We start from the raw sequence: 115343 nt of genomic DNA, 5'->3' as shown, positions 1-115343 counted from the left end.
GGGCATCCCCGCCTTCTTCACCCCCGCCGGGGTCGGCACCCAGGTCGCCGACGGCGGACTGCCCTGGCGCTACGGCCCCGACGGCTCGGTCGCCGTGCCGTCGCCCGCGAAGGAGACGCGGGTCTTCGACGGCCAGGAGCACGTCATGGAGCACGGCATCCGCACCGACTTCGCGCTGGTCCGCGCCTGGAAGGGCGACCGGCACGGCAACCTCGTCTTCCGCCGCTCGGCACGCAACTTCAACCCCCTCGCCGCGATGGCGGGACGCGTCACCGTCGCCGAGGTCGAGGAGCTGGTCGAGCCGGGCGAGCTGGACCCGGACGCCGTGCACGTGCCGGGCGTCTACGTCCAGCGGGTCGTGGAGCTGACCCCGGAACAGGCCGCCGACAAGGGCATCGAACGGCGCACGATTTCCGCATCTTCGACACGAGGGACCGTACGTTCATGAGCTGGACCCGCACGGACATGGCCGCCCGCGCCGCCGCCGAACTGACCGACGGCAGTTACGTCAACCTGGGCATCGGCCTGCCGACCCTCGTCCCCAACTACCTCCCCGACGGCATCGACGTCGTCCTGCACTCCGAGAACGGCCTCCTCGGCGTCGGCCCGTACCCGACGGAGTCCGAGGTGGACCCGGACCTGATCAACGCGGGCAAGGAGACCGTCACCGTCCTCCCCGGCTCGTCCTTCTTCGACTCCGCCCTCTCCTTCGGGATGATCCGGGGCGGCCACATCGACACCGCGATCCTCGGGGCCATGCAGGTCTCGGCCCGCGGCGACCTCGCCAACTGGTCCATCCCCGGCAAGATGATCAAGGGCATGGGCGGTGCCATGGACCTCGTGCACGGCGCCCGCCGGGTCATCGTGCTCACCGACCACACCGCCAAGGACGGCACCCCGAAGATCGTGGGGGAGTGCACCCTGCCGCTCACCGGCAAGGCCTGCGTGCACCGCATCATCACCGACCTCGGCGTCCTGGACGTCACTGACGCCGGACTCGTGCTGGTCGAGACCGCGCCGGGCGTCAGCGCCGAAGAACTGATCGCGAAGACGGGCGCACCCGTCGCCCTCGGGGAGGTGGTGGGGCGATGACCGCGCTCCGTGACGTGTACGTGGTGGACGCCGTCCGCACCCCGGTCGGCAAGTACGGCGGCGCCCTCAGCGGCGTGCGGCCCGACGACCTCGCCGCGACCGTACTGCGCGAACTGCTCTCCCGCACCCCGGACTTGGACCCGGCCCGGATCGACGACGTGTTCTTCGGCAACGCCAACGGCGCGGGCGAGGAGAACCGGGACGTCGCCCGCATGGCCGTCCTGCTCGCCGGACTCCCGGTGAGCGTGCCGGGTGTCACCGTCAACCGGCTCTGCGGCTCCGGCATGGAGGCCGTCATCCAGGCGGCCCGCGCCGTCGCCGTCGGGGACGCCTCCGTCACGGTCGCGGGCGGCGTGGAGTCCATGAGCCGCGCGCCCTGGGTGCTGCCCAAGCCGGAGCGGGCCTTCCCCGCCGGGCACCAGCAGATGTACTCCACCACCCTCGGCTGGCGGATGACCAACCCGCGCATGCCCGAGGAGTGGACGGTCGCGCTGGGGGAGGGGGCGGAGCTGGTCGCGGAGCGCTACTCCGTGACGCGCGAGGCCCAGGACGCCTTCGCACTGACGAGCCATCAGAAAGCTGCTGCTGCTTGGGCGGAGGGCCTGCACGACGGCGAGATCGTCCCCGTCGCAGGCGTCGACCTCGCCCGCGACGAATGCATCCGCGAGTCCTCGACCATCGAGGCCCTCGCCAAGCTGAAACCCGTCTTCCGCAAGGACGGCACCGTCACCGCCGGGAACTCCTCCCCGCTCAACGACGGCGCGGCCGCCCTGCTCCTCGTGGACGAGGACGGCCTGCGCGCCACCGGCCGCGAACCCCTCGCCCGCATCAGCGCCAGTGCCGTCACCGGCATCGAGCCGCAGTTCTTCGGCGCGGGCCCCGTCGAAGCGGTCCACCGCGCCCTGAAGAAGGCCGGGCGCGGCCTCGGCGACCTCGACGTGGTCGAGCTCAACGAGGCCTTCGCCGCCCAGGCCCTCGCCTGCCTCTCCCAGTGGCCCGGACTCGACCCCGCCGTCGTCAACCCGCGCGGCGGCGCCCTCGCCGTCGGCCACCCCCTCGGCGCGTCCGGCGCCCGCATCACCGGGGCCGTCGCCCACCAGCTCGCCGCAGCCGGTTCCGGCACCGGGATCGCCACCCTGTGCATCGGCGTCGGGCAGGGCCTCGCACTCGTCCTCGAAAGGTGAACACCCCTTGAGCTCCGCCGAACTGACGCAGGATCACATCAGCGCCGAAATAGCCGAGCGGCACCAGGCCGTGGCCAAGGCGGTCGCGGCGGGCGCCCCCGCCCCGCACCACCCGCCGCGCGACTTCACCCCGTACCGCAGCAGCGTCCTGCGCCACCCGCAGCAGCCGCTGATCGCCGTGGGCGACGACCCGGAGGCCGCCGAACTCCACGGCCCCGTCTTCGGCGTCACCGACGTCACGGACCTCGACGCCGACCTCACCCGCCAGCACGCCGGGGAGCCGCTCGGCGAGCGCATCACCGTCACCGGACGCGTCCTGGACCGTCACGGCCGCCCCGTACGCGGCCAGCTCGTCGAGCTCTGGCAGGCCAACGCCTCCGGGCGCTACGCCCACCAGCGCGACCAGCACCCCGCCCCGCTCGACCCCAACTTCACCGGTGTGGGGCGGTGCCTGACGGATGATCAGGGTTTGTACTCCTTCACGACCGTCAAGCCGGGTGCGTACCCCTGGCGCAACCACCTGGGCGCCTGGCGGCCCGCGCACCTCCACTTCTCCCTCTTCGGGACCGCCTTCACCCAGCGCCTGGTCACCCAGATGTACTTCCCCGGCGACCCGCTCTTCCCGTACGACCCGATCCTCCAGTCGGTCACCGACCAGGCCGCCCGCGAACGCCTCGTCGCCGCGTACGACCACTCCCTCTCGCGCCCCGAATGGTCGCTCGGCTACCGCTGGGACATCGTCCTGGACGGCCCCGCCGCCACGCTGCCCGACCCCGAGGAGAACCACTGATGCCCGCCGTCCTCCCGCCGACCCCCTCCCAGACGGTCGGCCCCTTCTACGGCTACGCGCTGCCCTTCGCCGGCGGCGGCGACATCGCCCCGGCGGGCCACCCGGACACGGTCACCGTGCACGGCCACGTCACGGACGGGAACGGCGACCCGATCCCCGACGCGGTGATCGAGACCTGGCAGGCCGCGCCCGACGGGTCCCTCGCCGGCCGGCCCGGATCGCTCCGCCGCGACCCGGTGACCGGCGGCTTCCTGGGCCGCAACGGGGTCGACTTCACCGGCTTCGGCCGGGTCGCCACCGACGCGGACGGCCACTGGGCGGTGCGCACGCTGACGCCGCCGGACTCCGTCCCGTACCTCGCGGTGTGCGTGTTCGCGCGCGGGCTCATGCACCACCTCGCCACGCGGGCGTACTTCACGGACGACATCACGGCGGGTCCGCTCGCCGACCTGCCCGCCGCCCGGCGCGCCACGCTGCTCGCGGTGGCCGAGTCGGACGGGCTGCGCCGGTTCGACATCCGGGTGCAGGGGGAGCGGGAGACGGTGTTCCTTGACTTCCGGTGACGCCTTTGGCTCCGCGACTTCCGGTGACGCCTTTGGCTCTGCCTCGGGATGTGGCCCTGTTGATACGGGGCTCTTCTCGCCCGGTACGGTCGGCAGCGCGGCCGAGGCCGCAACCGGCGACCGGGCCTTCCTCCAGGCCCTCCTCGATGCCGAGGCCGCGCTGACCCGGGCCCAGGCCCGGCTCGGGGCGGCCCCCGCCGGTGCCGCGGTCTCGGTGACGGCGGCGGCCGACGCGGACCGGTACGACGTGCGCGACCTGGCGCTGCGGGCGCGGGCGGGCGGCAACCCGGTCATCCCGCTGGTCGCCGACCTCACCGCGCAGGTGGCCCAACGGGACGCTGCCGACGCCGAGTTCGTGCACAGGGGAGCGACCAGTCAGGACATCCTCGACACCGCCCTGATGCTGGTCGCGGCACGCACGCTGGAACATGTCCTGTCCGACCTGGAGGCCGCGGCGGCCTCGCTCGGCGGCCTCGCCGCGCAACACCGTGCGACACCCATGGCGGGCCGCACCCTCACCCAGCACGCCGTGCCGACCACCTTCGGCCTCAAGGCCGCCGGGTGGCGGTCGCTGGTCCTGGACGCGCACGACCGGCTGACCGTGGTACGCGAGGGCCTTCCGGCCCAACTGGGCGGTGCGGCGGGCACGTTGGCGGCCTTCGCGGAGTACGGTGCGGAGCCGCTCGGCCTGGTGTCGGCATACGCGGCCGAACTCGGCCTGGCCGTACCGGACCTGCCCTGGCACACGCTCCGGACCCCGGTCGCGGACCTGGCGGGCGCACTGGCCTTCACGGCGGGCGCGCTCGGCAAGATCGCCGCCGATGTGCTGGTCCTCTCCCGGACGGAGATCGGCGAACTCGCGGAGGGCGCCGGGGGCGGCTCGTCCGCGATGCCGCACAAGAGCAACCCGGTGCGAGCCACGCTCATCGCCGCCACCGCCCGCCAAGTCCCCGCGCTGGCCGGTGTGTTGTACGGCTCCCTCACCGCCGAGGACGAGCGTCCCGCAGGCGCCTGGCACGCGGAGTGGCTGCCGCTGCGCGACGCGCTGCGCCTCACGGGCGGAGCGGCGCGGGACGCGGCGGCGCTCGCGGAGGGGCTGACCGTCCACACCGGGCGCATGCGGGCCCATCTCGACCGTACGAACGGACTGATCGTCTCGGAACGCCTGAGCGCGGTGCTCACACCACTGCTGGGCCGCGCGCAGGCCAAGCACGTCCTGACCCGGGCCGCCCGGCACGCCACCGAGCACGGCACGACCCTGGCGGAGGCACTCGCGTCCCGGCCCGAGGTCGCCGCGGCGGTGGCGGGAGCCGAGCCGCACCCGGGGGGCGCCCTGCACGGGGCCGCCACCGAGCCGGACGTGAACCGTTCCACCACCCCCGAGGCCGACGCGCAGGGTGCCGCGCTCGCCCGTCTGCGTGACCTCACCGACCCCACCCGCTACCTGGGCGCCGCCCCCGAACTCGTCGACCGGGCGCTCGCCCGGCAGCCCCTTGTCCGTCACCCCCGCACCCCCCTCCAGGACCCCCGATGACTCATCCCCTCCTCCACCACCGCGTCGACGGCCCCGCCGACGCCCCGCCGCTCCTCCTCGGGCCCTCCCTCGGCACCTCGCTGAGCGTCTGGGAGGGTCAAGTGCCCGCCCTCGCACGCGAGTTCCGTGTGGTCCGGTGGGACCTTCCCGGGCACGGCGGCTCCGACGCGCAGCTCCTCGGGGCCGGGGCGAGTGTCGCCGACCTCGGACGGCTCGTGCTCGGGCTCGCCGACGCGCTCGGCATCGACCGGTTCGCGTACGCCGGGGTCTCGCTCGGCGGTGCGGTCGGCTCGTGGCTCGCCGTGCACCACCCCGAGCGGGTCGAGCGGCTCGCCCTCGTCTGCACGGCGGCCCGGTTCGGGACGGCCGAGGCATGGCAGCAGCGGGCGGCGCTGGTGCGCCGCGAGGGCATGGAACCGCTGGTGGCGACCGCGCCCGCACGCTGGTTCACCCCCGGGTTCGCGGGAGCGGCCGCCGCGGAACTCGCCGAGGCCCAGCGCACCGTCGACCCGGCCGCGTACGCCGCCTGCTGCGACGCGCTCGCCGCCTTCGACCTGCGCGACGACCTCGGCAAGATCACCGCTCCGACCCTGGTGATCGCCGGTCGCGCCGACACCGCGACCCCGCCCGCCGACGCCCGCCTGCTCGCCGACACGATCCCCGACGCGGGCCTCGTCGAACTCCCGCACGCCGCACACCTGGCGGGCGTGGAGCGCCCGGACGCCGTACTCGCCGCTCTCCAGGGGCACTTGACGGAGTCCGCCTGCACGGGGACCGGCACGGTCGGTGGTTGCGTGCAGGGCGACGGCTCCGCCGTACGCCATGAGCCCGACGTCCGGGTGTCCGGCCGGAGCGGCGGCCCTGGCGTGGGCGGTCCCTCCGGCGCACCCCCCGGGGCTGCCCCCTGTGACGACCCCGCCGCGCGCCGCGCGCGTGACGTCCGGGCGACCGGTACGGTCGGCGGCCCCGGCGAGGACGGCCCGTCCGGCGCACTCCCCGGGGCCGCCCCCCACGGCGACCGTACCGCGCGCCGGGCCCACGCCGACGGCACGGCCGTCCGACGGGCCGTCCTCGGGGACGCCCACGTGGACCGGGCCGTCGCCCGCACCAGCCCCCTCACCGCCCGCTTCCAGGACTTCATCACCCGGTACGCCTGGGGCGAGATCTGGACCGGCGACACCCTCGACCGGCGCACCCGCAGCTGCATCACCCTCACCGCCCTCGTCGCGGGCGGCCACCACGACGAACTGGCCCTGCACGTACGGGCCGCCGTGCGCAACGGACTCAGCCACGACGAGATCGGCGAGGTCCTCCTCCAGTCCGCCGTCTACTGCGGCGTACCCGCCGCCAACTCCGCCTTCGGCATCGCCCAGCGCGTACTGGACGAAGAAGCCACCGCAGAAGCAATCAGTGAAACGGACAACTGACCCCATGCACACCACAGTCGGCATCATCGGCGGCGGCCCGGCCGGACTCCTCCTCGCACGCCTCCTGCACAACGCCGGAATCGACAGCGTCGTCCTGGAGAGCCGCGACCGCGCCTACGTCGAGCAGCGCCAGCGCGCCGGAATCCTCGAACAGGGCACGATCGACATCCTCCGCGCCGCCGGAGCCGGGACCCGCATGGACGCGGAGGGCATGCCGCACGACGGCATCGAGCTGCGCTTCGACGGCCGCGCCCACCGCCTCGACTTCCCCGCCCTCACCGGCGGCCGCAGCGTCATGGTGTACGCCCAGACGGAGGTGGTGAAGGATCTGATAGGCCTTCAACTGGCCGACGGCGGACCATTGTTGTTCGAGGCCGAGGTCACGGACGTCGAAGGGGCGGACAGTGCGCGGCCCCTCGTCCGCTACCGCCACGACGGCGAGGACAAGACGCTCAGCTGCGACTACGTCGTCGGCTGCGACGGCTTCCACGGTGTCGCCCGCAACGCCGTCCCCGAGTCCGTCCGCACCACGTACGAGCGGACCTACCCCTACTCCTGGCTCGGCATCCTCGCCGACGCCCGCCCCGTCTACGACGAACTGATCTACGCCCACCACGAGCGCGGCTTCGCCCTCGCCAGCATGCGCTCGCCCACGGTGAGCCGCCTCTACCTCCAGGTGCCCAACGGCACCGACCCCGCCGACTGGTCCGACGAACAGATCTGGGACGAACTCGACGCCCGCTTCGCCACCGACGCCGACCCGGGCTGGAAGCTGGAACGCGGGCCGATCACCGCCAAGTCCGTGCTCCCGATGCGCAGTCACGTCACCGAGCCGATGCGGTACGGAAGGGTCCTCCTCGCCGGCGACGCCGCCCACATCGTCCCGCCGACCGGCGCCAAGGGCCTCAACCTGGCCGCCGCCGACGTGGTCCGCCTCGCCGAGGCGTTCACCCGGCTGCACACCACGGGCGAGACGGACCTCCTGGACGCCTACTCGGACGCCGCGCTGCGCCGGGTCTGGCGCGCCGAGCACTTCTCGTACTTCATGACCACGACGCTCCACGCGGAGCCCGAGCAGTCCGCGTTCCAGACCCGGCTGCAGATCTCCCAGCTCGACCGCATCGCCTCCTCGCGGCACGCTGCGGCCGAACTCGCCGAGAACTATGCGGGGTTGCCCTTCACGGGCTGAGCGAGGGGAGGAGCGGGCGGGGCGGTGCGCCCCCGCCCGCCGAGCCGTGCCGCCACCGGCACCAGCGCGATCGCCACCGCACCCAGCAGCCCCGCCAGCGCGAACGACGTGAAGCCCCAGCTCTGGTTGCCGCTGGAGGCAAGCGCCCCGCCCAGCCACGGGCCGAACACCGCTCCCGTACGGCCGACCCCGGTCACCCAGCCGAGCCCGGCGGCCCGCTCGCTGTCCCGGTAGAGGGAGTTGCTCGCCGCGTAGACCATCACCTGCGCGCTGAACAGCCACACGCCGGTGACGGCCACGACGACGTATGTCCAGCCCAGCGGCAGATGCGCCTTCAGCAGCAGCGCCCCGACCGCCGTCAGCACGAACCAGATCGCGGAGACCCGCACGGCCCCGAACCGGTCAGCGGTGCGGCCCGCGATCAGCATGCCGACGATGCCGCCCGCGTTGATGACCATGAGGAAGCTGACCGACGACGTCAGGCCGTATCCCGAGGCCCGCATCATCTGCGGCAGCCACGTCGAGACCCCGTACACGAGCAGCAGCCCGCAGAACGAGGCCAGCCACAGCAGCGGCGTCGCCCACCGCGACTCCGGCCGGAACAGCGCCAGTACGGCGTCCCAGCGCCCCCGTGCCCCGGCCGCCGGAGCCGCCACCGCCGTCGGCCGCACCAGCCCGTACCTGTCGGCGACCGCATCTGCCCGCGCCCGGTCGCCGCGCGCGAGCAGCACCCCGGGCGACTCCGGCATCAGCCTCAGCAGCAGCGGTACGGCGATCAGGGCGGGCAGCACGCCCGCCCAGAACACCCAGCGCCAGCCCGCCGCCGGAGCCAGCGTCAGCCCCAGCCCCGTCGCGACCATGCCGCCCGCGTGGTACGAGGTCATCAGGAGCCCGGTGGTCAGCGCGACCCGGCGCGGCGGGGCGAACTCCATCACCATCGCCAGGCACAGCGGCATCAGTCCGCCGAGCCCGAGCCCGGCGACGAACCGGCCCGCCCCGAAGAGCGCGGGCGTCCCGGCGAGCGCGCACAGCGCCGACCCCAGCGAGAACAACAGCACGCTGCCCGCCAGCATCGGGCGGCGGCCCAGCCAGTCGGTGAGGTTCCCGGCGGTGAGCGCGCCGATGAGCATGCCGAAGGTGGTCCAGCTGCCGATGGTGCCCGCACTGGAGGTGGTCAGGCCGAGGCCGGGGTCGTCGAGCATGTGCGGCATGACGGCGCCGTAGATGTTCACGTCCATGCCGTCGAAGAACACGGCCAGCCAGCACAGGGCGAGCACCGGCAGCACGGAACGGAACGTGTGGGGGCGGCCCGGGGGAGCGGAGGCGGTCATCCAAGTCCCTTGCGGTGTGGGGGAGTTGAGGCGGCGACCGTATTGCGTCGTTCGTCCAGTGAACTTAGCTTCGCCGACAGAGTGGCAAGAGTGTCCGTCCGGGGCGGGTGCATGTCAATGAAAAGCGGACCACCATGATCAGGGAGTTCGCGACCGGCGCGCGCGGCATCAAGACCGTCGGTGCCACCGACCGGCGCCACCAGTGCTGGCTGTGGAACTCCGCTGCGTTACTCACAACAGCGTGAAGCGCAGGAAGCATGCCATCGGCGTCGTCGACGCGTACTGCCCGAGCAGGGCGGTCCCGATGATCGGCGTGAGCGATCCGCCCAGCACGATGGCGAGTTGACAGCCGAGCGGGGCCCCGGTGTACCGCACGGCGCTCGGGAACAGGTCCGCGAAGGGCGGGCCGGGGGTCAGGGCAGGGAGGCCCGGGTGTTCATGACGATCCGCTGGGGGCGCGAAGGTTACGTACCCCGAAGACCCACCGGCCCAGCCCCGCCAGGGCCCCTCAGCCCACCAGCCTCAGCCCCGCCTCCGCCCTGCCCACCCACACCGTCTGACCCCACCCCACCTCCACCGCGTCGCCCTCCATCCCGTCCCCGAACGCCACCATCCGGTCCGACTCCACCGTCACCCGCAGCCGTTCGGCCCCCGCCAGCACCCCCTCCACCCGCGAGGTCCCCGTCGTCGGCGACGGCCACGCCTCCCGGACGAACCACGCCAGGCCGGCGTCCCGGGGGCCCGGCAGGCGCAGTGCCGAGCCCCGCTCCAGCCAGAGCGAGCGCAGCCAGCCCGTGGCCCCGGTGCCCGTCCCGATCAGCACGCCGGAGGAGGCCTGGGCCTCGTCCCCGGGGGCGTCGCCGAGGCCGATCCGGTAGCGCGCCGTCTGGTGTCCCGCCGGGCCGAGGAAGATCTCGTTGAGCGCCACCAGCCGCTGGGTGTCGTCCGCCACCGCCTCCACCATCGTCAGCAGCTCGGCCGCCCCGTCGCCCGCCGCCGACCGCATCACCTTCCCCGCGTCCGCCGCCCGGTGCCGCACCAGTACCCCCGGATTGCGGCCCGGGTCCGTGTCGACGCCCACCACCGGCTGCCCCTGAAGGTACTTGGCCGTGTTCGCCACCAGACCGTCCTGCCCGACGACCACCACGACGTCCTCCGGACCGAACAGGAAGCGGTCCAGGTCCGCCCGCTCCACCCGGGCCTGCCGCCACTGCAACGGCACGGCCCCCGCCACCTCCGCCAGCGCCCGCCGGGCCCGCAGATGCCGTTCCTCCACCTCGCGCACGCTCCGCCCCCGCGCGCGCAGGTAGAACTCGGCCTGGCCGCGCGTGCCGTGCCGGGCGAGCAACTCCTCGTACTCACTGGTGCGATGGACCAGCACGGCACGCGGTGCGAGGCTCACGACCGGCCGCCCCCGCTGCCGCCGTTTGCCAGCTTCGCCAGCATCCCCGTCAGCACGTCCGGCGACACCGTCAGGTTCTCGATGCGCGGCACGTTCTCCGCCAGCAGCGTCGTCGCCAGCGCGTGCAAGGTCGCCGGATCGACCTCCCCGTGCACCCGCAACCACGCCGCCTGCGCCTCGGCCCGCGCCTCACCGACCGCACGCGCCGCCTCCGCCTCCGCGCGGGCGAGCCGCACCTTCCGGGCGGCCTCCGACTCGGCCTTCACCCCGTCGGCCGCCGCCAGCTCCTCCGCCTCACGGCGGGCGTTGGTGCCGCGCTGGTCGACCAACTGCTCCTCGCGGCGGGCCAGTTCGATGCGGCTGGCGAGCTCGTTCTCCGCGATGGCCCGCTCCCGTTCCACCGCGACCGCCCGGCGCTGGTACGTCGCCCGGTCGGCCTCCTGCTGGATCTGCTCCCGCGCCGGGGTGCGCAGCGCCCGCTCGACGTCCGCCTCGGGCCGGATCGCCACCACCCGCACCGCGACGACCTCGATCCCGGTGGCGGGCAGTCGGGGCTCGGCCTCCAGACCGGTCGCGATGCGTCCTCGTACCGCTGACACACCATCAACAAGCGCCTCCGACAAGGGGATACGTGCCAGCGTGTCGAGGGCGTGCTGCTGGGCGGTCTCTGTCAGCAGGGTCGCGATCTGCTCCAGCGGTGCGCCGCGCCAGGCCCCCGAGTCCGGGTCCACGGAGAAGTCGAGACGGGCGGCGGCCACCGCGGGGTCGCTGATCCGGTACGTGACCGTGGCCTGGAGGGTGACGTCCTGGAAGTCGGCCGTACGAGCGTGGAAGGCCATCGCCAACTCCCGGTCGCTGACCGGCACTTCGGAGAGCGCCGCGGTCAGTGACCGGAACCAGAAGCTGAGCCCCGGCCCGTCGTGGACCAGCTTGCCGCGCCGGTGGTGGCGGATGTGGGCGGTGGGCGCGGACCTCAGGTGGCGCCAGCCGAAGCGCCGGGTGATGTCGGCCATGAGTGGTCCCCCTCTTTCTCGTCTTCATGACGATAAGAGGGGGACTCGCTTCTCGTCAATACGACGAAAGGGGGTGTCGGCGGTCAGACGATGCCCTCCGCGATCTCCTCCCGCTCCCGCTTGGTCCCGTACGCCGCCTGTGACGGCACGCCGTACGTCCTGCGGGCCACGTACCACCACGCGGTCGCCAGGATCAGCACCACGGCCAGCGCGATCACCGCGTAGTTCATGGACTCCCAGTTCACCGGCGCCTTCTGCGGCAGCAGGAACAGCACCGTCACGATCGCCACCCACGACACGGCGATCCACCCGATCGGCTTGCTCCACCGCCCCAGGTGCCACGGCCCCTTCTGGAAGCGGTCGCCCGCCCGCAGCCGCAGGAAGATCGGAATGGCGTAGGCGGGCGTGATGCCGATGACATTGATCGCCGTCACCGCGCCGTACGCGGTCGCCGAGTACAGCGACGGCACCGCCAGCAGGCAGGCGACGCCCACCGAGAGCCACACCGCAGGAACCGGCGTCTGGGTGCGGCTGCTGACCCGCCGCCACAGCTTGGAGCCCGGCAGTGCGTTGTCCCGGCTGAACGCGAACACCATCCGGCTCGCCGCGGCGACCTCGGCGTTCCCGCAGAACAGTTGCGCCACGATCACCACGAGCAGCAGCGCCGTCGCCCCGCCCGAACCCAGCGCGTCCAGCAGGATCTGGGCCGGCGGCACCCCGGTCTCGCTGCCCACCGTGCCCGCGTAGTCCTGGATGGCGTACGTCAGCCCCGCCAGCAGGGCGAAGCCCGCCAGCCAGGACACCCAGATGGCCCGCACGATGCCCCGCGAGGCCGCCACCGACGCGTTGGAGGTCTCCTCCGAGAGGTGGGCGGAGGCGTCGTACCCGCAGAAGGTGTACTGCGCGAGCAGCAGCCCGATCGCCGCCACGTAGATGGGGCTGTCGATGCCGGTGTCGTTCACGAACTCGGTGAAGACGAACTTCGTCGACTGGTGGTGGTCAGGGACGATGGTCAGCGCGCCGACGATCACCGCCACACCCGCCAGGTGCCACCACACGCTGATCGAGTTCAGCACGCTGACCAGCCGTACGCCGAACAGGTTCAGCACCGCGTGCAGCAGCAGGATGCACATGAAGATGAGCATCGTGGAGCCCGGCGTCGGCTCGAACCCGAACCGCAGGTTGAGGAAGGCCCCGGTGAACAGCGCCGCGCCGTAGTCGATGCCCGCGATCGCGCCCAGCAGGCCCAGCAGGTTCAACCACCCTGTGTACCAGCCCCACTTGCGGCCGCCGAGGCGGTCCGCCATGTAGTAGAGCGCGCCCGACGTCGGGTACGCACTGGTCACCTCGGCCAGCGCCATGCCCACCGTCAGCACGAACAGCCCGACGCCGACCCAGCCCCACATCATCACGGCGGGGCCGCCGGTGCCCAGGCCGAAGCCGTACAGCGTCATGCAGCCGGACAGTACCGAGATGACCGAGAAGCTGATCGCGAAGTTGCCGAACCCGCCCATCCGGCGGGCCAGCACCGGCTGATAGCCCAGTTCGCGCAGCCGGGCCTCCTCGTCCTGCTGCGCGGGCGGCTGCGAGCGGGCGCCCTTCTTGAACGACGGCGCGGAGAGGGACATGAGTCTTCCTTCACTGGGGGGACGGATGGTGGTGCGTGTGCGGTTCTGCGGTGTGCGGTGTGCGTGGGCGGTTCTGTTACGAGAGGGACGGGCCGTCTCTTACGAGAGGGACGGGCCGGAGGCCTCCAGGGACCGCGAGCGGGCCCGGAGGTACAGCTCCTGCGCCGCCTGCGCGGTGTCGCCCTGGTCGTCGCGGATGCGGTACGTCCACGGCACGGGCACGTAGTACGGGTCCAGCGTCCGGAACACCCGGGCCGCCTCGGTGAACTGGTGCGCACCCCACAGGGCGTGCGCGAGATGGCTCAGGTCGAGCGGCGAGGAATCGGCGGGATCGGCGACGTCGAACCAGTCGTGCAGGGCCGCCCGCCCGTCGCGGATCGCGTCGTCCGTCACCCAGTGCAGGTCGAGCGCCCTGTCCTGGCCGCGCTCCCGCCGGTAGCGCTCCGCCCGCACATACAGCGGCAGCGTGTGCGCGGGCGAGCCCACCGGGGACGAAGCAGCGGCCCAGCGTGCGTAGTTGACGGCCTCAGGGAGCGCTCCGTGCGGACTGCGCGCGTACACGAACTGGAGCATCCGCTGATGGGCCTCCCGGTTGTCGGGGTCACGCTTGGCGACCTGCTCCAGCAGCGCCCACGGGCCGGGGAACAGCATCGGCCCCGGCGGCGGCAGCCGGTGCTCCGGCATCCGCTGGTCCCGGTCGAGCGGGGACAGGGCCAGCAGGCACACCCACGGCACCGGGTCGTCCGGCACCAGCTCGGCGTAGATCCGGCACGCCTCCCACGCCTCGTGCCACCACACGGTGGTCTGCGGATGGCCCTCCCGGTGCGCCCGGGTCGCCCGCTCCACCGCGACCCGGGCGTGCATCGCGGTCGCGACGGCACTGCGCGGCTCCTCGGCGCGCCAGGCGCGCACGGTGTCCGTACCGGCCGCGACGGCCGCCAGGACCTGGGTACGTCGGGTCCATGCCGACCAAGTGGACGTACCCGCAAGTAAGTTCCGCATCGCCAGCCATCTGCCTGCCCGTAACTCCTGGACGACAGAACGCAGTTCGGCGTCGTGGCCTGCGGGGTGGTACACCGGACGGAAGTCCTCGCTGGGCATCGTCGCTGGTCCTCTGGTGCGGTCGTCGGCCGGGATGGGTGCGGGGGTGACGGCTGCGCCTCACATGCGAACCATGCGCAACTGCCGTGTGCCGCCGTGTAGTTGACCATGGATCGGAATTCCGGTCCAGCGCATGGGGGCGGGAAGGGGGGATCGGGGAACGCTCGCATCCGTATGTGCTTGACGGGGGCCGTGCGCCTGGCGGAGGCTTTGGCCGGACTTCGGACGGTCGGCGGGGCGAAGGGGTGCGGGGATGGGCGGGGCAGTCGGCGGCGTGTCGCGGAGCGGGCCGGTGCTCGCCGTGGACCAGGGCACGTCCGCCACCAAGGCGCTGGTCGTCTGCCCCGAACGCGGCGTGATCGGCACCGGCCGGGCCCCCGTGCACCCCCGCCACCTGCCCGGCGGCCGGGTGGAGGTGTCCCCCGAGGAGCTGTACGCGTCGGTGGTCGCCGCCGGTCGCGAAGCCCTCGCCGCGGCGGGCGAACCGGTCGCCGCCGTCGGCCTCGCCAACCAGGGCGAGACCGTCCTGGCCTGGGACCCGGCCACCGGCGCGCCGCTCACCGAGGCGATCGTGTGGCAGGACCGCCGGGCTGCCGACCTCTGCGCGGAACTCGCCCCGCACGAGGAGAAGCTGCGACACCTCACCGGGCTGCCGCTGGACCCCTACTTCGCCGCGCCCAAGATGGCGTGGATACGCCGCCACCTCACCCGGGCGGGCACCGTCACCACCAGCGACGCCTGGCTCGTCCACCGGCTCACCGGCGCGTTCGTCACGGACGCGGCGACGGCGGGGCGCACCCAGCTCCTCGACCTGGACAGCGTCTCCTGGTCCGCCGTCGCACTCGACCTCTACGGCCTCGGCGAGGAGCCGCTGCCCGAGGTCGTCGCCTGCGACCGTCCCGTCGGCACGACCACGGCCTTCGGCGGTGAACTCCCGCTCACCGGACTCCTGGTGGACCAGCAGGCGGCGCTGCTCGCCCAGGGGGCGACGGTGCCGGGTGCCGCCAAGTGCACGTACGGAACAGGGGCGTTCCTGCTCGCCCGGGCGGGCCGCCGTCCCGTCCGACCCACCACCGGACTGGTGGGGTGTGTGGCCTGGCGGCTCGGGGACCGTACCGACTACTGCCTCGACGGCCAGGTCTACACGGCGGCCTCGGCGGTGCGGTGGCTCACCGACCTGGGCGTCATCGCGGGCGCCCACGACCTCGACCGGGTCGCCGCCCAGGTCCCCGACGCCGGGGGAGTCACCTTCGTACCGGCCCTCGCGGGGCTGGCCGCGCCGTGGTGGCGCAGTGAGGCGCGGGGGAGTCTGAGCGGCCTCGGGCTGGACACCACGGCGGGCCACCTGGTGCGGGCGCTGTGCGAGGGGCTGGCGGCGCAGGTCGCGGAGCTGGCGCAGGCGGTGGGGGCGGAACTGGGGGCGCCGCTGGCGGAGTTGAAGGTGGACGGGGGGCTCACGCGATCGGCGGTGCTGATGCAGGTGCAGGCGGACCTTCTCCAGGTGCCGGTGGTGGTGTCGGCGTCGCCGGACGCGACGGCGCTGGGGGTGGGGGCGGCGGCCCGGACGGGGCTGGGCTTCCCTCTGCCGGAGGCGCTCTTCCCTGCGGGGGAGCCCTCGGCAGTGTACGAGCCGGTGATGTCGCCCGGGGAGGCGGAGGATCGTCGAGCGGCGTTCCGCTCGGCCGTCTCCCACCCCACCCCGCCCCTTCCCTAAACCCTGCGGGTCGATGGGTGGCTGCTGTCCCTGATGGGGCTACGCCCCTCGCCCCCTGCACGGCTCCGCCGCGCGTCCTCAAACGCCGGACGGGCTGATATGCCGCCCGAAGGGCAGGCATTCAGGGGCGCGGGGAACTGCGCGACCAGCCACGACGCACCCGCACAGAACCGTGCAACAGCCCCGCAGGGTTACGGGAAGGGGCGGGTAGGGGAAATCCCGCCCCGGCACCGGGTGCCGCCCGACCGAGCCCCCGCGCAGCACTCCCCGCACCGGGTGCCGCCCCGACCGAGCCCCCGCGCAGCCCCCCCGCACCGGGTGCCCACCCACCACCCCGCACCCCAACCACCCCCCCAGAGGAGCACCCCCATGCCCACCCCACCCCCCTACGACCTCACCATCATCGGCGCCGGCCTCATCGGCACAGCCCTCGCCCGCCACCTCACCACCCACACCCCACCCGGCCGCCGCCCCCACGTGGCCCTCCTCGACGCCTCCGACGACATCGGCAACGGCACCTCCAAGGCCAACACCGCGATCCTCCACACCGGTTTCGACACCACCCCCGGCACCCTCGAATCCCGTCTCGTCCGCGACGGACACCGCCGCCTCCTCGCCCACGCGCAAGCCACCGGCATCCCCGTCGAACCCCTCGGCGCCCTCCTCGTCGCCTGGACCGAGGACCAGCTCGCCGCCCTCCCCGCCCTCGCCGAGAAGGCGGTCCGCAACGGCGTCCACGACACCCGCCCCCTCACCCCCGCCGAGCTGTACGCCCGAGAACCCCACCTCGGCCCCGGCGCCCTCGGCGCACTCCACGTACCCGGCGAGAGCATCATCTGCCCCTTCACCACCCCCCTCGCCTACGCCACCGAAGCCGTCCGCGCCGGAACCGACCTCCACCTCAACACCCGCGTCGAGCGCATCACCCCCACCTCCGACGGCCACGAACTCCACACCACCCGCGGCACCCTCCGCACCCACCGCCTCGTCAACGCCGCCGGACTCCACGCCGACACCATCGACCGCCTCCTCGGCATCGACGACTTCACCATCACCCCGCGCCGCGGCCAGCTCCTCGTGTTCGCCAAGGAGTCGAGAAAGCTGGTCAGGCACATCCTGCTGCCCGTCCCCACCGCCCTCGGCAAAGGCGTCCTCGTCACCCCCACCGTCTTCGGCAACGTCCTCCTCGGCCCCACCGCCGAAGACCTCACCGGACCCGACGCCAAGACCGCGCACCACACCACCCCCGAAGGCATCGCCCACCTCCTGGAACACGGCCGCCGCATCATGCCCGCCCTCCTCGACACGGACGTCATCACCTCGTACGCGGGCCTGCGCACCGCCACCGAACACGACGACTACCGCATCCGCGCCCACCCCGGCCTGCGTTACGTCACCGTCGGCGGCATCCGCTCGACCGGCCTCAGCGCCTCCCTGGGCATCGCCGCCCACGTCGCCGCCCTCCTCGCCGCCGACGGCTTCCCCCTCACCGCCGAACCCGGGCCGTCCGCACCGCCCCGCATGCCCAACCTCGGCGAAGCCTTCCCCCGCCCCCACCAGCGCCCCGAACTCATCGCCCGCGACCCCGCCTACGGCGACGTCGTCTGCCCCTGCGAGAACGTCACCCGGGGCGAGATCCGCGACGCCCTCACCTCCACCGTCCCCGCCCGCACCCCGGGCGGCCTCCGTCGCCGTACCCGCGTCGAAGCAGGCCACTGCCGCGGCGCACGCTGCGCGGACGCCGTCCGTGCCCTGTGCGCGGAAGTACTGGGCGCGGGGACCGCAGACGTATCGAACCGGCCGGAAACCGGCCCCGTCGGCCAGATCCATCCCGTATGACCGATTGAAGCGACATCTCTGGACTATTGTTCGACCGTCCGAAAAGAGCAGAGATCAGTGAGGCGTGTGATGACACAGCGAATCGACGACGGCCCGGTCACGCCTCGCGCAGGCTTCTTCCAGCGGCCGAACCTGGGGAAGGCGGTCCTGGTGATCGCCGCCTACCTGGTTTTCTACCTGCTCGTCGGCCAGGCCGTCGGCGCCCTCTTCGGCGACCGGATCAACAAGGACGACGTCCTGGCCACCGGCGCCAGTGTCTTCTTCGCCTTCATCCTCCCGATCGGCATCGGCGGACTGGCCCTCTTCGGCTTCACCGCCTCCGTCGGCTGGCTCCGTGAGGTCTTCGGCCGGCAGACGGTCGGGGGCAGGCCCTGGATGTGGATCGGCCCCGGGCTCGCGCTCACGGCCATCGTCGCCCACGCCGCCTCCACCGACTGGAAGAGCTGGCGCCCGGAGCAGATCGCCCTCATGGCCGTCTTCGGCCTCTGCGTGGGCTTCACCGAGGAACTCGCCACCCGAGGCCTGGCGGTGCGGATGCTGCGCGGTGCGGACCACTCCGAGCGGTTCGTGATGGTGGTGTCCTCGGTGCTGTTCTCGCTCATGCACGTGATCAACCTGCTGAGCGGGATGCAGGCGAGCACGGTGCTCGTCACGGTCGTCTACACCTTCGGCTTCGGCGTGTGCATGTACCTCACCATGCGCGTCACCGGCACGCTCTGGGCCGCGATCCTGCTGCACGCGCTCACCGACCCGACGACCGTCCTCGCCTCCGGCGGCGTCGACAAGTCCGTCACCCAGCACAGCGGCGGCTGGTCCCTGGTCACCGCGGCCGCCACCATCCTGATGGTCGTCTTCGCCGTCGTGGCCGTCTTCCTGGTCCGCGACGACCGCCGCACCACCGCGCAGATCTGAACGAGCGACCACGCGGACGTGCCCTGACGGGGATCGGCTGTCGTCCGGGCACGTCCCGACGAGGCTCCCGTCAGGGCGCCGGCCCCCGTCAGGGCACCAGCCCCCGTCAGGGCACCAGCCCCCGCACATCCTCCGCCGCGAACCGCACGAAGCCCTCCGGGTCCGGCTCGTCCGCCGTCGGCTGGAGCACCACCGTGTCCGCCCCGGCCTCTGCCAGCTCCCGCACCGCCTCGGCCACGGCCCCGGCGGCCCCGGCGACCCCCAGCACCGGCACGGACTCCCGGCCCTCCCCGGCCAGTTCGGCACGCAGCCGCTCGGCGGCGCCGGGGCCGGTCGCCGCCAGCAGGTAGACAACCACCTTGTGCGGGCCCTCAGCGGTTCGGCCCGCCGACTCCCGCCCCTCGTCGACCAGTCGACGCGCCCTGCGCACCCCCTCCGCCGTGAACGACGCGTCCAGGATCGTGCCGTCCGCCGCCTCGCCCGTCAGCCGCAGCGTGCGCGGCCCGACCCCGCCCGCGTACACCGGAGGAACCTCCAGCGGGGGCCAGTCCAGCGCCACGTCGTCCAGGTGTACGTACGTCCCGTCGACGGTGACCCGCTCCCCGCGCAGCAGCGCCCGCATCGCCGACAGGTACTCGCGCAGCAGCGTCAGCGGAGACGCCGGGCGCGCGCCGACCTGCCCCATCCAGTCCTGCACCCCGTGCCCCACCGAGAGGGACACCCGGCCCGGGAAGAGCCGCAGCAGGGTGGCCGCCTCCATCGAGGTCAGCGCCACATTCCGCAGCGGAACCGGCAACAGCCCGACCCCCACGTGCAGCCGCTCCGACCACGCGAGCGCGGCGGCGGCCGCCGCCACCCCGCTCTCCAGGAAGCAGTCTTCCCAGAGCCACAGCTCCTCCAGCCCCGCCGCGTCCGCCGCGCGCACCAGCGGACGCAGCCTCTCCGGGGCCAGCTGAGGACGGAACACCACGCCAAGAGTCGTCATGGTGTCCTTCGTACGCGCCGAACTCTCGCACTGGCAAGCCCCGTTGATCACCGGCAGCGCAGCTGATCCCCCGTCACCGGCGCTCCCTCGACCATGCTCCTGTCGTACGTCACCTCGGCCACCGCCTGCGCCACCCGCCCGACCCGCACCTGGAAGACGTGCCCGTTCCCCTCGACCGGCCGCAGTTGTGCGCCCGGCAGCGCCGCCGCCAGGGTCGAGGCGTACCGCTCCCAGTACGGGTCGTACGTGATCACGGTCGGCCCCTCGGCCCGTACCGCGGGCGGCTCCGCCTTCGTCACGTCGAAGCCGCTGCGCCGCAGGGCCTCCGCCACGTCCGGGTCGTCCACCCGGGCCGGTACCGTACCCGGCTCCATCTCCACCGGCACCGCCCGCAGGGTGAGCTCCTCGGCGACCGGCCGGTCCTCCCGCACGGCGGCGAACATCCGCTGCGCCCGCACCTCGTCCCACACCAGGGTCGAACCCCACTGCGGCACCCGGTGGTCGAAGGCCTTCATCGGCACCGTCGCGAACTCCAGCTGGTCGGCGCGCAGTTCGCGCAGCCCCCAGCCCAGCTTGAACAGCGTCGCCACACCGGTCCCGGCGTCCGTGCGCAGACGCGGGAGCAGCGCGGACGCGGTGTCGACCAGCTTCACCGGATCGCTCAGCGCGCCGGCGTCGGCGAGCCGCGTGAGCATCCCGAGCAGCAGCCGCTGCTGACGGCGCACCCGGCCGAGGTCGCCGGGCGGCGACACCTTGCGGGCCCGCGCGTACCGCAGCGCCTTCACGCCTGGGAGCACATGGGTGCCGGGGGACAGGCTCAGACCGGAATTGCGGTCCTCCAGCAGCTTGTCCGTGCAGACCTCCGCGCCGCCCAGCGCGTCGACCGCATCGGCGAACCGGGCGAAGTCCGTCTCCAGGTAGTGGTCGATCCGCAGCCCGGTGGCCTGCTCGACGGTGCGCACCGCGAGGTCGGGCCCGCCGTGCTTGTACGCGCCGTTGATCTTCCCCGCGTGCTGCGGATGGTCGTGCGGGGCGAACTGCACGTACGAGTCGCGGGGCAGCGAGACCACGCTCATCCGGCGGCCGTCGTCGGAGAGGTGCACCAGCATCATCACGTCGGTGCAGTTGCACTCCTGGCCGCCGACGTGGAGCTTGTTGATCTGCTGGCGGGTCATGCCCGCACGCCGGTCGATGCCGACGATCAGCAGGTTCGTGCCGGGCGCCGCGAGGGCGTCGGCGGAGAGCGTGGCGTCGTGCGTGAGCGCGAACGGGGCCGGGGCGTCGGCCGTCGCCGGGAACGGACCGGCCGCCAGCGAGGCCACCAGCAGCGCCGCGAGCGCGAGTCGGCGACGGCGGGAGTGGATGCGGCCGGAGAGGGGGCGACGCGGAAGCAAGAGGACCTCCAGGGAGCAAACCGACAGGCAGCGAATCGCCGGGAAGCGAGTCGAAGCGGTACGAGCAGAACCCCCAAAACGGGGCAAACCTGGCGTGAACGTCTCGCAGCCTAGCGCAGCACACCCCTAAATCGATGGCCGCCGTGCTGATCATCGGATTAATGTCCGCGTCATGCTTCCCGAGGTGAACACCGCAGAAGAGTGGGACGCCGTCGTCCCCGACGACGCGCGCGTACGCCCGGGCGCCCAGGACCTCTGCGCCCGCCTCGGCCTCGGCGGACTGCCGCTGGTCCGCTTCTCCGAGGGCTCGCAGCCCGTCTACGCCGTCGGCGACACCCATGTGCTCAAGCTGTTCCCCGGCGTCGACGCCTCGGACGCCGTCACCGAGAGCCGTGTCCTCGCCCACCTGCACGGCCGCCTCCCCGTCGCGACGCCGCAACTGCACTCCACCGGCGCGTACGAGAACGGCTGGCGCTACGTCCTGATGTCCCGCCTGCCCGGCGACGACCTGGCCAAGGCCTGGCCGTCGATCCCCGCCGACGCCCGGGGCGACCTCGTCGCCGAGGCGGCCGGGGCGCTGGCCGCCCTGCACGCCCTCGATCCGGGGCCCCTCGCCGCCACCCTCGGCCCCGTCGACTGGGGCGACTTCCTCGCCCGCCAGCGCGCGGGCGCGGTCGAGCGGCAGCGCAGCCGGGGGCTGGCCGAGGAGTGGGTCGAGGCGATCCCCGGCTTCCTCGACTCCGTCGACCTGCCCGCCGACCCGCCGCGCGTCCTGCTGCACACCGAGCCGATGCGCCAGCACTTCGTGGTCGACCCCACCACCTGGCGGCTCACCGGCCTCTTCGACTTCGAGCCCGCCCTGCTCGGCGACGCCGCGTACGACCTGGTCGGCGTCGGCCTCTTCCTGACCCGGGGCGAACCGGGCCTGATGGCCCGCTTCCAGAAGGAGTACGGCCGCACCTTCGACCCGCGCCACCTCCTCGCGTACACCCTGCTGCACGTCTACGCCAACCTGCCCCGGTACTTCCGCGAGCTGCCCGCGCCACCCGGGCCGACGTGGGACGCGGTCGCCGAGACCTGGTTCGGCACCGGCTGACACGCCCGGGGAAACGGTTCCTCTTGTTGACACCCCACCGGGGCGCGCCGCGTGCGCCGTCCCGGTGTTCGGCCTGCGTACGTCCGAAGCGATTCGAACGCCAACGCGCGCACCGGTGCGCGCCACCCCCGGCGCTCGCGGCGCGAACGGAGGCGTGCAACGGCGTGGGCCCGGGTGGGTAAGTGGCCGAACATTTCGAACATCGGGCAAGGAACAAGGCGGTATTCGGCCACTTGGCGGCCACCTGTGACCGTCTCGGTGCTATGCGGACCGTTTTCGTGCCGACCCCGGCATCCGCCCATCGGAATCCCGGATTCGGCACCCCGAAGACTCTCGATGGCAAGAGGTGTACACGTAAAGATCCGCCCCGATGGCCACGTGCGTCCCCTGGAGATCATCCACAGCGCGCGCCGGGCCGGGGATCCGGCGTACCGACAGCTCCGGACACACGGTGCTCAACCAGCGCCAGATCACGGGCAGTTGCATCGTTATTGACGATCGGACATGGGCATATAGGCCGCAGCACAGAACAGAACACCGCACTGCACGTTGAAACCTGGACTCCAGGGGGATTTCCCATGAACGTCGCTTCGGATCACCGGCTTGTTCAGCCACTGCCGCACGTGCCCTTCTACTGCCCGGTGACACCCGCGGCGCACCCGGCGGCAGGGGTGCTGAACGAGTTGACCGTCGACTGGATGTTCCGGCAGAACCTCGACACCGACGAGGACCAGCGGGCCCGGCTCGCCCGCTGCGACTTCGGCGGACTCACCGCTTTCACCATGCCCTACGGCAGGCTCGCCCCGCTCACCCTGATGGCCAAGTTCCACGCCGTCCTCTTCTCCCTCGACGACGGCGTCTGCGACGAGGCCCGGCCCACCGCGGGACAGCTCGCCAGGGAGGTCGGCCTCATCATGCGGGCGATCGAAGCCCCCGGCGAGCCGATCCCCGGCGAGTCTCGACACGCCGCGGTCCTGCGCGACCTGCGGATCGAGCTGGAGCGGTACGCCACCGCGCGGCAGATCCGCCGCTGGGTCGACGCCATGCGCGTCTACACCTCCGGCCTGGTCTGGGAGGCGGAGTGCCGCCGCAGCCCCGGCCAGCCCTCCGTGAACGACTACGTCACCCTGTGGATGCGTGCCATCGGCATGGCCCCCTCCACCGCGATGATGGAAATAGTCGCCGGCTACTCCGTCCCCGACGAGGACCTGGAGGACCCCCGGGTGCGGGCCCTCACCGAGATCACCTGGACCCTCGTCAGCTGGGACAACGACCTCTACTCCCGCAACAAGGAACTCCTGCGCGCCGACGACGACCTCAACCTGATCGACGTCCTGTGCCACGAACTCGACTGCGAACCGGCCGTCGCCCTCCAGTACGCCGTCGCCATGCGCGACCGCGTCATGGTGCTCTTCCTGCGCCTGCGCGAGCAGGTCCTGCGCGACGGCGGAGCCGAACTGCGGCGCTACGTCCACGACTTGGGCCAGTTCGTGCGCGGCCACCTCGACTGGGCGGCCCGCTGCCCGCGCTACCGGGTGGTTCCCCAGCAGGTGACCCCGCTCGCCAAACCGGTCGGCTGGTGGAAGCACCGTCCGGCCGACGACAGCACCGAGGCGCTGCCGCTGCCGACCATCTCCTGGTGGTGGGACCAGTGGGATCAGGTCGAGGAACACGTCGAGGCCGTCCGACACGCCGCCTGAGACGACGCGCGAACGGCCCCGACACGCCCGGCGCCGCCGGGCCCCGGTCCCGTCCGACCGCTGCTAGTAGCCCCGCCACCAGGTGACCAGCTTGCGCCAGGCCCGCACCGGAGCCGACCCCCGCCGCTGCGCCGGGATCGTCGCCGCGGGCGGCACGGCCTGGGGCGCCTGGGGCACCGGACCCGGCTGCTGCACCGTCTGCGGTGCGGCGGCCGCGGGGGTACCGTGCTGCGGCGACGCCACCTGCCAGTCGCGTGCGGGCGCGGGGCGCTGCGTCGGCGTGGTGGGCCCGGTGACCTCCTGCGGCGGCCGCGGCGCGAACGACACCGGCAGTTCGATCAAGTGACGGGTCATCAGCGATCCCCGCCAGCGCAAGTCGCTCTCCTCCACGGCGAGTTGAAGGTCCGGCAGGCGCATCAGCAGCGCGTCGACGCCGGTGTCGGCGATGGCGCGCCCGATGTCCTGCCCCGGGCACTCGTGCGGGCCGCCGCTGAAGGCCAGGTGGGCGCGGTTGCCCTGCATGGAGGCAGTCGGATCGGGGCGTACCACCGGGTCGACGTTGGCGGGCGCGATACCGATGATCAGGGCGTCGCCCGCCTTGATCTTCTGCCCGCCGAGCTCGGAGTCACCGGCCGCCCAGCGGCCCAGGATGCTGGTGAACGGCGGTTCGTCCCACAGCGTCTGCTCGACCGCCTCCGGCAGCGTCATGTGGCCGCCGCTGAGCTGGGCGCGGAAACGCGGGTCGGTGAGCATCATGCGCAGCACGTTGGCGATCAGGTTGGCCGTCGTCTCGTACGCGGCGATCAGCACGAGCCGCAGGTGCTGCGCGGTCTCGTCGTCGGTGAGCCCGGCCGGATGGTGCACCAGCCAGGACGCGAAGTCCTCCTCGGGCTCCGCCCGGCGCCGCGTCGCGAGGCGTTGCAGTGCCGCCATCACGTACTCGTTGCTGGCGATCGCGGTCTCGGTGCCCTTGATCATGTCGCGGGCGGCCTGCACCAGGCGCTCGTCGTACTCCTCGGGCATGCCGAGGATCTGGCACATCACCATCATCGGCAGGTGCTCGGCGAACTGGCTCACCAGATCGGCGTGCCCGTCCTGGCAGAAGTCGTTGACCAGCCGGTTACTGAACCGGTTGATGAAGCGGCGCACGCCCCGGTGGTCGATCCGGGCGATGGAGTCGGTGACCGCGCCGCGCTGGCGCTCGTGCTCGGCGCCGTCCATGAACACGCAGACGTCCTGGTACGCGAAGATCGGCGCGAGCGGGTTGTTCATCGTGACGGTGCCGTCCTGCAGCAGCCGCCAGCGGCGCGAGTCCCGGGAGTACAGCGAGGGGGTGCGCGTCATGTGCAGGTTCTCGCTGTGACCGAGCACCAGCCAGGCGGGCACGTCCCCGTTGAGGAGGATGGGGGCCACCGGACCGTGCTCGGCGCGCAGCTTCTCGTACAGACCCATCGGGTCCTTCTCGTGCGCCGGGCCGTACAGCCTGCGCAGCCCGCCGGGGCCGATCTCGCTGATCTCCGGTTCGGGCGTGCCGCCCAGGGCGTGCGCCGGGCACTCGGGCGGCGGCAGCGGGGACGGGTCGAAGGGGGAAGTCATCGCAACTCCTGGTGCAGATCGGGAAGTTCGAGGGCGCCGACGCGGTCAGGACCGCTGGAGGGCGAGCGCGTGCAGATAGTTCATGAGGGTCATCAGCACGTCGCGGCTGGACGCCCGCAGCCGGGCGTCGCAGTTGACCATCGGGACCTCGTCGGGCAGGTCCAGCGCGTGCCGCAGCGCCTCCATCGGGTGGCTCGGCGCGTCGGGGAAGGAGTTCACGGCGACCACGAACGGCACCCCGCGCTCCTCCAGGCGGCCGATCACGTCGAAGCTGACCTCCAGCCGCCGGGTGTCGACCAGGACGACCGCGCCGAGGGCGCCCTCGAACAGGCCGTTCCACAGGAACCAGAAGCGCTCCTGCCCGGGCGTGCCGAACAGGTACAGGATCAGCTGCTCGCTGATGCTGATCCGGCCGAAGTCCATGGCGACGGTCGTCGCCGTCTTGCCCTCGATCCGTGAGTTGTCGTCGACGCCGATGCTGGCCTGCGTCATCGTCTCCTCGGTGGTCAGCGGGCGGATCTCGCTGACCGCGCCGACCATCGTCGTCTTCCCGACGCCGAAACCGCCGACGATCACCACCTTCACCGCGGCGGTGGCAGTGCTGGGCAGTACGTCCTCGGTACGGGGGCCCGTGATGGTGTCAGAGCCGTTGAAGTCCATGCATCACCGCTTCGAGAAGGGACCGGTCGGGGAGTACGGCGCGCACGATCGGGGCGCGCGATTCGACCAGTTCGGTAGCGAGGAGGTCGGTCAGCAGCGAGGTGACCACGCTGAAGGGCAGGCGCAGGTACGCGGAGATCTCCGCCACCGACAGCGGCGCCCGGCACAGCCGCAGGATCGCGGCCTGCTCGGGCTGCACCGTGGGCGACGGGGTGGAACAGGCGACGACCATGGTGACCAGGTCGAGCGCGGCTCGCTCCCCGCCGTCCGGGCCGCCGGTGATGACGTACAGCCGCTCCGGGTCCCCCTTCGCCGACCCCGGTTCGGGGGCGGACGAAGGGGCGGGGGGCAGCTTCTCTCGGCGTTCGCGGCGGGGTGTTTTCATCCGTGGTGCCCGTCGTGCCGGGGCGGACTGGTCAGGTGGGCTCCGATCCGTACGACCAGGTCGCGCATCCGCGCGCCCACCAGACCCGCGTCCACCGTCTCGTCGGCGAGGACCGCGAGATAGGCTCCCGCGCCCGCCGCCATCAGGTAGAAGAAGCCGCCGTCGACCTCGATGACGACCATCCGCATCCGGCCGTCGCTGTCCGGGATCTCGGCGGCGACCGCGGCCGCCAGGCTCTGCAGACCCGCGCAGGCGGCGGCGAGGCGGTCGGCGACGTCCGGGTCGCCGCCGTGCCGGGCGATGCGCAGTCCGTCCGCGGAGAGCACCACGATCTGGTGGATCTGCGGTACGCCGGTGGCCAGGTCCTTCAGAATCCAGTCCAAGTTGGCCCGCTGCTGGATCACTTCAGATCTCCCTTGTCCCACGTGTTGTCGTGTGCGCCGTCGGCCTGTTGCGTGGGCGGGCCGTCCGCCTCGGCCGGCGGGTCCTGCGGCACTCCGTTGGCCGCCTTCGTGAATGCTTCGAGCCAGATGCCCGGCTCGGGTTCCTCCTTGGCCGGGACTCCGGCCGCCGCGGCTGCTTCGGCCGCGGCCTGGCGCTCCTGCGCCGGAAGGTTGTGGGAGCCGAGGGGCGCGCGGCCCCGGCTGCGGCGCTGCGGCAGCCCGTTCTCGGTCCATTCGGTGACCACGGGAACGTCGTCCTCCATGGCCGACATCGGTACCGGCCGAGGGGGTGCGACCGGCGCTGCGGGGGCGGGCGTCGGCGGCTTCGGCCGGGTGGCGGGACGGGGCTTGCGCTGGGGTGCGCGGGCCTCTTCAGGCGTCATGCCTTCGCTCTTGCCGCCGCGCGGCACCGCGGACGCGCCGATGCCGTGGGCGATGCCGGGGGCGGGACCGGTGGTGACGATCTCACGCGGAACGATCAGGACCGCCCGCACCCCGCCGTACGCGGACTGCCGCAGCGACACCTGGAGGTTGTACATCTGGGACAGCCGCCCGACCACGGCCATGCCGAGGCGGGGGGTGTCGCCGAGAGCGTTCAGGTCGATACCGGCCTGAGCCTGGGCGAGCATGTTCTCGGCCCGGCCGCGGGCCTCCTCGCTGAGACTGACGCCGCCGTCCTCGATCTCGATGGCGATGCCGGTCTGCACCTCGACCGCGGTGACGTGCACCCGGGTCTGCGGCGGCGAGTACCGGGTGGCGTTGTCCAGGAGCTCGGCGCAGGCGTGGATGAGCGGTTCGACGGCGGTGCCGATGATGGCGACCTTGGCGATCGAGTGCAGGTCGACGCGCCGGTACTCCAGGATGCGCGACATGGCGCCGCGCAGCACGCTGAACAGCGGTACGGGACGCGGCCACTGACGGGACGGGCGGGCGCCGCCGAGCACCGAGATGGAGTCGGCGAGGCGGCCGATCAGCGCGGTGCCGTGGTCGATGCGCAGCAGGTCGTCGAAGACCTCCGGGTTGCGCCCGTGGTCCTCCTCCATCTGCCGCAGTTCGCTCGCCTGCTGGTGGACGATCGCCTGCACACGGCGGGCGATGTTGACGAACGCGCGCTGCGCGGACTCTCGCCGGGCCTCTTCGAGGTCGATGATGTCGAGCACGGTGCGCAGCAACTCGCGCTGGGCGTACGGCAGATCGCGGTAGCGCTCGTCCGCGTCGACGACGTCCCGGATCACCTCGGCGGGCGACTCGCCCGAGCGCAGCCGCCGGATCGCGGCCGGCATGAGCTCCTTGGCCAGCCGTACCGTCTCGTCGTCGTGCTCGGCGAGCCGTCGCTCCAGCTGGGCGATGCGCGCCGCGTGGTCGGCCTGCGCGTGGCGCAACGCCCGTCCGCGCCGCACGATTTCACCCGTGAGGGCGGCGATCACCACCGTCGCCACGGCTCCGGCCCAGACGACGGGTATCCGGGCCGACTCGCCGACGAAGACCGCCGTACCCGCGGTGGCCGCGACGGTCAGGACGACGGCCAGGGCGATCGGCCGGACGAAGGGGGATTCCTGCTGTCGTGCCGCGTGCGCCTGATGTGTCGCCTGTCGTGCCTGATGTGCTGCCTGACGTGGGGGGGATTCAACCCGAACCATGGAGAGCCTCTGGCGGTGATTGGGGGACGTTTTCAAACAAGTGCGACCTAGGGGAACAAGTGGATGAATACACATCAACTCGGCTTGTTGCGCAGCGAGCTTAGCCCGCTCGCGTGAGGGCGTCGGCCGGTTGTGCCAAGCCCCTGCACCGATCGTCGTCCCAGGCATAGACTCACCGACTTTGTACGTTCGGCGCTCGGTTGTGTGCGGCGAGTCACCGGATGGAAGGAATATGCCGCAAGCGCAGGACGGTGACGGGTGGGGCTTGATAACGCGAAACGGCCCGCCCGCCCCAGGGGGCGAACGGGCCGTGCGGCGTGCGGCGGAGCGCTAGTCCCGCGTCACCATCGGCAGCAGAAGCGCCGCGGACCAGCTGAAGTTGGTGGAGTTCAGGGGTGCCCCGGTGGTCGGGTCGTAGTTCTCCATGATGGGCCCGTTGCCCTTCAATCCGCCCGCCTGTGCGAGGAGTTGCCCGGTCAACGCGTCCGCGTCCCGGTCGTACCCGTACTTCCGCAGGCCGCCCAGTGCGAAGTACGCCTGGTCCAGCCAGACCGGGCCGCGCCAGTACTTCGTCGGCTGGAAGTACGGCGAACTCTTCGCCACCGTCGGGAACGGCACCTTCGTCGCGAACTCCGCCGGGTCGTTCAGCTTCGCCCGCACCGCCTTCGCCTGCTCCTTGGACGCCGTGCCCGTCCACATCGGCACCGCGCCCTCGATGCCCCGCCCGCGCGCGGTCAGCAGCGTCGCGCCGCCCAGCGCCTTGTCGTGGAACCACCCCGTCGCCGGGTCGTACATCCGCTCCCGCACGGCGGCGTGCGTCGCCCGGGACTTCTTATCCCAGGCCCGCGCCTCGCCCGACTTCCCCAACTCCCGCGCGATCCGCGCCAGATACCCCTGGTCCGCGGCGAGATAGGCGTTCAGGTCCACCGACTCCTGGTTGACGGAGTAGCCGACCACCTTCCCGTCGGGACCCTTGTTCTCGACGACCGCCGAGCCGAGGGCGGCGTCGAAGCGCGGCGCGTTGTCCATGCCGCTCTCCCAGGCGGCCGCGACGAGCTGCTGCTCGGGCGAGTTGTTCGCCGCGTCGACCGTCGCCCCGTACTCGGCCAGACCGTTGCGGTCGTGGTCGCGGGTGCGGTACCACCAGTCCTGGTACGCCGTCAGCTTCGGGTACATCTCGCGCAGGAAGGACCGGTCGCCGGACTTCGCGTACACCTCCCACACCGACCACGCGGCCAGCGGCGGCTTGGAGTTGCGCTCGTTCCAGTTGCCGCCGTCGCGTGCCGGGTCGTTGTAGAAGACGCAGTCGGGGATCATGCCCGCGTCCTGCGGGCGCGTCGCACTGTCGGGACGTATCTGATGGTCGAACATCGACCGGATCTGGCTCTGCGCCAGCGACGGCTCGAACCGGGCCGTGCCCACCGCCTGCTTCCAGGTGTCCCACGACCACAGACCGCCGGTGAACCACTTGTACGAGATCGACGGCGTGATCCCGTCGTGCGCCAGCTTCCCGGCGGCCCCACGCCAGTTCGTCACCAGCGTTTCCAGCGCCTTCACCGCGACACGCCGGTCCTCCCTCGGCACGCCCCGCGTCACCGAGTCGACATAGCGACGCCACCGGGCGTCGGCGGAGGCGGCCGCCGCGTCCGGCCGGGCGAGCGCGGACCGTACCGCCGGAGCCTCACGGACCCGCTCGGCCTCGGTGAAGGTGTACGACTCGGTCCAGTCGAAGGAGTGACTGCGGCCGGGCCGCAGGGTGACGGGAGCAAGCGCCTCGGTGCGGTACGTGTCCCCGTCGACGGTGGTGCGCACCGGCTCCCGGTGGGTGATCTCGAAGCGCTCGGTGCCGTCGGTCAGGTAGTCCCACGTCTCGCGCACCTTGGCGAAGTCCACGCCGACGCCGCGCCCGGTCGCCCGCAGCTGCGGCGCGTCCTTCATCGGCGCGTCCTCGGGCCGCAGCAGCGAGCCCGTCCAGCCCGCGCCGAGCGTGCGCGTCTGCCGCCCGGTGTTGCGGACCTCGGCCCGCACCAGCGCGGTGCGCTGCGAGGAGAAGCGCAGCTCCAGCTCCAGGCGCAGGCCGCCCCCGAGGTCGTACGACTGGAGCAGCCGCCCCGGCTGCGAGGTGAAGCGCGGCGTGCCGCCGGCCGCGAGGTCCAGCTGCTTGCCGGACTCGGTGAGGTGCAGCCGGCTGAAGGCCTTGCTCAGCCACCAGGGGTACTCCTGCGCGATGTACAAGGGGCCGGTGAAGCCCCCGTAGGCGGCCGTGTCGCCGGTCTTGGGGAGGGCGTACGCGTGCCAGGCGCCCCGGTCGGCGAAGACGTTCACGGAGTTGTTGCGGCCGTCGGCCTCGTCGGGAAGGGCGGCGGCGGGGGAGCCCTGCCGGTCGAGGATGTCGCGGTAGTCGGCCGGTCTGGTGGTGTCGGCCGGTCCGGGCGGTGCCGAGGAGGCGGGGGCCGCGACGACTCCGGCGAGGAGCGTGCCGGAGACCAGGGCGACGGCGAGGGCGCGGGTGCGTGGGTTCATGGTCACCTTTCAGTGGGGGAGGTTCGGACGACGGCCGCGCCGAGGGACCCGAGCCGGATGCGGTCGTGCACCTGCTCACCGGAGAGCAGGTCGGTGCCGGGCAGTGCCGGGGTGTCGGCCTCCCGGTCGGTGTGGTTGAGGAGGAAGAGGTACGGGCCGCGCAGCACGGCCTCGACCCCCGCGGGCGGCGCGCCGCCGAGCACCGGCAGCACCTCCGCCTCGGTGAGCGCCCCGTCGAGCACGGGTCCCACGTCGGCGAGGTGGCAGCTCAGGTAGCGGGCACTGCCCCGGCCCCAGGCGTTCCGGGTGACGGCGGGCCGCCCGGCGAGCGTCCCGTCGGCGTACGACAGCAGCACCTCGGCGCCCTCGGCGACCAGCCACTCGCTCCACACGGTTGCCGACGCGGCCTCGCCGACCCGCACCGACTCCCCGTCCGGGATCGGCCAGAACTCGTCGACGACCACCCCGAGCACCTGCCGCAGCGGCCCCGGAGCGCCCCCGGTGTGCAGATGGTCGTGCTCGTCCACGACCCCGCTGAACGGCCCGCACACCAGATGCCCGCCCCGGTGCACGTACGCGGCGATCCGCCGGGCGTGCTCGGCCCGCAGCAGATACAGGTTCGGGGCCAGCACCAGCCGGTACGGGGCGAGATCCGCGTGCGGCGGTACGAAGTCCACGCTCACCCCGCGGGCGTGCAACGCCTCGTACCAGGGGCGCAGCAGCTCCCGCCAGCGCATCCGCTCCGAGGGGTGGTCGGTGCCCTCCAGCGCCCACCACGAGTTCCAGTCCAGGACGATCGCCGCCCGCGCGGTGATCCGGGCGCCCGCCACCTCGGCGAGCCGCCCCAGTTCCGCGCCGAAGCGCACCGTCTCCTGCCAGCCGCGCGAGGCGGTGCCCCGGTGCGGGAGGAGCGCGCTGTGGAACTTCTCCGCGCCCGCCCGCGACTGCCGCCACTGGAAGTACATGATCCCGTCCGCGCCCCTGGCCAGCGCCTGAAGGGACCAAAGGCGTTGCAGACCCGGGGGTTTGGGGACGTTGACGGGCCGCCAGCTCACCGCCGACGGGGCCTGTTCGAGCAGCAGCCAGGGCTTGCCGCCCTTGAGGGAGCGCATCAGGTCGTAGTTCAGGGCCGCCCCGACGTGCGAGGTGGGATCGGCCGGGTCGGGGTAGGCGTCGTCCGAGACGATCTCCTCGTGCTCGGCCCACTCCCAGTAGTCGAGGGCCCGGAACATCGACATGAAGTTGGTGGTGGCCGGGACGTCGGGGGAGTGCTCACGGAGGATCTCCCGCTCCGTGCGGTGCAGGCGCAGCAGCGCGTACGAGCAGAACCTGCGCCAGTCCAGCAGCTGGGTGGGGTTCACCGGCCCGGGGGCGGTGCGGGGCGGTTCGACGTGCGCGAAGGACGCGTAGTGCTGGGACCAGAAGGCCGTCCCCCAGGCGTGGTTGAGGGCCTCGATCGTGCTGTAGCGCTGTTCGAGCCAGTCGCGGAAGGCCCGCGCCGACGCGGGGCAGAAGCACTCGGTGACGTGGTCGCCGTACTCGTTGTGGATGTGCCACAGGGCGAGGGCGGGATGTTTCCCATACCGCTTGGCCAGCTTGCGGACCAGCTTGCCCGCGGCCTTGCGGTACGCGTCGGAGGACGGGCAGTAGTGCTGCCGCGAGCCGAATTCGAGGCGTACGCCGTCGGCGGTGACCGGCAGGATGTCGGCGTGCGCGCGCACCAGCCAGGCGGGCGGGGAGGCGGTGGCGGTCGCCAGGTCCACGGCGATCCCGTGCGCGGCGAACAGGTCCATCAGCCGGTCCAGCCAGCCGAACTCCCAGATGCCGTACAGGGGTTGGATCTTCGCCCAGGAGAAGACGCCGACCGTCACCATCGTGACGCCCGCCTCCTGCATCAGCTTGACGTCCTCGGCCCAGGTCTCCTCGGGCCACTGCTCGGGGTTGTAGTCGCCGCCGTACTGGATGCCGGTGGGGAAGAGCTGGCTCACTGCTTCACCGCCCCGCCCAGCAGGCCGGAGACGAACTGCCGCTGGAAGCACAGGAAGAGCAGCATCAGGGGCAGCGTCGCGAGCAGCGAGCCGAGCATCAGCCCGGAATGGTCGACGCGGGAGAGTCCGGTCAGGGTGTTGAGCGCCACGGGCACGGTGTAGGTGTCCTCCGAGTTCAGCATGAGCAGCGGCCAGATGAAGCTGTTCCACGCACTCATGAAGGTGAAGATGACCAGGGCCCCCAACTGCGGTCGCACACACGGCAGTACGACCGTGTAGAAGGTGCGCAGCTCGCTGGAGCCGTCGATCCGCGCCGACTCCAGGAGCTCGTCGGGGAAGTCCAGGAAGCCTTGCCGCATCAGCAGAATTCCGAAGGAACTCGCGAGGAACGGCAGGATCACCGCCTGGTACGAATTCACCCAGCCCAGGCTCGCCATCATCTGGAACAGCGGCACCAGCAGCACCTGGAAGGGGATCATCATCGTCGCCAGGATCACCCCCAGCAGCAGCCCGCGCCCCCGGAACCGGAACTTCGCCAGCCCGTACCCGCACATCGCCGAGATCAGCGCGCTCAGCGCGGTGTGCACCAGGGCGATGCCGATGCTGTTGAGCATGACCCGGCTGAACCCGATGGTCTCCTCCAACCGGGCCAGATTGTCGAGGAGTTGACCGCCGGGCAGGAACGGGGGAGGGGAGCGGAAGAGGTCCCGGGTGGAATGCGTGGACGCGATCGCCATCCACACGAACGGCACCAGGCTGACCACCGCGCCGAGGACCAGGACCAGCCCGACGGCCGCCCCCGCGAGCCGCCGCGCGGGAGTCCTGCGTACGGCGGCCCCTTGTGCGCGTCCATCCGTGTGAGCCGTGCTCATCGGCGCTTCTCCCGTCCGAACAGGAAGTACTGGGCGAGGGACAGCACCGCGATCAACGCCACGACCACCCACGCGATGGCCGCCGCATAACCGAAGTCGAGCTGCTCGAAGCCGGTCTTGTAGAGGTAGACCACCGGGGAGAGGGTCGCGTTGTCGGGGCCTCCCCGGGTCAACACGTAGTTCTCGTCGAAGAGTTGGAGGGTGCCGATGGTGGAGGTGACCGCGCAGAACAGGATCACCGGACGCAGCTGCGGGACGATGATCCTGCGGTACGTCGCGAAGGTCCCCGCCCCGTCCAGTGCGGCCGCCTCGTACTGCTCCTTGCCGATCGCCTGGAGCCCGGCGAGCAGGATCACCGCGTTGTACCCGGCCCACCGCCAGGTCAGCGAGGCGATGAGCGAGACGCGGGCCCAGGCGGGGTCGTTGAGCCAGTCGACGGGCCCGGCGCCGAACACCGCGAGGAACTGGTTCACCAGCCCGCCGTCCGTCTTCAGGAGCACCTGGAAGACGACGGCGTACGCGACGAGCGTGGTCACGGCGGGCAGGAAGTAGATCGCCCGCCAGGTGCCCCGCAGCCGCAGCCACGACTGGTTGAGCAGCCCCGCCAGCAGCAGCGCGAGCCCCACCATCAGCGGCACCTGGACGACGAGGATCAGCCCCACGTTGAACAGGGACTCCAGGAACGCCGGGTCCGACGCCATCCGCCGGTACTGGTCCAGCCCCACCCACACCGACGTCCCGTCACGCTCGGCGGTGAAGCTCTGGAAGAGGCTCGCGCCCAGCGGGTACGCGAAGAACACGACGAACAGCACGGCGGCGGGCCCCGCGAACACCCAGGGGATCACCCGGAACCGCTGCCTGCGCCTCACGGGCGGGGGCGGTGGGGTCACGACGGGGGCGGGCGGGAGCGTACTCGTGGGTGCGGCCATGGTGTGCTCAGCCCGCGATCCGCTGCCGGCCGGTGGCCGAGGCGATCTGCGCGGCGGCGGAGCCCAGCGCCTCCTTGGGGTCCTTGCCCCGGGTCAGGATGCCGGAGATCGCCGTGTACATGATCTCGGTGGCCTTCGCGCCGTCCTTCGTGTACTCCACCGGCGGTGTCGAGGGGGCGAGATCGGCGAACACCTTGAGGGCCGCCTGCCCGCCGAAGAACTCCTGCGGGCTGCTCATGTACGGGTCGGCCAGCGCCGGGAGGTAGGCCGGGAAGAGGCCCTCCTGCTTCAGCATCGACACCTGGTTCGGCACGTCGGTGAGGAGGAACTTCACGAAGGCCCAGGCGAGTTCGGGGTTCTTGCTCTGGCCGGGGACGGCGAGCACGGAGCCGCCCCGGTTCGAGGTGCGCACCCCTCCGGCGGTGAACGCGGGCATCGGCAGCACGCCGAACTTCCCCTTCAGCTCCGGCATTTCGGCGGTCAGCGTGCCCATCCACCAGGCCGCCGTCGACTCGGTGGCCGCCTTCCCCTCCTTCGTGCCGGTGACCAGGCCGTCCCAGCCCTTCTGATAGTCGACGAGGCCCTTGTCCGCGAGCGTCTTGAGCAGCGTCGCCGCCTTCACGCCCTCGGGGCTGTCGACGGCCACCTTGCCGTCCGTGTAGAAGTGCCGGCCCTGCTGCTGGAGCAGCATCGCGAAGGTGGAGTCCTCGACCGAGTCCAGGATGAGCATCTTGCGGCCCGTGCGCTTCTTGAGCTGCTCGCCCGCCTTCACGTAGTCGTCCCAGGTCTGGATCGACTCGGGCTTGATCCCGGCCGCCCGGAAGTAGTCGCGGCGGTAGAACATCCCGCACGGCCCGATGTCCCAGGGCAGGGCGACGGTCTTGCCCTGCGGGTTGACCACCGTCTTCCAGGACGCCTTGTCGAAGTCCTTCTCGTACGGCCCGGCCAGTTTGCTCAAGTCGTAGAAGCCCTGCGGGAAGTTCCCCATGTACGTCACCATGCGTGGGCCCTCGACGGTCAGGACGTCCGGCAGGCCCGAGCCGCTCTTCAGTCCCACGGTGATCTTGTCGTAGGCGCTGTCGTAGCCGATGTCGCGGACCGTGACGGTGGTCCCCGGGTGCTTCGCCTGGAAGTCCTTCGCCAGCCGCTGCATCGCCTTGGCCGCGACGTCCCAGGACCAGACGGTGATCGTGCCCTTGAGCTGCTTGTCGTCGGCCTTCTTCACCTCCGGGGCAGGACCGCCCTTGCTGCCCGTGCCCCCGGTGGCGCAGCCGCTGAGCGCGGCCGTGACCCCCGCCGCGAGGCCGGTGGCCAGAACTGCACGTCGTCCCGGTCGAGTTGACACCCTTGTCTCCTGCCGTCGGAATGCCTAATGCTGTATACAGAACACTGAATGACGCCTCGCTGCGTCAAGAGGTCGTACGTCAACTGCCCCTGAAATCCTCGGAGTCGGGTCCACGGGCCCCGCTCCGGGAGCTCTTCGCCAGCGGAGGCGCGGCATGACTCCACCCGAGAATTCCCCGGACCACCTGCACGCCCCGGCCCCCGGACGCCCACCGGCACCGGCCCCGGCACACCCGTACATCCCCAACTCGGTCCCCGCCGTCCGGCAGGCGATGCTGGAGGCCGTCGGCGCGGCGAGCGTCGAGGACTTCTACGCCGACATCCCCGAGGAGATCCGGCTCCGCCGCTCCCTCGACCTGCCCGCACCCCTGCGCTCCGAGGCCCAACTCGTACGCCACATGGAGCAGTTGCTCTCCCGCAACACCCCCGCCTCACGCACCCTCAGCTTCCTGGGCGGCGGCTGCTACCCGCACCACGTGCCCGCCGTCGTCGACGAGGTGATGGGCCGCAGCGAATTCCTCACCGCGTACGCGGGGGAACCGTACGAGGACCACGGCCGCTTCCAGGCCATGTGGGAGTACCAGTCGCTGATGGCCGAACTCCTCGACGTCGACGTCGTCAACGTCCCCGTCTACGACGGCTTCCAGGCCACCGGTACGGCGCTGCGCATGGCCGGCCGTGTCACGGGCCTGCGCAGGCTGCTGATCTGCGGCGACGTGGACCCCGACAAGCTGTCCAAGATCCGCGACTACGTCCGCCCCGACCACGAGGTCGTCCTGGTCCCCGCCGACCCGCACACCGGCGGCGTCGACCCGGACGCCGTACGCTCCCTCCTCGCCGAGGGCGACACGGCCGCCGTCTACGCCGAGGCCCCCAGCAGGCTCGGCCTCGTCGACCCCGCCCTCCCGGAACTCGGTCAACTCGCCCACGAGGCGGGCGCGTTGTACGTCGTCGGCTGCAACCCCATGACGCTCGGCGTGCTGGCCCCGCCCTCCTCGTACGGAGCCGACCTCACCTGCGGCGACATCCAGCCGCTCGGCATCCGGATGAGCTACGGCGGCGGCAACGCGGGCTTCATCGGCGCCAACGACGACCTGAGCCTGGTCTCCGAGTACCCGTCGCGCCTCTTCGGCCTGGTCCCCACCGACGTCGCGGGCGAGTACGGCTTCGGCGACGTCGCGTACGACCGCACCTCCTTCGCCCAGCGCGAGGAGGGCAAGGAATGGGTCGGCACCGCCGCCGCCCTGCACGGCATCGGCGCGGGCGTCTACCTCTCCCTCATGGGCCCCCAGGGCATGCGGGAGATCGGCGAGACCGTCCTCGCCCACACCGCGTACGCCAAACAGTGCCTCGCCCGCATCCCCGGGGTGGAGATCCCGCACGCCGACGCCGTCCACTTCGCCGACTTCCCGGTCCGCTTCACCGGCGGCCGCAGCACCGCCGACATCCACGCCGACCTGCGCGAACGCGGCATCTTCGGCGGTATCGAGACCGCCGCCGACCAGGCCCTGTACTGCGTCACCGAAGTCCACACCAAGGCCGACATCGACGAGCTGGCCGCCGCCCTGGAGGAGATCGTCAAGTGAGCGCCCACCCCACCTCCGGCCCCGTCGCCCCCGAGGACGCCCGGATCGCCGCCAAGCCCGCACTCCGCCGCTTCCACCAGGCCTCCTGGGACGAGAAGCTCATCTTCGAACTCGGCTCGCCGGGGGAGCGCGGCGTCCTGGTCCCCGACGTCGACCCGGAGATCACCGCAGCGCTCGGCGGTACGGTCGAGATCCCGGCCGCCCTGCGCCGCACCACCGCGCCCGCCCTGCCCGAGATGGGCCAGCAGCAGGTCCTGCGCCACTACCTGCGGCTCTCCCAGGAGACCCTGGGCGCCGACCTCAACGTCGACGTCGGCCAGGGCACCTGCACCATGAAGTACAGCCCCAAGGTCAACGACCGCTTCGTCACCGACGAGCGCATCGCCGGCCTGCACCCGCTCCAGGACGAGTCCACCGTCCAGGGCGTCCTGGAGATCATGCACCGGCTGGAGGGCCTCCTGAAGGAGGTCTCCGGCATGGACAGGGTCTCCCTCCAACCCGGCGCGGGCTCCGCCGCCATCTACGCCAACGTCGCCATGATCCGCGGCTACTTCGCCGACCGGGGCGAGGCGGACACCCGCGACGAGATCATCACCACGATCTTCTCCCACCCGTCCAACGCGGCCTGCGCGAAGACCGCCGGATTCAAGGTGATCACCCTCCACCCGGACGCCGACGGCTACCCCGACATCGAGGCGCTGAAGGCGGCCGTCGGCCCGCGCACCGCCGCCCTCCTCATCACCAACCCCGAGGACACCGGCATCTACAACCCGCGCATCGCGGAGTTCGTCGACATCGTCCACGCGGCGGGCGGCCTCGCCGCCTACGACCAGGCCAACGCCAACGGCATCCTCGGCATCACCCGGGCCCGCGAGGCCGGTTTCGACCTGTGCCACTTCAACCTGCACAAGACCTTCTCCACCCCGCACGCCTGCGGCGGACCGGCGGCGGGCGCCTGCGGAGTGACCGAGGCCCTCGCCCCGTACCTCCCGCGCCCCACCGTCGAGTACGACGCGGAGAGCGGTCGCTACCGGCTGGACGACGACCGCCCGCACTCGGTCGGCAAGATCCGCCCGCACCACGGCGTCGTCCCGAACCTGGTCCGTGCGTACGCCTGGATCATGTCGCTGGGTGCCGAGGGGCTGCGCGAGGTCGCCGAGACCGCCGTCCTGAACAACAACTACCTCCTGCACAAGGTGCGGCAGATACGCGGTGTCTCCGTTCCGTACGCGGCCGGGCGGCCCCGGGTGGAACAAGTCCGTTACAGCTGGGAGCAGTTGAATACGGACACCGGTATCCACAGTGAGCAGATCGGCGTCCGCGCGGCCGACTTCGGCACCCACTACTGGACCAGCCACCACCCCTACCTCGTCCCGGAGCCGATGACCCTGGAGCCCACCGAGTCGTACTCGCGGGCCGACCTGGACGAGTACGCGGCGATCCTCGCGGAGGTGGCGCGGGAGGCGTACGAGGATCCCGAGACGGTACGGAGCGCCCCGCACCGCTCCACCATCCACCGGGTCCGCCCGGAGGCCCTGGACGACCCCGCCGTCTGGTCCCCGAGCTGGCGCACCTACCGCCGCAAGGTGCTGGGTGCGTGATGCGGCTCGGTCTTGTGGTCAACCCGGTCGCTGGACTCGGCGGCCGGGTGGGGCTCGGCGGCAGCGACGGCAGGGACGTCCAGCGCCGGGCGGTGGAGCTGGGGGCGGTGCCGGGCGCGGGGGAGCGTTCGGCGGTGGCCCTCGGTGAACTCGCCTGCCGTGCGCGGGAGTTCGAGCTGTTCGCCGCCTCCGGGGCGATGGGGGAGGAGTCGGCCCGTGCGGCGGGGGTTCCCGTGCGGGTGGTGTACCGGTCGCGTCCCGGGGCCACGGGGGCGCGGGACACCGTCGCTGCGGTGCGGGCGCTGGCGGGGGTCGTGGACCTGTTGCTGTTCGCCGGGGGCGACGGGACGGCCCGCGACGTGCTGGAGGCGGATGCCGGGATTCCGGTGCTGGGGATTCCGACCGGGGTCAAGATGCACTCCGCGGTCTTCGCGGTGAATCCCCGGGCGGCCGGGGAGATCGTGGCGGGCTGGGCGTCCGGCCTGGGCAGACCGGAGATCCGCCCGGCGGAGGTCATGGACCGCGACGAGACGGAGCTCCGGCGGGGACGGCTGACCTCGCGGCTGTACGGGTGGCTGCCGGTGCCGTACGTTCCGGTGCGCGTCCAGCAGCGGAAGGCGGGCAGCAGCGGGGTCTCGCCGGAGGCGGTCGGGGGGATCGCGGCGGAACTGGGGTCGCGGGTGGGGGAGGGGGACGTTCTGGTCCTGGGGCCCGGGACCACGACGCGGGCGGTGGCGGCGGCGCTGGGGGCGGAGATTCCCTTGACGGGGGTCACGGCGCTGGTTCGGGAGGCTGCTGGGGACGGGTGTGGGTGTGGGTGCGGGTGCGGGTGCGTGGAGGGTTGCTGTTCCTGCCGGGGGCTCTGCCCCCGGACCCCCGGTCTCGCCCCAGCCCCGCCCCTTCACCTAGACCCGCGGGGCAGTTGCACGGTTTCGTGCGGATGCGTCGTGGCTGGTCGCGCAGTTCCCCGCGCCCCTGAAGGGGCTGCTGCGCAGCCGCCTTCCCCCTCCGCCTCTCGACGCCAGGCCGCCCCTTCCTACCGCCCCCTCGCCACCCACCTCACCTCCGCCCAGCTCCTCACCCTGGCAACCCACCACCCGCTCCTCCTCGCCCTCTCCCCGATCGGCGGCCAAGGCTTCCTCCTCGGTCGCGGAAACCAGCAGATCTCCCCCGAAGTCCTCCGCACCCTCACCCCCGGCAAGCTCCTCGTCCTCGCCACCGAGGCCAAGCTCGCCGCCCTCCACAACCGGCCCCTCCTCATCGACACCGGCGACGACGCCCTCGACGCCGAACTCTCCGGATACGTCACCGTCCTCACCGGCCGGGGCCGCACGGCCCTCTACCGGCTCAGCCACTGACACCCCCAAGGAGCCCCGCATGATCGACCTCACCGGCAAGCGCGCCCTCGTCACCGCCGGCGCCTCCGGCATCGGCCGTGCCTCCGCCCTGCTCCTCGCCGAACTCGGCGCACGCGTCGTCGTCGCCGACATCGACGCGGAAACGGGCGAGGCCACCGCCAAGGAGGCGGGCGGCATCTTCGTCCGCTGCGACGTGTCCCGACGCGCCGACTGCGAGCAGGCCGTCCACACCGCTCACACCGAACTCGGCGGCGTCGACGTCCTCTTCAACAACGCCGGAATCATCCGCCGGTCCACTGTCTGCGAGATCACCGACGACGACTGGGACCTCGTCATGGCCGTCAACATCCGCTCGATCATGCTGATGTCGCGCCTCGTGATCCCCGGCATGGCCGCCCAGGGCGGCGGCTCCATCATCAACACCGGCTCCGGATGGGGCATTTCGGGCGGCTCCCGCGCCGTCTCGTACTGCGCCTCCAAAGGCGCAGTCGTCAACATGACCCGCGCCATGGCCATCGACCACGGCCCCGACCTCATCCGCGTCAACTGCGTCTGCCCCGGCGACACCGCCACCGGCATGCTCGCCGAGGAGGCCCGTCAACTCGGCGAGCGCGCCGAGACGTTCTACGAGGAGGCCGCCGACCGCCCCCTCGGCCGCATCGGACAGCCCCGCGACATCGCGCAGACCGTCGCCTTCCTCGCCTCCGACGCCGCCTCGTTCCTCAGCGGCGCGATCATCCCCGTCGACGGCGGCGGGACCGCGTAACGCATGCACGCCCACAGGCCACCCGGGGCAACAGCACGCCCCGGGTGGCCGATAATCTGAGCCGGACGAGGGGAAGGGCCGCCGACATGCCTATCGAGAACCGCCCGCTGCGCGAGCAGGTCAAGGAGGAACTGATCAAGCGGCTCGGTCGCGGCACGATCCCGACCGACGAACCCATCAACGAGGGCCGCCTCGCCACCGAACTCGGCGTCAGCCGCACCCCGCTCCGCGAAGCCCTGATCTCCCTGGAACGCGAAGGCGTCATCACCAGCGAGCGTGGCAAGGGCTTCCGCTTCGCCCCCATGAGCGCCCAGGAGTTCCGCGACCTCACCACCATCGTCGCGACCCTGGAATCCCTCGCCCTGGAGTCCACCGACCCGGCCCAACTGGCCGCCCTCGCGCCGAAGTTGCTTGAGGAGGCCCGTGCCTTCTCCGCGCCGCAGGCGAGGCACGACGTCATCGAGCAGTACGACGACGCCTGGCACGCCCTGTTGCTCTCCGGCTGCCCCAACGCCCGCCTGCTGGACCTGATCGCCTCCCTCAAGCTGACCATGCACCGCTACGAACAGGTCGCGCTCGGCGACCAGGACGTACTGGAACGGTCCGCCGTGGAGCATGAGCGCATCGCCGAACACCTGGTCGACGGCGACGTGCCGAACGCGGTCCGCGCGCTCAAGGAGAACTGGAACAGCGGCATGGACCGCATCCTGGAACGCCTGACGGCCTGAGCCGCAGAGGCCTCACGCCCCCGGGCCCAGGCCGTCCCGGCCCACCGTCTCCCGCTCCGCCTCTGCCTCTGCCTCCGCTTCCGCGGATCAGGCGATCGACGCCGAAATGACCGCCGCCACCGCGATGTTGCAGGAAGCCGTCACCCACACCGCCGGGTGCGGCTCCTGCTCCACCAGCGTCTTGCCCAGCTTGCCGGGCGTCACGACGTCCACCACCCAGAACGCGATCGCCATCATCACCAGCCCGAGCAGGCCGAACGCGGCCGTGGACACCAGGCCCTTGCCGAAGTCGTTGTACGTCGTCCAGATGGACGTGAAGACGATGCCGCCGATGCCGAGCAGCGCTGAACTGAGCAGCACGGCGCAGTTCCGGTTGCGCTCCTCCCAGATCTGGCGCCCCAGCTTGCCCGGAGTCAGCGCGTCCACCAGGAAGATGCCCAGCGTGAGCAGGACGACGCCGAGGGCGCCGTAGGCGGCGGCACGGCCGATTCCGTTGACGATGTCTTCCATTGAGAAGTCTCAGTCCCCGTGGTGAGTGGCGTACGGGCGAGTACCCGTGATCGCATGCTAAAGGAGACGCAAAACCTACCGCACAAGCCCGCTCCCACGGCATGGGCAGGGGCCGCTGTCCCAGACGGGGCTACCCCCTCGCCCCCTGCCCGGGCTCGGACGGGCTGATATGCCGCCCGAAGGGCAGGCATGTCAGGGGCGCAGGGAACTGCGCGACCAGCCACCCACCCACCCGCACGGAACCGTGCAACAGCCCGGCAGGGTTACGGGAAGGGGCGGGTGGGGGAGAAAACCCGCCCCGGCACCGGGTGCCGATGCCCCACCGGGCGCCCCCACCCCCCTCCCCCTTCCATCGGAGGAAGAAAACACCATGAACGCCATCGAGGTCGACCCCTTCGTCGCAGGCCTGCCCAAGGTCGAGCTGCACCTCCACATCGAGGGCACCCTGGAGCCCGAACTGAAGCTCGCGCTCGCCGCCCGCAACGGCATCGGGCTGCCGTACGCCGACGAGGCCGCCGTGCGCGACGCGTACGCCTTCGACAGCCTGCCGTCCTTCCTCACCCAGTACTACGAGGGCATGTCCGTCCTCGTCACCGAGCAGGACTTCTACGACCTGGCCGCCGCGTACGCCGCCAAGGCGCACTCCCAGAACGTCCGGTATGCGGAGATCTTCTTCGACCCGCAGGCGCACACGGCGCGTGGTGTCCCCTTCGACACGGTGATCCGCGGGCTCACCCGGGCCCTCGACGACGCGCGTCGTGCCACCGGCTTCCGCGGCCATCTCATCATGTGCTTCCTGCGGGACTTCCAGGCCGAGTTCGCGATGGCGACCCTCGTCCAGGCGCTCCCGTACAAGGAGTGGATCGTGGGCGTCGGCCTCGACTCCGACGAGAAGGGCAACCCGCCGGTGAAGTTCGCCGCCGTCTTCGCCCGTGCCCGGGCGGAGGGTTTCCGGCTCACGATGCACTGCGACATCGACCAGGAGAACACCACTGAGCACATCCGGCAGGCCCTCGACGTGATCGGTGTCGAGCGCATCGACCACGGCACGAACGCGCTGGAAGACCCCAAGCTGGTCGAGGACATCCTGAGCAGGGGCATCGGCCTGACCACCTGCCCGATCTCCAACGGGGTCGTCACTGAGGGCATGAAGGCCACCGAGATCAAGCGCCTCTTCGACCTGGGCGTGAAGGTCACCGTCAACTCCGACGACCCGGCCTACTTCCTGGGCTACGTCGCGGAGAACCTCGCCGCGCTGCGGGACGAGCTGGGGCTCACGGAGGCGGACCTGGTCCAACTCCAGCGCAACGCCGTCGACGTCTCCTGGGCCCCGCCCGCCGTCAAGGACACCCTCCTCACCGAACTGTCCACCTACCTCCAGAAGTAGCCCCCAGCCCGCTGGGCTCCCGGTAGCCCCCTTGGGAGACGGGGCCGCCCGCCGCGGGGCGGAACGGGCGGGCAAGGGGGGCGGCCCCTCCCGCTCCCGGCCCGCCCCCGTACCCCCGCGTCAACAAGGAGGCGGCGCCCCGGCCCGTACCGAAGGCCGGGGCACCGCCCCTTCACCCACTCACTCACTCACGCCGAAGCGATCAGCGCCGCCCCCACGCCACGTAATCCACCACCCGGCCGCGCCCGTCCCGCAGCGTCGCCGAGTCCCGGTAGTTGTCCCACACGTACCGGTGGCGGTCCTGGTACACGTGACCCCATCCGTCACGCCCGACCCCCGTGTGCACCTTCACGCTGTCGTGCCCGCGCAGCCGCAGGTGGTCGAAGTAGTAGCGGTGCCCGTCCCGGTCGCTCAGCGAGTACCCGTTGAGGTTCACCGCGTTGCGGCCGAGGTTGCGGACCTCGACCCATTCGCCGTTCAGGCTCCGGTTCGAACCGTCGTCCCAGCCGGGGCTGTTGGCCTGGACGCGCCCGATGACGACCGACGGCCGCGGCGGCCGCTGCTTCTGGACGGACGAGTTGGCGTCGGCCGGCGCCGAGGCGCTGGCCGGAAGCGCGGTCACCCCGACGACCGCACCGGCCGCCAGGACGGCGGCGGCGAGCCGCCGCGCGGAACGACCGCGTGCCGTGGACCTGCTGGAAGTGCTGGACATGGAACTTCCCCCTAGAAAGCCGCCCGTCCCCGCCCCTGGCCGGGACGGCTGACGGGATGGTGCGAACCCCGGCGTGTTCGTCGGGGCGTGACACCACCGTGGACCCGCCCGGCGGCGCGGCGCGAGGCGTGCGGACGAGGCGTTACGCAATGCGGACACCCGTGTGGCTGTCCGCTGTAAACGGCAGGTATCCGGCTCGCACCGTTACCGCCGGTTCAGGGTGCAATGCACCTATGCCCCCTGAACTCGCCCTGTGGCGGCGGAGGTTGACCCGCGCGCCCGTTCCGCCCACCGGCGCACGCTCCCCGGACGCCGTCCCGGGCGCGTAACAGCCCTTTGCGGGACCGTCACCTTCCGCCCTCGGGAGGCGGGGGGAGGGGGGAGCTCCGCGTGGCAGGTGGGGTTCATGGTCTTGACGGGTCGTCGCCACGTGGCCGACGCTGTCCAGCAGTTCGCGAAGGGGCGCCCTTTCGCACACTTCCGCTCACGACCGCGCACACTCCACCGCACACCCCACCACGCACCGGAGACCGCATGTCTGTCGTATCCCGAGCACCCGCCACCCCCGCCAGAACCTCGCCCCGGCGCGCCCGCACGGCTTTCGCCGCCGTCGCCGCGCTCGGCTCCCTCGCCCTCGTCGCCCCGACGGCCGCCGCCGCGCCGGACCCCGGCCCCGCCGTCGCCCCCGAGGCCGCAGCCGGTCCCGCCGCCGCACTCCCGGTCGTCTCGCCGACGCCGCAGAGCCTCACCCGTACCGGCTCTGACATCGTTGTCCCCGACCGGGCCGAGGTGATCGTCGGCAAGGACACCGACCCCGCCGCACGGGACCTGCTGGTGAGCACCCTGCGGGCGCGGGGCGTGCGCCACGTCGACGTACGCGAAAAGGCGTCGCGGCACGGGCGGTTGGCCTTCCTGCTCGGACCGGCCGCGCGCGCCGACCTCGCGCGCGCCCTGAAGGGCACCGCCGTGCCCGACCGTGCGGACGGCTACGCGCTGCGGGTCGGGCGCGGGAGCGTGGCCCTCGGGGGAGTGGACACGACGGGGCAGTTCTACGCCGTGCAGACGCTGAGGCAGCTCTTCCGGACCGCGCCCCGGCACGGGCGGGCCCGCCTCGCCGGTGCCTCCGTCTCCGACTTCCCGTCCATGCCCCTGCGCGGCTCCATCGAGGGCTTCTACGGGCCGCCGTGGACGCAGGCCGAACGCCTGGACCACCTGGACTTCCTCGGAGCCGTCAAGTCGAACACGTACGTCTACGCGCCCAAGGACGACCCGTACCACCGCGACAAGTGGCGCGAGCCCTACCCGGCCGACGTCTTCGACCGGCTCGGCACGCTCGTGAGACGTGCCGCCGCCAACCACGTCCGCTTCACCTTCGCCGTCTCGCCCGGCGCGTCCATCTGCTACTCCGACCCCGCCGACACCCGGGCGCTGACCGCCAAACTCCAGGCCATGTACGACCTGGGCGTGCGCACGGTCTCCGTCCCGCTGGACGACATCAGCTACACGAAGTGGAACTGCGACGCCGACCAGGCGGCCTTCGGGGCGCCCGGCCAGGCGGCCGCCGCCAAGGCGCAGGTGAGCCTGCTCAACACCCTCCAGAAGGACTTCGTCGCCACGCACCCCGGCATGCGGCCGCTCCAGATGGTGCCCACCGAGTACGGCGACCTCAAGGACTCCCCGTACAAGCAGGTGCTGCGCGCCACCCTCGACAAGCCCGTCGAGGTGATGTGGACGGGCACGGACGTCGTCCCGCCCGCGATCACCGTCGACCAGGCGAAGAAGGCCTCCGAGCTCTTCGGCCGCAAGGTCTTCGTCTGGGACAACTACCCGGTCAACGACTTCGGCCGCACCGCCGGACGCCTCCTCCTCGCCCCCTACGACAAGCGCGAGCCGGGCCTCTCCGACCACCTCACCGGCCTCATCTCCAACCCCATGAACCAGGAGGCGGCCAGCAAGCCCGCCGTCTTCACCATGTCCGACTTCTCCTGGAACGACCGGGGTTACGACCGCACCCGTTCGGGTCGGCAGGCAGCCCTCCACCTGGCGGGCGGCGACCCCCGGTTGGCCGACGCCGTCCAGGTCTTCGTCGACCTCAACCACCTCGCGCCCACCTTCGGCACCACGCCGTGGCAGCCGCAGTCGCCGGTCTTCGGGCCGCGCACGACCGCCTTCTGGAAGCGGTACGCGACCGATCCGCGCGGCGCGGTCCGGGGCTTCCGCCCGGTGGTGTCGGAGCTCGCCCACGTCCCGGACGTGCTGCGGCGCGGCCTGCCGGACAAGCTCTTCCTCGCCGACGCCGCCAACTGGCTGGACGCCACGGAGCTCTGGGGCAGTTCGATGTCGTACGGGCTCGACGCGCTGTCCGCGATCGGGCGCGGGGACGCGGCGGGCGCCGAGAAGGCGCGCGGGGCGATGGACGTGGCTGCTGCGGCGGCGGCGAAGATCACCGTCGATCCGAAGGAGCACCATCAGCTCGGGCGGGTCCGGCTGGGGGACCCCTTCATCGAGGAGTTCGTGACCCGGGTGCGGGTCGAGCACGAGGCGTCGAAGGGGCTTGGGCGCGTGCGGCTGGCGTCTGGGGAGCCGGTGGAGTGAAGAGGGCGGAGGTGGAGGTGTACGGGCGCTTGTCGCCCTGACGGGCGGGGGAGGTGTTCGGGTGTTCGTCGGGCTGACGGGCGGGGGAGAGGTTCCGGTGTTCGTCGGGCTGATGCGCCGTACCCGGCACCGGGGTTGCCTGCGGCGCTCGCCCCGGCCCCGCCCCTTCACCTGAACCCGCGGGGCTGAGTGGTGGTTGTGCGGGGGTGGGGTGGTCTCGGTTCCGTGCGGGTGTGTCGTGGCTGGTCGCGCAGTTCCCCGCGCCCCTGATGGCATGCCCTCCGGGCAGCCATCCCCCTCCCCGCCGTCCCGTGCCGGAATCCCCCTTCCCCCGCCCCGCCCCCCTCGTGCACCATGAGCCCGTGGACTTAGCCGATCACCAGCGCCTCGACGCCCTCTACCGCGACCCGTACCCCCTCTACGCCCGCGCCCGTGCCGCCGACGGCCTCACCTTTGTGCCCGAGCTCGATGCCTGGCTCGTCGCCCGTGATGCCGACATCCGTGAGGTCCTGCGACGCCCCGAGGACTTTTCTTCTGCGAATGCCCTGCGGCCCGACGTCCGTCCCGGCCCGGCCGCCCTCGCGGAGTTCGCCAAGGGCCTCGGCGGGTTCCGGACCGTACTGAGCACCGACGGCGAAGCCCACCGCACCTACCGTGCGCCCCTCAACTCCGGGCTCTCGGTCGCCCGGCTCAATGCCGTGCTCCCGTACGCCAGGGCCCGCGCCGAGGCCCTCGTCGACGCCTTCGCGCCCCGCGGGCAGGTCGAGCTGATGGGGGAGTACGCCGAGAAGCTGCCCGGCGACGTCATCGGCCGCGTCCTCGGGCTGACCGAAGAGGACGCCCGGATCGCCGTGCACGGCAGCCGCCGGGCCGAGGAGCTGCTCTTCCGGCCCCTCTCCGAGGAGGAACAGGTTTCTGCTGCCCGTGACGTCGTCGCCCTCCAGCGCCTGCTGGACAACTACATCCGCGAGCGCCGGGCGCACCCGCAGGACGACCTGATCACCAGCATGACGGCCGCCCTGATGCCCGGCACCGGCGACCTCACCCGCGAGCAGCGGGCCGAGATCGTCTCGCAGTTCCAGAACCTGCTCATCGCGGGACACCTCACGACCACCGCGCTCATCGGCAGCACCGTCCACCACCTGCTGCGCGACCGCGCCCAGTGGGAGTTGCTGTGCGCCGAGCCGGAGCGTATCCCCGCCGCCGTCGAGGAGGCCGCCCGCTACGACACCCCGATCCAGGGGTTCCGGCGGCTCACCACGCGTACGCTCACCCTCTCCGGGACCGAACTGCCCGCCGGAACAGCCGTGTTCGTGGCGTACGGGTCGGCCAACCGCGACCCCGCCCGCCACCCGGACCCCGACACCTTCGACGTCGCCCGCACCGCCCCCGCCAAGCACCTCGGGTTCGGGCACGGCGCCCACGGCTGCCCCGGCTCGCACCTGGGGCGCGCCCAACTGCGCGTCACCCTGGAGCTGTTCACGCGCAGACTGCCGACTGTGACGTTGACGAGCATGCGCCTGGGGCGAGCGGCGGACCAGCAGGTCGTCGTACGACCCACTCTGATCCACCGCTCGCCCCAGGCACTTCACCTGACCTTCCCGGCCGAGAAGCCGGGCGAGGTTTAGTCGAGGTAGTCGCGCAGGACCTGCGAGCGCGACGGGTGACGCAGCTTCGACATCGTCTTGGACTCGATCTGGCGGATGCGCTCACGCGTCACGCCGTAGACCTTGCCGATCTCGTCCAGCGTCTTCGGCTGGCCGTCCGCCAGGCCGAAGCGCATCGAGACGACGCCCGCCTCGCGCTCCGAGAGGGTGTCCAGGACCGAGTGCAGCTGCTCCTGGAGGAAGGTGAAGGAGACGGCGTCGGCCGGAACCACGGCCTCCGAGTCCTCGATGAGGTCACCGAACTCGCTGTCGCCCTCCTCACCCAGCGGGGTGTGCAGGGAGATGGGCTCGCGGCCGTACTTCTGGACCTCGATGACCTTCTCGGGGGTCATGTCGAGTTCCTTGGCCAGCTCCTCCGGGGTGGGCTCGCGGCCCAGGTCCTGGAGCATCTGGCGCTGGACGCGGGCCAGCTTGTTGATGACCTCGACCATGTGCACCGGGATGCGGATGGTGCGGGCCTGGTCGGCCATCGCGCGGGTGATCGCCTGGCGGATCCACCAGGTCGCGTACGTCGAGAACTTGAAGCCCTTGGTGTAGTCGAACTTCTCGACCGCACGGATCAGACCGACGTTGCCCTCCTGGATGAGGTCCAGGAACAGCATGCCGCGGCCGGTGTAGCGCTTGGCGAGGGAGACCACGAGGCGGAGGTTGGCCTCCAGCAGGTGGTTCTTGGCGCGGCGGCCGTCCTCGACCAGGATCTCCAGCTCGCGGCGGAAGGTCGGCTCCAGCTCCTCCGTGGCCTCGCCGTCCTCGCCGTCGAGCTTGTGCTCGGAGAAGAGGCCGGCCTCGATGCGCTTGGCCAGCTCCACCTCCTGCTCGGCGTTGAGGAGGGGGACCTTGCCGATGAGCTTCAGGTAGTCCTTGACCGGGTCGGCCGTGGCGCCCGCGACCGCGACCTGCTGCGGCGGCGCGTCGTCCTCGTCCTCGTCGGACAGGACGTAACCGGCGGTGCCGGGCTTGGGGGTCTCCTCTTCCTCCTCGCCGTCACCCGCCCACTCGTCCGTCTGCTTCTTCGCGGCGGTCTTCTTCGCCGCCGTCTTCTTGGTGGCGCGCTTCTTCGGGGCGGGCTTCTCCGCCGCGGCGGTCGTCTCGTCGAGCTCGTCCTCGACGATCGGGGCCTCGGGGGCGGCGGCGGCCTTGGCGGCCGTCGTCGTCTTCTTGACCGGGGCGGCCTTCTTGGCCACGGTGCGCTTCACGGCGGGCTTGGCCTCACCGGACGCGGCGGCCTTGCGAGGGGCGCGCTTGGCGGCCTTCGCGGGCTTGGCGGCGGCGGCCGCCGTCACCATCAGCGTCACACCCTCTTCGTCGAGGACCTGGTTCAGGCTGCGCAGGACCCGCTTCCACTGGTCGACAGGGATGCTGTCCGCTTCGAAGGCATGGCGGACGTCGTCGCCATTGATGTGGCCCTGGTCCCGGCCGCGCTCGATGAGCGAGACCAAGGACGGCGATTCGGCGATCTCCTGAGGGAACGGGCGGGACGGACTGAGCGACACGAAGAGCCTCTCGTAGCGAGAAATACAAGTGTGAATGGCGGGAGCGAGGCCGTAGCCAGGCCTCGTTCCGCGGGGCGGAAGGCTTGGCTGCGCGACGGCACCTGTCAGGTCATCGCGCACCCGCATTGTTTCGTTACGCCTTTTCTGAAGTGACCTGAGCCACTCTTCCCGGCCCGGGCCGACCCCGACGCGCGCGGAGCCCCCGGACAAGGTGACGAGACGGTGCGCGGGCCGCCGGGCGGGCCCAGTGGAATCCCCAAGGGTACCCCTGGGGGACATCTCTCCCCCGGGAGCGGGCATTTCGCCCGGATTTCCCCCACCTGGAGGACGCCCTTCCGTACGTCCGGCCGATCCGCACTCCTGTGCGTCCGGCCGATGCGCGGTGCACACGGGCAGCTCGTGGCGCGGATGCGCAAACGTGATCACGCGATCTTGATCACGGCCTATCCGGGGAACCCTGACCCGCCTATCATCCGACCTATGCGCGTCGCACTCTTTGTCACCTGCGTCAACGACGCGGCGTTTCCGTCCACCGGAATTGCCGTCGTGAAGCTGCTGGAGCGGCTCGGGGTCCAGGTCGACTTCCCCGCCGCACAGACCTGCTGCGGGCAGCCGCAGTACAACACCGGCTACCGCCGCGACACCGAACCGCTGGTCCGCAGGACCGCCGCCGCCTTCCGCGGTTACGACTACGTGGTCACCCCCTCCGGCTCCTGCGCCGCGATGATCCGCGACAACTATCCGCGCATCGGACGCCTCCAGGCCAAGGAGGGACGGGGCGACGACCTCGCCGGGGCCGCCGCCTCGCTCGTCCCGCACACGTACGAACTGACCGAGTTCCTGGTCGACGTCCTGGGCGTCACCGACGTCGGCGCGTACTTCCCGCACACCGTCACCTACCACCCCTCCTGCCACGGGCTGCGCATGCTGGGCCTGGGCGAGCGCCCCCGGAAGCTGCTCGAAGCGGTCAAGGGGCTGGAGCTGAAGGAGCTCCCCGGGGCCGATGAGTGCTGCGGCTTCGGCGGTACCTTCGCCGTGAAGAACTCCGATGTTTCCGCCGCGATGGGCGAGGACAAGCTCCGCAATGCCCGGTCCACGGGGGCGGAGGTCCTGTGCGGCGCGGACAACTCCTGCCTGATGCACCTGGGCGGCATGCTCCGCCGCCAGGGCTCCCCGCAGCGCGCCCTGCACCTCGCCGAAATCCTGGCCAGTACCGAAGAGGAGCCCCTGCTGTGAGCGCCCCCACCTCAGGAACCAGCTACAAGAATGGCGCGAACAGTACGTATCTGGGCATGCCGTCCTTCCCTCGTGCGGCCCACGCCGCCGTCCGGGACACCACCCTGCGCGCCAACCTCCAGCACGCGACCCGCACCATCCGCGACAAACGCGCCAAAGCGGTCGCCGAGCTGGACGACTGGGCCGACCTCCGCGAGGCCGGAAAGCAGATCAAGGACCACACCCTCCGCCACCTGGACCGCTACCTCCTCCAGCTGGAGGAGGCCGTCACGGCGGCGGGCGGCACCGTCCACTGGGCGGCGGACGCCGACGAGGCCAACCGGATCGTCACGGAGCTGGTGAAGGCGACCGGGGAGCGGGAGGTCGTCAAGGTCAAGTCCATGGCCACCCAGGAGATCGGCCTGAACGAGGCCCTGGAGGCCGAGGGCATCGCCGCGTACGAGACCGACCTGGCCGAGCTCATCGTCCAGCTCGGCGAGGACCGTCCCTCCCACATCCTGGTTCCGGCCATCCACCGCAACCGGGGCGAGATCCGCGAGATCTTCACCCGCACGATGAGCGCATGGGGCCGCCCGGCCCCCGACGACCTCACCGACCGCCCCGCCGACCTCGCCGAGGCCGCCCGCCTGCACCTGCGCGAGAAATTCCTCCGGGCCAAGGTCGGCATCTCGGGCGCGAACTTCATGGTCGCCGAGACCGGCACCCTGGTCGTCGTCGAGTCCGAGGGCAACGGCCGCATGTGCCTGACCCTCCCCGAGACCCTGATCTCCGTCGTCGGCATCGAGAAGGTCGTCCCCACCTGGCGGGACCTCGAAGTGTTCCTCCAGGTGCTTCCCCGGTCATCGACCGCCGAGCGGATGAATCCGTACACCAGCACCTGGACCGGCACCACCGACGGCGACGGCCCGCACTCCTTCCACCTGGTCCTCCTCGACAACGGCCGCACCGACGTCCTCGCCGACGAGGTCGGCCGCCAGACCCTGCGCTGCATCCGCTGCTCCGCCTGCCTCAACGTCTGCCCGGTGTACGAAAGGGCCGGCGGCCACGCCTACGGCTCCGTCTACCCCGGGCCCATCGGTGCGATCCTCACCCCCCAACTCCGGGGCACCGCATCGGAGGTGGACGCCTCCCTCCCCTTCGCCTCCTCCCTCTGCGGCGCCTGCTACGAGGTGTGCCCGGTGGCCATCGACATCCCCGAGGTCCTGGTCCACCTCCGCGAGAAGGTCGCCGAACAGGGCGGCAGGGGCCACCGCCTGGAGAAGGCCGTGATGAAGGCGTCCGGCTGGGTCCTCAACCACCCCGCCGCCCTGACCGCCGCCGAACGCGCCGCCTCCCTGACCCGCAAGGCCCACCCCCGCCGCCTCCCCGGCGCCGCCGCCTGGACCAACACCCGCGACCTGCCCGAACTGCCCGCCGCACCCTTCCGGGACTGGTGGAAGAGGAACCGCACCTCATGAGCACCCACACCCCCGAGCCCCACACCCCCGAGCCTCGGCCCCACACCCCCGAGCCCCACACCCCCGAGCCTCGGCCCCACACCCCCGAGCCCCACACCCCCGAGCCCCGGCCCGCCGCGAGCACGTCCGGCCGCGACCGCGTCCTCGCCCGCATCCGCCGGGCCCTCGCCGACGCCCCCGAGACGCCCGAGCCCACCCGTTCGTACGCCACGACCCACACCCCCGACGACCCGGCAGCCGTCCTGGACCTGCTGCACGAGAACCTCGTCGACTACCGGGCGATCGTCCACCGCACCACCGAGGACGACATCGCGCACCTCCTGATGCGCCTGCTCGCGGAACGCGGCTCGGCCTCCGTCCTGGTCCCCCCGCAGCTGCCCCCGCACTGGCTCTCCGCCGCCGACCCGACGCGCATCCACGACCGCGCGGCCCTCACCGCGGCCGACCTCGACCAGGTGGAGAGCGTGGTCACCGGCTGCGCCCTGGCCGTCGCGGAAACCGGCACGATCGTCCTCGACGGCGGCCCCGACCAGGGACGCCGCCGCCTCACCCTGGTCCCCGACCACCACATCTGCGTGGTCCGCGCCCCCTCCCAGGTCGTCGCGTCCCTCCCGCAGGCCATGCCCCGCCTGGACCCGACCCGCCCGCTGACCTGGATCTCGGGCCCCTCGGCGACGAGCGACATCGAACTGGACCGGGTCGAGGGCGTGCACGGCCCCCGGACCCTGGAGGTCGTCCTCCTCGCCGAGGCCTGACCCGCGGCGAGCCCCGGCCTAGGCGTTCGGGCGCAGCCGCTCCTCGCCGCGCGGGAGGCGGCAGACGCCCCGCTCCTCGCCGCCCCGCAGCTGCGGCGCCTCCACCCGGGCATCCACCACCGGGCCCCCGGGCGCCGCGACCCGCCCGGCGAGCCCGCGCGCCCACGCCACCACGTGCCGCAGATCCATCCCGTGGTCCGCGCCCGCGTACGAGGCCAGCCCCTCCGCCCCGCGCAGCAGCAACCGTGCGCCACCCGTCGCGTTCCCGCGCGCCGCATGCGTCAGCCCCACCGCCACCTGCGCCAGCGCCCGCCACAACGGAGCCTCGCCCTCCGGTCCCGCCTTCCACGCGTCCTCGAACACCTCGTGCGCATGGAACGGCATCCCCGCGTCCAGCAGCCGCTGTGCCTCCCGCACCGACTCCTCGGGGGAGCGGACCACCCCCTCCGGCTGCCGCTCCACCCCCGGAGTCCCGTACGGAAGCGGCCTGCCGAGCCCGTCCCGCGGCCGCGCGTTCCGCGCCCGCCCCTCGTCGTCCCGGTCGCGCCGCCTGCCCGTGCCGTCAGCCATCTTTCCTCCCGGAAACGCGGAAATGAACGCGGAGACAAACGTAGAGATGAACGCGGAAAAGCCCGTATCAGAATGCTCTGATACGGGCTCCGACCTGCGACAAATCGCTGGTCGGGACGACAGGATTTGAACCTGCGACCCCTTGACCCCCAGTCAAGTGCGCTACCAAGCTGCGCCACGTCCCGGTGCGCGCCTGACCTGGGCTTTCCCCCTGGCTGGGCGCGCATGAGAACAATACCCCACCTTCACCCGAGGTCCGAACCGCCTGCGCCCCGCGCCCCGAAGGACGCGGAGCGCGAGGGACTACGGGGCGGTCTGCTCCGGTGTCGGCGCGCCCCGGCGCTGCTGCGGGATGCCCGGGGAGAGCAGCGGGACGATCTCGGGCAGGGGCTCGCCCTGCACCACGGTCACGTTCCGCGCCGGGGCCGGCACACGGATGCCCTCGGCGAGGTACCGCTGGTGCAGCCGCTTGATGAACTCGTGCTTGATCCGGTACTGGTCGCTGAACTCGCCCACGCCCAGGATCACCGTGAACCCGATCCGGGAGTCGCCGAAGGTGTGGAAGCGCACCGCGGGCTCGTGCTCGGGCACCGCGCCGGTGATCTCCTTCATGACCTCCGCGACGACCTCCGTCGTCACGCGCTCGACGTGCTCCAGGTCGCTGGTGTAGGCGACGCCGACCTGCACGTTGATCTGGAGCTCCTGTTCGGGGCGGCTGTAGTTGGTCATGTTGGTGCCCGCGAGCTGGACGTTCGGGATGATCACCAGGTTGTTGGAGAGCTGGCGCACGACGGTGTTGCGCCAGTTGATGTCGACGACGTAGCCCTCCTCCCCGCTGCTCAGCCGGATGTAGTCGCCGGGCCGGACCGTCTTCGACGCCAGGATGTGCACGCCCGCGAAGAGGTTCGCCAGGGTGTCCTGGAGGGCGAGGGCGACCGCCAGGCCGCCGACGCCGAGCGCCGTCAGCAGCGGGGCGATCGAGACGCCCAGCGTCTGGAGCAGCACCAGGAAGCCCATCGCGATCACCACGACCCGCGTGATGTTCGCGAAGATCGTCGCCGACCCGGCCACGCCGGACCGGGACTGCGCCACCGACCGCACCAGCCCGGTCGCCATCCGGGCCGCCGTGAGGGTGGCCGCCATGATCAGCAGGGCGGTGAGCACCCGCGACACGTTCTGTCCGGTACGGGCGGTTAGCGGCAGCGCCGCGGCGGCCACCGCGACACCGGCCGCGACCGCGGCGACCGGAACCAGGGTCCGTACCGCGTCCACCATGATGTCGTCGCCGCCCCACCGGGTGCGGCTGGCCCGCTCGCCCAGCCAGCGCAGCATCATCCGCAGCAGGAGGGCGGCGAGGAGGCCGGCGGCCACCGCGATTCCGGCGACGATCAGGTCGCCCACTGCCAGAGCGCGCTCCATCAGTACGCCCCCCGGATCGACGGCACCACCGGGGCTCCGTGGTCGAATTGCCCCTGAGGGCGGCATATATGAGGTGTCGTCACCTTGGTCACCCTGCTCATTTTGGTCGTACGGGCACACCGGGGCGGAGACCGTTCCTGACGGGCCGTCCGGTGCGGACGTCATCCTGCCGCATCCGCACCGGACCCCCTCGGGCGGCTACGGCTTGCGGCCCACTCCCGCGTACAGCGGCACCGGCGTCCCGTCGCGCTCCTCGTCCACGCCCAGGTGCGGCTGCCAGTCCGGCAGCCAGCCGATCCCCGGGTCCACCAGGTCGAGCCCGGCCGACGTGAAGAACCGCTCCGTCTCCTCCCGCGTGCGGGGCACGAGCGTCACCCCGCCCGCCCGGTACATCTCGACCGCCTGCCGGGTGCGTACGGGATCGAAGTCGGCGGACAGCTGCGTCAGTACGAGATGGCTCCCGGACGGCAGCGCGTCCACCAGTTTGCCCACCACGTCGTACGCCCCGTCCGCGTCCGGGATGAAGTGCAGCAGCGCGATCAGCGACACCGCGACCGGCTCGGTGAAGTCCAGGACGTCGCGGGCGAGTTCGGCGATGCGGTCGGGTTCGCGGGCGTCGGCCTGGAGGTAGGCGGTCGCGCCCTCGGGGGTGCTGGTCAGCAGCGCCTCCGCGTGGGCGAGGACGATCGGGTCGTTGTCGACGTAGACGACGCGGGCCTCGGGATTCACGCGCTGGGCGACGGTGTGCAGGTTGGGGGCGGTGGGTATGCCGGTGCCGATGTCCAGGAACTGGCGGGTGCCGGTCCTGGCCAGGTGGCGGGTGGCGCGCTGCATGAACCAGCGGTTGTGCCGGGCGCAGTATTTGGTCTGCGGCTCCAGGGCGACGATCTGGCGGCCCAGTTCCTCGTCCACGGGGTAGTTGTCCTTGCCGCCGAGGAACCAGTCGTAGACGCGGGCGGGATGCGGCCTGCTGGTGTCGATCGCGATCCGGTCGGCGGGGGCCGGGGCGGCGGCCGGGCGGCCGGTGGCAGTGTCGGTGCGGGCCGTGTCGGTGGGCGGCGTGGAGGTCATCTGCCAACTCCTTTGTCGGGCAGGCGTGTTCGGGGGTGTCCCGGGGGTCATCGTGCCCTGTTGAGGCGTACGGGTCAGCAGGTGCGGGGGAGTGGGGGCGGTGTCCGGGCGGAAAACCACGTGCCCGGGCTTTGTACGGTGCTGCCATGACGAACCCGAACCCCTCCCCGCAGCCTGCCGAGGGCCTCCGCCTCGAAGAGATCACCCCGGGCAACATCGACGCCGCGCTCGGCATCGAGGTGCGCCCCGACCAGGCGCGTCTCGTCGCCCCGGTCGTGAAGTCCCTCGCCGAGGCGTACGCCCACGGGGAGTGCGCCTGGCCGCGTCTGGTCCTGGACGGCGACCGGCCCGTCGCCTTCCTCATGGCTTTCCTGGACCTCGACTTCGCGGGAGACGGCACGGGCCGCGACATACGCTCCGGCCTCTGGCGCCTGAACGTCGCCGCGGGCGAGCAGAGCCGAGGCTACGGCCGCTTCGCGGTGGAGGCCGTGGCCGCCGAGATCCGCCGCCGCGGCGGCACCTGACTGACGGTCACCCACCACCCGGGCCCGGACGGCCCCGAGGCCTTCTACCGGACCCTGGGCTTCCGCCTCACGGGGGAGACGAGCGGCGACCAGGTAGTGGCGGAGCTGGATCTCGCGTAGCCCCGGGGCCGGACGGCCCCTCCCGGTGGGGGACAGCGCCTCGCACAGTGCCGGGGCTTCACGGCCGCCGGGCAGGCGCCCCCGCCCGGACACCAGGGTGGGCACCGGGGCTCCACCGCCCCGAGGCACGCGCCCCTCACCGGGCTCCGGGGCCACGCCACCGCAGCCCCGTCCACCGGCCCCTACCCCCGCGCCGCCGCCACTGCGTCCGCCTCCTCGGTGTGCTCCGCCGGAGGGGGCTGGACGGTACCCCCGCCGACGGCAGCCCGTACCCACAGCAATGTCCCCAGCATCAGCACACCGGCCGCCAGCAGCCACGGTCCGGCGCCCGCCGCCATGGCACCCATGACCACCCCGCTCAGCCCCGCCGAAATCTGCAGCGCCAGCGACTGCACCGACAGGGCCGTCGCCCGCTGCGCGCTCGTCACCCGGCGGTGCAGCAACTCGTTCTCGTTCGGCCCCGCCGCCCCGAGCCCCAGGTAGAAGATCCCGAAGCCGAGCACCGCGAGCCCCAGCGCCACCGGCACCGTCGACCGTGCCGTCACCGCGAGCAGCACCAGTCCGCACACCCCCAGGGCGAAGCTGACCAGCACCGCCCGCTCCCCGCTGCGGGTCAGGCGTGCCACCAGCGGCGCCAGCGAACTGCCGAAGCCCGACAGGACAAATCCCGCGCAGCTCAGTACGGAGTACAGCACCGCCCCCGACTCCAGCGAACCGGTGACTCCCGCCGCCCGGCCGGGCACCAGCAGTTCCATCGCGGCGAGCCCGGCCCCGGCCGCGGCCGAGCCCAGCAGCACCCGGCGGACGGTCGCCTCGTGCGTCCCCAGCTTCAGGCCCTGGAGCACCGTCGCCGGAACACCGCGCACCACCTGGCCCAGCGTGCTCGGCTCGCGCGGCGGCTCCCGCAGCGCGGAGAGCACGTACAGCACAAAACCGACCGCGACGGCCGCGCCCAGCAACCTCGGTACGGACATGGGGACCAGCAGCCCGCCGGTCGCCTCCGCCAGCTGCGCCCCGAGGTCGGGGCCGAGCGAGAGCAGCCACGGGATCGCGCCGCCCGTCAGGGTGCCCACCGCGAGGGCGACGGCGACGGCGGTGCTGCCGCGCGCCAGTCCGGTGCGCAGGTCGGCGTCGGGCCCGGAGTGGGCCTGCACCGTGTCGACGTACCAGGCCTCCGCCGGGCCGCTGGACAGGGCACGGCCCGCGCCCACCAGCGCCATGCTGAGGGCGAGCATCGCGGGGGAGGAGACCACGGACTGGAGGAGCAGGGCGGCGACGTTGAAGACCCCGGCCAGCGCGAGGATCGGGCGCCGCCCCAGGACGTCGGAGAGCCCGCCGGTGGGCAGCTCCAGCACGGCGGCGGTGATCGAGTGCGCGGCGAAGCAGGCGGCGACGGCGGCCAGGCTCAGACCGCGCTCGGTGAAGAGCAGCACGGCCGTGCCGAAGCTCAGGCCCGTCGGAAGCCAGAACAGCAGGTTGACGGTGACATAGCGGCGGCGCGCGGTCCGCAGGACGTCGGGGGAAGTTTTCATGATGCACCGTCACCTGTGTCCGAAGTGGCGTTCTGGGAAGGGGAGTTGCGTCGGGCCAGCGGAAGGGTGGCAGCGAGCACGACGACCTGTTCGGCGCGCGGGTCGCCGTCGTCGCGCGTGGCGAGCGCCGTCAGTTTCTCCTCGAAGGCCCGCAGCAGTTCCGTCACCGACTCCGGGGTCAGGCGCGGCATCAGGTCGCTGATGCCGGACGGCTCCGCCCAGTCGGGGCCGAGCAGCCCCTCCGCCATGTCCGTCTCGTGCTGCACCAGCGCCGACTGCAGATGGGCGATCTGCTGGCGGTGGGAGAAGTCCAGGAAGGCGCTGCCCGCCGGGTCCGAGCGCATCGCCTCGTTGTTCCAGCGCGTCACGTCGTGCGCCGACCGCCAGCGCCGCTCCCGCCCGTCCTTGTGCTCCGCCTCCTCGACGAACGCGTACTTCGCCAGCACCCGCAGGTGGTAGCTGGTCGAGGCGGACGACTCCCCGGTCCGGGCCGCCAGCTCGCTCGCCGTGCCCGGCCCGTGCTGCCGCAGCAGCCCGAGCAGCCGGATGCGCAAGGGGTGGGTGAGGGCCTTGAGGGCCGCCGTGTCCTGCGTCGGATCGAGGACGCGATCGCGCCCCGCGCCCTGGTGCGGAGGCTGCTCCGCCTGCTCTTCCCGCTCTTCGCTGACCATGTGCAGCAGCGTAGGACGAGCTCCCACTCTGCAAAAGTATTTTTGCAGAAATATTTTGGGGAAATCTTCGTTACCGTCCGCGCATGCGCATCCACCGTTCGAACGTGACCGAACGCGCCGACGATCTCGTCTCCGTCTACGCCGACGTCTTCACCGCCCCGCCCTGGAACGAGCCCGCGGACGCCGCCCCCGCCTTCCGCAAGCGCCTCGACGCGGACCGCCTCCGCCCCGGCTTCCGTGCGGTCCTCGCTCCCGCCCGCGACGGCGGCCCCGGCGCGGAGGGGTTCGCCACCGGCTGGACCACCCCCGACCCGTTCCCCACGGACCGCTCCTACGCCCGCGTCGCCGCCCAGCTCGGCCCCCGCCTCGGCCCGCTTCTGGTGGGTGCCTTCGAGGTGGACGAGCTGGCGGTACGTTCCCGCGCCCGCGGCACCGGCCTCGGCCGCCGCCTCCTCGCCGCCCTCTGCGACGGGGCCGCCCCGGACGGCCGCGTCTGGCTGCTCACCGCCCGCTCCGCCCCCGACGCCGTGGCCTTCTACCGGCGCCTCGGCTGGCACGAGGTCCTCCCGGAACCCGGCGCCGACCCCGGCGACCTCGTCGCCTTCCTCGCCCCCGGCCACCCCGGATCCGCCTCCGCCACCCCCTGACCTGCACGGCACGGGCCGGTTCCGGGGCAAAACGGCCCCGGAGCCGGCCCGTGCACAAACTCGCCCCCATACCTCCGCCCCGTGTTCGCCCTCCGGACTTCCGCCCTTCCGCCGTGATGTGGGACAACGCATCCATGTGCGACGACGACCTCATCCCGCCCCACCCCGACCTCACCGAGGCCCAGTGGCTGCGCGCCGAGCCCGAGCTGGCCGAAGGCCCCGTGGGCGAGCGCGTCCGCGCCATGGGAACGGTACGCAGGCGCGCGCTGCTCGGCGGTGCCGCCGCCGGTGCGGCGCTCGCCGCACTGCCGGGCTCGGCGGCCGCCGCCGAGCCCCGCGCCACGGACGCCACCCGGCCCCGTACGGCGAGCGTGGAGAAGTTCCCCTTCCCCCAACGCCCCAACAGTCAGGGCGAGTTCGCGATCCTCGTCACCGGCGACGCGGGCACCGGCAAGGAGGAGCAGTACGCCGTGGCCGCCGCGGCCCGCGAGGTCTGCCGCCGCGAAGGCATCGGCCTGGCCGTCGGCCTCGGCGACAACATCTACGAGAACGGCCCCGAGTCCGACACCGACGACGAGTTCCGCACCAAGTTCGAGGAACCCAACACCGGCCTCGACATGCCCTGGCTGATGGTCCTCGGCAACCACGACTGCTCGGGCCTGCTCCCCGGCAGCGGCGGCGACCCCTCGCGCGGCGACCGCGAGGTCTCCTACGCCCGCTCCTCCCGCCGCTGGTACATGCCCAGCCGCTACTACACCGCCGCCCTGCCCGCCGGCGGCGCCGACCCCGTGATCGAGTTCTTCGCCCTCGACACGAACCCGGTCGCCTCCACCGTCGCCCAGCTCGACCCGCACTACTCCTGGAACGGCCCCTACATGCGCGCCCAACGCGCCTGGCTCGACAGCGCCCTTGAGGCATCCCGGGCCCGCTGGAAGGTCGTCATCGGCCACCACCCCTACCTGAACAACGGCAAGCACGGCAGCGCCGGAACGTACGACGGCTTCCTGATCGGCCACTACACCCGCGGCATCCACCTCAAGGAGCTCTACGAAGAGGTCGTCGTCGGCCGCGCCGACCTCATCCTCTCCGGCCACGACCACACCCTCCAGCTCCTGGAGCCCACCACCCGCACCGCCGGAACCCGGCAGATCGTCTGCGGCGCTTCCTCGAAGTCCGGCGACGGCAAGGCCCACGGGAAACACCCCGCCACCTGGCAGAACTTCTCCGACCACGGCTTCATGGTGGTCAAGGTCTCCGACCGCGCGATGACCGTCGACGCCTACACGGTCGACGTCCCCTCCCGCACCGCCCGCCTCGCCCACACCACCCGCACCACCACCCCCGTGCGCGCCACGGCACAATGAGTCCCCATGCGCACCTCGGCTCCCGCCCTCCCCGCTCTCGTCCACCCGGTCCCGTACTTCTCCCAGTGGGCCACGCCCGAACTCGCCGAGAGCATCGTCACCCACCAGCTCCCGGCCACCGACGACCCGTTGTGGCAGGCGTACGGGGCGGCGTCGCCGCAGGAGTACGACTGGTGGTCCTGGCGGCTGTGCGGCATGGCCTGCCTGCGCATGTGCCTCGCCCACTGGGAACTGCCCGTCCCCACCGCCATGGAGCTGGCCGCCGGGTGCGTCGAGGCGGGTGCGTACGTCCGGCGCGCGGACGGCGGCCTCGACGGGCTGATCTACGCCCCGTTCGCCCGCCACGTCGAGGCCACCTGGCCCCGCCTCACCGCCGAGTCCCGCCCCGGCCTCCCGGCCTCGGCGATCCGTGAACTCCTCTCCCGGGGGCGGCTGTTGATGCTCTCGGTGCATCCGTCCGTACGGGAACTGGCGCCGACCGCGCCACCGGCCAGGGGAGGCCACCTGGTCCTCGCCGTCGGGTACGACGCGCAAGCCCTCCTGGTCCACAACCCGTCCGGATTCCACGGCCGTTCCCAGGAGTTCGCCCGCATCCCGTGGTCGGACCTGGAGCGCTTCTACGCGGGCAGGGGAGTGGTCCTGGGCCGCCGCTGAATCAGGCGTCCGCCTTCATCAGCCGCCGGATCAGGCGTCTTCCCGTACGAGCCGGGCCCCGGCCGCGTCCAGGTCCTGGCCCGTGTTGCTGAGCAGCACGACACCCCGCCCGCGCTCCCGGTCCAGACCCACGAAGGAGCGGGAGCCGCCCGTCGCCCCGTTGTGCCAGGTCAGCTCGCGTCCGTCGAGCGCCGAGGTCATCCAGCCGAACCCGACCCGGCTCCCGCCCTCCGCGTCGTACCGGGGCCGGGCGGCGTCCACGCCGGGCGCGCTCCCGTCCAGCACCGCCCGTACCAGCAGCGACAGGTCCCGCGCCGTCGACCGCACGCCGACGCCCGCAGGCGCGTACCCCTCGGAGATCCACGGGGTGAGCGCCTTGCCGCCGCGCGCGTGCGGTCCGGCGAAGGACGCGACGGGATCGTACGACGTACGCACCTCGGTGGCCCGCATGCCGAGCGGCGCGAGCAACTCCCGTTCCAGCAGGGCCGGGTAGCCGCCCGTGACCCCTCCGCCGAGGGCCTGGCCGAGCAGTGACATGCCGAGATTCGAGTACGCGAAGACTCCGCGTGCCTGCGCCGGGCGCACCTCGGCGGTCCGGGCCAGGAAGTCTCCGACGCCCATGGCCCGGTACGGATCGCGCCCGCGCAGCATCGTCAGGGCCAGCCGGAGGTTGGTGGCCAGGCCCTCCCGCAGGTGCAGACGCGGCAACCCGGAGCGGTGCGAGGCGAGTTCGGCGAGCGTGGCCGACCCGACGTCGGCGCTCGCGAAGCGCACGTCCGGCAGGAGCGCGGACACGGGCCGGTCCTCCGGCACGTCCGCCGAGGCCAGCAGCATCCCGGTGAAGACCTTTGCCACCGAACCGGTCTCGAAGGAGGTGTCCGGCGTCGCGGGCCCCCGGGCGTCGGCGCGGTCGGTGCCGAGCGAGGCGAAGCGCGTCCCCTCGGCGTCGAGGAGCGCCACCGACACGGTGTGGAAGTTCCCGGGCTCGCCCAGCACGTGACGGACCCTCAGCGCGAGCGCGGGGTCACCCGCCTGCCGCTCGTCCGCCCACCGGTCGCCGCCGTCCGCCTTCGCCATGTTCGTACGCTCCCCACAGTTCGGGCGGGCCGCCCCGGAATCGAACGAAGATCGTATCCGGGGCGGCCGACGGCTCGGCTCCGGGCCCGCCGGGTCGGGAGTCTCCCGTACGAATCGGGCCGATGCCCGCAGCGAGCTGCCGGACGGGTCGCGATCAGTTCCACCGGGCGCACGCGCTCCGGGGCCAGGGCCCGCGCGAACGTTCCGCGGCCATGGCCGCGAGCCTGAGCGCGGTCATCGACGTGACCGTGCTCCGCCTCCCGGGGGCCTTGCGGCTGCTGTCCCGCATCGCGCCCGAGGAGGGCTGAGGGAGCGGAACCTGGAGTGGGCGGCGGCCCCGGGCGCGCAGGCGGCGGGGGTGCGCAAGCGGTCCGGCAGGCCGCCCCACCGACGGTCCGGCTCACCCGGACGGTCGCCCGGGTCCGGCACCTTGCGCCCTCCTCGTACGCCCTCGGCCCCACTCTCCCGCTTGCCCGGCCCCGCACCTCGGCGGCCCGGCTCCTCACCCCGCATCCGCCTCCGGGACGGTGGCGTCAACTCCCGAAAGGTGCACGTCGGCGACCACGCAGCTGACGTTGTCCGGCCCGCCGAGCGCGTTCGCCCGGTCCACCAGTTCCCGTACCGCCGTATCGGGGTCCGCGACCCCCGTCAGCACCTCGCGGATCTCGCGGGTGGGGACCACCGCCGACAACCCGTCCGAGCACAGCAGATACCGGTCGCCCGGCAGCGCGTCCTGCACCCGCACCTCGGCAGCCACGGCCGGAGCCTGCTCATCCGTCGTCAACGCCCGTGCCAGCAGGGCCCGTTGAGGATGTGAGGCGGCCTCCTCCTCGGTCAGCCGTCCCTCCTCCACCAGCGCCCGCACCACCGTGTGATCGGTGGTGATCTGGAACAGCCCGCCGTCCCGCAGCAGATACGCCCGCGAATCCCCGATGTGCACGAGCGCCAGCTGCGACCCCGTCCACAACATCGCGGTGAGCGTGGTCCCCGCCGCCCCCGCAGACCCTGCCTCCTCCTCCCCGCGCTGCCCCGCCGCTTCCCGTATCGCACGCCGTGCCTCCTCGACGGCGTCCTCCAGCGCGTTCAGCACACCGCCGGCCGAGACGACACCACCTGCCGAGCCGCTCCCGGGCTCCAGCCGCCGCAGCACCTCCACCGCCGCGGCCCCCGCGGGCGCCCCCGCCGCCCCGAACCCGTCGGCCACGGCCAGCAGCCGGGCTCCCGCGTACGCCGTGTCCTGGTTGCTCTCCCGCACCCGCCCCGCGTCCGACAGGGCGGCGTACCGCATCTCCAGCGGAGCCGTCGTCCCCATGACGCTGTCCTCCCTCGCGAGCTGACCGACGAGGAAATGGGCCAGGTCCCGGCGCTGTGCGGTGTCGGCCTCGACCTCCGCCCAGTACGCCCGCACCTGCTCGGCCGCCCCCGCCGCGTCCCGCGCACACACCTCGCGGATACGCGCCAGGGGCATCCCGAGGCGCCGCAGCCACGCCACCAGACGCGCCCGCTCCAACTGTCCGGCCGCGTAGAAGCGGTACCCGGTGACCGGATCGACCCGCACCGGGGGCAGCAGCCCCAACTCGTCGTACAGCCGAAGCGCCTTCGGCGACAGCCGGGACGCCCGCGCGAACGCCCCGATCGTCCACAGCTCCGCGTCCGCAGCCCCCACGAGCCCTCTCCTCCCCGCACCGAGCCCTTCCGGCCCGACGCCCCCGATGCTGTGCCCTGCCCCAGGGGCAAGGTCAACCACACCGCACACCAACCCTCTGACCAGCATGTTCGCATCCGCCGATAGGGTGAACACCCGCAACCCCAGGTACCCCAGGAGCCCCATCGTGCCCACGCGCCCCCACCGCAGGCCCCGCCTCCTGCACGTCAGCGACCTCGCCTACCCGGCGCGCGGACGGCGCTACTGCGACGAGGACCTCCACCTCTCCGCCCGGCTGCGCGAGGACTTCGACGTCGCCCTGTGCCACCCGCTGGACGCCGCCGCCCTCATGGACGCCTTCGACGCGGTCCTCGTCCGCAACACCGGCCCCGTCCTTCACTACCGGCACGCCTACGACGCCTTCAGCACCCGCGCCCTCGCCGACGGCGTCCGCGTCTACAACCCCCTCACCGGCCGCGCCGACATGGCGGGCAAGCAGTACCTCCTCGACCTCACCGCCGAGGGCCTGCCGGTCATCCCCACCGTCGACCGCCTCGACGACCTGCCCGCGCTGCCCGACACCGACCTCTACGCGGTGAAGCCGAAGGCGGGCGCGGACTCCATAGGCCTGGAATTCGTCCCGCGCGAGGCCCTGCCGCCCCTGGCCACCGGCGCGAACCTCATCCAGCCCCGCGTCGACTTCCGGTACGAGGTTTCCTTCACGTACATCGACGACGCCTTCCAGTACGCCCTGTACGCCCCCGACCCGGACCGCCGCTGGGAACTCGTCCCGTACGAACCCACCGCAGCCGACCTGGCCTTCGCCGACCGCTTCATCGCCTGGAACACCCTCGCCCACGGCATCCAGCGCGTCGACGCCTGCCGCACCCAGGACGGCGCCCTCCTCCTGGTCGAGCTGGAGGACCTCAACCCCTACCTCTCCCTCGACCGCGTCGACACCCCCACCCGCGACGCCTTCGTCAACAACCTGAAGGCCTCCCTCCGGGCATTCCTGACCGCCTGAGACATGCGTCTGCCGGTGACCCTCGCGCAAGCGGTCACCGGCAGGGCTCAGGGGGTGGGCGCTCAGCGCACCGGGCACTTCTTCCAGGCGAAGTGGTACTTGGTGTTGAAGCTGCCGTCCGTGGAGTCCATCGCCATGAAGCTGTTGGTCCGTTCGGTGTCGGAGTTCCCGCCGTTCACCAGCAGCTCGGTGTTGATGTTGAAGTTCCGGGTGGTGCCGCAGGGGGCGTACACCAGGGCCTCGATGCCCGTGCGGTCGCTCACCTGCCAGTCGCCCTTGCGCGGTCCCCAGAACGCCTGGCTGCGGCGGTCCGTACCGGACATCCCCTGGAAGTAGTAGCTGGCCTTCTGCGTCGCGGACGCGCCCCGCTCCAGGCTGAGGAAGCCGCGGTAGTCGGCCTGGACGACGGCGTACGTGTAGCCCTGCGGGACGTTCACGCGCAGGCCCAGCTGGCAGTTCTTGCGGAAGTCGACCGGTTTGGCGCCCTTGCCGACCTGGGCCAGGTATTCGCTGTACGTCACCGTGAACGCGGTGTTGTCCGGCGACACGGCCACGGACGCGCTGCCGGGACGGCAGCCGGAGCCGTTGACCTGGACCAGGTTGACGGTGACCTGGCCCGAGGGCGTCGGAGTGGCGGACGACGCGCCCGCCGGTGCGGTGGCGGGGAGGAGGGCCGCGGTCGCGAGGGTGGCGGCAGCGCCGATGAAGGCCTTGGTGCGCATGGGGAATTCCTTCCGGTCGCGCGGCTCCCCGTTCGAACGGGCTCGACGGGGTCGCCGCTGGGCGGTCGTCAGGTGTGCCCGAGGCATGGCGGATTCTGTCCGGAACGCTGAGAGTCGCCCACGACCGTTGACCGAATTCGACCACAGTGTCGTGAAATGTGCACGATGAGTGAGCATGTGTGTGTATTCGGTGAAGTCGTGCGGAGGGGGTCCGGTGACCCCGGCGCTTCATCGCCGTCACCTCCAGTGCCTTCGCGCTCGTCTTGAACGCGGCGGTGAACGACCGAAGGGGCGCCCAAAGGGGCGCGCGGGCGCATCCAGGGGAGTGAAGTGCGCGTTCACCCGCCGGTGTGCGCCGGGTCGGCGGGAGAGCGCCTGAGCTGCACAAATCCGCTACTCCTTGTGGGCTTGGACATATGTCCTACGGATTCCATGGTGCGGGGAACGTCCGATTCGCCCCTAAAGTCTTGCCGGTCTTGTCAGTTCGGAGTTCCTGACCAAGGTTTCCGGTCAGGGGCTCCGTCGACCGAGCGAGGTGTGATGTCCGGCGAACTGTCCTATCTCCAGGGCCGGTTGAAGGCATGGGGAATCCGCCAGGCGAGCTGGGGCGGTCCCCTCTACCGGGGGCGCGCGACCCCCGGACCCACCGACCTCGCGCTCATGTCCAACGACTACCTCGCGCTCGGCGGCCACCCCGCCGTCCTCGACGCCCAGATCGAGAGCCTGCGCGCCCACGGCAACGGCGCGCTCATGTCCGGCGCGTTCACCGGCGACACCGATCCGCTGCGCCACCTCGAAACCGACCTCGCCGACTGGCTGCACGCCCCCGCCGTGATGCTCTGCCAGTCCGGCTGGGCCGCCAACGTCGGCCTCGTCCAGGCCATTTGCCCACCCGGCCGCCCGGTGTACGTCGACGAGCTCGCCCACGCCTCCCTCTGGGAGGGCATCGCCGCCGCCAGGGCCGTCGCCCGCCCCTTCCTCCACAACGACACCGAGAACCTCGAACGCCTGATCCGGCAGTACGGACCCGGGCTCATCGCCTTCGACACCCTCTACAGCGTCACCGGCGACCTCTGTCCCCTGCTGGACCTCACCGCCCTCGCCGCCCGCACCGGCTGCGAACTCATCGCCGACGAGTCCCACACCCTGGGCGTCCTCGGCCACCGGGGCGCGGGCCTGGTGGCCGCACTCGGCCTCACGGACACGATCCCGTACCGTACGGCCAGCCTCGCCAAGGCCTTCGCGGGCCGGGCCGGGCTCATCGCCTGCGCGAAGGAAGTGGCGGGCTACCTCCCGTACCACTCCCTCGGCGCGGTCTTCTCCTCCACGCTGCTGCCGCACGACGTCGCGGGCCTGACCGCGGCCCTGCGCGTGATGTCCGGCGCCGACGACCGGCGGCGGCGCCTGGACCACAACGCCCGGGTGCTGCGCGAGGGGCTCACGGATCTCGGCTACAACATCGCCCCCAGCGAGAGCCAGATCATCCCGCTCCAGCCCGGCACCGAGCACGGCGTACGCGTCCTCCAGCAGGCCCTGGACGCGCGGGGCGTGTTCGGGGCCGCGTTCGTGCCGCCGTCCGTGCCCAACCGGCGGTGCGTGCAACGCCTCTCCGTCCACTCCGAGCTGACTGCCGCCGACCTGGACCGGGTCCTGGACGGCTGTGCGGCGGTGCGCGACGAAGTCGGCCTGGCCACCTGGAAGTCCACCCGCCGCCTGGCCGCCGCGCACCACTGACCTGCGGCCTCTCCTCCCCTCCCCTCCCCTTCTCACGCATCCCACGCATCCCACGAATCGAGAACCCCGTGCTGATCACCGACGCCCGTCAGACCCGCATCACCGAGATCGTCTGCGACCGCCTGGAACTGGAGCCCGAGGAGCTCGCCGAGACCGACCGCTTCGTCGAGGAGCACGGTGCGGACTCCCTCGCGCTCATCGGCGTACTGGCCGCCCTGGAGAAGGAGTTCAAGGTCACCATCGACCAGAGCGAGATGCCCCGCATGGCCCACCTGGCGGGCGTCCGCGAGGTCCTCGCCGAGTCGAAGGGCTGGTGACCACGCCCATGCCCCCCAACCCCGAGTCAACCCCCGCCGCCCCGGGGCAACCCGCTTCCGCGGCCCCGCCCCCCGGGGGCGGGCCGGGCGGGCAAGAGGGCGGCCCCGCCCGCTCCCGGCCCACCCCCACCGCCCCCCGGCCCACCCCAGTACGGGACGCTGACCAAGCCCGCCGCCGCGTCGTGATCACCGGCCTCGGCCCCCTCTCCAGCATCGGCACCGGCACCGCCGCCTTCACCACCGGCCTCCGCGAGGGCCGCTCCGGTGTCACCCCCATCTCCGCCTTCGACACCACCGGCTTCGCCCACGCCAACGCCTGCCAGGTCCAGCACTTCGACCCGGCGCCCCACCTGCACCGCCTCGACCCCGCCCACTACGGCCGCGCCGCCCAGTTCTCCGCCGTCGCCGCCCGGATGGCCGTCGAGGACGCCGGTCTCAGCGACGCCGACCTGGCCGCTTCCCGCTGCCAGATCTCCGTCGGCACCACCGACGGCGAGTCCTACGACCTGGACCTCATCACCGAGGCCCACCTGCACGGCGGCCTGCCCGCGGTGACCCCGCAGGCCGCCCGCCGCATCCCCGCCCCCCTCCTCGGCATCGCCGCCGCCCGCGAACTGGGCCTGGCCGACGCCGAGATCCTCACCATCGGCACCGCCTGCTCCGCGGGCAACTACTCGCTGGGCAACGGCCTCGACGCCATCCGCCACGGCGACGCCGACTTCGCCCTGTGCGGGGGAGCGGACGCCTTCTGCCGCAAGACGTTCGCCGCGTTCTACCGGCTCGGCACCATCGCCCCCGACTGCTGCCGCCCCTTCGACACCGACCGCCAGGGCATCCTCACCGGCGAGGGCGCCGGCATGCTCCTCCTGGAGAGTCTCGACTCCGCGCTCGCCCGGGGCGCCCGCATCTACGCCGAGATCCTCGGATACGGGCTCAACTGCGACGCGTACCACCCGGTCGCCCCCCAGGAGGACAGCGTCGCCCGCTGCCTCCGACTCGCCCTGGACGACGCCGGGGTGAAGCCCGCCGAAGTCGACCTGATCTCCGCCCACGGCACCGGCACCCAGGCCAACGACGTCACCGAGAGCCGTGCCATCCGGCAGATCTACGGGGCCGCCCCGCCCCGCACGATCTCCCTGAAGTCCATGCTCGGCCACACCATGGGCGCCGCGAGCGCACTCGGCGCGATCGCCTGCTCCCTGGCGATCACCCACGGCTTCATCCCGCCGACCATCAACCACCGCACCACCGACCCCGCATGCGCCGTCGACTGCGTCCCCAACCACGCCGTGGCCGCCGATCTGCGCATCGTCCAGAACAACGGTCTCGCCTTCGGCGGCAACAACGCGGCCGTCGTCCTCGGCCGCTACGGAAGCGAGGCCCTGTGAACATCACCGCCTGGTCGGCGCTCTCCCCGTACGGCCACACCGCCGCCGACTTCTCCACGGGGGTGTGCGACCGCCGCCCCACCGCAGCGCCCGTGCCAGGCGAGACAGGGCAACTCGGCTGTCTCGTAACGGACTTCGACCCCCGCGTCGTCCTCGGGAAGAAGGGCACCCGGGACATGAACCGGGTCACCGCCCTCGCCGTCACCGCCGTCGGCTCCGTCCTCAACGGCGGTACGGACGCGGGTACGGACGCGGACAGCGGGCCCGACACCGCCCTCGTTCTCGGCACCACCACCGGCAGCGTCCAGTCCATGACGGACTTCACCCGCTCCTCGCTCACCGGCGACCGCCCCTACGACGTCGAACCCGGTGTCATCCCCAACAGCGTCATGAACTGCGCCGCCGCCCAATGCGCCATCCGCCACCGCATCCAGGGCCCCAACACCACCCTCGCGGGCGGCCGCGCCGCCGCCCTCCTCGGCCTCCTCTACGCCCGCCGCCTGCTGCGCGCCGGGCGGGCCCGCACCGTCCTGTGCGGAGCCGCCGAGGAGTACTCGCACGCCCGCACCTGGCTGGAGGCCCGCAGCCGGGACGGCGCACCGACCCTGCTCGGCGAAGGGGCGGCCGTACTCCGTCTCACGCCCGCCGAACTCCCCACCCAGGCACCCCCGTTGGCCGCTGTCCTCGCGGTGCACACCCGACACGCCCTGCCCGGGTCCGACCCGGCCGATGCCGTGCGGGCCACGGTCCGCGCAGCGCTGAGCCAGGCCCGTACCGCCGCCGCCGACGTCTGGTCGGCCACCGGATCAGGTCTGGACAGCGCCGAGGACGACGCCCTGGACGCCCTCTTCCCCCGGCAGGCCCGGGAGCGCCTGCCCGCCCTCGGCCCCCTCCTCGGAGACACCGGAGCCGCCGCCTCCGCACTCCAGCTCGCCACGGTCCTGGCCGCCGCCGACCAGGCCCCGGGCGGCCACGCGGTCATCACCTCCACCGACGGACAGGGACTGGTCGCCGCCGCAGTCCTGCGCCTGGAAAGGACCCACTGACATGACCCCGCACGCGTCTTCCGACCCCCACATCGCGCTGGTCAGCGGCGGTTCCCGGGGAATCGGGGCAGCGGTCGTGCGCCGCCTGGCCGAAGACGGCTGGGACGTCGCGTTCTGTTACCGCTCCGACGAGGAGGCCGCCCGGCTCGTGGAGAAGGAGGCCACCGAACGCGGCGTGCGCTGCCTGGCGGTCCGGGCCGACGTCTCCGACCCCGTACAGGCGAAGGCCTGGGTGGCCCGCGCCGAGGACGAACTCGGACCCGTCACCGCCGTCGTCGCCAACGCGGGCATCACCCGGGACCGCCCCCTGGTGATGATGTCCGACGACGACTGGCACCAGGTCATGGACACCAACCTGGACGGCGTCTTCCACACCTGCCGCGCCGCGGTCTTCCCCATGCTCAAGCGCCGCGCCGGCAGCATCGTCACCCTCTCCTCCGTCGCGGGCGTCCACGGCAACGCGGGCCAGACCAACTACAGCGCCGCCAAGGCCGGAATCATCGGCTTCACCAAATCCCTCGCCAAGGAGGTCGGCCCGTACGGCATCCGCGCCAACGTGGTCGCCCCCGGCCTCATCGACACGGACATGACCGACGCGCTCCCGGCGGCGGCCCGCGAACGCCTCCTGTCCTCCATCGCGCTGCGCCGGTTCGGCACGGCCGGGGAAGTGGCCGCCCTCACCGCCTTCCTCCTCTCCGACGACGCCTCCTACCTCACGGGCTCCGTCCTCGAATCCCACGGCGGCCTCACCCTCTGACCGCCCCGGGGGAGGGCCCCACCCCGGCCCCCCTCCCACGGGCGGACCCCCGCTCCGGCCCGCCCGTGGCCACGGCCCCGCCCCACCCACCCCGCGCGCGCCGGGGCCGCCCACGGCGACGACCTCTCCGCCCGCACCCACCGGCTGATCCCGGTGCGTATCGCCAACCCGTGGGCACCGCCTGTCCGTTCCCCCGCCTGTGGGCATCGCCTGCTAGTGCCCTTCCCGCCAGCCCGTGGGCGCGGGTTCCGCCAGGGGCGAGGGGGCACCCCCTGCTCGAGCGAAGCCGAGAGCTTGGGGGAGGGCGGGCACGGGCGGACCGGCTCGGCGCCGGTCGCCCCCCTGTTCCGGTATCCGCACCCCCGGTACCGCCCACCCCTTGCCGCATTCAGGCCGCCGCCTCGGCACCGCCCGCCCCTTTCCGGCATCCAGGCCGCATCCCGGGTACCGCTCCACCCCTTCCGGTACCCGCGCCACCCCCGTACCGGCTCACCCACCCAGCCAGGAGACCCAACCCCAGCCCCACCCTGCGACACCCCCACCCCACCCACCCCATCCACCCACCCCTCGGAGATCCCCGTGGCAAAGCGCCCCCAAAAGTTCCGCCCCCCCACCCCGCGCACGCCCCTCCCGTACGACCCGGTGACCGCCGCCCCCCGCGGCCTCCGCGCCTACGCCCCGGTCGCCGCCGCCCTCCGCGGCCTCCGGACGTACGACGCCCTCACCGTGCTCCCCCGAGGACTCCGCCCGTACGCCTTCGCCACCGCAGCCCTCCGCGCCCTGCGCCCGACCCCCGCGCGCCCGGCGGCCCCCGCGTCGCTCCCGCCCGCCCGCGCCCCGCACCCGAAGCCCCCGGCCCCACCCCTGCACACCCCGCGCCGCCAGGCCCCGCCGGGACCCCGCCCCGCAGTCCCGCGCCCCACCACCCCCGCCCCCGGCAGCCACTCCCACGACGCCGTCGTCATCGGCGGCGGCGTCGGCGGCCTCGTCTGCGCCGCCTACCTCGCCGTCTCCGGCCTGCGCGTCCTGCTCGCCGAACAGCACGACGTCACCGGCGGCAACGCCCAGGTCTTCCGCCGCCGCCGCGCCTACGAGTTCGACGTCGGCATGCACTACGTCGGCGACTGCGGCCCCGGCGGCCTCCTCCCGGCGGTCCTCTCCGGCCTCGGTCTCGGCTCCGACCGCGTCCCCTTCCGCCCCCTGGACCCCGACGGCTTCGACCGCATCGTCCTGCCCGGCACCACCGTCGACGTCCCCGTCGGCTGGAACAAGTACCTCAAGCGGCTCTGCGCCGCCCTCCCCGCCGAACGCCGCAACCTGACCCGCTGCGTCCACACCCTCCGCGACGTCGCCGCCGACCTCCGCAACGGCATGACCACCCGCCCCGGCGCCCCCCGCGCCCCCATGACCCGCGCCCTGATCACCTGGGGCGGCCGCACCCTCGGCGAGCTGTACGACGCCTGCGCGCTCAGCCCCACCGCGCGCACCCTGATCGCCGCCCAGTCCGGCAACTACGGAACCCCGCCCTCCACCACCCTCACCTCCACCCACGCCACCATGCTCGACCACTACCTGCGCGGCGCGTACGCCCCCGTGGGCTCCGGCCAGACCATGATCGCGAGCCTGGTCGAGGTCATCGAGGCGCACGGCGGCGAGGTGCGCACCCGCTGTGCCGTCGAGCGCATCCTCGTCACCGACGACCGCCGCGTCGCAGGCGTCCGCCTCGCCGGTGGCGAAACGATTCACGTCCCCCTCGTCGTCTCCAACGTCGACTACCGCCGTACCGTCCTCGACCTCTGCGGCGGCCGGGGCTTCTCCACCGCCGTCCTCGACCGCACCCGCCGCGCCACCCTGCGCGCGGCCGTGGCCACCGCGTACGTCGCCATGGACCGCCCCCTGGACCTGCCCAACACCAACATCTGGTGGTGGGGGAGCCGCGACATCGAGTCGGCCTACGCCCGCGCCCTCGGCGGCGACGGCTCCGACCCGACCTTCGCGTTCCTCTCCTTCGGCTCCCTCAAGGACCCCGACAGCCGCACCGTCTGCCCGCCGGGCCACAGCAACTTCCAGATCATGACCCTGATGCCACCCCTGGAAGGCCCGCCGGGACGCTACCGCCGCGACCCCGCCTACGAGGCGGTCAAGGGCCGCCTGCGCGAGAACCTCGTCGACATCGCCGAAACCGTCCTCGGTCCCGTACGCCCCCACCTCACCCACCTCGAAACCGCCACCGCCCACACCAACCACCGCTACATCCAAAACGGTTCGGGCACCCCCTACGGCTTCGACGACTGGGGCGGACACGGTCGCCGCCCCAGCATCCGCACCGGCGTCCGGGGCCTCTACGCGGTCGGCGCGAACTCCAGCTTCGGCGCGGGAATCCTCGGCACCGCCCTCAGCGGCATCTCCGCCGCCGGACGCATCCTCGACCGCCCCCTGCTGTCCGAGGTCTGCGCCGGTACGGTCCTGGGCGACGCGGCCCAACTCCCGCCCCGTACAGCCGACTTCGATCCCCTGCGCACCTCCCGGGGTCTCGCCCGTCGGCACGCCCGGGGACTCGCCCGGATCGGCTGACCCTCCGCCCGCCTGTCGCTTCCGCCCCCACCCCCGTACGCTTCGGCAGACCGGGGGAGGGGGCCCGCCATGCGTCAGCGCAACGTCAACCAGCCTGCCAGGGGCGGCAGTTCACGCACCAAGGAGGCGGGCTGCGCGGCGCTCCTCGCCGCCGGGATCGCGCTGCCCTTCGCCCACGTCGTCCCCTGGATCGCCGAACACGGCCCGGACGTCGGTCAGTTCCTCGACGACCTCTTCGCGAACCGCATCAGCAGCTTCTTCGGCTGGGACGTGATCGTCGCCGTCCTGGCCCTGCTCCTCACCGTCACGGTGCTCGACACGACCCTGACCGCACGCCAACGCGCCGTCACCGTCCTCGGCTCCCTCCTCGGCGCATCCGTCGGCCTGCCGCTCTACCTCCTGTTCCGCCAGCGCAACCTCCGCCGCCGCGCCACCCCGTGACGCCTCACGGCCCGGCCCACCGCCCACCGGGGTCGCCCGTCCCGTGCCGGGACGCCCCGACCCCCTAGGCTTCCCCCGCACGCACTTCGCCCCGCCCCCGCACCTGGAGCACCCCACCCATGACCACCGGTCCCTTCCCCTTCCCCGACGCCGACCACCCCGAGGCGGCCCCCGCCCCGCACCCCCTCCTCGCCCCGGTCATGGACCTGCTGGGCACCTGGCAGGGCCGAGGCACCGGCTCGTACCCCAGCCTGGAGAGCGACTTCGGCTACGCGCAGGAAGTCACCTTCACCCACGACGGCCGCCCCTTCCTCCACTACGAGGCCCGCGCCTGGCTGATCGACGCCGACGGCACGCCGCTGCGCCCCTCCGCCCGCGAGAGCGGCTGGTGGCGCATCCAGCCCGAGGGGCGCGTGGAGGCCCTCATCACCCAGCCCACCGGAATCGCCGAGATCTCCGTGGGCCACGCGACGGCCGACGTCGTCGAACTGGTCACCCAGGAGGTCGCCGTCACCCCCACCGCCAAGGAGGTCAAGGCCACCCGCCGCACCTACACCCGCACCGCCGCGGACACCCTGACCTTCACCCACGACCTCGCCGCCGTCGGCCACCCCCTCCAACACCACCTCGCGGCCCGCCTCCACCGCACCGCCTGAACCGGGCCCCGGCCATCACGGACGTACGAGCAGGACATTCCCCAACGACCGCTGCCCGGTGGCGTCCGACGGCCGGTTGACGATCCCGTCCCGCGCCGTCGCCATCACGCTCGACCCGCCACCGTCCAGATTCAGCGCCTCCCGCGCCCCGAGCTGCCGCATCAGCTCAGCCGCCCGCGCCACGCCCAGACCCTCGCTGTAGCCGGCCTGCCGTCCGTCGACCACGACGAGCAGCAGGCGGCCGCGCCCGTCCACGCCGACCATCGAGCGCGGGTTGGCGCGCACGGTCCAGTTGTACGTGAACGTCTGGTCGGCGCCCTCCCGGATGATGCCGTCGGCCTGCGCGTTCACCGCCACCCGCCCGTCCCGTACGAGCGCCGGGCCGACCTGGAGGATCGTCGTGTCCGGCGTCAGCGCCACCGGCCTGCCGCGGCCGTCCGTGACCCGCTCCTCGAACCGCACCGTCGCCCCGACCCTCACGTGCTGCCGCAGCCACTGCGCCCCCGACCCGATCGCCTGCACGGTCGACCCGCCGGCCGGAACAGCGGCCCCCCGCGAGGCGTTGACCGCCACGACCTTCCCGCGCGCGTCGAGCACGGCCTCCGCCCCCGCCCCCGTCGGCACCGCACCCCACTCCGGTGTGAACTTCACCAACTCGCTCTCGTCCGTGCACGTGAAGTCGTGCTGCGCCTTCTCCGTCGGCACGTCGCCCCCGACCCCGCCGCAGTTCGCCACCACACCGGGCTGCCGGTTCACCCCGTCGACCTCGATGCTGTGCCCGCCCGCGCGCAGCGTCACTCGCGCGTTGTACGTGTCCACGTCGGCCGACCGTCCACCGCGCCGCAGCATCAGTCCGGCCCGCCCCCGGGTCGCCGAACCGATCAGCCTGCCGTCCTTCACGTACAGGCCGCCCGGCGCGGAGTCGTAGAACCACTGCCCGTTCACCCCGGCCAGCGCCTTCGTCGAGGCGATCAGATCGGTCAGCCGCTCCGCCCCGTGCAGGGTGGGCCCGAAGTCCGTGCCGACCGATCCCCGGAACGTGCGGAAGTCCACCCGCAGCACGTGCACCCGCTGCGGCGCCCGTGCGTCCGTCCCGTCCTGCGCCGTGTACCGCGTACCCCCGGCGAACCCGGCCTTGCGCACCTGCCCCAGCAGCGCCTGCGCCCCGGCCTCCGCCTCGAACAGCCCCAGCCGCACCACCCACCCCAGCCGCCCCGCCTTGCGGTCGGCGAACGCGGGCGTCACGACCTCCTCGATCCGCGGCGCGAACCCCTTCGCCCGCAACTCCCGCGCGACCCGCTCGGCGGTGCCCCGAGGCCCCAGCGCCGTCCCCGCGGACCCCAACGGCCCGTCCGGCACGGCCGGCAGGTACACATGCACGGTCCACCGGTCGTCCCCGTCACGCCCACCGACCACCTGGGACGACAGCTCCACCCCGGGCGCGATCTCCCGCGCCACCTGCCGTGCCTGCTCCCGCGCACCTTCGGCCTCGGCGACAGGAGCGGCAACACCCACCACCGTCACCCCCGCCGCCACCAAGGAAAGCAACCTGCGTCGCATGAGCGTCCTCCCGTCTTCGCCCCGCCGAACCAGGGCTCCAACACCAGCCAAACCGCGACCAGTTACCACCGGGCGACGCCAAGTCCAACACCCGCCAACCTCCGCCGAAAGACCCTCCCTCCCCACCACCACCGCATCCGCTGCCCCGCCCGCCCCGGCAGCCGTAGGCAGCAGGGCCATCCGGTACTCCTCGGGCGAGGGGGCCGGGCACCCGGTGGTGGCGCTCCTCGTGCAGGACGGCACGCTCGACTCGACCGCCCCGTGGCCCTCGACTGGCCCGAGTTCGCCGCCCACAGCAAGGGCGACCTCACCCTGCGCGATCTCCCCTCCCACCGGGCCGGTCTCCTCGGCACCGCCGCAGGCCTCACCGTCGCCGATCTCGCCGACGAACGCCGCCTGGCCAAGGTGGAAGATGTACGCCGCAGCGATCTCCGAGGTCGACGGCCGCACCGCGTTGCTCACGCCGGAAACCCTCACGGAGTTCACCACCGGGCACATTCCCGGCACGGACCTGGTCACCGGCGAGGAGGACCACTTCCTCCTGGGCTTCGAAGCCCAGTCCGCGCGCTACCCGGGCCTGAGCACCCGCGCCTTCGGGCACACCGGAGCCAACGGCTCCAACGCCTTCGCCGACCCGGCGATCGGCCTCGCCCACAGCTACACCCGCGCCCGCTTCACTCCCCGGGGCGACGTCCCCGCCGTCGAGAACCGCGCCCTGACGACCACCCTCCTGCGAGCCCTCACCCGTACGGGCTCCTGAGCGAGTCGGCCGAACCACAGACCAAGATCAGTCAGCGTTGACGCGCTCGTCCGGGCGTCGCCCCGGGCCACCCGGGACGGACAGGGTGAGGCCGGTGGCGACGGCGTCCGGTTGGGGTGTGTCCGAGTCGCCGTCACGGCGCGGGGCACCTCACCCCTTCCGGCCGGGGGACGGGTTCGCGGGTGAGGAGGTGGTGGGGGGAGTGCTGGGTGGCGTAGTGGGCGACGAGGGGGTGGAAGCGGTAGGTGTCCGCGGTGTCGTGCTGGAGGAGGTGGTGGTGGGTGAGCGTGGTGAGGAGGTGGTGGGCGGTGGTGGGCGTGGTGCCGGTGAGGGTGGCGGAGTGGTCGAGGGTGATGGGTGCGTGGGGACGGCGGGTGTGGTGGTGGGCGAGGTGGTCGAAGAGGTGGGCGGCGTCCGGGGGCAGGGCGTGGTAGGCGGTGTGGAAGGCGGCGCGGAGGTTGGTGCGGGGGTCGTTGTCGGGGGTGAGGTGGTCGAGGAGGTGACGGGGATCGGCGTACCGGTGGGCTGCGGTGGCCCGGGCGTGCGGAGGCAGGTGGGTGAGGTGGGTGACGGCGCTGCGCAGGGCGAGGGGGAGCCCGGCGCAGGCGTGGGTGAGGAGGGGGAGCAGGTGGGGGTGCTGGAGGAGGAGGTCGCTGCCCAGAGTGGTGAGGAGGCGGGCGGATTCGTCCTCGGTGAGGGGAGGCAGGGTGAGGAGGGTCGCCCCGTCGTGGGTGGCGAGGGCGGTGAGGCGTCTGCGGCTGGTGGTGAGCAGGGCGCTGGTGTTGCTGGGGATGAGGGGGCGGATCTGTTCGGCGCTGTGGGCGTCGTCCAGGACGATGAGCATGTGCTGGGTGTGCAGGAGGCTGCGGTAGAGGCTGACGCGGTCGGCGGGGTCGGCGGGGATGTGGGTGTCGTTGATGCCCAGGCTGCGCAGGAGTTGGGCGAGGGCCTGGGCGGGGGTGAGGGGGGTGGCGTGGGGGCGGGTGCCGGCGAGGTCGACGAAGAGCTGGCCGTCGGGGTAGGCGTCCGTGAGCCGGTGGGCGGCCTGGAGGGCGAGGGCGGTCTTGCCGACGGTGGGCAGGCCGTCGATGGCGGCGATGGTGGGTGCGGGGGAGGTGGGCGGTGAGGGCGTGGTGGGCGGTGGGACCAGCAGGCTGTAAAGGGAGTTCAGGTGGGCCTCGCGCCCGATGAAACCCCTGGCCAGCGGCGGGAGTTGGGCAGGCCGCGGGGTGTGCGGCAGGACGCTGCGGTGGGGGCCGGCCGAGGGGCGCAGCTCGTCGCGCAGCGCGGTGATCTCGCGTCCGGCGAGGATGTCCTGGTGCAGGGTGCGCAGTTCGTGCCCCGGGGGGATGCCCAACTCGGTGTGCAGGAGGCGGCGGATGTCGGCGTGGACGGCCAGCGCCTGGGCCTGCCGGTCGCAGCGGTGCAGGGCGAGCATGAGCAGCCAGCACAGCTTCTCGCGCAAGGGGGCGTCGGCCGTCGCGGCGGACAGGTCGGCGATGACCTCGCCCGGCCGTCCGGCCCGGAGCATCACGGCCGCCCATTCCTCGGTGACGGTCAGGCGCAGGTCCTGCAACCGGGTGCGTTCCAGGTTCGCGCGGGGGCCGGGCGTGGTCCCCAGGGGGTCGCCGTGCCACAGGGCCAGGCACTGGCGGTACGTGCGCACCGCCTCGGCGATGTGGCTCTCGGCGGCGGCCTTGCGGGCCTGGGCGTGCAGCCGGGTGTGGTGGTGGAGGTCCACCGCCTCGGGAGGGACGTGCAGGCAGTAGCCGCCCGAGGCGGAGGCCAGGACGGTGGTGCTGGTGCGGCGGGTGTGGGCCGGGTTCAGGGCGCGGCGCAGTCCGGCGACGTAGGTGTGCACGCCGCCGGTGGCGGTGTGCGGGATCTCGCTGCCCCAGACGGCGTCGATGATGTGCTCGGTGGCGACCACGTCCTGGGCCCGGTCCGCGAGCAGGGCGAAGACGGCGCGCTGCTTGGGCGGGCCCAGGACGACCTCCTCGCCGTCCCGCCAGGCCCGCAGGGGCCCCAGCAGCTGGACAGAGATACCTTCCCCCGTGCTGGCCATGGGCGGCGCCGCCTCTCTGCGTGGTGGTGGGTGGTGAGTGGTGGGAACAACCCTGTGGAAAGGTCGGAAAGAATCCAGCACTGGAATGCTGGAAAAGGGATCAAGGAAGGGTTGGGAAAGGGGCGAGAAAGGATGAGGAAAGAGGTCGGAAAGGATGGTGAAAGAGGTACGGAAAGAGTTCGCGAAGGGAAGTTCTGTCGAACTGGTGAATGACTTTAGCCGGTTGGTTGTGGGGTCTCAACGTCGGTGTGAATTAAACAAGTTGGCTCGCAAGTGGCCTGTTCGACAGGGGTGCGTGTGAGGGGTGGTGGGTGACAGCGGAGTCAGATCCGTACGAGGATGACGGTATGGCGAATTTCATGAATTCCGCGCGTGACGTGCTGCCCCGTCAGGTCGCGGATTCCTATGTGGACGCTCTGGTGGAACTGAACCCGATTATGGGTACGTTTCTCGGTGACGCGGGCAGTTCGCGGCGGCTTCCGGATTTCTCACCCGACGGCCAGGACGGTGTGGCCGCGCTGGCGCGCGCCACCCTGGGGCAGCTCGCGCGCGCCGAAGCGGCACCCGGCGCGGACCGTGCGGCCGAGCGCCGCTGTGCCCGCCTGATGCGGGAGCGGCTGACGGCCGAACTCGCCGTGCACGAGGCGGGGGAGGGGCTGCGGACGGTCAGCAACCTCAGCTCGCCCCTGCACGAGGTCCGTACCGTGTTCACCCTCACCCCCGCCGACACCGAGGACGACTGGGCGGCGATCGCCCAGCGGCTGCGTGCGGTCCCCGGAGCCCTGGCGGGCTACCGGGCGGCCCTGGACACCGGCCGCCGACGGGGACTGCCCGCCGGGCCGCGTCAAGTGGACGCGGTGATCGGGCAGTTGGACGAGTGGACCGGCACCGGCGGCCGCAGCTGGTTCGCGCAGTTCGTCGAGCCGGGGCCCGAGACGCTGCGCACCGAGCTCACCGCCGCCGCACACCGGGCCACCGGTGCGCTCGGCGAACTGCGGGACTGGCTGGCGACGGACTACGCCCCGGCCGTGGCGGGCGCGCCGGACACGGTCGGCCGGGAGCGGTACGGCGTGCTGGCCCGCTGGTGCAACGGCGCCGACCTCGACCTGGAGGAGGCCTACGGGTACGGCTGGGCGGAGTTCCACCGCCTGCACGCCGAGATGCGGACCCAGGCCCGCCTGGTGGGGCCCGGGACGGGCACCCCCTGGGAGGCGCTGGCCTGGTGCGAGCAGCACGGTGAGGTGATCGAGGGGGTCGAGGAGACCCGGCGGTGGCTCCAGCAGCTGATGGAGGAGGTCATGGACGCGCTGGACGGCACCCACTTCGACGTGGCCGAGCGGGTGCGGCGGGTGGAGTCGTGCATCGCCCCGCCGGGCAGCGCCGCAGCCCCGTACTACACCGAGCCGTCCCTGGACTTCACCCGGCCCGGCCGCACCTGGCTGCCCACGCTGGGCCAGAACCGCTTCGCGGTCTACGACCTGGTCACCACCTGGTACCACGAGGGCGTGCCGGGCCATCACCTGCAACTCGCCCAGTGGGCGCACGTCGCCGACAGCCTGTCCCGCTACCAGACCATGGTGGGAGCGGTCAACGCGAACGCCGAGGGCTGGGCCCTGTACGCCGAACGCCTCATGGACGAACTGGGGTTCCTGTCCGTGCCCGAGCGGCGCCTGGGCTACCTGGACGCACAGATGCACCGGGCCGTCCGCGTCGTCATCGACATCGGCATGCACCTGGGGCTGGAGATACCCCGCGACGCGCCCTTCTGCCCGGGCGAGCGCTGGACGCCCGCGCTGGCCCAGGAGTTCCTCAACCGGCACACCGGCCGCCCGGCCGACTACGTCGACAGCGAGATCACCCGCTACCTCGGCATGGCCGGCCAGGCCATCGGCTACAAGCTCGGCGAACGCGTCTGGCTGGCGGGCCGGGAGGCCGCCCGCGCCCGGCACGGGGCGGCCTTCGACCTCAAGGCCTGGCACATGGCCGCCCTGTCCCAGGGCTCCCTGGGCCTCGACGACCTGCTGGCGGAACTCTCCGCCCTGTGACACGGCTGCCCCCACCACCGCCCACGGGGGCGGCGGTGGGGGCAGCGCCGCCCACCGGACCTGCGGGGTTACGAGACCGCCGGGGCCTGCGCACCGTCGGCGGCGCACTCGTCGACGAACTCGATGATCCGGCGCACCCCGGTTTCCAGCTGGACCGGGTCCACGCAGAACGCGATCCGGATCAGGTGGCGGGCGAAGGGCGCGAAGGTGTGGGAGCGGATGCGGCCGTGGCCGTCGAGTTCGGGCTGCAGGGCGAAGCCGTCGCCCGGGACCACCGCCACGCCCTTGGTCTCCAGCAGCCGCATCGCGAACGTCTGGGCGTCCAGACCGCTGCGGGCGATGTCGAGCATGGCGTACCAGCCGCCGGCCGGCAGCTCGGAGAGCAGCCCGGCCCGGATCAACTGCGGCAGCGCCGTGTCCCGGTTGCGCTGTACGCGCTTGCGGTTGGCCGCGGTGGAGGTGGCCCGGCTGGCGAGCGCGGCGATGCCCGCGTACTGCACCGGGGTCGAGGTGCCGATGATGTTGGCCTCCTGGACGACCTTCATCACGTCGGCGGCACGGTCGTTGGCCAGGGCCACGCAGCCGAGCCGGTAGCCGGTCATCGCGAAGCTCTTGGAGAAGCTGAAGACGCTGTGCACGATGCGCTCGTCCACGGGGAGGCCGGCCTCCAGCGACGCCGTGGAGGTGTGCTCGGCGTCGTACAGGAAGTGTTCGTACGCCTCGTCGCTGACGACCTGCCAGCCGCGGCTGCGCGCCAGGTCCAGGAGCGCCCCGAGCTCCTGCTCGTCCAGGACGACCCCGGTCGGGTTGGCCGGGGAGTTGATCAGCAGGACGCGGGTGCGGTCGGTGGCGGCCGCGGCGATGGCCCGCGGGTCGGGCCGCAGGTCGGCGCCGAGCGGGTACAGGACCGGGGTGAGCCCGGCGAGCACGCTCTGCTGCAGGTGGACCGGCCAGTGCAGTTCGGGCAGCAGGATCTCCGCGCCGGGCTCGGCCAGCGACTGCAGCAGCGCGGCCAGGCCCTGACACGACCCCGGTGAGATCAGCAGCCGGGAGACGGCGGTGTCCACACCGTTGTCCTCCCGCAGCTTGTCCACCAGGGCCGACCGCAGCCGGGGCATTCCCTCCACGCCGGTGTACTTGGTCTCGCCCCGGCGCACCGCGTCGATGAACGCCTCGGCGACGTTCTCGGCCGGGTCGAAGTAGGGGTCGCCCACATGCAGGTTGATCACTTCCTCGCCGGTGGTCTCGGCCCGCTCCTCGGCGGCCCGGAAGATGCGGTGCAGGCAGGAGGAGGGGATCGAACGGGCGGCGGAGAGCATTTCGGGAGTCATGGGCGTACCACCTCTGTCGGATTCGCTGTCGGGTTGAGGGTCCACGGGTTCGTCAGGGCCACAGGTTCATCGGTTCATCGGGGCGGCAGGTGCGCCGGACTCTCCGGGCGCGGGGTGTGCCGTGCGCGCACGGCCGGTCATGCCGTGCGGCCGCCGTCGACGGGCAGCAGGACGCCGGTCGTCCAGCCCGCGAGGTCGGGATCGAGCAGGTGGCACACCCACCGGCCGATCTCGGTGCCGGTGCCGAACCGTCCCATCGGCGTCGAGGCCACGAGACCGGCCCGCAGGTCCTCGGTCGCCGCCTCGTCCAGGCCCATGTCGTGCCACATGGGGGTGTCCACCGGGCCGGGCAGGATCGCGTTCACCCGTACCTCGGGGGCCAGTTCCTTGGCCAGGGACCGGGTGAGGCTGTTGAGGGCCGCCTTGGTCGCACCGTAGAAGGAGCGGCCCGGCAGGGCGAGGACGCCGCCCACCGAGGAGATGTTGACCACGCTGCCGCGGCGGGAGCGCAGCTGCGGCAGCGCGCAGCGGATCAGCTCCGCGGGTGCGGCGACGTTGACGGCGAACATGGCCTCCAGCACCTCCGGCCGGGCCGTGTCCAGCGGGCCGAAGCGGGCCAGGCCGGCGTTGTTGACGAGCCCGTCCACGCCGCCGAACCGCTCGGTGGCGTCGGCCACGATGCGCTCGGCGGCGCCGGGCTCGCTGACGTCGGCGACCACGGCCGTGACGGTGTCCGGACGGCCGTCGGCGAGTTCGTCGAGCAGGTGCGCGCGGCGGCCCACCACCGTGACGTACGCACCCGCCTCCAGCAGGCACTCGGTGATGCCGCGACCGATGCCGGTGGCCGCACCGGTGATCACGACCGATTTCTTGTCCAGGCTCATCGCACGGCCTCACTGCGGGGGCGTTCCACGGACAGGGTGTCGGGCAGGGCGTCGGACAGGGTGTCGGGCAGCACTTCGGTCGGGGCGCCGCTGAGGGCTTCGGCCAGGGCGCCGACGTCGGCAGGGAGGTCGAAGTGCCCGCCGGGCCCTGACCGCAGGCCGAACGCACCCGTGGTGGCCCGCGCCCACGCGCCCGTCCGGGCCGCGTCGACCAGCGGGTCCCCGGTGTGGTGCAGGGCGCGCAGCGTGCAGGTGAGCGGCTCGGCGTGCGGGCTCGCCCGGTACGTCTCGTTGAGGCGGATGTCCGCGCGCAGCACGGGCAGCAGCAGGGCGCGCAGCTCCCTGTCGTCGCCCAGCCGGGGATCGATGCCGCCCAACTCGCCGAGCAGGTCCCACAGTTCGTCGTCGGGGAGCCGGTGGGTGGAGCCGCCGCCCGCCAGCCAGGGCGCGGGAGCGCCCGAGACGACCAGCGTGTCCACCGGGTGCCCGGCGGCCTCCAGGAGCAGCGCCGTCTCGTAGGCGACGAGGGCGCCCAGACTGTGCCCGAACAGGAAGCAGGGCAGCGGGGCACGGCGCAACAGGTCCGCGGCGACGCAGGCCGCCATCTGGGCCACGCTGTCCGCGGGCTCCTCGTCCATCCGTTCCAGGCGCCCGGGGTACTGCACGCCGAGGAGTTCACCGTCGGCGGGCAGCGCCGCCGACCAGGCACGGTAGACGGACGCCGTCCCGCCGGAGTGCGGAAAGCACACCAGGCGGTGCGCCGGGCGGTCGCTCTGGTTCAAGGACCGCAGCCAGCCGCGGTCGGACAGGGGGAGGGGAGTCACACGGACGAGCTTGGCAGCGGCCCCGCCCTCGCCCCGGCAAACTGTCACAGCTCTGTCGAGCCCGCCGGTGCCCCGGCGCCGCTGTCCGACCCTGAGGACCTGTCGGCCCCCTGAGGGGGCCGCCGTACCCCCAGGAGGAGACATGCTGAACGGATTCGTGCCCTGGCCGCCCGAGTTCGCCGACCGTTACCGGCGGGACGGCTACTGGCAGGGTGTCGCGCTGCGGCAGCTGATCGCCGACCGGGCCGCCCGCCACCCCGACCGCACGGCGGCGGTGGACGGCCGACGCCGCCTGACCTACGGCCAGTTGCTGGCCGAGGCCGACCGTACGGCCTCCGGGTTCGCCGGGCTGGGGATCGCCGCCCGCGACCGGGTGGTGGTGCAACTGCCCAACCGGGTGGAGTTCCTGACCACCGTCGTCGCCCTGTTCGGTCTCGGGGCGATACCGGTGCTCGCCCTGCCGGGACACCGCCGCGAGGAGATCACGCACCTGGTGAACGCCTCGGACGCGGTGGCCTACGTCGGCCCGGACCGGCTGATGGGCTTCGACTACCGGGCCATGATCCGCGAGGTGCGGGCCCGGACGCCCGGGCTGCGGCACGTGGTGGTGCTGGGCGAGGAGCAGGAGTTCGTCCCGCTGTCCCAACTGGCCTGTTGTACGGTGCGCGAACTGCCGCCCGTCGACGCGTCCGAGGTGGCGCTGCTGCTGCTGTCCGGCGGCACCACCGGGGTGCCGAAACTGATCCCGCGCACCCACGACGACTACGCCTACAACATCACCGCCTGCGCCCGCGCCGTGGAGTTCGACGAGAACGGCGTCTACCTGGCCGCGAACCCGGTGCCGCACAACGCCGCGCTCGGCTGCCCCGGAGCGCTGGGCGCACTCGTCCTCGGCGGCAAGGCGGTGCTGGCCGCCAACCCCAGCCCGGACCTGGTCTTCCCGCTCATCGAGCAGGAGGGCGTCACGCTGAGCACCCTGGTGCCGGCGCTGGCCCTGTTGTGGGCGGAGGCCGCCGCGTCCCGGCCCGTCGACATGAGCCGTCTGACCCTCCAGGTGGGCAGCTCGAAGTTCGGCCCCGCCGCCGTCCAGCGGGTGAGCAGCATGCTGGGGTGCCGGATCATGAACGTGTACGGCATCGGCGAAGGCCTGATCACCCACACGCGCGTCGAGGACCCGCCCGAGGTGGTGCACCACACCGAGGGGCGCCCCGTCTCCGCGGGCGACGAGATCCGGATCGTGGGCACCGACGGCCAGGACGTCACGCCGGGGGCGACCGGGGAACTGCTCACCCGCGGCCCGTACACCATCCGCGGCTACTTCTCCGCGCCCGAGCACAACCGGCGGTCGTTCACCGCCGACGGGTTCTACCGCAGCGGCGACCTGGCCCATCTGACGGACGAGGGGAACGTGGTCATCGAGGGGCGGCTCAAGGACATCATCCACCACCTGGGCGAGAAGGTGTCGGCCGAGGAACTGGAGGGTCATGTGCTGACCCACCCGCAGATCAGGGAGACCGCCGTGGTCGGCGTCCCGGACGAGGAAGTCGACGAGCGGCTGCGGCTGTTCGTCGTCCCCGCCCACGGCGCCGACCCGGAGCAGCTCACCCTGCGCGCCCTGCGCGACCACATCAGGGCGCGCGGCGTCGCCTCCTACAAACTCCCCGACGAGGTGATCGTCGTGCCCGACCTGCCCCGCACTCCGGTGGGCAAGGTCGACAAGAACGCCCTGAAGGAAACCCCTCACCCGTCGATGCAGAAGCAAACAGTTCCGTTCAAGTGATGTCCGGTGAACAGTTGAACGGGCGCCCGGGAACGCGTCCTGCTCACCCGTCGCCGAGCGGGCACAAGAAAACTGGCTGCCCTGTATGAAAATCCGTTAAAGTCCCAACCACTTCCCGGGGCGCGCCCCTGCGGCGCGCCCCTTCCACCTGATGAATTCAGATGAATTCCAGCCGAAACAGGGGGTGCCGGCATGCCCGGACTTTTCGAGGACGACAGCCGTGAGTATCTGGTGCTGCGCAACGCGGAAGAGCAGTACTCGCTCTGGCCCGACACCATGCAGGTGCCCGCGGGATGGAATGTGGTGAACGGTCCCGCCCCCCGGCAGAAGGCCATCGAGTTCGTGGACAGGGCCTGGTCGGACATGCGGCCCAAGAGCCTGCGGAACGCGACCGTGGGGCAGGAGGGCTGACAGCCCTCTCCCTCCTCGGTCCCCACAAAAAAGTCCATCATGGGGGTGCTGGTGAAAGTGGACACGAAAAGCAGAGTCAAATTCGTCCGGTGGCCGGCCGAACGCGATGTGCGCGAACAGTGCAAGACGTACGGGCGGCCCTGTCTGCTCATCGTCGAGCACGGTGCGCCGCCGCCGGAGCAGTTGAGCCCGCACGAGGACTGGGTGCGCCCGCCCATCGTGCGCGAAGACCTCCAGGCCCGGGTCCGTCAGCTGACCGACCGGGCCGTGCTCAGGGCCGGCCCGGTCCTGGACCCGGCCGGGATCTGCTCCTTCAAGGAGGCGTCCGTCACGCTCTCGCTCACCCAGTGCGAGATGCTGGCGCCGCTGGTGGCCCGGTACGGCCAGATCATCTACCGGGCCGAACTGCGCGACATCCTGGAGAACTCCGGGGCGAGCTCCTCCAGCAACGCACTGGATCTGCATGTGATGCGGCTGCGGCGGAGGTTGCAGGTCGTCGGGCTCGCCGTACGCAACGTATGGGGGCGCGGCTTCGTCCTGGAACCCCTCTAGCGGCCCGGAATCCCTCTGGTAGCCCGGAACCCCGCTCGGGCCCGGACCCGCTAGGCGGCGCTGAGCTGCGCGTGCGCCGCCGCCCGCAGTGCCCGCAGCTCGCCGAACGGCAGGCTGCAACGGCCGAGCAGGTACGCGGCCCCCGAGCTGCCACCGGTGCCCGGCCGGGTCCCCAACGTCCGGGCCACCAGGGCCACATGTTCCACCTGCCATCGCCAGTAGCCGCTGCCGAGGTCCAGCAGCGTCTCGACGAGGCGGTACCCGACGCCCCCGCCGGGGGTCTGCCGGGCCAGCTCGTCCACCGACCGCCCGCAGCGGGTCGCCCACGCCGCGAGGGACGCGTACAACAGGCCCTCGTGCGCGTTGGTGCCCAGCAGTTGGGCGAGCCGGTGGAACTGCGGCGACTGGGCCCCGCTCGCGGTGCCCAGCAGCGGCCGGAACGCGGCGAAGTCCGCGGTGGGAAGCCTTTCCAGAACGGTCAGTTGGTGGTGCAGCAGCTCCACCAGACCGCCGGCGCGCCCCAGCAGATCGATGATCCACTCCGCGGGGGCGGTGTCGTCGGCGGTGGTGAACGCGTCGACAGCCGCCTCCACATCGGTGATGATCTGCCGCAGCCAGAGTTCGCTCGCCTGGTGCGCGATGATGAAGAACTGCTCGGACAGCACGGTGGAATGCGCGGCACTCTTTCCTGCCGAACGGGGCTTCTGGAGGGACAACAGGGCATCCAGTTCCAGATAGTTCCGGTAGTTCAATTCCTCGGTCACTTCGCTTCCCTCTCTTCGTGACAGGCCGCCGGGCACTTCGCCATCATGGAGTGATCGACAGCCGGTAAAGCGCACGGAGAAAGAGTTCTTTCACGGACCTTCGTCGACCGACGGTGCCCATGGCATCGTCGATTTCCGCCCGCCGGGACGCTGTGGGAAGGCGCAGGAAGCGGTGATGTGGCACAGAATTCACTGCTGTTCACACTCGAACCATGTCGGAGGCTGAACGAAATTGCGTACCGTAAGCGAAATTTTCGAGTCCACGGCAGCAGTGTCGGGTGCGGCTCCGGCGGTCGTTTTCGAGGACAGCGTCCTTTCCTACGCAGAGTTGAACGCGAACGCCAACCGGCTCGCCCGGCAGCTCGTCACCCACGGAGTGGGACCCGACGTACTCGTCGCGATCGCAATTCCGCGATCGCCCGCGTTGGTGGTCGCCGTGCTCGCCGTCCTCAAGGCGGGCGGCGCCTACCTGCCGCTCGACCCGCACTACCCGGCCGAGCGGCTGGCCCACATGGTCACCGACGCCCGCCCCGCCCTGCTGCTGCGCACCCAGGACACCCCGGCCGCGCACCTGGACGTACCCGAAGCGGTCCTGGACGCACCCGCGTTCGCGGCACAGTGCGCCCGCCACGGCGGCGCGGACCTCACGGCCGACGAGCGGCTCGCCCCGCTCACCGTGGACCATCTGATGTACGTCATCTACACCTCGGGCTCCACCGGCGTCCCCAAGGGCGTCGCGGTCAACCACACCGGTGTCGCGGACCTCGTCGCCACGCAGGCCCGGCAGTACGGCGCAGGACCCGGGGAGCGGGTGCTGCAGTGGGCGTCCTTCAGCTTCGACGCCTGGTTCTGGGACTTCGCCCTGGGCCTGCTGCACGGCGCCACCCTGGTGATGGCCGCCCAGGAGGACCTGATGCCGGGGGAGGCGCTGCGCGCCACCCTGCTCCGCCACCGGGTCGACCACGCCGTGCTGCCGCCGGTGGCGCTGGCGGCCACCGACAGTACGGGACTGCTGGTGGGCGGCACGGTCACCTCCACCGGTGACGTGTGCACCACCTCCCTGGCCCGGCAGTGGTCCCAGGGCCGGCGCCTGTTCAACGGCTACGGCCCCACCGAAGTGACCGTCGGCGCCTCGATCGGCGGGCCCGTCACCGGCGTCCAGGACGAGGTGAGCATCGGCACGCCCTGGATCGGCAGCACGGTCCACGTCCTGGACGACCACCTGAGCCCCGTGCCCGAGGGCGTCGAGGGCGAACTGTTCCTGGCGGGCAGCGGCATGGCCCGCGGCTACCTCAACCGGCCCGGCCTCACCGCGACCCGCTTCGTGGCCGACCCGTACGGCCCGCCCGGCAGCCGGATGTACCGCTCGGGCGACCGGGGCCGCCAGGACGCGGACGGCAAGCTGTACTTCACCGGCCGGGCCGACCAGCAGGTGAAGGTGCGCGGATTCCGCATCGAACTCGGCGAGATCGAAGCCCGCCTGGAGACCCACCCCGCCATCGTGACGGCCGTCGCCGTGGTGACCGGTGCCGAGGTGTCCACCGAACACGTCGTCGCCTTCGTCACCGCGACCGCCCCCGGGGACCTCGATGCCGGGCAGGTGCGCGAGCACGCCCGGGGCACGCTGCCCGAGCACATGGTCCCCTCGCGCATCGTGGCGGTCGAGGAGTTCCCGGCCACCCCCAACGGCAAGATCGACCGCGCAGCGCTGGCCGACCGGGCGGCCGCCCGCACCGCGGCCACCCCCCTCCGGCCCGACGCATCGGCGGCACCGGACGACGGCTCCGTGGAGCAGCGGCTGTGCGCGCTGGTGCGCGAGACGTTGCAGGTCGCCGCCGTGGGCCCGCAGGACAACTTCTTCGACCTGGGCGGTCACTCGGTGCTCGCCGCGAAGCTGGCCGGCCGCATCCGTACCGACCTGGGCGCCAGCGTGCCCATGCGCACCGTGTTCTCGGCCCCCACGCTGGCCGACCTGGCACGGGCGCTGCAGGAGGCCCCGGCCGCCTGAGGCCGAACCCGAAACGTCATGCACCACAGGAGCACAGGAATCACAGGGGGCTGGGAGATGCCGGCGGCACACGTTGACGAGGGCGCAAGCACACGGACCGGGGTACCCGCCCCGACGGGCCCGGAGGCCCTGCGGCGCACGGTCTCCGACCTGCTCGGCATGGAACTCACCACTGCGGACGACGAGAGCAACCTGTTCGAACTCGGGCTCCAGTCCCTGGAGTTGATGCGACTCGCGGCCCGCCTCGGCGCGGGCGGCCAGGAGATCGGCTTCACCGAGCTGGCCGAGGACCCGCGCCTGGCCGCCTGGTTCGCACTCCTGCCCGCGGACACCCCGAACACTCCTGCGATCGAGCACGCGTCGCCGCCCCCGGCACCGGACGCCGGGGCTGTGGATCCGGGCCTGCCGTTCCCGCTCACCCCCGTGCAGCAGGCGTACCTGATCGGCCGGGGCGACGGCCAGCCGCTCGGCGAGGTCAGCTGTCACGCCTACCTGGAGTTCGACACCGCCCCCGTCGCGGTGGAGCGCCTGGAACGCGCTGTGCACGCCCTGATCGAGCGGCACCCCATGCTGCGCGCCGCCTTCGCCGACGACGCGACCCAGCATGTCCTGACCCGCTCCCCGTGGCCCGGCGTCACCGTCCACGACCTGTCCGGACAGGACCCCGAAGAGGCCCGCACGGCGGCGCTTGCCCTGCGCGAGGGACTCTCGCACCGGCGCCTGGACGTCGCCCTCGGCCAGGTCCTCGACGTCCAGGTGAGCCGACTGCCCGGCAACGCCGACCGCCTCCACCTCAACATCGACCTGCTGGCCTGCGACCTCGCCAGCATCCGCGTCCTCCTCGGCGACCTGGCCGTCCTGTACGACGACCCCGCAGACCCCGCCGGACTGCCCCCGCTCACCTGTACGTTCAGCGGCTACCTGGCACAGCAGGAGGCGGCGCGCGGCGCGGACCGGGAACGGGCCCGCGCGTACTGGCAGCAGCGGCTGCCCTCGCTGCCCGGCGGCCCCGGCCTGCCGCTGGCCGTCGACCCCGAGACGGTGGGCGCACCCCGCTTCGTACGCCGTTCCTGTCCGCTGACGCCCGACCAGTGGGACGTCCTCCAGCAGCGGGCCCGCGAGGCAGGACTGACGCCGTCGGTGGTGCTGGCCACCGCGTTCTCCCTCGTCCTGCGACGCTGGAGCGGGCAGCGGCACTTCCTGCTCAACCTGCCGCTGTTCGACCGCGACCTGGGCGCGCACCCGCAGATCGACGCCGTGGTGGCCGACTTCACCGGACTCGTCCTGCTGGAGGTCGACCTGGCCGGGGACACCTTCGCCGCCTGCGCACGGGCCGTGCAGAAGCAGATGCACGAGGACATCGGCCACGCGGCCTACTCCGGCGTCGAGGTGCTGCGCGACTTCGCCCGTGCCGACACGCAGACACCGCGCACCGCCCCCGTGGTCTTCGCCTGCGACCTGTCCGCGCCCCTGGTGCCCGACGCGTTCGCCGGCCGGTTCGGCGAGCCGACGTGGATGCTCTCCCAGACGCCGCAGATCTGGCTGGACCACCAGGTCTACCGGACCCGCGACGGCGGCCTGCTGCTGGTGTGGGACGCCGTCGAGGAACTGTTCCCCGCAGGGATGCTCGACGACATGCTGGCGGCCTACGAAGGGCTCCTGGGGCGTCTGTCGGCCGGTGGCTGGGACCGCCCGGTGCCCGACCTGCCGCTCCCCGCCGACCAGCAGGCCCGCCGTACGGAGGTCAACTCCGCCGCCCGGCCCCTGACGGACAACCTGCTGCACACGGAGTTCTTCGCGCACGCCGAGGAGCGCGCCGACCGCCCCGCACTGCTGTGGGACGAGACGGGGACCCTCGGCCACGCCGAACTGGCCCGGGCCGCCCTGCACATCGCCGGAGCGCTGGCCGAGCGCGGCGTCGGGCGCGGCAGCCACGTCGCCGTCACCGCCCCCAAGGGCCGGCAGCAGATCGCCGCCGTGCTCGGCGTACTGGCCGCGGGCGCCGCCTACGTACCGATCGGCGTGGACCAGCCGCCCGAGCGGGCCGCCCGCATCCTGGAGCGCAGCGGCGCCCGGGTACTGCTCGACGGCCGCGCACCGGGGCAACGGGCCGTCGGCGACCACGGCACCGAGGGCGGCCGCATCGAGGTGCTGGAGATCGAGGCGGCGCTGCGCGCGAACCCGCTGCCCGCACCCGTGCCCGCCCACCCCGACGACAGCGCGTACGTCATCTTCACCTCCGGTTCGACCGGACTGCCCAAGGGCGTCGAGGTCAGCCACCGCGCCGCGGTCAACACCGTCGAGGACATCAACGAACGGTTCGCCGTCACCGCCGACGACCGGGTGCTCGCCGTCTCCGCCCTGGACTTCGACCTGTCGGTGTGGGACGTCTTCGGGTTCCTCGCGGCGGGCGGCGCCGCCGTCCTGGTGCCGGAGGACGGACGCCGGGACGCGGTCCAGTGGCTGGAGACGTGCCGTACGCACGAGGTGACCGTGTGGAACTCGGTGCCCGCCCTGCTCGACATGGCGCTCACCGCCTGCGCCGACGAGGCGCTGCCCCCCTCGCTGCGCCTGGCCCTGCTCTCCGGCGACTGGATCGGCCTCGACCTGCCCGGCCGCCTGGCGCAGGCGTCCGCCGGGCGATGTCGGCTGATCGCACTCGGCGGTGCCACCGAGGCCGCCATCTGGTCCAACTCCCACGAGGTCACCGGGGTCCGGCCCGGGTGGCGCTCCGTCCCGTACGGAAAACCGCTCCGCAACCAGAAGTTCCGGGTCGTGGACGAGCGCGGCCAGGACTGCCCGGACTGGGTGCCGGGCGAGCTGTGGATCGGCGGCACCGGCGTCGCCGAGGGCTACCGGGGCGATCCGGAGCTCAGCGCACAGCGGTTCGTCGCGCACGCCGGCGAGCGCTGGTACCGCACCGGGGACCTGGGCCGGTACTGGCCCGACGGCAACCTGGAGTTCCTCGGCCGCCTGGACCACCAGGTCAAGATCAACGGATTCCGGGTGGAGCTCGGCGAGATCGAGACCTGTCTGCAGGCCCACCCCGAGATCGCCCAGGCCGTCGTGGTGGCCTTCACCGAGGGACACCAGGAACTGGTCGCCGCGGTGGTCGAACACGGGCCGGTGGTCGACCACGGGCCGGTCGCCGCACCCGGTGAGCCGTCGGCCGACGGCTCGGCGGCCGCCTTCCTCCCGACCCCGACCCCGCCCACGGCCGACGACGACCCCCATCTGCTCGAACACCACCTGGTGGAAGCCCTCCTGGCCACCGTCGTCGAACCCCTCCTCGCACCGGACCCGGCGACGCCCCCGGCCGTCTGCGCCGAGCAGCGCCCGGTGCTGGACCTCTGGCTCGAGCACCTGACCCGCCGCTCGGTGCTCACTGCACACCCCGACGGAGGCCACCGCCAGGGGCCCCGCTGGGCCGTGGCCACCGACCCGATCCGGCTCAAGGAGGTGCGGGCCGAAGCCCACGGAACGCCCTACGAGCCGGTCGCCACCGCACTGGAGTGGGCCGCACCGCTGTACACGGCGATCCTCGCGGGCGAGGCCGACGCCACGGCCCTGCTGGACGACCCCGTCCTGGCCCCCGAATCCCTGAACGACCTGATGCCCGGCACCGCCGCCTGCCTCGCCGCCCTCGCGCAGGACCTGCACACCCGGTCCGGCGACGGCGGTGACCCGGTGCCCGAGGTCGCGCAGTGGGACGTGCACAGCGGCCGGGGCACCGCCCGCCTGCTCGACCACCTCCCGCCCGACACCGTGGCGTACACCCTGCTCGGCACCTCCGGACCTCAACTGGCCGCTGCACAGAGCCTGGTGCGCGAGCGCGGGCACCACACCCGGACGGCCCGGCAAGGGGCGGGCGCGATCGACACCGCGCACCTGCACGCCTTCCGGGCCGTCGTCGCCGACAACGTGCTGCACCAGATGCCCGACCCGCACACGGCCCTGACCACGATGGCGCTGCTGCTGGCCCCCGGCGGACGCCTGTATCTGCTCGAACGCGACCGGCCCACCCCCCTCGCGCTGATCACCGCGCTGCCGCTGGAGGCCCGCGCGGGCCGCCTGGCCGCCGGCCGCCCCCGCACCGGCTGGCTGCACAGCGCCCAGCACTGGGCCCGGGCCTGCGCCGACGCCGGGTTCGGCGAGGTCACCGTGGTGCACCGGGAGGCCACCGGCGAGTTCCTGCTGTGCGCGGACCGCAGCCCCACGGCCGGCGGGGCGGACGGGGAGGCGCTGCGCCGGTGGGCGGCCGACCGGCTGCCGGAGCACATGGTCCCCGGCCGGGTGCGCGTGCTGCCCGCGCTGCCGCTCAGCGGCAACGGCAAGGTCGACCGGAAGCGCATCCGCACCCTCCTGGAGGACGCGGCGCAGCCCGGGGGAGCGGTGGGCGACCCGCCGCAGGGCACCACCGAGGCCTACGTCGCCGGGCTGTGGACCCAACTGCTCGGCCTGGAGTCGGTCGGCCGCGACCAGAACTTCTTCCGGCTCGGCGGCGACAGCCTGCTGGCGACCCGGCTCCTCGTCCAGGTGCGCGAGGGCACAGGGGCGGCCCTGGCCATGCGCGAGGTGATGCGCGCGCCCACGGTCGCCGGCCTGGGCGCCCTGATCGACCAGCGTGTTCTTGCCGTCGGCGACGGTGCCGACGAGGACTGTGAAGAAGGTGTGGTGTGAACGCCGACGAACTGCTCGCCGACGACCTGCTTGCCGACGACCTGCTCAACGACCTGCGCGGCGCCGGAATCCGGCTCTGGCGCGAGGGGGAGCAGCTGCGCTTCCGCGCACCGCGCGGCGCGATGGACGAGCGGCGCCTGGCCCAGGTGCGCCGCCGCAAGGCCGAACTGCTGGACCTCGTACCGCACACCGCTCCCCAGGAGGCGGACGGGCAGGAGCCGGTGTGGCACAGCAGCCCGGCCGACGGCGAACTGCCCTTCCCGCTCACCGACATCCAGTCGGCCTACCTGTTCGGCCGCAACGCGGGCTTCGACTACGGCGGCGTCTCCTGCCACGTCTACCTGGAGTTCCACTACCCGCCCGGCCTCGACGCCGACCGGCTGCAGCAGGCCTGGGACGGGCTCGTGCACCGCCACGCGGGGCTGCGCACGGTGATCCTCGACAACGGCAGCCAGCGCGTGCTGTCCCACCTGGCGGACACCCGCATCGCCGTCACCGATCTGCACACCGCGGACCAGGACACGGTGGACGCCGCCGTCGCCGCCGTCCGCGACGAGCTGTCCCACGCGGTGCACCCCACCGGCGAACGCCCCCTGTACGAACTGCGGCTGACGCTGGCTCCCGGGCACAGCGTCCTGCACGTCTCGGTCGACTTCATGGCACTGGACTGGCTCAGCATGCAGCAGGTCCTCACCGAACTGGACGAGCGCTACGCCCACCCCGACTGTCCGCTGCCCGAGCTGGACGCCACGTTCCGCGACTACGTCCTGGCCGAGCGCCGCCTGCGCGACACACCCGCCCACACCCGCGACCGCGCCTACTGGTGGGACCGCCTCGACACGCTGCCCGGCGCGCCCGCACTGCCGCTGCGCGAGGGCCTGGACCCGGCGGCCGTCCCGCCGCGCTTCCACCGGCTGACCGCGACGCTCGACGCGCCGACCTGGCGGGCCCTGAAGCGACAGGCCGCCGAACAGAACATCACGGCGGCCACCGCCGTCCTGGCGGCGTACGCCGAGACCATCGGCCGCTGGAGCGACACCGAGCAGTTCTGCATCGGCCTGCCCGTGCTCAACCGGATGCCCCTGCACCCCCAGGTCGACCGCCTGCTCGGCGACTTCACCTCCCTGAGCCTGCTGGCCGTACAGGGCGACGGCCGGACCGGATTCGCCCAACGGGCCCGCACCCTCGGCGAGCGCATGTTCGACGACCTCGACCACCGGCTGTGCAGCGGCGTCGAAGTGCTGCGGGAACTGGCCCGGCGCCGCGGCCGCGAAGCCGCCGTGCTGCCCGTGGTGTTCACCGGAAGCATCGGCGTGACCCGCCAGAAGGCGTCCGCGGCGGGCCGCGACCCCCGGCCCGCGTACGGCATCAGCCAGACCCCGCAGGTCTGGATCGACTGCCAGGCGGGCGACGCGTCCGGCGCTCTGGAACTGAACTGGGACGTGCGCGAGGGAGTCTTCCCCGACGGCCTGGTGGAGGAGATGTTCGACGCCTTCACCGTGCTGCTGCACCGGCTGGCCGCGGACCAAGAAGCCTGGCTCCACGCCGAACCGCAGCCGCTCCCGGCGGGCCAGCGCGCGGTGCGCGCCGCCGTCAACGACACCGCCGCACCCGAACCCGGCCACCTGCTGCACCACCCCCTCGTCGCCCGCGCCCGCGCCCACCCCGACCGGACCGCCGTCGTCGACGCCGCCGGAACGCTCACGTACGGCCAGTGGCTGGGGCGGGCGGCGGGCGTGGCCGAGCAGTTGCGCGCCGCGGGCACGCAGCCCGGCGACTTCGTCGGCGTCCTGATCGACAAGAGCCGCGAGCAGCTCGTCGCCGTGCTCGGCGTCCTGCTGGCCGGAGGCGTCTACGTACCCGTCGACACCACCCAGCCCCAGGTCCGCCAGGACGCCATCCTCACCGGCAGCGGCGCCTCGTACGCCGTCGTCGCGGGCCGCGCCACCGCGCCGTCCGGGGTGCGCACGGTCGACGTGCGGGAGGTGCGCGAAGTGCCGGTCGACAGCGTCTCGGACACCCCCGCGGTGGCCCCCGACGACCTCGCGTACGTCATGCACACCTCCGGCTCCACCGGGGTGCCGAAGGGGGTGATGATCAGCCACCGGGCCGCCGCGAACACGGTGCACGACATCAACGAACGCTTCGGCGTCCGCGAAACCGACCGGGTGCTCGGCCTCGCCGCGCTCAGCTTCGACCTGTCCGTGTACGACCTGTTCGGGCCGACCGCCGTCGGCGCCCGGCTCGTCCTGGTGGACCCCGCACAACGGGGCAACCCCGCCCACTGGGCCGCCCTCGTCGCCGAGCACGGGGTGACCCTGTGGAACTCGGTCCCCGCCCAGCTGCAGATGCTCCTGCACTACCTGGACGCCGAACCGGCCCCGCTGCCCTCCCTGCGCCTGGCCCTGCTCTCCGGCGACTGGATTCCGCTGTCACTGCCCGCACACGCCGCCGGGCACCTGCCCGGCACCGAACTCATCAGCCTCGGCGGGGCGACGGAAGCGGCGATCTGGTCCATCTACCACCCCATCACGGAGGTCGCACCCCACTGGCGCAGCATCCCCTACGGCGTCCCGCTCGCCAACCAGCGCTTCCACGTCCTGGACGCCGCCCTGCGCGAGCGCCCCGACCTCGTGCTCGGCGAGCTGTACATCGCGGGCACCGGCCTGGCGGAGGGATACCTGCGCGACGCGCGGCAGACCGCCGAACGCTTCCTCGTGCACCCCGCGACCCAGGAACGCCTCTACCGCACCGGCGACCTCGGACGCCGACTGCCCGACGGCTCGATCGAGTTCGTCGGCCGGGCCGACCAGCAGGTCAAGATCCGCGGCCACCGCATCGAGCTCGGCGAGGTCGAGGCCGTGCTGGGCGAACACCCCGCCGTGGGCACCTGCGTCGTGCTCGCCGCGGGCAGCGACGCCTTCGAACGGGCGCTGATCGCCTTCGTCGTCCCCGCCGACCCGACCGCCGCACCCCCCGACCCGGCCGCACTCACCGGCTGGGTCGCCGAACGGCTGCCCGCCCACATGGTCCCGGCCCAGATCGGCTGCGTACCCATGCTGCCGCTGACCGCCAACGGCAAGGTCGACCGCAAGCGGCTGCTCGGCTCGGCCGCGGTGCGGTCCGCCCCCGGGCGCGGCCCGGCCAGCCCGCCGCGCCCCGGCGTCGAGCAGGCGATCGCGGGCCTGTGGGCCGAGGTGCTCGGCGGTGAACTGCCCGACCGGGACCTGGGGTTCTTCGACGCGGGCGGCAACTCGCTGCTCGCCGCCCGCCTGGTGGGCCGCATCTGCGAGGACCTGCCCCAGGCCGCGCAGGCCACCTTCGACGTCCTGCTCCGCGTCCTGCTGCGCACGCCGACGGTGGCACAGCTCGCCGCCTGGCTGGAGTCGGACGCCGCCGCACCCTCGCCGCAGCCCGAGACCCCCGCCGAGGCCCACGACGACACGCTGGTCCGGCTCGCCGGGTCGGGACCGGCCCGCCTGCTGGTGCACGACACGGACCCCGCCGAACGGCAGGAGGCCGTCGACGCACTCGCCGCCGAAGCCGCCCTGTGGGAAATCCGGCTGACCGACGACCAGTTCGGCCAGGAAGCCCACGGGCCGGACGCCGTCGAGCGGCTGGCCGCCGCCCGTGCGCGCGCCGTGCTCGACGCGGGTCTGACGGAGGTGGAGATCGTCGGCTGGCGCGGCGGCGGCCCGCTCGCCGTCGAATTGGCCCGCCACCTGGACGAGGCCCAGGTGACGGTGCGCCGCCTCACCCTGGTCCTCGGCCACCGCCGCCCCGGCCCCGGACCGCTCGCCGAGACACTGCGGACGTACGATCCCCAGCCCTACGCGGGCGACATGACCCTGCTGCGCCCGGCCGGTACCGACCAGGGGGACGCGGCCGACAACGGGCAGGGCGAGGCGGCCGCATTCTGGTCCGAGGTGTGCCTGGGCGAGATCGGCGTCGTCGACCTGCCCGGCGGCGGCACCCCCCGCCCGCCCCTCGCGGCACAGGTCGCACAGGCGCTCGCCGAACAGGCACTCCCTGCACAGGCACTCCCTGCACAGGCGCTCGCCGCACCGGTGGAGCCGGCCCGGTGACCGGCCCCGTACCGCGCCCCCGGCGCATCGTGGTGTGCGGCACCCGGTTCGGCCAGATCTACCTGGCGGCCCTGGCCCGCGCGCCCGAGCGCTACCGGCTCGCCGGGATCGTCGCCCGGGGCGGCGCACGCTCGACCGCGCTCGCCCAGGAGTACGACGTCCCGCTGTACACCCGCGTCGAGGACCTGCCCCGGGACATCGACGCCGCCTGCGTCGTGGTCTCCGGCGGCGTCGGCGGCGGCCCGGGCGCCGAGCTGGCCCAGGCCCTGCTGGAGCGCGGCATCCCCGTCCTGCAGGAACACCCGGTGCACCCCCGGGAGTTGGCGGACTGCCTGCGGGTGGCCCGCCGCACCGGCACCGCGTACCAGGTGAACACCTTCTACCCGCATCTGGAGCCGGTGCGGCGCTTCATCGGCGCCGCACGGGAGTTGGTGCGGCTGCGCCGGCCGGTGTTCGTCGACGCGCTGTGTGCGGTACAGGTCTCCTTCGACCTGCTCGACATCCTGGCCCGGATCTTCGACGGGCTGGGCCCGTGGTCGTGGTCGCCGCCCGCGCCGGGCGGCGGGCGGCCGCTGGTCGGCGTGGACGGGCAGATCGCGGGGGTTCCGCTGACGCTGCGCGTGGAGAACCGCATGCAGAGCGGCGACGACAGCAGCAGCCTGCTGCTGCACCGCATCACCGTCGGCACCGACGCCGGGAACCTGATGCTGGCCAACAGCCACGGCCCGGTGCTCTGGAGCCCGGTCCTGAACGCTCCGCCGCCGACCGGGGGACGCCTCTTCCCGCGCGGCGAGAACGCCGGTGCGCTGTGGCCGGCCGGGCTGGGCGCCACCGCCGACTACGTGGGACCGGCCCAGGCGCCGACCTGGAGCACCGCCGTGGACGAGGTGTGGTCGCAGGGAGTGCTGGCCGCGCTGGACGAGCTGAGCGCCCGCGTCGACGCGGGCACGGACGTGCTGCAGGGCAGCCAGCGCCCGCTCGCGGTGGCCCGGGCCTGGCAGCAGCTGACCGAACTGCTCGGCTTCCCCGAGGTGTCCCACCCCGACCCGCAACAGCCATTGACCGCAGCTGACTTGGGGGTGGGCGAGCCGGTCGCGGCAGGCGGTGGCCCGGGCGGCCGGACCTCGCTACAGTAATATCGGAACGTGTTTCTAAATAGATCGGAACGTGCAGTGACCTTGAGGGGAGACCGATGAGCACCATCGACTCGACCGAGGCGGCCCGGCGGCCCGACCGGCCGCCGGAGGCCGCATCCGCAGCCGGGGCGGGCCTGGGAGAACTGCTGCGCCCGTTCGCCGGGAGCTTCGCGGCCGTCGTCGTCCTCCAGGTGGTCGGCGCCCTGGCGGGCCTGGCCCCCCTGCTGGCCGTCGTCGAAGTGGGACGCAGCCTGCTGGCCCCCGGCCCCGCCGACCACGGCCATGTGTGGACGATGGTGATCCTGGGCGCGGCCGGGTTACTCGTCCGCCTGCTGTTCACGGCGGGCTCGTCGGGCGTCGGCCACATGCTGGACGGCCGTGTGCAGTTGGCGCTGCGCCGCAGGCTCGCCGCCCAGCTGGGGCGGGTCCCCATCGGCTGGTTCTCCCGGCGCAGGACCGGCGAACTCGCCAAGGTGGTGGGCGAGGACGTCCAGGCCGTACACCCCTTCATCGCGCACACGCCGGGCGAGCTGGTGGCCGCGTTCGTGGTGCCGCTGGCCTCCCTCGTCTACCTGTTCACCATCGACTGGCGGCTCACCCTGATCACCCTGATCCCGGTCGTGCTCGCCCTCGCCCTGGTCCCGCTGATGATGACCCCCCAACGCGTGCGCGAGCAGGAGGAGTTCGACGCCGCCATGGGCAAGATCTCCAGCTCCGTGATCGAGTTCGTCCAGGGCATCGCGGTCGTCAAGACCTTCGGCGGCTCCGGCCGCGCCCACCGGACCTTCCGCACCGCGGCGGACGGCTTCGTCGCCACGTTCAACCGCTGGGTGCACGGCATCTCCCGGATCGCCGCCGGGATGCAGCTCGTCCTCTCGCCGCCGTTCGTGCTGCTCGTCGTCCTGACCGGCGGCACCGTCATGATCACCAACGGCTCGCTGGCCCCCGCCGACCTGCTGCCCTTCGTCCTGCTCGGCCTCGGACTGACCGCCCCGGTGGCGGCCCTGGGCCACGGCTTCGACGAGATGCAGACGGCCGGACGCGCCCTCGGCCGCATCCAGGACGTCCTGCGGGTCGAGCCGCTGCCCCAGCCGGAGAACCCCCGCACCCCCCAGGGGCACCGGGTGAGCCTGCGCGACGTCCGGTTCGCCTACGACGAGGACCACGAGGTGCTGCGCGGCATCGACCTGGACCTGGAACCGGGCACCGTCACCGCCCTCGTCGGCCCGTCCGGCAGCGGCAAGTCCACCCTGGTGCAACTGCTGCCGAGGTTCTTCGACCCCACCGCCGGAACCGTCGAGCTCGGCGGCGTCGACCTGCGCGACCTCGCACCCGACGACCTGTACCGCACGGTCTCCTTCGTCTTCCAGGACGTCCGGCTGCTGCGCGCCTCCATCGCCGACAACATCGCGCTCGCCGTCCCGCACGCCGACCTCGAGGACGTGCAACGGGCCGCCGAACAGGCCCACATCCACCGCCGCATCCTCGAACTCCCCCGGGGATACGACACGGTGATCGGCGAGGACGCAGGCCTGTCCGGCGGCGAGGCCCAGCGGATCGCGCTGGCCCGCGCCCTGCTCGCCGACGCCCCCGTCCTCGTCCTCGACGAGGCCACCGCGTTCGCCGACCCGCAGACGGAAGCGGCCGTGCACGGCGCCCTCGCGGCCTTCGCCGGGGACCGTACCGTACTGGTCATCGCCCACCGGCTGGAGACCATCGCCGACGCGGACACCGTCGTGATGCTCGACGGCGGACAGATCGTCGAACGCGGCCGACCGGCCGAACTCCTGGCGGCGAACGGCCGGTTCGCCGCCTTCTGGCAATCCCACAGGGCCGCCGTCGCCGACAACGGTGAGCTGCACGGAGGTGACTCCCGATGATCCGCACACTGCTGCGCGTCCTGGGCGACCAGTACGCCGCACCCCTGCGCCGCACCGTGGCGCTGATGACGGCGACCGCGATCGCCGAAGGCCTGTCCTACGCCCTGATCGTCCCCGTGCTCAGCAACCTGCTGGGGGGCACCCCCCAGGACGCCTGGCCCTGGCTGGGCGGATTCGGCGGCGCGCTCCTCCTCTACGCGGTGCTGCGCTACCTGAGCGACCTCTCCGGCTTCCACGTGGGCTCCGCACTGCTGCGCGGCCTCTACCACCGTCTGGGCGACCACCTCGCCCGGCTGCCGCTGGGCTGGTACGGTCCGCGCCGCATCGGCGAGGTGTCCGTGCTGGCCAGCCGGGGCGTCCTGGACGCCATGAGCGTCATCGCGCACCTGCTGGCCCCGTTCGTCGCGGCGAGCGTGACCCCGCTGACCATCGTCGTGGTCCTGCTCGCCCTCAACTGGCAGATGGGCCTCGCCGCACTGGTCGCCGTACCCGTCGTGGCCGGCATCCAGGTGTGGGCGGGACGCGCGACCGCCGCGGGCGACGAGGAGCGCACGGTGCGCGACGAGGAGGCCACCTCCCGCGTCGTGGAGTTCCTGCAGGCCCAGCCGGTGCTGCGGGCCGGCGGCCGCAGCGGTGAGCGCTTCCGCCTGCTCGACGACTCCCTGCAGGAGGTCCAGCGTTCCTCCCGCCGCGCCACCTTCTCCGCACTGCCCGGCGCGATCGGCCTGGCCCTGACCGTGCAGGCGGTGTTCACCGCCCTGCTCGCCCTCGGCACCTACCTGGCGCTCGGCGGGAACCTGGGCGTGGCCGAGACCCTCACCACCATGGTGCTCGCCGCCCGCTGCGCCGACCCGCTGCTCTCCCTGACCGACATCGGCGGCAAACTCCGCGGCGCCCGCTCGGTCCTGGCGAAGCTGGACACCGTACTGAGCACCGAGCCCCTGCCCGAGCCCGCCGACCCGGTCCACCCCACCGGCCACGCCGTGGACTTCGACGCGGCCGTCTTCCGGCACGGCGAGCGCACCGTCGTCGACGGGGTGTCGCTGAGCGTCCCCCAGGGCACCTCCCTGGCGGTCGTCGGCCCCTCCGGCGCGGGCAAGAGCACACTGCTGCAACTCCTCGCCCGGTTCTACGACGTGGACGCGGGCGCGGTCCGGGTGGGCGGCGCCGACGTCCGCGAGATCGCCTCCGACGTGCTGATGTCGCAGATCTCCATCGTCTTCCAGAACGTCTACCTCTTCGACGGCACCATCGAGGACAACGTCCGGCTCGGCCGCCCCGACGCCACCGACGCCGAGGTGCGCGCGGCCGCGGCCGCCGCCTGCCTCGACGAGGTGATCGAGCGGCTGCCCGACGGCTGGGCCACCCACGTCGGCGAGGGCGGCGCCCTGCTGTCCGGCGGCGAGCGCCAGCGGGTGTCCATCGCCCGCGCCCTGCTCAAGGACGCCCCCATCGTCCTGCTCGACGAGGTGACCTCCGCACTCGACCCGGTGAACGAGGCCGCCGTCCAGGAAGGCGTCGAACGTCTGATGGCGGGCCGCACCGTCGTCATGGTCGCGCACCGGATGCGCACCGTGCGCCGCGCCGACCGCGTCGCCTTCCTCGACGGAGGCCACATCGTGGAGGAGGGCACCCACGACGAACTGCTGCAACGCGGCGGCCGTTACGCCGACTTCTGGAACCTGTCCATGGCACCGGCGGCGGGGGAGTGAGGAGCAGATGACCGTCACCGACCCGCTCCTGCCCACCGCCGTCCGCCGGTTCGCCCCCCGGCCCTACGCCCGCGCCCGCGTCCTGCTCTTCCCGCACGGCGGCGGCAGCGCCAGCTACTACCGGCCGTGGGCCCAGGCCGCGCCCTGGGACGTCGAACTCCTCGCCGTCCAGTACCCGGGACGCGAGGACCGCTACGGCGAACCCGCACCCGCCGACCTCCAGGACCTGGCCGCCCGGACGGCGGACGGTTTGCCGCGCGGCGGGCCGCCGGTGCCCACCCTGCTGTTCGGGCACAGCATGGGCGCCCTGGTCGCCTACGAGGTGGCCAGGCTCCTGGCGCGGGCCGGTGACCCACCCGCCGGGCTGGTCGTCTCGGGGCACCCCGCCCCGCAACTGAACCGGCCCGGCCAGGTCCACCTCGCCGACGACCGGGAACTCGTCCGGGAACTGCGCCGCACCGAGGCCACCCACCAGGACCTGCTGGACGACCCCCTGCTCATCCAGGCCTTCCTGCCGGTGATCCGGGGCGACTACCGGATGAGCGAGACCTACCGGCCCGGCCCCGGCGCACCGCTGCACCTGCCGGTCACCGTCCTGTACGGCGACCGGGACCCCGAGATCGACCCGGCGGAGGCCACCGGCTGGCAGGCGGTCACCGACGCGCCGTGCACCCAGCACGTCTTCGACGGCGGCCACTTCTACCTCGACGAACACCGCCCCGCGGTCGTCGCCCTGCTCGCGCAGCAGGCGCGCACGGCGGCCGCGGCCTCACCGGTGCCCTGGCCGTCCGCACCATGAGGCCCGCCGCACCGGCGGGCCCCACCACATTCGCCACACCACTGAACATCGGGAAGGAAGAGGTCGGGACATGTGCGGAATAGCGGGCGTGGTCTCGTTCGACACGGACCTGAGACACCGTGCCCCAGCACTGGACGCGATGACACAGACGATGGCCTGCCGGGGCCCCGACGCCCGCGGCGTGTACCTGCGCGGCCACGCGGGCCTGGGACACCGGCGGCTGGCCGTCATCGACCTGCCCGGCGGGGCGCAGCCGATGAGCGAGCACACCGGGGCCGGTGAGGTCGCCCTGGTGTACTCGGGGGAGGCGTACAACTTCCAGGAGCTGCGCACCCGCCTGGTACGCCTGGGCCACACCTTCCGCACCGACAGCGACACCGAGGTGGTGCTCCGCGGCTACCTGGAGTGGGGCGAGAGCGTCGTCGACCACCTCGACGGGATGTACGCCTTCGCGATCTGGGACGAGCGGGACCAGAAGCTCCTGCTGGTGCGCGACCGGATGGGCGTCAAGCCGCTCTACTACTACCCGACGCGCGACGGCGTGCTGTTCGGCTCCGAGCCCAAGGCCATCCTGGCCCACCCGGACGTCCCCAAGGCGGTCGACACCGACGGCCTGCGCGAGCTGTTCGCGCAGACCAAGGCCCCCCGCTGGGCGCTGTGGAAGGGCATGCGCGAGATGCTGCCCGGCACCCTGATCACCGTCGACCGCAGCGGCCTGCGCGAGCGCACGTACTGGCGGCTGCGCGCCCTGGAGCACACCGACAGCCAGGAAGAGACCGTCGAGCGGGTACGGGACATGCTCACCGGCGTCGTGGACCGGCAGCTGATCTCCGACGTGCCGCAGTGCGTCCTGCTCTCCGGCGGTCTCGACTCCAGCGCCATCACCGGGCTGGCCGCGCAGAGCCTGGCCCGGCGCGGCGAACAGGTGCGGACCTTCTCGGTCGACTTCACCGGCCAGGAGGAGAACTTCGTCCCGGACGTGATGCGCGACACCCCCGACTCGCCCTTCGTCCGCGACGTCGTGGCACACGTCGGCTCCGCCCACCACGACGTGATGCTCGACGCCGCCGACATCGCCGACCCGGCGGTGCGCCGCGCCGCCGTGGGCGCCCGCGACATCCCGATCGGGTTCGGCGACCTCGACAACTCGCTCTACCTGCTGTTCAAGGCGGTCCGGGAGCACTCCACGGTGGCGTTGTCGGGGGAGTCGGCCGACGAGGTGTTCGCCGGGTACCCGTGGTTCCACAGCGAGGCGGCCCTGAACTCCGGCACCTTCCCGTGGATGACGGTCATCCCGCCGCTGGGCCTGGCCGCACGCACCGACCACGTCGAACCGGGCCTGCGCAAGGCCCTCGACGTGGGGACCTACACCGCCGACCAGTACGCCACGGCGCTGGCCGAGGTGGAACACCTGGACGGCGAGTCCGCGCAGGAACGCCGCATGCGCACCACCAGCCACCTGCATCTCACCCGCTTCGTGCGTACCCTCCTCGACCGCAAGGACCGGCTGTCCATGGCCGTCGGCCTGGAGGTGCGGGTGCCGTTCTGCAACCACGAACTGGTCGAGTACGTCTACAACACCCCCTGGTCGATGAAGACCTACGACGGGCGGGAGAAGAGCCTCCTGCGCGGGGCGGCCGCCCCGGTGCTGCCGCGCTCGGTGGTGGAGCGGGTCAAGAGCCCCTACCCCTCCCCGCAGCAGGCGTCCTACGCCGCCACCCTGCAGCAGCAGCTCAAGGAACTGGTCGCCGAGCCGGACGCCCCGGTCTTCGCCCTGGCCGACCGCGACTGGGCGCAGCAGGCCGTGGCCCAGGACCCGGCCCGGATGACGATCGCGGTGCGGGCCGGGGTGGAGCGCGTACTCGATCTGCACACCTGGCTGGAGCTGCACAACCCGCAGCTCCTGCTGGACTGAGCTGCCGGCGGGACCCCCCCCGCCCGCCGCGCATGACGATGCCCCGCTCGATGAGCGGGGCATCGTCATGCGCGGAGCGGCCGGTCAGTACCGGGGGTCCGCCTTCATCAGCCCCAGGGCGATCAGCCCGCGGGACACCGTGCTGACCGCGGCGATGGCCAGGGCCTGCGGAAGGCTGAACGCGTTCGGCACGCCCAGGACGGTCCTGCGCGCCGTCGCGGGATCGCGGTGCGGCCCGAACAGCCGGTAGATGTGGGGCATCTGGGAGCCGCACCACAGCTTGTACGCCAGCCGGGGGCTGCGCAGCAGGGCGGGCCGCCAGGGCGAGCAGCCGATCACCCGGGAGAAGTCGATCATGTAGTGGTTGTAGTGGACGAGCGTGCGCAGACGGGGGTTGCCGTGGAAGACCTCGTTCTCGTACGAGGCCTGACGCTCGATCAGGGCCTGCAACTTGGCCCCGTCCGGCAGGTGCAGCTTGCCGCTGCACAGCAGGGCGAAGTACCGGGCCTGCATCTCGGAGCAGGCGGGCACCCCGCCGGCGGCGGGCCGGGCCCAGCCGACGAGCACGACCTCGGTGCCGAGCCGGGGGTGGATCATGTGCTTGTACAGGCCGCGTACGTCGGCGATGTCCTGGTCCTTGAGCAGGCCGAAGTCCTCGACGTACCCCGTGTTCAGCATGATCGTGTCGATCTTCTCCCGGCGGCCGTCCTTGAACTGGACGTAGTCCTCGCCCAGGCGCTCGATGCCCGAGGCGTTGACCGTGAGGGAGCCGTCGACGACCCGGTGCAGGAAGGACTCGTTCTTCGTCAGGAAGTGGTGGAAGAAGTGCTTGTTGCGGGCGTTCCAGGCACCCACGGCGCGGGCGGTCGCCGTCCTGCCGTGCTTGCTGGTGCGGATCATCCCGGCCCGCATGAAGGCGCCCGCGGCCGCCAGCGGCACCGAGTGCAGCAGATGCGAGGTGAAGGCGTCGTTGGTGTGCTCGCCGCCTCCGGGGTAGCGCTCCACCACCGACTGGTGACGGCGTACGGACAGCACGCAGGACTGTGCCGTCTGCGCGATCTCGTTGACGACGTCGGCGGCCGTCTCGCCGATGCCCACGCACAGCACCCGCTTGCCGCGGAACGGGCGGTTGTTGCGGTAGTGGGCGGAGTGCACGATCTCGCCGGTGAACTCCGACTCGCCGGGTATCTCGATCCGGTGGGGGACCCGGTGGGTGCCGGTGGAGATCACCACGGCGTCGAAGTGGTGCGCGGTGCGCGCCGCCGGGTCGTCCACCGGGGCCACCTCGACGGTGCAGCCGCCGCCCTCGGCGCGGGCCACGCTCAGCACGTCGGTCCGGCACACCACAAAGGCCGCGAGGCCGAACGCGTCGGCGAAGTCGTGCAGGTACTGCCGGTACTCGGCGGCGGACCAGAACCGGCGCTCCTGGCCCCGGGGCGGCGGGAAGCTGGAGAACGTCATCATGTAGTTGGAGATCGTGAGCATCGTGGAGTCGTAGGCGCCCGCCTCGTCCTCGCCCAGCTCGGCGCGGAACACGCCGCCGATCTCGGCGGCGTGCTCGTAACAGGTGACGTCGTGGCCCTCGTCGCGGAGTTCCTTGACGGTGACCAGGCCGGAGGGGCCGGCGCCGATGACGCAGATGTTCTTCTTCATGTGTCGGTGGCCTTTCAGCGCGGGGCGAAGTGGACCGGCAGACTCTCGTAGCCGGTGAGGAAGGTGGAGTAGAGCGGGCGCGGGGTCCCGCGCAGCTCCATGCGGTCCACCTGTACGACCAGGGCGGCCAGCAGCGCCTTGAGTTCGGCGCGGCCGAGGTGGGCGCCCAGGCAGTAGTGCGGGCCGTGGCCGAACGCCAGGTGCTTGTTGGGCGAGCGGGCGAGGGTCAGCTGCCGGGGCCGGTCGAAGACGGTCTCGTCGTTGTTGGCGGAGATGTTCCACAGCGTGACGATGTCGTGCTGCCGGATGCGGTGCCCGTACAGTTCGAGGTCCTGGACGGCGGTGCGCGCCAGGTGCATGCCCGGAGTCGCCCAGCGGACGAGTTCCTCTACCGCCGCGTCCAGGGAGACCTCGCCCTGGCGCAGGGCGTGCCACTGGCCGGGGTGCTCGATCAGCGCGAGCACGGCGCAGATCGCCGTGAGCCGGGAGGTCTCGTCGCCGCCGAGGATGAGGCTGTAGCAGTTCACGGCGAGCTCGTCGAGCTCCAGCGGACGCCCGTCGAGCTCGGCGGTCGCCAGCATGCTGATGACGTCGTCGCCGGGGTGCCTGCGCCGGTGGTCGGCCAGCTCCATGAAGTACAGCAGGATCTCGTTGCGGGCGCTCAGCGCGTCCAGGGCGGTGCCGTGGGCGTCGTGGGACGACAGCGCCTGCTTGTTCCAGTCGAGCAGCGCGGCACGGTCGGCCCGCGGCACCGACAACAGGTCGCAGATGGTGTTCATCGGGATCCGGTCGGCGACCTCGGTGGCGAAGTCGACCTCGTCGCAACCGGTCGCGGCACGGACCAGTTCGTCGGTACGGTCCTGGACCTGCTGCACCACGGAGCCGAGGACGCGGGGCGTGAAGGCGCGGAACATCAGGTTGCGCAGCGCCCGGTGGCGCGGGCCGTCGGTGACCGCGAGCATGCTGCCGCCCGCGGAGTCGTCGCCGCGCAGCACCACGTCGAGGACGTTGCCGCGGGTCGAGCCGAGTTCCGGGGCGCGGTAGAGGGATTGGACGTCGTGGTAGGTCGACACCACCCAGAAACCGGGGTGGTGAGCGGTGGGTTCGTGCCAGTGGACGGGGCTTTGGGCGCGGACCTCGCGCCAGAACGCGTGGAGGTCGTGGTCGACGAACGTGGCCGGGTCGGTGAGGTCCAGGGACCGCACCGTCGGAGCGGACTGACTCATTGCGGGAGAGTGACAGCTCCCCGGGGGGCCGGGGGTACAACCTTGCGCGTTCCTTTCCGGCGGATCACCGGCGCCCACGCGCGACCCGTCGTCCTCGCGTACGTGTGGTCCGTCGACCTCGCGCACGTGCGGCCCGTGGCCCTCGCACAGGTCCTGCGGGTCGCCCGCCCGTACGTCCTGCGGGTCGTTCCCGCGTACGTCCTTCGGGCCGCCCCCGTGTACGGCGAAAGGGCCACCCGGAAGGGTGGCCCTTTCGCCGTACACGGGAGGAGACGGATCACCCCGCCTCGGGGACCGGTTCGCGACCGGGCGCCTCCTGCTGCCGCGCCGGGGCCGTGACCCCGGTGCGGGGCAGCACGGCAAGTGCGATGAGTACGGCGCCGATCAGCAGCGCGGCGCCGATGGCCATGCCGAGCCCGTACCCGTCGGAGAGGGCGTCCAGGCCGGAGCGGGTGCCGGTGCGGTCGTGGGCGGCGGTGCCCAGGGCGGCCAGGCCGAGCGAGGCGCCGATCTGCCGGGAACTGTTGAGCAGGCCCGAAGCGGTGCCCGTCTCGTGCGACGCGACGCCCACCGTGGCGGTGGAGACGACCGGCGCCAGGCAGAGCCCGAAGCCGATGCTGGTGACCAGGGACGGGCCCAGGACGTCGACGGCGAACGAGCCGTCGGCGCTCACCATGGCGAACCAGGCGAACCCGATCGCGGTCAGGACACCGCCGCCGATCAGCAGCTTCCGCGCCGGGACGGTGTAGCCCAGCTTGATGGCGACCACGGACCCGGCCACCACACCGAGCGCGAAGGGCAGGAACTGGACGCCCGACAGGGCGGGCCCGTGACCGAGCACGCGCTGCAGGTACAGCGAGACGAAGTAGAAGGCCGAGGCCATCGCGGCACCGAGCAGCAGGTTGTACGCGTTGGCTCCCGCGACCGAGCGGTTGGAGAAGAGGCCGAGCCGGATCAGCGGGTCGCGCTTCGTGGTCCGCTCCACCCACAGGAACGCGGCGAGCAGGACGACCGAGGCGGCCAGGGTCGTCAGCGTGGTCGGCGAGGTCCACGCGTACTGGTCGGTGCGTACGACGCCGAAGACGAGCAGGCTCATACCGGCCGTGGCCAGGGCGGCGCCCAGCACGTCCGGGCGGCCCCGGCGCGCCACGGCGTCGTCGCGGGCGATGCCGCGCCAGGCCATGAACAGGGCGGCGGCGGCCATCGGGACGTTGATGAACATCACCCACCGCCAGCCCGCGTACTGCGTGAGCAGACCGCCGATCAGGACGCCCAGCGCGCCGCCCGCGGCGTTCATGGCGCTCCACACCCCGAAGGCCTTGACCCGGGGCTTCCCGCTCGGGAACGCCCGGGTCAGCAGGGCGAGCGCGGCCGGTGCGAGCGCGGCCGCACCGATGCCCTGGACCGCGCGGGCCGCCACCAGTTGGCCGGGGTCCTGGGCGAAGCCGCCGAGCAGGCAGGCCAGGCCGAAGACCGGCAGGCCGAGCAGCAGGATGCGCTTGTGGCCGTAGCGGTCGGCGATCTTCCCGCCGAGCAGCAGCAGGCCGCCGAAGGTGAGGGCGTACGCGTGAATGACCCAGGTCAGGCCGACTTCGCCGAACCCCAGGCCGGAGGCGATCTCGGGCAGTCCGACGTTCACGACCGACAGGTCGAGCGACACCATGAACTGCACGATCGCGACCGCGGCGAGGGTGAGCTCGGGGCGGGCGCCCCCTGCTAAGGCCGTGGCTTTGCTGGTTGTTTCTGTCGTGGTCACCGCAACTCAGTCCCTTGCGAAATCGTCGGTGCAGGGTATTTTCGAACGTGTTCTGAAATTAGCATCGCGAGGAGCGGGGTGTCGAGCGTGGACCACGAAGACGTGCGAACTGCACGACGAGGCATGATGGAACGCGTGTCCCCGACCAAAGCAGCGCACGGCCGTGTCGGCCGTCCCCCCGTCACCTCGCGCGCGCAGATCCTCGCCGCGGCGCGCCGGCTCATCGACGAGGCGGGCTGGGAGAAGCTGACCATCCGGCGACTGGCCGCCGAACTCGGCATCGGCACCACGACCCTGTACCACCACGTACGGGACAAGGGGGACCTGCTCCTGCTGCTGATCCGCGAGTACGCGGACCGCATCCCCCACCCCGAGCTGCCGAGCGACCCGCGCGAGCGCATCGTCGTGGCCGCCACCTCGATCCACGACGCGCTCGCCGCCTGGCCCTGGGCCGCGGAGGTGCTGACCACCGACGGCTTCATCACCCGGCTCAGCCCCTCCGCGCTGCGCCTGGTCGAGACGATCGTGGCCAGTGCCATCGAGGCGGGCCACACCCCCGAGCAGGCGGTCCATCTCTTCCGCACCATCTGGTACTTCACCGTCGGCGAGGTTCTCGTACGGGCCCACTCCGCCGGACAGCGCCCCGCCGCCCAACAGCCCGCCGACACCCAGCACTTCCTCGACGGCATCGACACGGCCGCCCTGCCGCACCTGGCCGCGCTCGGCGACCAGTGGGTGACGCTGTCGTCGCGCGACACCTACGCCCAGGGAGTGCGGGCCCTCGTTGACGGACTGCTCGGCCCGGACGCGCGGCACGCACCGGCCTCCGGCGGCTGACCGCCGGGCTCTTGCCGGTTTCTTTCCTGCGGGCCACCGGGCCGCCCGGGGACCCGCAGGGTGGGGCGAGACCTCTTTCCGACCGCCCGGGAGCCCACGGTGAGCAGCGAACCGGACAGCAGCCACGACGCGATGCGTACCACGGATGCCGCCGTGCCACGGATCGCCGACTGCCCGCTGGCGCGCACCGTCGAGGCCATCGGCCCCTGGTGGACGCTGGAGATCCTGCACGAGGTGCTCGACGGCCACACCCGCTTCTCCGCGATACGCCACCACCTGGAGCTGCCCGCGGACGTGCTGCGCGAGCGGCTCGCCGACCTGGTCACCCGGAATCTGCTCATCCCTGCCGGGCCCACGGACCCGATTACCGGCGCCGAGCCGACGGACCCGGTTAGTGCCGTCGCGGCAACGGACTTGCACGCCGCCGCCGGGCCGACGGGGCTGCTGAGCGCTGCCGGGTCGACGGACTTGCCCGCCGCCGCCGAGCCCACGGAGCCGGTTACCGCCGCCGCGCCGACGGACTTGCACGCCGCTGTCGGGTCGACGGAGCTACTGAGCGCTGCCGGGTCGACGGACCTGCACGCCGCCGCCGAGCCCACGGACCCGGTTACCGCCGCCGCGGCAACGGACTTGTACGCCGCTGTCGGGCCGACGGGGCTGCACGCCGCTGCCGGGCGCACGGCCCCGGTTACTGGCGCCGCGCCGACGGACTTGCACGCCGCCGTCGAGCCGACGGCCTCGCTCACCGCCGCCGGGCCGACGGGCCTGGTCAACTCCGCCGAGCCGGCGAATGACCCCGCCTACCTGCCCACCGCGCGCGGCGCGGCACTGCGGCCGCTCCTGCTGGTCATGGCAGCCTGGGGCAATCATGAACTTGTCCCGCAGGAGCGCAGCCTGATCGTCGTCGAGGCCGCCACGGGCCGCGCGGCGGACCCGGTGGTGGTCGACGGCCGCACCGGCCGCCGCCTGGACACCACGCAGTACGTCTTCGCCCGCGGCCCCCGCGCGAGCGCACCGATCCGGGCCCGCTACCCGCAGTACCCGCAGGCCTGAGCCCGCCCCCCATCCACCACGGCACCGGAGCAGGCCCGCACCCGCCACGCGTGGCTGCGGCGGTCCGCCCGTGCCGCCCCGGCCACGAAGGGCCCCACCACCGTCATGGACGCTCCGGCACACCTGCCCCTGTTCGTACACGTCGCCCTCGCCCTGGCCGCCGCCCTGCTGCTGGCCGGCGCGGGACGGGCGGCCGCCCGGCGCCTGCGCCAGCCCGAGGTGATCGGCGAGGTCACCGCAGGGCTCCTCGTCGGGCCCCTGGTCCTCGCCCTGTCCGACCGCGCCACCTTCGAGGCGCTGCTGCCCGCCGACGTCCTGGACGTCCTGCGCTTCGTCGGCCAGACGGGCCTCGTGCTCTACCTGGTCGGCCTTGCCCACCGGCTGCGGCCCCAGCCGGGCGGAACCCCGCGGCGGCCGCTGACCGCCCTGGTCCTCGGCGCCTTCCTGCTGCCGCTGGGCACGGGACTGCTCCTGGTGGGGATCATCACGGTCACCGGCGACACCCCGGCCCGGGGGGACGTCCCGCTGCCGTCCTTCGTCCTCATGGTCGCCGTCGCCATGTCCATCACCGCCGTGCCCGTGCTCTCCCGCATCCTCGGCGACCGCGGGCTGAGCGACTCGCAGGAGGGCCGCCTCGCGCTGGCCGCGGGCATCGTCATGGACAGCCTCGGCTGGATCATGCTGGCCCTCGCCATCGGTCTGGGCGCCGGAAGCCTGACGGGCCTGTGGCACTCCGGCCTCGCCCTGCTCGCGGGCGGCGGCTGCGCCCTCGCGGTCCGGCTCGCCCTGCGCACCCGCCCCGCACGCGCCCTGTGCCGACGGATGCCCACCGCGACCGGAGTGCTCATCGGCCTCGCGGCCCTGGGCACCGCCCTGCTGACCGAACACCTGGGCATGACCGCCATCGTCGGCGCCGCCCTGGTGGGACTCGCCGTGCCGCACGAGGACCGCGCCCCGTGGAACACCCCGGTGAGCCGGGTGTCCCGGGCCGGACGGGCCATCACCCCGGTCTTCTTCGTGGTGACCGGCGTCCACGTCCTCGTCAAGGCCTTCGCCGCCGCGTCCTGGACCCTGATCGTGGCCACCCTGGTGCTGGGCTGCGTGGGCAAACTCGCCGGCGGCTGGGTGGGCGCCCGGCTCGGCGGACTCGGCCCGCACCCGGCCCGGCGGATCGGGGTGCTGATGAACACCCGGGGACTGACCGAACTGATCGTGCTGGAGGCCGGGCACCGGGCCGGGCTGCTGCCCTCCCCGCTGGTGCTCGCCCTGGTGACGATGGCTCTGGTGACCACCGCCCTGACCGGCCCGCTGCTCACCCTGGTCGACCGCGCCGAACGCCGGACCCGGCCCCGGGCCGCGGCCGCCTTCCCGCGCACCGTGCTGGCGAAGGGCAGCACACCCTGACCCGGACACCGGCCGTGGGGGGGCGGCCGGGGGCGGGGGGGCCCCCGCCCCCCCCCGCGCCCCCCCCCGCCCCCCCCCCCCCCCCGCGCCGGTTGGGCCGACGGGGGGGTTCCGGTCGGGGGCCGGCCCCGGAAATGGTGGGCGC

Annotated in this window: 90 protein-coding genes, 1 tRNA gene and 1 pseudogene (1 of these 92 only partly in view); 53 read left to right on the top strand and 39 right to left on the bottom strand. The window is 72.7% G+C overall.

Annotation, left to right across the window (positions count from 1 at the left end; genetic code table 11):
• The 8 genes in view from ACIO3O_RS29745 to ACIO3O_RS29710 are tightly spaced (at most 7 nt apart) and all read left to right on the top strand, a layout consistent with a single transcriptional unit that may run on beyond the window.
• Positions 1 to 448, top strand: partial view of a CoA transferase subunit A gene (locus ACIO3O_RS29745; protein WP_401751199.1) — the 3' portion only. It extends 335 nt beyond the left edge of the window; only the last 448 of its 783 coding nucleotides appear in the window; its start codon lies beyond the left edge, outside the window; the stop codon is at positions 446 to 448.
• Positions 445 to 1092, top strand: coding sequence for a CoA transferase subunit B (locus ACIO3O_RS29740; protein ID WP_401751197.1), 648 nt, complete (start codon positions 445 to 447; stop codon positions 1090 to 1092). The genes ACIO3O_RS29745 and ACIO3O_RS29740 overlap by 4 nt, the downstream gene beginning before the upstream one ends.
• Positions 1089 to 2276: a thiolase family protein gene (locus ACIO3O_RS29735; RefSeq protein ID WP_401751195.1), complete on the top strand. Its 1188-nt coding sequence runs from the start codon at positions 1089 to 1091 to the stop codon at positions 2274 to 2276. Before ACIO3O_RS29740 ends, ACIO3O_RS29735 begins: the two co-directional genes overlap by 4 nt.
• A 7-nt stretch (positions 2277 to 2283) precedes the next feature.
• Entirely contained in the window at positions 2284 to 3066 is a 783-nt protein-coding gene (gene pcaH, locus ACIO3O_RS29730) for a protocatechuate 3,4-dioxygenase subunit beta (RefSeq protein WP_401751192.1), read from the top strand.
• Positions 3066 to 3629: a protocatechuate 3,4-dioxygenase subunit alpha gene (gene pcaG / locus ACIO3O_RS29725; protein WP_401751190.1), complete on the top strand. Its 564-nt coding sequence runs from the start codon at positions 3066 to 3068 to the stop codon at positions 3627 to 3629. The genes pcaH and pcaG overlap by 1 nt, the downstream gene beginning before the upstream one ends.
• Complete coding sequence (gene pcaB / locus ACIO3O_RS29720; RefSeq protein ID WP_401751187.1) at positions 3616 to 5163, top strand: 3-carboxy-cis,cis-muconate cycloisomerase; 1548 nt, start codon at positions 3616 to 3618, stop codon at positions 5161 to 5163. The genes pcaG and pcaB overlap by 14 nt, the downstream gene beginning before the upstream one ends.
• Complete coding sequence (pcaD, locus tag ACIO3O_RS29715; protein ID WP_401751185.1) at positions 5160 to 6590, top strand: 3-oxoadipate enol-lactonase; 1431 nt, start codon at positions 5160 to 5162, stop codon at positions 6588 to 6590. The genes pcaB and pcaD overlap by 4 nt, the downstream gene beginning before the upstream one ends.
• 4 nt (positions 6591 to 6594) lie before the next feature.
• Complete coding sequence (locus tag ACIO3O_RS29710; protein ID WP_401751182.1) at positions 6595 to 7779, top strand: 4-hydroxybenzoate 3-monooxygenase; 1185 nt, start codon at positions 6595 to 6597, stop codon at positions 7777 to 7779.
• Here ACIO3O_RS29710 and ACIO3O_RS29705 read toward each other — a convergent pair.
• The 6 genes from ACIO3O_RS29705 to ACIO3O_RS29680 all read right to left on the bottom strand — a co-directional run bounded on the left by ACIO3O_RS29705 (position 7752) and on the right by ACIO3O_RS29680 (position 14254).
• Positions 7752 to 9110: an MFS transporter gene (locus ACIO3O_RS29705; RefSeq protein ID WP_401751179.1), complete on the bottom strand. Its 1359-nt coding sequence runs from the start codon at positions 9108 to 9110 to the stop codon at positions 7752 to 7754. The two genes, ACIO3O_RS29710 and ACIO3O_RS29705, sit on opposite strands and share 28 nt — an antisense overlap.
• 231 nt (positions 9111 to 9341) lie before the next feature.
• Positions 9342 to 9485, bottom strand: coding sequence for a hypothetical protein (locus ACIO3O_RS29700; RefSeq protein WP_401751176.1), 144 nt, complete (start codon positions 9483 to 9485; stop codon positions 9342 to 9344).
• Between the two features lie 133 nt (positions 9486 to 9618).
• Complete coding sequence (locus ACIO3O_RS29695) at positions 9619 to 10512, bottom strand: hypothetical protein (protein WP_401751173.1); 894 nt, start codon at positions 10510 to 10512, stop codon at positions 9619 to 9621.
• Positions 10509 to 11525: an SPFH domain-containing protein gene (locus tag ACIO3O_RS29690; protein WP_401751170.1), complete on the bottom strand. Its 1017-nt coding sequence runs from the start codon at positions 11523 to 11525 to the stop codon at positions 10509 to 10511. Before ACIO3O_RS29690 ends, ACIO3O_RS29695 begins: the two co-directional genes overlap by 4 nt.
• Before the next feature lie 83 nt (positions 11526 to 11608).
• Positions 11609 to 13153, bottom strand: a complete 1545-nt coding sequence (locus ACIO3O_RS29685) for an amino acid permease (RefSeq protein WP_401751168.1) — start codon at positions 13151 to 13153, stop codon at positions 11609 to 11611.
• 99 nt (positions 13154 to 13252) lie between these two features.
• Complete coding sequence (locus tag ACIO3O_RS29680; RefSeq protein WP_401751166.1) at positions 13253 to 14254, bottom strand: hypothetical protein; 1002 nt, start codon at positions 14252 to 14254, stop codon at positions 13253 to 13255.
• 253 nt (positions 14255 to 14507) lie between these two features.
• On the opposite strand from ACIO3O_RS29680, the gene ACIO3O_RS29675 reads away from it, so the two are divergent.
• The 3 genes from ACIO3O_RS29675 (at position 14508) to ACIO3O_RS29665 (ending at position 18719) form a co-directional block, all read left to right on the top strand.
• On the top strand, positions 14508 to 15968 hold the full coding sequence (locus ACIO3O_RS29675) for an FGGY family carbohydrate kinase (RefSeq protein ID WP_401751163.1): 1461 nt from the start codon (positions 14508 to 14510) through the stop codon (positions 15966 to 15968).
• Positions 15969 to 16337: 369 nt separating this feature from the next.
• Positions 16338 to 17807: an NAD(P)/FAD-dependent oxidoreductase gene (locus ACIO3O_RS29670; protein WP_401751160.1), complete on the top strand. Its 1470-nt coding sequence runs from the start codon at positions 16338 to 16340 to the stop codon at positions 17805 to 17807.
• 69 nt (positions 17808 to 17876) lie between these two features.
• A complete protein-coding gene (locus ACIO3O_RS29665) occupies positions 17877 to 18719 on the top strand; it encodes a CPBP family intramembrane glutamic endopeptidase (RefSeq protein ID WP_401751157.1) in 843 nt (280 codons plus the stop codon).
• 106 nt (positions 18720 to 18825) lie between these two features.
• Here the strand turns inward: ACIO3O_RS29665 and ACIO3O_RS29660 are convergent, their stop codons facing one another.
• Together ACIO3O_RS29660 and ACIO3O_RS29655 are read right to left on the bottom strand one after the other, a co-directional pair.
• A complete protein-coding gene (locus tag ACIO3O_RS29660; RefSeq protein WP_401751155.1) occupies positions 18826 to 19704 on the bottom strand; it encodes an LLM class flavin-dependent oxidoreductase in 879 nt (292 codons plus the stop codon).
• Positions 19705 to 19751: 47 nt separating this feature from the next.
• On the bottom strand, positions 19752 to 21098 hold the full coding sequence (locus tag ACIO3O_RS29655) for an LCP family protein (RefSeq protein ID WP_401751152.1): 1347 nt from the start codon (positions 21096 to 21098) through the stop codon (positions 19752 to 19754).
• A 172-nt stretch (positions 21099 to 21270) separates the two neighbouring features.
• Between ACIO3O_RS29655 and ACIO3O_RS29650 the strand changes: the two genes are divergently transcribed.
• Complete coding sequence (locus ACIO3O_RS29650; protein ID WP_401751149.1) at positions 21271 to 22194, top strand: aminoglycoside phosphotransferase family protein; 924 nt, start codon at positions 21271 to 21273, stop codon at positions 22192 to 22194.
• A 578-nt stretch (positions 22195 to 22772) separates the two neighbouring features.
• Positions 22773 to 23894: a hypothetical protein gene (locus ACIO3O_RS29645; protein WP_401751146.1), complete on the top strand. Its 1122-nt coding sequence runs from the start codon at positions 22773 to 22775 to the stop codon at positions 23892 to 23894.
• A 63-nt stretch (positions 23895 to 23957) separates the two neighbouring features.
• Here ACIO3O_RS29645 and ACIO3O_RS29640 read toward each other — a convergent pair whose 3' ends face one another.
• The 10 genes from ACIO3O_RS29640 to ACIO3O_RS29595 form a co-directional block, all read right to left on the bottom strand.
• Positions 23958 to 25490 carry a cytochrome P450 gene (locus ACIO3O_RS29640; protein WP_401751144.1) on the bottom strand — a complete coding sequence of 511 codons (1533 nt, stop codon included), beginning with the start codon at positions 25488 to 25490 and terminating at the stop codon, positions 23958 to 23960.
• A gap of 45 nt (positions 25491 to 25535) precedes the next feature.
• Positions 25536 to 26150 (bottom strand): GTP-binding protein, encoded by a 615-nt coding sequence (locus ACIO3O_RS29635; protein WP_401751142.1) that lies wholly within the window; start codon positions 26148 to 26150, stop codon positions 25536 to 25538.
• On the bottom strand, positions 26131 to 26535 hold the full coding sequence (locus ACIO3O_RS29630; RefSeq protein ID WP_401751139.1) for a DUF742 domain-containing protein: 405 nt from the start codon (positions 26533 to 26535) through the stop codon (positions 26131 to 26133). Before ACIO3O_RS29630 ends, ACIO3O_RS29635 begins: the two co-directional genes overlap by 20 nt.
• A complete protein-coding gene (locus ACIO3O_RS29625; RefSeq protein ID WP_189824633.1) occupies positions 26532 to 26939 on the bottom strand; it encodes a roadblock/LC7 domain-containing protein in 408 nt (135 codons plus the stop codon). Before ACIO3O_RS29625 ends, ACIO3O_RS29630 begins: the two co-directional genes overlap by 4 nt.
• Positions 26936 to 28618 carry a sensor histidine kinase gene (locus ACIO3O_RS29620; RefSeq protein WP_401751136.1) on the bottom strand — a complete coding sequence of 561 codons (1683 nt, stop codon included), beginning with the start codon at positions 28616 to 28618 and terminating at the stop codon, positions 26936 to 26938. The genes ACIO3O_RS29625 and ACIO3O_RS29620 overlap by 4 nt, the downstream gene beginning before the upstream one ends.
• A gap of 330 nt (positions 28619 to 28948) precedes the next feature.
• Positions 28949 to 31141, bottom strand: coding sequence for an MGH1-like glycoside hydrolase domain-containing protein (locus tag ACIO3O_RS29615; protein ID WP_401751134.1), 2193 nt, complete (start codon positions 31139 to 31141; stop codon positions 28949 to 28951).
• Positions 31142 to 31143: 2 nt separating this feature from the next.
• Positions 31144 to 33129 carry a beta-galactosidase gene (locus tag ACIO3O_RS29610; protein WP_401751131.1) on the bottom strand — a complete coding sequence of 662 codons (1986 nt, stop codon included), beginning with the start codon at positions 33127 to 33129 and terminating at the stop codon, positions 31144 to 31146.
• Positions 33126 to 34001, bottom strand: coding sequence for a carbohydrate ABC transporter permease (locus ACIO3O_RS29605; RefSeq protein WP_401751129.1), 876 nt, complete (start codon positions 33999 to 34001; stop codon positions 33126 to 33128). Before ACIO3O_RS29605 ends, ACIO3O_RS29610 begins: the two co-directional genes overlap by 4 nt.
• Positions 33998 to 34870, bottom strand: coding sequence for a carbohydrate ABC transporter permease (locus tag ACIO3O_RS29600; protein WP_401751127.1), 873 nt, complete (start codon positions 34868 to 34870; stop codon positions 33998 to 34000). Before ACIO3O_RS29600 ends, ACIO3O_RS29605 begins: the two co-directional genes overlap by 4 nt.
• A gap of 67 nt (positions 34871 to 34937) precedes the next feature.
• Positions 34938 to 36275 (bottom strand): ABC transporter substrate-binding protein, encoded by a 1338-nt coding sequence (locus tag ACIO3O_RS29595; RefSeq protein ID WP_401751126.1) that lies wholly within the window; start codon positions 36273 to 36275, stop codon positions 34938 to 34940.
• A 154-nt stretch (positions 36276 to 36429) separates the two neighbouring features.
• Here ACIO3O_RS29595 and gcvPA point away from each other — a divergent pair, with 154 nt between their 5' ends.
• From gcvPA to ACIO3O_RS29570, 5 genes are all read left to right on the top strand, one after another.
• Entirely contained in the window at positions 36430 to 37860 is a 1431-nt protein-coding gene (gcvPA, locus tag ACIO3O_RS29590; protein ID WP_401751123.1) for an aminomethyl-transferring glycine dehydrogenase subunit GcvPA, read from the top strand.
• The gene (gcvPB, locus tag ACIO3O_RS29585; RefSeq protein ID WP_401751120.1) at positions 37857 to 39461 is read left to right on the top strand and encodes an aminomethyl-transferring glycine dehydrogenase subunit GcvPB; all 1605 of its coding nucleotides are present in this window, start codon (positions 37857 to 37859) and stop codon (positions 39459 to 39461) included. The genes gcvPA and gcvPB overlap by 4 nt, the downstream gene beginning before the upstream one ends.
• Positions 39461 to 40819, top strand: a complete 1359-nt coding sequence (locus ACIO3O_RS29580; protein ID WP_401751117.1) for an ATP-NAD kinase family protein — start codon at positions 39461 to 39463, stop codon at positions 40817 to 40819. The genes gcvPB and ACIO3O_RS29580 overlap by 1 nt, the downstream gene beginning before the upstream one ends.
• 19 nt (positions 40820 to 40838) lie before the next feature.
• The gene (locus tag ACIO3O_RS29575) at positions 40839 to 41585 is read left to right on the top strand and encodes an SDR family NAD(P)-dependent oxidoreductase (RefSeq protein ID WP_401751115.1); all 747 of its coding nucleotides are present in this window, start codon (positions 40839 to 40841) and stop codon (positions 41583 to 41585) included.
• 86 nt (positions 41586 to 41671) lie between these two features.
• Positions 41672 to 42313: a GntR family transcriptional regulator gene (locus ACIO3O_RS29570; RefSeq protein WP_401751112.1), complete on the top strand. Its 642-nt coding sequence runs from the start codon at positions 41672 to 41674 to the stop codon at positions 42311 to 42313.
• A gap of 87 nt (positions 42314 to 42400) precedes the next feature.
• Here ACIO3O_RS29570 and ACIO3O_RS29565 read toward each other — a convergent pair whose 3' ends face one another.
• Positions 42401 to 42823 (bottom strand): DUF350 domain-containing protein, encoded by a 423-nt coding sequence (locus ACIO3O_RS29565; RefSeq protein ID WP_401751109.1) that lies wholly within the window; start codon positions 42821 to 42823, stop codon positions 42401 to 42403.
• Positions 42824 to 43193: 370 nt separating this feature from the next.
• Here ACIO3O_RS29565 and add point away from each other — a divergent pair, with 370 nt between their 5' ends.
• Positions 43194 to 44210 carry an adenosine deaminase gene (add, locus tag ACIO3O_RS29560; protein WP_401751106.1) on the top strand — a complete coding sequence of 339 codons (1017 nt, stop codon included), beginning with the start codon at positions 43194 to 43196 and terminating at the stop codon, positions 44208 to 44210.
• A gap of 202 nt (positions 44211 to 44412) precedes the next feature.
• Here add and ACIO3O_RS29555 read toward each other — a convergent pair whose 3' ends face one another.
• Entirely contained in the window at positions 44413 to 44922 is a 510-nt protein-coding gene (locus ACIO3O_RS29555) for a lamin tail domain-containing protein (RefSeq protein ID WP_401751103.1), read from the bottom strand.
• A gap of 534 nt (positions 44923 to 45456) precedes the next feature.
• Between ACIO3O_RS29555 and ACIO3O_RS29550 the strand changes: the two genes are divergently transcribed.
• Positions 45457 to 47517 (top strand): beta-N-acetylglucosaminidase domain-containing protein, encoded by a 2061-nt coding sequence (locus ACIO3O_RS29550; protein WP_401751100.1) that lies wholly within the window; start codon positions 45457 to 45459, stop codon positions 47515 to 47517.
• Between the two features lie 362 nt (positions 47518 to 47879).
• Positions 47880 to 49145 (top strand): cytochrome P450, encoded by a 1266-nt coding sequence (locus tag ACIO3O_RS29545; RefSeq protein WP_401751097.1) that lies wholly within the window; start codon positions 47880 to 47882, stop codon positions 49143 to 49145.
• On the opposite strand, the gene ACIO3O_RS29540 is transcribed toward ACIO3O_RS29545, so the two are convergent.
• Complete coding sequence (locus ACIO3O_RS29540) at positions 49142 to 50677, bottom strand: RNA polymerase sigma factor (protein ID WP_401751095.1); 1536 nt, start codon at positions 50675 to 50677, stop codon at positions 49142 to 49144. The two genes, ACIO3O_RS29545 and ACIO3O_RS29540, sit on opposite strands and share 4 nt — an antisense overlap.
• A gap of 480 nt (positions 50678 to 51157) precedes the next feature.
• Between ACIO3O_RS29540 and ACIO3O_RS29535 the strand changes: the two genes are divergently transcribed.
• The 3 genes from ACIO3O_RS29535 to ACIO3O_RS29525 are packed head-to-tail and all read left to right on the top strand — an operon-like array spanning position 51158 to position 54125.
• Positions 51158 to 51913: a (Fe-S)-binding protein gene (locus ACIO3O_RS29535; RefSeq protein WP_401751092.1), complete on the top strand. Its 756-nt coding sequence runs from the start codon at positions 51158 to 51160 to the stop codon at positions 51911 to 51913.
• A gap of 56 nt (positions 51914 to 51969) precedes the next feature.
• Positions 51970 to 53370: a LutB/LldF family L-lactate oxidation iron-sulfur protein gene (locus ACIO3O_RS29530; protein WP_401751090.1), complete on the top strand. Its 1401-nt coding sequence runs from the start codon at positions 51970 to 51972 to the stop codon at positions 53368 to 53370.
• Entirely contained in the window at positions 53367 to 54125 is a 759-nt protein-coding gene (locus ACIO3O_RS29525; protein ID WP_401751088.1) for an LUD domain-containing protein, read from the top strand. The genes ACIO3O_RS29530 and ACIO3O_RS29525 overlap by 4 nt, the downstream gene beginning before the upstream one ends.
• 18 nt (positions 54126 to 54143) lie before the next feature.
• Here the strand turns inward: ACIO3O_RS29525 and ACIO3O_RS29520 are convergent, their stop codons facing one another.
• The 4 genes from ACIO3O_RS29520 to ACIO3O_RS29505 all read right to left on the bottom strand — a co-directional run bounded on the left by ACIO3O_RS29520 (position 54144) and on the right by ACIO3O_RS29505 (position 57185).
• Complete coding sequence (locus tag ACIO3O_RS29520; protein ID WP_401751086.1) at positions 54144 to 54695, bottom strand: DUF309 domain-containing protein; 552 nt, start codon at positions 54693 to 54695, stop codon at positions 54144 to 54146.
• Between the two features lie 108 nt (positions 54696 to 54803).
• Positions 54804 to 54880: transfer RNA gene (locus ACIO3O_RS29515), tRNA-Pro, on the bottom strand.
• 118 nt (positions 54881 to 54998) lie between these two features.
• The gene (locus ACIO3O_RS29510; RefSeq protein ID WP_401751084.1) at positions 54999 to 56114 is read right to left on the bottom strand and encodes a mechanosensitive ion channel family protein; all 1116 of its coding nucleotides are present in this window, start codon (positions 56112 to 56114) and stop codon (positions 54999 to 55001) included.
• A gap of 198 nt (positions 56115 to 56312) precedes the next feature.
• Entirely contained in the window at positions 56313 to 57185 is an 873-nt protein-coding gene (locus ACIO3O_RS29505; RefSeq protein ID WP_401751082.1) for an SAM-dependent methyltransferase, read from the bottom strand.
• Positions 57186 to 57331: 146 nt separating this feature from the next.
• Here ACIO3O_RS29505 and ACIO3O_RS29500 point away from each other — a divergent pair.
• A pseudogene (locus tag ACIO3O_RS29500) lies at positions 57332 to 57829 on the top strand (GNAT family N-acetyltransferase).
• A gap of 182 nt (positions 57830 to 58011) precedes the next feature.
• On the opposite strand, the gene ACIO3O_RS29495 reads toward ACIO3O_RS29500, so the two are convergent.
• Together ACIO3O_RS29495 and ACIO3O_RS29490 are read right to left on the bottom strand one after the other, a co-directional pair.
• The gene (locus tag ACIO3O_RS29495; RefSeq protein ID WP_401751080.1) at positions 58012 to 59361 is read right to left on the bottom strand and encodes an MFS transporter; all 1350 of its coding nucleotides are present in this window, start codon (positions 59359 to 59361) and stop codon (positions 58012 to 58014) included.
• On the bottom strand, positions 59358 to 60032 hold the full coding sequence (locus ACIO3O_RS29490) for a winged helix-turn-helix domain-containing protein (protein WP_401751077.1): 675 nt from the start codon (positions 60030 to 60032) through the stop codon (positions 59358 to 59360). The genes ACIO3O_RS29495 and ACIO3O_RS29490 overlap by 4 nt, the downstream gene beginning before the upstream one ends.
• 83 nt (positions 60033 to 60115) lie before the next feature.
• Between ACIO3O_RS29490 and ACIO3O_RS29485 the strand changes: the two genes are divergently transcribed.
• From ACIO3O_RS29485 to ACIO3O_RS29475, 3 genes are all read left to right on the top strand, one after another.
• Positions 60116 to 60679, top strand: coding sequence for a GNAT family N-acetyltransferase (locus ACIO3O_RS29485; RefSeq protein ID WP_401751074.1), 564 nt, complete (start codon positions 60116 to 60118; stop codon positions 60677 to 60679).
• 134 nt (positions 60680 to 60813) lie between these two features.
• Entirely contained in the window at positions 60814 to 62043 is a 1230-nt protein-coding gene (locus ACIO3O_RS29480) for a metallophosphoesterase (RefSeq protein WP_401751072.1), read from the top strand.
• Positions 62044 to 62049: 6 nt separating this feature from the next.
• Positions 62050 to 62697 carry a C39 family peptidase gene (locus ACIO3O_RS29475; RefSeq protein ID WP_401751070.1) on the top strand — a complete coding sequence of 216 codons (648 nt, stop codon included), beginning with the start codon at positions 62050 to 62052 and terminating at the stop codon, positions 62695 to 62697.
• Between the two features lie 30 nt (positions 62698 to 62727).
• Here ACIO3O_RS29475 and ACIO3O_RS29470 read toward each other — a convergent pair whose 3' ends face one another.
• Positions 62728 to 63774 (bottom strand): serine hydrolase domain-containing protein, encoded by a 1047-nt coding sequence (locus ACIO3O_RS29470; protein ID WP_401751067.1) that lies wholly within the window; start codon positions 63772 to 63774, stop codon positions 62728 to 62730.
• A gap of 502 nt (positions 63775 to 64276) precedes the next feature.
• A complete protein-coding gene (locus ACIO3O_RS29465; RefSeq protein WP_401751065.1) occupies positions 64277 to 65440 on the bottom strand; it encodes a MerR family transcriptional regulator in 1164 nt (387 codons plus the stop codon).
• A gap of 166 nt (positions 65441 to 65606) precedes the next feature.
• Between ACIO3O_RS29465 and ACIO3O_RS29460 the strand changes: the two genes are divergently transcribed.
• Positions 65607 to 66443, top strand: coding sequence for a hypothetical protein (locus ACIO3O_RS29460; protein ID WP_401751062.1), 837 nt, complete (start codon positions 65607 to 65609; stop codon positions 66441 to 66443).
• 62 nt (positions 66444 to 66505) lie between these two features.
• Here the strand turns inward: ACIO3O_RS29460 and ACIO3O_RS29455 are convergent, their stop codons facing one another.
• On the bottom strand, positions 66506 to 67165 hold the full coding sequence (locus tag ACIO3O_RS29455; protein WP_401751060.1) for a DUF4360 domain-containing protein: 660 nt from the start codon (positions 67163 to 67165) through the stop codon (positions 66506 to 66508).
• Between the two features lie 540 nt (positions 67166 to 67705).
• Between ACIO3O_RS29455 and cqsA the strand changes: the two genes are divergently transcribed.
• The 8 genes from cqsA to ACIO3O_RS29415 all read left to right on the top strand — a co-directional run bounded on the left by cqsA (position 67706) and on the right by ACIO3O_RS29415 (position 76078).
• Positions 67706 to 68899, top strand: coding sequence for an alpha-hydroxyketone-type quorum-sensing autoinducer synthase (cqsA, locus tag ACIO3O_RS29450; protein ID WP_401751057.1), 1194 nt, complete (start codon positions 67706 to 67708; stop codon positions 68897 to 68899).
• A gap of 68 nt (positions 68900 to 68967) precedes the next feature.
• Positions 68968 to 69216 carry an acyl carrier protein gene (locus tag ACIO3O_RS29445; protein ID WP_401751055.1) on the top strand — a complete coding sequence of 83 codons (249 nt, stop codon included), beginning with the start codon at positions 68968 to 68970 and terminating at the stop codon, positions 69214 to 69216.
• A gap of 182 nt (positions 69217 to 69398) precedes the next feature.
• Positions 69399 to 70604 (top strand): beta-ketoacyl-[acyl-carrier-protein] synthase family protein, encoded by a 1206-nt coding sequence (locus ACIO3O_RS29440; RefSeq protein ID WP_401751052.1) that lies wholly within the window; start codon positions 69399 to 69401, stop codon positions 70602 to 70604.
• A complete protein-coding gene (locus ACIO3O_RS29435) occupies positions 70601 to 71650 on the top strand; it encodes a beta-ketoacyl synthase N-terminal-like domain-containing protein (RefSeq protein WP_401751050.1) in 1050 nt (349 codons plus the stop codon). The genes ACIO3O_RS29440 and ACIO3O_RS29435 overlap by 4 nt, the downstream gene beginning before the upstream one ends.
• Position 71651: 1 nt before the next feature.
• Entirely contained in the window at positions 71652 to 72407 is a 756-nt protein-coding gene (locus ACIO3O_RS29430; RefSeq protein WP_401751049.1) for a beta-ketoacyl-ACP reductase, read from the top strand.
• Between the two features lie 642 nt (positions 72408 to 73049).
• Complete coding sequence (locus ACIO3O_RS29425) at positions 73050 to 74981, top strand: phytoene desaturase family protein (RefSeq protein ID WP_401751046.1); 1932 nt, start codon at positions 73050 to 73052, stop codon at positions 74979 to 74981.
• A 69-nt stretch (positions 74982 to 75050) separates the two neighbouring features.
• Positions 75051 to 75422: a DUF2834 domain-containing protein gene (locus ACIO3O_RS29420; protein ID WP_401751043.1), complete on the top strand. Its 372-nt coding sequence runs from the start codon at positions 75051 to 75053 to the stop codon at positions 75420 to 75422.
• 119 nt (positions 75423 to 75541) lie between these two features.
• Positions 75542 to 76078 carry an FABP family protein gene (locus ACIO3O_RS29415; RefSeq protein ID WP_401751041.1) on the top strand — a complete coding sequence of 179 codons (537 nt, stop codon included), beginning with the start codon at positions 75542 to 75544 and terminating at the stop codon, positions 76076 to 76078.
• 15 nt (positions 76079 to 76093) lie between these two features.
• Here ACIO3O_RS29415 and ACIO3O_RS29410 read toward each other — a convergent pair whose 3' ends face one another.
• On the bottom strand, positions 76094 to 77638 hold the full coding sequence (locus ACIO3O_RS29410; protein WP_401751038.1) for a phosphodiester glycosidase family protein: 1545 nt from the start codon (positions 77636 to 77638) through the stop codon (positions 76094 to 76096).
• 412 nt (positions 77639 to 78050) lie between these two features.
• On the opposite strand from ACIO3O_RS29410, the gene ACIO3O_RS29405 reads away from it, so the two are divergent.
• The gene (locus tag ACIO3O_RS29405) at positions 78051 to 78398 is read left to right on the top strand and encodes a hypothetical protein (protein ID WP_401751035.1); all 348 of its coding nucleotides are present in this window, start codon (positions 78051 to 78053) and stop codon (positions 78396 to 78398) included.
• Between the two features lie 133 nt (positions 78399 to 78531).
• On the opposite strand, the gene ACIO3O_RS29400 is transcribed toward ACIO3O_RS29405, so the two are convergent.
• Positions 78532 to 80463, bottom strand: coding sequence for a BTAD domain-containing putative transcriptional regulator (locus ACIO3O_RS29400; RefSeq protein WP_401751033.1), 1932 nt, complete (start codon positions 80461 to 80463; stop codon positions 78532 to 78534).
• A gap of 359 nt (positions 80464 to 80822) precedes the next feature.
• Here ACIO3O_RS29400 and ACIO3O_RS29395 point away from each other — a divergent pair, with 359 nt between their 5' ends.
• Complete coding sequence (locus tag ACIO3O_RS29395; protein ID WP_401751030.1) at positions 80823 to 82508, top strand: DUF885 domain-containing protein; 1686 nt, start codon at positions 80823 to 80825, stop codon at positions 82506 to 82508.
• Between the two features lie 68 nt (positions 82509 to 82576).
• Here ACIO3O_RS29395 and ACIO3O_RS29390 read toward each other — a convergent pair whose 3' ends face one another.
• From ACIO3O_RS29390 to ACIO3O_RS29380, 3 genes are all read right to left on the bottom strand, one after another.
• On the bottom strand, positions 82577 to 83839 hold the full coding sequence (locus ACIO3O_RS29390) for a pyridoxal phosphate-dependent aminotransferase (RefSeq protein WP_401751028.1): 1263 nt from the start codon (positions 83837 to 83839) through the stop codon (positions 82577 to 82579).
• Positions 83840 to 83976: 137 nt separating this feature from the next.
• A complete protein-coding gene (locus ACIO3O_RS29385) occupies positions 83977 to 84723 on the bottom strand; it encodes an SDR family NAD(P)-dependent oxidoreductase (protein ID WP_401751026.1) in 747 nt (248 codons plus the stop codon).
• Positions 84720 to 85547: a thioesterase II family protein gene (locus tag ACIO3O_RS29380; protein ID WP_401751023.1), complete on the bottom strand. Its 828-nt coding sequence runs from the start codon at positions 85545 to 85547 to the stop codon at positions 84720 to 84722. Before ACIO3O_RS29380 ends, ACIO3O_RS29385 begins: the two co-directional genes overlap by 4 nt.
• A 142-nt stretch (positions 85548 to 85689) precedes the next feature.
• Here ACIO3O_RS29380 and ACIO3O_RS29375 point away from each other — a divergent pair, with 142 nt between their 5' ends.
• The 3 genes from ACIO3O_RS29375 (at position 85690) to ACIO3O_RS29365 (ending at position 88290) form a co-directional block, all read left to right on the top strand.
• Positions 85690 to 87327, top strand: a complete 1638-nt coding sequence (locus tag ACIO3O_RS29375) for a (2,3-dihydroxybenzoyl)adenylate synthase (protein ID WP_401751020.1) — start codon at positions 85690 to 85692, stop codon at positions 87325 to 87327.
• Positions 87328 to 87519: 192 nt separating this feature from the next.
• Complete coding sequence (locus ACIO3O_RS29370; protein ID WP_401751017.1) at positions 87520 to 87738, top strand: MbtH family protein; 219 nt, start codon at positions 87520 to 87522, stop codon at positions 87736 to 87738.
• A 108-nt stretch (positions 87739 to 87846) separates the two neighbouring features.
• Positions 87847 to 88290, top strand: a complete 444-nt coding sequence (locus tag ACIO3O_RS29365; RefSeq protein WP_401751015.1) for a winged helix-turn-helix domain-containing protein — start codon at positions 87847 to 87849, stop codon at positions 88288 to 88290.
• 50 nt (positions 88291 to 88340) lie between these two features.
• On the opposite strand, the gene ACIO3O_RS29360 is transcribed toward ACIO3O_RS29365, so the two are convergent.
• Positions 88341 to 89054 carry a tryptophan 2,3-dioxygenase family protein gene (locus ACIO3O_RS29360; protein WP_401751012.1) on the bottom strand — a complete coding sequence of 238 codons (714 nt, stop codon included), beginning with the start codon at positions 89052 to 89054 and terminating at the stop codon, positions 88341 to 88343.
• A gap of 271 nt (positions 89055 to 89325) precedes the next feature.
• Here ACIO3O_RS29360 and ACIO3O_RS29355 point away from each other — a divergent pair, with 271 nt between their 5' ends.
• From ACIO3O_RS29355 to asnB, 8 genes are all read left to right on the top strand, one after another.
• Positions 89326 to 91062, top strand: coding sequence for an amino acid adenylation domain-containing protein (locus tag ACIO3O_RS29355; RefSeq protein WP_401751010.1), 1737 nt, complete (start codon positions 89326 to 89328; stop codon positions 91060 to 91062).
• Positions 91063 to 91119: 57 nt separating this feature from the next.
• Positions 91120 to 95742 carry an amino acid adenylation domain-containing protein gene (locus ACIO3O_RS29350; protein ID WP_401751007.1) on the top strand — a complete coding sequence of 1541 codons (4623 nt, stop codon included), beginning with the start codon at positions 91120 to 91122 and terminating at the stop codon, positions 95740 to 95742.
• The gene (locus ACIO3O_RS29345; RefSeq protein ID WP_401751005.1) at positions 95739 to 99827 is read left to right on the top strand and encodes an amino acid adenylation domain-containing protein; all 4089 of its coding nucleotides are present in this window, start codon (positions 95739 to 95741) and stop codon (positions 99825 to 99827) included. The genes ACIO3O_RS29350 and ACIO3O_RS29345 overlap by 4 nt, the downstream gene beginning before the upstream one ends.
• Positions 99824 to 100963, top strand: a complete 1140-nt coding sequence (locus tag ACIO3O_RS29340) for a Gfo/Idh/MocA family oxidoreductase (RefSeq protein ID WP_401751003.1) — start codon at positions 99824 to 99826, stop codon at positions 100961 to 100963. The genes ACIO3O_RS29345 and ACIO3O_RS29340 overlap by 4 nt, the downstream gene beginning before the upstream one ends.
• Before the next feature lie 56 nt (positions 100964 to 101019).
• The gene (locus tag ACIO3O_RS29335; protein ID WP_401751000.1) at positions 101020 to 102843 is read left to right on the top strand and encodes an ABC transporter ATP-binding protein; all 1824 of its coding nucleotides are present in this window, start codon (positions 101020 to 101022) and stop codon (positions 102841 to 102843) included.
• The gene (locus ACIO3O_RS29330) at positions 102840 to 104555 is read left to right on the top strand and encodes an ABC transporter ATP-binding protein (protein WP_401750999.1); all 1716 of its coding nucleotides are present in this window, start codon (positions 102840 to 102842) and stop codon (positions 104553 to 104555) included. Before ACIO3O_RS29335 ends, ACIO3O_RS29330 begins: the two co-directional genes overlap by 4 nt.
• A 7-nt stretch (positions 104556 to 104562) precedes the next feature.
• A complete protein-coding gene (locus tag ACIO3O_RS29325; RefSeq protein WP_401750997.1) occupies positions 104563 to 105354 on the top strand; it encodes a thioesterase II family protein in 792 nt (263 codons plus the stop codon).
• A 70-nt stretch (positions 105355 to 105424) separates the two neighbouring features.
• Positions 105425 to 107269, top strand: a complete 1845-nt coding sequence (asnB, locus tag ACIO3O_RS29320) for an asparagine synthase (glutamine-hydrolyzing) (RefSeq protein WP_401750995.1) — start codon at positions 105425 to 105427, stop codon at positions 107267 to 107269.
• Positions 107270 to 107353: 84 nt separating this feature from the next.
• Here the strand turns inward: asnB and ACIO3O_RS29315 are convergent, their stop codons facing one another.
• The 3 genes from ACIO3O_RS29315 to ACIO3O_RS29305 form a co-directional block, all read right to left on the bottom strand.
• Positions 107354 to 108922, bottom strand: a complete 1569-nt coding sequence (locus tag ACIO3O_RS29315) for a flavin-containing monooxygenase (RefSeq protein ID WP_401750992.1) — start codon at positions 108920 to 108922, stop codon at positions 107354 to 107356.
• Between the two features lie 14 nt (positions 108923 to 108936).
• Positions 108937 to 110148 (bottom strand): cytochrome P450, encoded by a 1212-nt coding sequence (locus tag ACIO3O_RS29310; protein WP_401750990.1) that lies wholly within the window; start codon positions 110146 to 110148, stop codon positions 108937 to 108939.
• Between the two features lie 277 nt (positions 110149 to 110425).
• Positions 110426 to 111904, bottom strand: a complete 1479-nt coding sequence (locus tag ACIO3O_RS29305) for an MFS transporter (RefSeq protein ID WP_401750988.1) — start codon at positions 111902 to 111904, stop codon at positions 110426 to 110428.
• 126 nt (positions 111905 to 112030) lie between these two features.
• On the opposite strand from ACIO3O_RS29305, the gene ACIO3O_RS29300 reads away from it, so the two are divergent.
• From ACIO3O_RS29300 to ACIO3O_RS29290, 3 genes are all read left to right on the top strand, one after another.
• Positions 112031 to 112741, top strand: a complete 711-nt coding sequence (locus ACIO3O_RS29300) for a TetR/AcrR family transcriptional regulator (RefSeq protein ID WP_401751239.1) — start codon at positions 112031 to 112033, stop codon at positions 112739 to 112741.
• Positions 112742 to 112840: 99 nt separating this feature from the next.
• Positions 112841 to 113794, top strand: coding sequence for a hypothetical protein (locus ACIO3O_RS29295; protein ID WP_401750985.1), 954 nt, complete (start codon positions 112841 to 112843; stop codon positions 113792 to 113794).
• A gap of 105 nt (positions 113795 to 113899) precedes the next feature.
• Positions 113900 to 115198: a cation:proton antiporter gene (locus ACIO3O_RS29290; protein WP_401750982.1), complete on the top strand. Its 1299-nt coding sequence runs from the start codon at positions 113900 to 113902 to the stop codon at positions 115196 to 115198.
• Positions 115199 to 115343: the final 145 nt, after the last annotated feature.

It is taken from the genome of Streptomyces sp. NPDC087440, from assembly GCF_044744005.1.
Classification (GTDB): domain Bacteria; phylum Actinomycetota; class Actinomycetes; order Streptomycetales; family Streptomycetaceae; genus Streptomyces.
This window is presented reverse-complemented; position numbering and strand designations above follow the sequence as displayed.

Coding starts and splice junctions, on each gene's coding strand:
- ACIO3O_RS29740 (WP_401751197.1), top strand. CDS start 445: ATGAGCTGGACCCGCACGGACATGGCCGCCCGCGCCGCCGCCGAACTG.
- ACIO3O_RS29735 (WP_401751195.1), top strand. CDS start 1,089: ATGACCGCGCTCCGTGACGTGTACGTGGTGGACGCCGTCCGCACCCCG.
- pcaG (WP_401751190.1), top strand. CDS start 3,066: ATGCCCGCCGTCCTCCCGCCGACCCCCTCCCAGACGGTCGGCCCCTTC.
- pcaD (WP_401751185.1), top strand. CDS start 5,160: ATGACTCATCCCCTCCTCCACCACCGCGTCGACGGCCCCGCCGACGCC.
- ACIO3O_RS29710 (WP_401751182.1), top strand. CDS start 6,595: ATGCACACCACAGTCGGCATCATCGGCGGCGGCCCGGCCGGACTCCTC.
- ACIO3O_RS29705 (WP_401751179.1), bottom strand. CDS start 9,110: ATGACCGCCTCCGCTCCCCCGGGCCGCCCCCACACGTTCCGTTCCGTG.
- ACIO3O_RS29690 (WP_401751170.1), bottom strand. CDS start 11,525: ATGGCCGACATCACCCGGCGCTTCGGCTGGCGCCACCTGAGGTCCGCG.
- ACIO3O_RS29685 (WP_401751168.1), bottom strand. CDS start 13,153: ATGTCCCTCTCCGCGCCGTCGTTCAAGAAGGGCGCCCGCTCGCAGCCG.
- ACIO3O_RS29680 (WP_401751166.1), bottom strand. CDS start 14,254: ATGCCCAGCGAGGACTTCCGTCCGGTGTACCACCCCGCAGGCCACGAC.
- ACIO3O_RS29675 (WP_401751163.1), top strand. CDS start 14,508: ATGGGCGGGGCAGTCGGCGGCGTGTCGCGGAGCGGGCCGGTGCTCGCC.
- ACIO3O_RS29670 (WP_401751160.1), top strand. CDS start 16,338: ATGCCCACCCCACCCCCCTACGACCTCACCATCATCGGCGCCGGCCTC.
- ACIO3O_RS29665 (WP_401751157.1), top strand. CDS start 17,877: ATGACACAGCGAATCGACGACGGCCCGGTCACGCCTCGCGCAGGCTTC.
- ACIO3O_RS29660 (WP_401751155.1), bottom strand. CDS start 19,704: ATGACGACTCTTGGCGTGGTGTTCCGTCCTCAGCTGGCCCCGGAGAGG.
- ACIO3O_RS29650 (WP_401751149.1), top strand. CDS start 21,271: ATGCTTCCCGAGGTGAACACCGCAGAAGAGTGGGACGCCGTCGTCCCC.
- ACIO3O_RS29645 (WP_401751146.1), top strand. CDS start 22,773: ATGAACGTCGCTTCGGATCACCGGCTTGTTCAGCCACTGCCGCACGTG.
- ACIO3O_RS29640 (WP_401751144.1), bottom strand. CDS start 25,490: ATGACTTCCCCCTTCGACCCGTCCCCGCTGCCGCCGCCCGAGTGCCCG.
- ACIO3O_RS29635 (WP_401751142.1), bottom strand. CDS start 26,150: ATGGACTTCAACGGCTCTGACACCATCACGGGCCCCCGTACCGAGGAC.
- ACIO3O_RS29630 (WP_401751139.1), bottom strand. CDS start 26,535: ATGAAAACACCCCGCCGCGAACGCCGAGAGAAGCTGCCCCCCGCCCCT.
- ACIO3O_RS29620 (WP_401751136.1), bottom strand. CDS start 28,618: ATGGTTCGGGTTGAATCCCCCCCACGTCAGGCAGCACATCAGGCACGA.
- ACIO3O_RS29615 (WP_401751134.1), bottom strand. CDS start 31,141: ATGAACCCACGCACCCGCGCCCTCGCCGTCGCCCTGGTCTCCGGCACG.
- ACIO3O_RS29605 (WP_401751129.1), bottom strand. CDS start 34,001: ATGAGCACGGCTCACACGGATGGACGCGCACAAGGGGCCGCCGTACGC.
- gcvPA (WP_401751123.1), top strand. CDS start 36,430: ATGACTCCACCCGAGAATTCCCCGGACCACCTGCACGCCCCGGCCCCC.
- ACIO3O_RS29580 (WP_401751117.1), top strand. CDS start 39,461: ATGCGGCTCGGTCTTGTGGTCAACCCGGTCGCTGGACTCGGCGGCCGG.
- ACIO3O_RS29575 (WP_401751115.1), top strand. CDS start 40,839: ATGATCGACCTCACCGGCAAGCGCGCCCTCGTCACCGCCGGCGCCTCC.
- ACIO3O_RS29570 (WP_401751112.1), top strand. CDS start 41,672: ATGCCTATCGAGAACCGCCCGCTGCGCGAGCAGGTCAAGGAGGAACTG.
- ACIO3O_RS29565 (WP_401751109.1), bottom strand. CDS start 42,823: ATGGAAGACATCGTCAACGGAATCGGCCGTGCCGCCGCCTACGGCGCC.
- add (WP_401751106.1), top strand. CDS start 43,194: ATGAACGCCATCGAGGTCGACCCCTTCGTCGCAGGCCTGCCCAAGGTC.
- ACIO3O_RS29555 (WP_401751103.1), bottom strand. CDS start 44,922: ATGTCCAGCACTTCCAGCAGGTCCACGGCACGCGGTCGTTCCGCGCGG.
- ACIO3O_RS29550 (WP_401751100.1), top strand. CDS start 45,457: ATGTCTGTCGTATCCCGAGCACCCGCCACCCCCGCCAGAACCTCGCCC.
- ACIO3O_RS29535 (WP_401751092.1), top strand. CDS start 51,158: ATGCGCGTCGCACTCTTTGTCACCTGCGTCAACGACGCGGCGTTTCCG.
- ACIO3O_RS29530 (WP_401751090.1), top strand. CDS start 51,970: ATGCCGTCCTTCCCTCGTGCGGCCCACGCCGCCGTCCGGGACACCACC.
- ACIO3O_RS29525 (WP_401751088.1), top strand. CDS start 53,367: ATGAGCACCCACACCCCCGAGCCCCACACCCCCGAGCCTCGGCCCCAC.
- ACIO3O_RS29520 (WP_401751086.1), bottom strand. CDS start 54,695: ATGGCTGACGGCACGGGCAGGCGGCGCGACCGGGACGACGAGGGGCGG.
- ACIO3O_RS29510 (WP_401751084.1), bottom strand. CDS start 56,114: ATGGAGCGCGCTCTGGCAGTGGGCGACCTGATCGTCGCCGGAATCGCG.
- ACIO3O_RS29505 (WP_401751082.1), bottom strand. CDS start 57,185: ATGACCTCCACGCCGCCCACCGACACGGCCCGCACCGACACTGCCACC.
- ACIO3O_RS29495 (WP_401751080.1), bottom strand. CDS start 59,361: ATGAAAACTTCCCCCGACGTCCTGCGGACCGCGCGCCGCCGCTATGTC.
- ACIO3O_RS29490 (WP_401751077.1), bottom strand. CDS start 60,032: ATGGTCAGCGAAGAGCGGGAAGAGCAGGCGGAGCAGCCTCCGCACCAG.
- ACIO3O_RS29485 (WP_401751074.1), top strand. CDS start 60,116: ATGCGCATCCACCGTTCGAACGTGACCGAACGCGCCGACGATCTCGTC.
- ACIO3O_RS29480 (WP_401751072.1), top strand. CDS start 60,814: ATGTGCGACGACGACCTCATCCCGCCCCACCCCGACCTCACCGAGGCC.
- ACIO3O_RS29475 (WP_401751070.1), top strand. CDS start 62,050: ATGCGCACCTCGGCTCCCGCCCTCCCCGCTCTCGTCCACCCGGTCCCG.
- ACIO3O_RS29470 (WP_401751067.1), bottom strand. CDS start 63,774: ATGGCGAAGGCGGACGGCGGCGACCGGTGGGCGGACGAGCGGCAGGCG.
- ACIO3O_RS29455 (WP_401751060.1), bottom strand. CDS start 67,165: ATGCGCACCAAGGCCTTCATCGGCGCTGCCGCCACCCTCGCGACCGCG.
- cqsA (WP_401751057.1), top strand. CDS start 67,706: ATGTCCGGCGAACTGTCCTATCTCCAGGGCCGGTTGAAGGCATGGGGA.
- ACIO3O_RS29430 (WP_401751049.1), top strand. CDS start 71,652: ATGACCCCGCACGCGTCTTCCGACCCCCACATCGCGCTGGTCAGCGGC.
- ACIO3O_RS29420 (WP_401751043.1), top strand. CDS start 75,051: ATGCGTCAGCGCAACGTCAACCAGCCTGCCAGGGGCGGCAGTTCACGC.
- ACIO3O_RS29415 (WP_401751041.1), top strand. CDS start 75,542: ATGACCACCGGTCCCTTCCCCTTCCCCGACGCCGACCACCCCGAGGCG.
- ACIO3O_RS29410 (WP_401751038.1), bottom strand. CDS start 77,638: ATGCGACGCAGGTTGCTTTCCTTGGTGGCGGCGGGGGTGACGGTGGTG.
- ACIO3O_RS29405 (WP_401751035.1), top strand. CDS start 78,051: ATGTACGCCGCAGCGATCTCCGAGGTCGACGGCCGCACCGCGTTGCTC.
- ACIO3O_RS29400 (WP_401751033.1), bottom strand. CDS start 80,463: ATGGCCAGCACGGGGGAAGGTATCTCTGTCCAGCTGCTGGGGCCCCTG.
- ACIO3O_RS29395 (WP_401751030.1), top strand. CDS start 80,823: ATGAATTCCGCGCGTGACGTGCTGCCCCGTCAGGTCGCGGATTCCTAT.
- ACIO3O_RS29390 (WP_401751028.1), bottom strand. CDS start 83,839: ATGACTCCCGAAATGCTCTCCGCCGCCCGTTCGATCCCCTCCTCCTGC.
- ACIO3O_RS29385 (WP_401751026.1), bottom strand. CDS start 84,723: ATGAGCCTGGACAAGAAATCGGTCGTGATCACCGGTGCGGCCACCGGC.
- ACIO3O_RS29375 (WP_401751020.1), top strand. CDS start 85,690: ATGCTGAACGGATTCGTGCCCTGGCCGCCCGAGTTCGCCGACCGTTAC.
- ACIO3O_RS29370 (WP_401751017.1), top strand. CDS start 87,520: ATGCCCGGACTTTTCGAGGACGACAGCCGTGAGTATCTGGTGCTGCGC.
- ACIO3O_RS29350 (WP_401751007.1), top strand. CDS start 91,120: ATGCCGGCGGCACACGTTGACGAGGGCGCAAGCACACGGACCGGGGTA.
- ACIO3O_RS29335 (WP_401751000.1), top strand. CDS start 101,020: ATGAGCACCATCGACTCGACCGAGGCGGCCCGGCGGCCCGACCGGCCG.
- ACIO3O_RS29330 (WP_401750999.1), top strand. CDS start 102,840: ATGATCCGCACACTGCTGCGCGTCCTGGGCGACCAGTACGCCGCACCC.
- ACIO3O_RS29325 (WP_401750997.1), top strand. CDS start 104,563: ATGACCGTCACCGACCCGCTCCTGCCCACCGCCGTCCGCCGGTTCGCC.
- asnB (WP_401750995.1), top strand. CDS start 105,425: ATGTGCGGAATAGCGGGCGTGGTCTCGTTCGACACGGACCTGAGACAC.
- ACIO3O_RS29315 (WP_401750992.1), bottom strand. CDS start 108,922: ATGAAGAAGAACATCTGCGTCATCGGCGCCGGCCCCTCCGGCCTGGTC.
- ACIO3O_RS29310 (WP_401750990.1), bottom strand. CDS start 110,148: ATGAGTCAGTCCGCTCCGACGGTGCGGTCCCTGGACCTCACCGACCCG.
- ACIO3O_RS29300 (WP_401751239.1), top strand. CDS start 112,031: ATGGAACGCGTGTCCCCGACCAAAGCAGCGCACGGCCGTGTCGGCCGT.
- ACIO3O_RS29290 (WP_401750982.1), top strand. CDS start 113,900: ATGGACGCTCCGGCACACCTGCCCCTGTTCGTACACGTCGCCCTCGCC.